Origin of the sequence: Nocardioides sp. CCNWLW239, assembly GCF_037137035.1 — a bacterium.
In the GTDB taxonomy this organism is placed as follows: Bacteria; Actinomycetota; Actinomycetes; order Propionibacteriales; family Nocardioidaceae; genus Nocardioides.
This window is the reverse complement of the sequence record NZ_JBBBNW010000001.1, coordinates 357,920-467,382: the sequence shown is the minus strand read 5'-3', so window position 1 is coordinate 467,382 and position 109,463 is coordinate 357,920. Positions and strand designations below refer to the sequence as shown.

124 protein-coding genes (1 of these 124 cut by a window edge) are annotated in these 109,463 nt (G+C 69.0%); 84 read left to right on the top strand and 40 right to left on the bottom strand.

Features of this window, described 5'->3' with window-relative positions; genetic code table 11:
• Nucleotides 1–471 carry a GNAT family N-acetyltransferase gene (locus WBG06_RS02310; protein ID WP_336734739.1) on the bottom strand — a complete coding sequence of 157 codons (471 nt, stop codon included), beginning with the start codon at nt 469–471 and terminating at the stop codon, nt 1–3.
• Between the two features lie 111 nt (nt 472–582).
• Here WBG06_RS02310 and WBG06_RS02305 point away from each other — a divergent pair, with 111 nt between their 5' ends.
• The 7 genes from WBG06_RS02305 (at nt 583) to WBG06_RS02275 (ending at nt 9,198) form a co-directional block, all read left to right on the top strand.
• A complete protein-coding gene (locus WBG06_RS02305; RefSeq protein WP_336734737.1) occupies nt 583–1,806 on the top strand; it encodes a transcriptional regulator in 1,224 nt (407 codons plus the stop codon).
• A gap of 113 nt (nt 1,807–1,919) precedes the next feature.
• Complete coding sequence (locus WBG06_RS02300) at nt 1,920–2,420, top strand: (2Fe-2S)-binding protein (protein ID WP_336734735.1); 501 nt, start codon at nt 1,920–1,922, stop codon at nt 2,418–2,420.
• Entirely contained in the window at nt 2,417–4,894 is a 2,478-nt protein-coding gene (locus WBG06_RS02295) for a xanthine dehydrogenase family protein molybdopterin-binding subunit (RefSeq protein ID WP_336734733.1), read from the top strand. The genes WBG06_RS02300 and WBG06_RS02295 overlap by 4 nt, the downstream gene beginning before the upstream one ends.
• The gene (locus WBG06_RS02290; protein ID WP_336734731.1) at nt 4,891–5,745 is read left to right on the top strand and encodes an FAD binding domain-containing protein; all 855 of its coding nucleotides are present in this window, start codon (nt 4,891–4,893) and stop codon (nt 5,743–5,745) included. The genes WBG06_RS02295 and WBG06_RS02290 overlap by 4 nt, the downstream gene beginning before the upstream one ends.
• Nucleotides 5,746–5,748: 3 nt before the next feature.
• Nucleotides 5,749–6,453: an SRPBCC family protein gene (locus tag WBG06_RS02285; protein WP_336734729.1), complete on the top strand. Its 705-nt coding sequence runs from the start codon at nt 5,749–5,751 to the stop codon at nt 6,451–6,453.
• 138 nt (nt 6,454–6,591) lie between these two features.
• Nucleotides 6,592–8,076: a flavin-containing monooxygenase gene (locus WBG06_RS02280; protein WP_336734727.1), complete on the top strand. Its 1,485-nt coding sequence runs from the start codon at nt 6,592–6,594 to the stop codon at nt 8,074–8,076.
• Nucleotides 8,077–8,229: 153 nt separating this feature from the next.
• Nucleotides 8,230–9,198: an AraC family transcriptional regulator gene (locus WBG06_RS02275; protein WP_336734725.1), complete on the top strand. Its 969-nt coding sequence runs from the start codon at nt 8,230–8,232 to the stop codon at nt 9,196–9,198.
• Between the two features lie 3 nt (nt 9,199–9,201).
• Here WBG06_RS02275 and WBG06_RS02270 read toward each other — a convergent pair whose 3' ends face one another.
• The 7 genes from WBG06_RS02270 to WBG06_RS02240 form a co-directional block, all read right to left on the bottom strand.
• Complete coding sequence (locus tag WBG06_RS02270; RefSeq protein WP_336734722.1) at nt 9,202–9,936, bottom strand: tetratricopeptide repeat protein; 735 nt, start codon at nt 9,934–9,936, stop codon at nt 9,202–9,204.
• Nucleotides 9,933–10,835 carry a vWA domain-containing protein gene (locus tag WBG06_RS02265; RefSeq protein ID WP_336734720.1) on the bottom strand — a complete coding sequence of 301 codons (903 nt, stop codon included), beginning with the start codon at nt 10,833–10,835 and terminating at the stop codon, nt 9,933–9,935. The genes WBG06_RS02270 and WBG06_RS02265 overlap by 4 nt, the downstream gene beginning before the upstream one ends.
• Nucleotides 10,836–10,977: 142 nt before the next feature.
• Nucleotides 10,978–12,057, bottom strand: coding sequence for a VWA domain-containing protein (locus tag WBG06_RS02260; RefSeq protein ID WP_336734718.1), 1,080 nt, complete (start codon nt 12,055–12,057; stop codon nt 10,978–10,980).
• Nucleotides 12,048–12,551: a hypothetical protein gene (locus WBG06_RS02255; RefSeq protein WP_336734716.1), complete on the bottom strand. Its 504-nt coding sequence runs from the start codon at nt 12,549–12,551 to the stop codon at nt 12,048–12,050. Before WBG06_RS02255 ends, WBG06_RS02260 begins: the two co-directional genes overlap by 10 nt.
• Nucleotides 12,538–13,425, bottom strand: a complete 888-nt coding sequence (locus WBG06_RS02250) for a DUF58 domain-containing protein (protein ID WP_336734714.1) — start codon at nt 13,423–13,425, stop codon at nt 12,538–12,540. Before WBG06_RS02250 ends, WBG06_RS02255 begins: the two co-directional genes overlap by 14 nt.
• A gap of 14 nt (nt 13,426–13,439) precedes the next feature.
• Nucleotides 13,440–14,453, bottom strand: coding sequence for an AAA family ATPase (locus WBG06_RS02245; RefSeq protein ID WP_336734712.1), 1,014 nt, complete (start codon nt 14,451–14,453; stop codon nt 13,440–13,442).
• 95 nt (nt 14,454–14,548) lie between these two features.
• Nucleotides 14,549–15,160 carry an alpha-ketoglutarate-dependent dioxygenase AlkB gene (locus tag WBG06_RS02240; protein ID WP_336734711.1) on the bottom strand — a complete coding sequence of 204 codons (612 nt, stop codon included), beginning with the start codon at nt 15,158–15,160 and terminating at the stop codon, nt 14,549–14,551.
• A 146-nt stretch (nt 15,161–15,306) separates the two neighbouring features.
• Here WBG06_RS02240 and WBG06_RS02235 point away from each other — a divergent pair, with 146 nt between their 5' ends.
• Nucleotides 15,307–16,020: a GntR family transcriptional regulator gene (locus WBG06_RS02235; RefSeq protein WP_336734709.1), complete on the top strand. Its 714-nt coding sequence runs from the start codon at nt 15,307–15,309 to the stop codon at nt 16,018–16,020.
• A 21-nt stretch (nt 16,021–16,041) separates the two neighbouring features.
• Here WBG06_RS02235 and WBG06_RS02230 read toward each other — a convergent pair whose 3' ends face one another.
• Nucleotides 16,042–16,392 carry a hypothetical protein gene (locus WBG06_RS02230; RefSeq protein ID WP_336734707.1) on the bottom strand — a complete coding sequence of 117 codons (351 nt, stop codon included), beginning with the start codon at nt 16,390–16,392 and terminating at the stop codon, nt 16,042–16,044.
• A gap of 234 nt (nt 16,393–16,626) precedes the next feature.
• On the opposite strand from WBG06_RS02230, the gene WBG06_RS02225 reads away from it, so the two are divergent.
• Nucleotides 16,627–16,893 carry a DUF4031 domain-containing protein gene (locus WBG06_RS02225; RefSeq protein ID WP_336734705.1) on the top strand — a complete coding sequence of 89 codons (267 nt, stop codon included), beginning with the start codon at nt 16,627–16,629 and terminating at the stop codon, nt 16,891–16,893.
• Nucleotides 16,894–16,950: 57 nt separating this feature from the next.
• Here the strand turns inward: WBG06_RS02225 and WBG06_RS02220 are convergent, their stop codons facing one another.
• Genes WBG06_RS02220 through serA form a run of 3 tightly spaced genes read right to left on the bottom strand, consistent with a single transcriptional unit; the run spans nt 16,951 to nt 20,075 of the window.
• Complete coding sequence (locus tag WBG06_RS02220) at nt 16,951–18,195, bottom strand: MFS transporter (RefSeq protein ID WP_336734703.1); 1,245 nt, start codon at nt 18,193–18,195, stop codon at nt 16,951–16,953.
• 40 nt (nt 18,196–18,235) lie between these two features.
• The gene (locus tag WBG06_RS02215) at nt 18,236–18,853 is read right to left on the bottom strand and encodes an HD domain-containing protein (RefSeq protein WP_336734701.1); all 618 of its coding nucleotides are present in this window, start codon (nt 18,851–18,853) and stop codon (nt 18,236–18,238) included.
• Nucleotides 18,854–18,878: 25 nt separating this feature from the next.
• Nucleotides 18,879–20,075: a phosphoglycerate dehydrogenase gene (gene serA, locus WBG06_RS02210; RefSeq protein ID WP_336734700.1), complete on the bottom strand. Its 1,197-nt coding sequence runs from the start codon at nt 20,073–20,075 to the stop codon at nt 18,879–18,881.
• A 195-nt stretch (nt 20,076–20,270) separates the two neighbouring features.
• Between serA and WBG06_RS02205 the strand changes: the two genes are divergently transcribed.
• On the top strand, nt 20,271–21,605 hold the full coding sequence (locus WBG06_RS02205) for a nucleobase:cation symporter-2 family protein (RefSeq protein WP_336734698.1): 1,335 nt from the start codon (nt 20,271–20,273) through the stop codon (nt 21,603–21,605).
• Nucleotides 21,606–21,657: 52 nt separating this feature from the next.
• On the opposite strand, the gene WBG06_RS02200 is transcribed toward WBG06_RS02205, so the two are convergent.
• The 6 genes from WBG06_RS02200 to WBG06_RS02175 all read right to left on the bottom strand — a co-directional run bounded on the left by WBG06_RS02200 (nt 21,658) and on the right by WBG06_RS02175 (nt 25,587).
• On the bottom strand, nt 21,658–22,515 hold the full coding sequence (locus WBG06_RS02200) for a L,D-transpeptidase family protein (RefSeq protein WP_336734696.1): 858 nt from the start codon (nt 22,513–22,515) through the stop codon (nt 21,658–21,660).
• A 123-nt stretch (nt 22,516–22,638) separates the two neighbouring features.
• Complete coding sequence (locus WBG06_RS02195) at nt 22,639–23,295, bottom strand: exonuclease domain-containing protein (protein ID WP_336734694.1); 657 nt, start codon at nt 23,293–23,295, stop codon at nt 22,639–22,641.
• A gap of 87 nt (nt 23,296–23,382) precedes the next feature.
• Complete coding sequence (locus WBG06_RS02190) at nt 23,383–23,793, bottom strand: hypothetical protein (protein ID WP_336734692.1); 411 nt, start codon at nt 23,791–23,793, stop codon at nt 23,383–23,385.
• A 38-nt stretch (nt 23,794–23,831) separates the two neighbouring features.
• Nucleotides 23,832–24,215, bottom strand: a complete 384-nt coding sequence (locus tag WBG06_RS02185) for a VOC family protein (protein ID WP_336734690.1) — start codon at nt 24,213–24,215, stop codon at nt 23,832–23,834.
• Nucleotides 24,216–24,272: 57 nt separating this feature from the next.
• Nucleotides 24,273–24,569 (bottom strand): DUF2087 domain-containing protein, encoded by a 297-nt coding sequence (locus WBG06_RS02180; RefSeq protein ID WP_336734688.1) that lies wholly within the window; start codon nt 24,567–24,569, stop codon nt 24,273–24,275.
• 4 nt (nt 24,570–24,573) lie between these two features.
• A complete protein-coding gene (locus WBG06_RS02175) occupies nt 24,574–25,587 on the bottom strand; it encodes a TIGR01777 family oxidoreductase (RefSeq protein WP_336734686.1) in 1,014 nt (337 codons plus the stop codon).
• A gap of 200 nt (nt 25,588–25,787) precedes the next feature.
• Here WBG06_RS02175 and WBG06_RS02170 point away from each other — a divergent pair, with 200 nt between their 5' ends.
• Complete coding sequence (locus WBG06_RS02170; RefSeq protein ID WP_336734684.1) at nt 25,788–26,411, top strand: TetR/AcrR family transcriptional regulator; 624 nt, start codon at nt 25,788–25,790, stop codon at nt 26,409–26,411.
• A gap of 158 nt (nt 26,412–26,569) precedes the next feature.
• Here the strand turns inward: WBG06_RS02170 and WBG06_RS02165 are convergent, their stop codons facing one another.
• Genes WBG06_RS02165 through WBG06_RS02155 form a run of 3 tightly spaced genes read right to left on the bottom strand, consistent with a single transcriptional unit; the run spans nt 26,570 to nt 28,233 of the window.
• Entirely contained in the window at nt 26,570–26,932 is a 363-nt protein-coding gene (locus tag WBG06_RS02165; RefSeq protein ID WP_336734683.1) for a hypothetical protein, read from the bottom strand.
• Nucleotides 26,933–26,968: 36 nt separating this feature from the next.
• Complete coding sequence (locus WBG06_RS02160; protein ID WP_336734681.1) at nt 26,969–27,889, bottom strand: aminoglycoside phosphotransferase family protein; 921 nt, start codon at nt 27,887–27,889, stop codon at nt 26,969–26,971.
• 47 nt (nt 27,890–27,936) lie between these two features.
• On the bottom strand, nt 27,937–28,233 hold the full coding sequence (locus WBG06_RS02155) for a DUF1905 domain-containing protein (RefSeq protein WP_336734679.1): 297 nt from the start codon (nt 28,231–28,233) through the stop codon (nt 27,937–27,939).
• 62 nt (nt 28,234–28,295) lie between these two features.
• Between WBG06_RS02155 and WBG06_RS02150 the strand changes: the two genes are divergently transcribed.
• The 3 genes from WBG06_RS02150 to WBG06_RS02140 are packed head-to-tail and all read left to right on the top strand — an operon-like array spanning nt 28,296 to nt 29,718.
• On the top strand, nt 28,296–28,781 hold the full coding sequence (locus tag WBG06_RS02150) for a pyridoxamine 5'-phosphate oxidase family protein (protein ID WP_336734677.1): 486 nt from the start codon (nt 28,296–28,298) through the stop codon (nt 28,779–28,781).
• Nucleotides 28,771–29,418: a hypothetical protein gene (locus WBG06_RS02145; RefSeq protein WP_336734675.1), complete on the top strand. Its 648-nt coding sequence runs from the start codon at nt 28,771–28,773 to the stop codon at nt 29,416–29,418. The genes WBG06_RS02150 and WBG06_RS02145 overlap by 11 nt, the downstream gene beginning before the upstream one ends.
• Nucleotides 29,419–29,460: 42 nt before the next feature.
• Nucleotides 29,461–29,718 carry a hypothetical protein gene (locus WBG06_RS02140; protein WP_336734672.1) on the top strand — a complete coding sequence of 86 codons (258 nt, stop codon included), beginning with the start codon at nt 29,461–29,463 and terminating at the stop codon, nt 29,716–29,718.
• A 3-nt stretch (nt 29,719–29,721) separates the two neighbouring features.
• Here the strand turns inward: WBG06_RS02140 and WBG06_RS02135 are convergent, their stop codons facing one another.
• From WBG06_RS02135 to WBG06_RS02125, 3 genes are all read right to left on the bottom strand, one after another.
• Complete coding sequence (locus tag WBG06_RS02135; RefSeq protein WP_336734670.1) at nt 29,722–34,371, bottom strand: family 78 glycoside hydrolase catalytic domain; 4,650 nt, start codon at nt 34,369–34,371, stop codon at nt 29,722–29,724.
• A 108-nt stretch (nt 34,372–34,479) separates the two neighbouring features.
• Complete coding sequence (locus tag WBG06_RS02130) at nt 34,480–36,129, bottom strand: DNA repair helicase XPB (protein WP_336734668.1); 1,650 nt, start codon at nt 36,127–36,129, stop codon at nt 34,480–34,482.
• A 9-nt stretch (nt 36,130–36,138) separates the two neighbouring features.
• On the bottom strand, nt 36,139–38,145 hold the full coding sequence (locus tag WBG06_RS02125; protein ID WP_336734666.1) for a helicase-associated domain-containing protein: 2,007 nt from the start codon (nt 38,143–38,145) through the stop codon (nt 36,139–36,141).
• Between the two features lie 282 nt (nt 38,146–38,427).
• Between WBG06_RS02125 and WBG06_RS02120 the strand changes: the two genes are divergently transcribed.
• From WBG06_RS02120 to WBG06_RS02110, 3 genes are all read left to right on the top strand, one after another.
• Complete coding sequence (locus WBG06_RS02120; protein ID WP_336734664.1) at nt 38,428–39,255, top strand: PP2C family protein-serine/threonine phosphatase; 828 nt, start codon at nt 38,428–38,430, stop codon at nt 39,253–39,255.
• A complete protein-coding gene (locus WBG06_RS02115) occupies nt 39,252–41,162 on the top strand; it encodes an FHA domain-containing protein (RefSeq protein WP_336734662.1) in 1,911 nt (636 codons plus the stop codon). Before WBG06_RS02120 ends, WBG06_RS02115 begins: the two co-directional genes overlap by 4 nt.
• Before the next feature lie 64 nt (nt 41,163–41,226).
• A complete protein-coding gene (locus WBG06_RS02110; RefSeq protein ID WP_336734660.1) occupies nt 41,227–42,396 on the top strand; it encodes an RDD family protein in 1,170 nt (389 codons plus the stop codon).
• Nucleotides 42,397–42,483: 87 nt separating this feature from the next.
• Here WBG06_RS02110 and lepB read toward each other — a convergent pair whose 3' ends face one another.
• On the bottom strand, nt 42,484–43,248 hold the full coding sequence (lepB, locus tag WBG06_RS02105) for a signal peptidase I (RefSeq protein ID WP_336734659.1): 765 nt from the start codon (nt 43,246–43,248) through the stop codon (nt 42,484–42,486).
• 112 nt (nt 43,249–43,360) lie between these two features.
• On the opposite strand from lepB, the gene WBG06_RS02100 reads away from it, so the two are divergent.
• Genes WBG06_RS02100 through WBG06_RS02090 form a run of 3 tightly spaced genes read left to right on the top strand, consistent with a single transcriptional unit; the run spans nt 43,361 to nt 46,002 of the window.
• Entirely contained in the window at nt 43,361–44,443 is a 1,083-nt protein-coding gene (locus WBG06_RS02100) for a nitrate- and nitrite sensing domain-containing protein (RefSeq protein ID WP_336734657.1), read from the top strand.
• 9 nt (nt 44,444–44,452) lie between these two features.
• Entirely contained in the window at nt 44,453–45,298 is an 846-nt protein-coding gene (locus WBG06_RS02095; RefSeq protein ID WP_336734655.1) for an ExsB family transcriptional regulator, read from the top strand.
• A complete protein-coding gene (locus WBG06_RS02090) occupies nt 45,295–46,002 on the top strand; it encodes a M50 family metallopeptidase (RefSeq protein ID WP_336734653.1) in 708 nt (235 codons plus the stop codon). The genes WBG06_RS02095 and WBG06_RS02090 overlap by 4 nt, the downstream gene beginning before the upstream one ends.
• On the opposite strand, the gene WBG06_RS02085 is transcribed toward WBG06_RS02090, so the two are convergent.
• The gene (locus WBG06_RS02085; RefSeq protein ID WP_160026974.1) at nt 45,999–46,397 is read right to left on the bottom strand and encodes a cold shock domain-containing protein; all 399 of its coding nucleotides are present in this window, start codon (nt 46,395–46,397) and stop codon (nt 45,999–46,001) included. The genes WBG06_RS02090 and WBG06_RS02085 overlap by 4 nt on opposite strands.
• Nucleotides 46,398–46,815: 418 nt before the next feature.
• Here WBG06_RS02085 and WBG06_RS02080 point away from each other — a divergent pair, with 418 nt between their 5' ends.
• The 5 genes from WBG06_RS02080 to WBG06_RS02060 all read left to right on the top strand — a co-directional run bounded on the left by WBG06_RS02080 (nt 46,816) and on the right by WBG06_RS02060 (nt 52,437).
• A complete protein-coding gene (locus WBG06_RS02080; RefSeq protein WP_336734651.1) occupies nt 46,816–50,103 on the top strand; it encodes a sensor histidine kinase in 3,288 nt (1,095 codons plus the stop codon).
• Nucleotides 50,100–50,495 (top strand): roadblock/LC7 domain-containing protein, encoded by a 396-nt coding sequence (locus WBG06_RS02075; protein WP_008360946.1) that lies wholly within the window; start codon nt 50,100–50,102, stop codon nt 50,493–50,495. The genes WBG06_RS02080 and WBG06_RS02075 overlap by 4 nt, the downstream gene beginning before the upstream one ends.
• Nucleotides 50,496–50,523: 28 nt before the next feature.
• On the top strand, nt 50,524–50,874 hold the full coding sequence (locus tag WBG06_RS02070) for a DUF742 domain-containing protein (RefSeq protein WP_008360948.1): 351 nt from the start codon (nt 50,524–50,526) through the stop codon (nt 50,872–50,874).
• Between the two features lie 13 nt (nt 50,875–50,887).
• The gene (locus tag WBG06_RS02065) at nt 50,888–51,466 is read left to right on the top strand and encodes a GTP-binding protein (RefSeq protein ID WP_008360949.1); all 579 of its coding nucleotides are present in this window, start codon (nt 50,888–50,890) and stop codon (nt 51,464–51,466) included.
• A 107-nt stretch (nt 51,467–51,573) separates the two neighbouring features.
• Nucleotides 51,574–52,437: a DUF3027 domain-containing protein gene (locus WBG06_RS02060; protein ID WP_442945401.1), complete on the top strand. Its 864-nt coding sequence runs from the start codon at nt 51,574–51,576 to the stop codon at nt 52,435–52,437.
• A 9-nt stretch (nt 52,438–52,446) separates the two neighbouring features.
• Here the strand turns inward: WBG06_RS02060 and WBG06_RS02055 are convergent, their stop codons facing one another.
• A complete protein-coding gene (locus tag WBG06_RS02055) occupies nt 52,447–52,863 on the bottom strand; it encodes a DUF2530 domain-containing protein (protein ID WP_336734647.1) in 417 nt (138 codons plus the stop codon).
• Nucleotides 52,864–52,936: 73 nt separating this feature from the next.
• On the opposite strand from WBG06_RS02055, the gene WBG06_RS02050 reads away from it, so the two are divergent.
• From WBG06_RS02050 to WBG06_RS02010, 9 genes are all read left to right on the top strand, one after another.
• Nucleotides 52,937–53,086 carry a DUF1059 domain-containing protein gene (locus WBG06_RS02050; RefSeq protein ID WP_008360959.1) on the top strand — a complete coding sequence of 50 codons (150 nt, stop codon included), beginning with the start codon at nt 52,937–52,939 and terminating at the stop codon, nt 53,084–53,086.
• A gap of 78 nt (nt 53,087–53,164) precedes the next feature.
• Nucleotides 53,165–53,626 carry a MarR family winged helix-turn-helix transcriptional regulator gene (locus WBG06_RS02045; protein ID WP_336734645.1) on the top strand — a complete coding sequence of 154 codons (462 nt, stop codon included), beginning with the start codon at nt 53,165–53,167 and terminating at the stop codon, nt 53,624–53,626.
• Nucleotides 53,623–54,873: an MFS transporter gene (locus WBG06_RS02040; protein WP_336734643.1), complete on the top strand. Its 1,251-nt coding sequence runs from the start codon at nt 53,623–53,625 to the stop codon at nt 54,871–54,873. Before WBG06_RS02045 ends, WBG06_RS02040 begins: the two co-directional genes overlap by 4 nt.
• 264 nt (nt 54,874–55,137) lie before the next feature.
• Nucleotides 55,138–55,509 carry a 30S ribosomal protein S12 gene (gene rpsL / locus WBG06_RS02035; RefSeq protein WP_008360965.1) on the top strand — a complete coding sequence of 124 codons (372 nt, stop codon included), beginning with the start codon at nt 55,138–55,140 and terminating at the stop codon, nt 55,507–55,509.
• A 1-nt stretch (nt 55,510) separates the two neighbouring features.
• Nucleotides 55,511–55,981 carry a 30S ribosomal protein S7 gene (gene rpsG / locus WBG06_RS02030; RefSeq protein WP_008360967.1) on the top strand — a complete coding sequence of 157 codons (471 nt, stop codon included), beginning with the start codon at nt 55,511–55,513 and terminating at the stop codon, nt 55,979–55,981.
• A 134-nt stretch (nt 55,982–56,115) separates the two neighbouring features.
• Complete coding sequence (gene fusA, locus WBG06_RS02025) at nt 56,116–58,179, top strand: elongation factor G (RefSeq protein WP_442945409.1); 2,064 nt, start codon at nt 56,116–56,118, stop codon at nt 58,177–58,179.
• A gap of 84 nt (nt 58,180–58,263) precedes the next feature.
• Nucleotides 58,264–59,457, top strand: a complete 1,194-nt coding sequence (gene tuf, locus WBG06_RS02020) for an elongation factor Tu (RefSeq protein ID WP_336734637.1) — start codon at nt 58,264–58,266, stop codon at nt 59,455–59,457.
• 163 nt (nt 59,458–59,620) lie between these two features.
• Nucleotides 59,621–60,352, top strand: a complete 732-nt coding sequence (trmB, locus tag WBG06_RS02015; RefSeq protein WP_336734635.1) for a tRNA (guanosine(46)-N7)-methyltransferase TrmB — start codon at nt 59,621–59,623, stop codon at nt 60,350–60,352.
• Nucleotides 60,353–60,409: 57 nt separating this feature from the next.
• Nucleotides 60,410–61,030 (top strand): hypothetical protein, encoded by a 621-nt coding sequence (locus WBG06_RS02010; RefSeq protein ID WP_336734633.1) that lies wholly within the window; start codon nt 60,410–60,412, stop codon nt 61,028–61,030.
• On the opposite strand, the gene WBG06_RS02005 is transcribed toward WBG06_RS02010, so the two are convergent.
• Entirely contained in the window at nt 61,014–61,871 is an 858-nt protein-coding gene (locus WBG06_RS02005) for an RDD family protein (protein WP_336734631.1), read from the bottom strand. The genes WBG06_RS02010 and WBG06_RS02005 overlap by 17 nt on opposite strands.
• A 23-nt stretch (nt 61,872–61,894) precedes the next feature.
• Between WBG06_RS02005 and WBG06_RS02000 the strand changes: the two genes are divergently transcribed.
• The 4 genes from WBG06_RS02000 to WBG06_RS01985 all read left to right on the top strand — a co-directional run bounded on the left by WBG06_RS02000 (nt 61,895) and on the right by WBG06_RS01985 (nt 64,601).
• Complete coding sequence (locus tag WBG06_RS02000) at nt 61,895–62,890, top strand: stage II sporulation protein M (protein WP_336734629.1); 996 nt, start codon at nt 61,895–61,897, stop codon at nt 62,888–62,890.
• A gap of 39 nt (nt 62,891–62,929) precedes the next feature.
• Nucleotides 62,930–63,496 (top strand): helix-turn-helix transcriptional regulator, encoded by a 567-nt coding sequence (locus WBG06_RS01995; RefSeq protein WP_336734627.1) that lies wholly within the window; start codon nt 62,930–62,932, stop codon nt 63,494–63,496.
• A 2-nt stretch (nt 63,497–63,498) separates the two neighbouring features.
• A complete protein-coding gene (locus WBG06_RS01990; RefSeq protein ID WP_336734625.1) occupies nt 63,499–64,140 on the top strand; it encodes a nucleotidyl transferase AbiEii/AbiGii toxin family protein in 642 nt (213 codons plus the stop codon).
• A gap of 74 nt (nt 64,141–64,214) precedes the next feature.
• Nucleotides 64,215–64,601, top strand: coding sequence for a hypothetical protein (locus tag WBG06_RS01985; RefSeq protein WP_336734623.1), 387 nt, complete (start codon nt 64,215–64,217; stop codon nt 64,599–64,601).
• Here the strand turns inward: WBG06_RS01985 and WBG06_RS01980 are convergent, their stop codons facing one another.
• The 5 genes from WBG06_RS01980 to WBG06_RS01960 are packed head-to-tail and all read right to left on the bottom strand — an operon-like array spanning nt 64,602 to nt 69,706.
• Nucleotides 64,602–65,903, bottom strand: a complete 1,302-nt coding sequence (locus WBG06_RS01980) for a DUF58 domain-containing protein (RefSeq protein ID WP_336734621.1) — start codon at nt 65,901–65,903, stop codon at nt 64,602–64,604.
• Nucleotides 65,900–66,883 carry an AAA family ATPase gene (locus WBG06_RS01975; protein ID WP_336734619.1) on the bottom strand — a complete coding sequence of 328 codons (984 nt, stop codon included), beginning with the start codon at nt 66,881–66,883 and terminating at the stop codon, nt 65,900–65,902. Before WBG06_RS01975 ends, WBG06_RS01980 begins: the two co-directional genes overlap by 4 nt.
• A complete protein-coding gene (locus WBG06_RS01970) occupies nt 66,880–68,022 on the bottom strand; it encodes a DUF4350 domain-containing protein (protein WP_336734617.1) in 1,143 nt (380 codons plus the stop codon). The genes WBG06_RS01975 and WBG06_RS01970 overlap by 4 nt, the downstream gene beginning before the upstream one ends.
• Nucleotides 68,019–68,630, bottom strand: coding sequence for a DUF4129 domain-containing protein (locus WBG06_RS01965; RefSeq protein ID WP_336734615.1), 612 nt, complete (start codon nt 68,628–68,630; stop codon nt 68,019–68,021). Before WBG06_RS01965 ends, WBG06_RS01970 begins: the two co-directional genes overlap by 4 nt.
• Nucleotides 68,627–69,706, bottom strand: a complete 1,080-nt coding sequence (locus tag WBG06_RS01960; RefSeq protein WP_336734613.1) for a hypothetical protein — start codon at nt 69,704–69,706, stop codon at nt 68,627–68,629. The genes WBG06_RS01965 and WBG06_RS01960 overlap by 4 nt, the downstream gene beginning before the upstream one ends.
• A gap of 414 nt (nt 69,707–70,120) precedes the next feature.
• On the opposite strand from WBG06_RS01960, the gene rpsJ reads away from it, so the two are divergent.
• The 24 genes from rpsJ (at nt 70,121) to map (ending at nt 82,987) form a co-directional block, all read left to right on the top strand.
• The gene (rpsJ, locus tag WBG06_RS01955; protein ID WP_008360994.1) at nt 70,121–70,429 is read left to right on the top strand and encodes a 30S ribosomal protein S10; all 309 of its coding nucleotides are present in this window, start codon (nt 70,121–70,123) and stop codon (nt 70,427–70,429) included.
• A gap of 10 nt (nt 70,430–70,439) precedes the next feature.
• The gene (gene rplC, locus WBG06_RS01950; protein WP_336734611.1) at nt 70,440–71,096 is read left to right on the top strand and encodes a 50S ribosomal protein L3; all 657 of its coding nucleotides are present in this window, start codon (nt 70,440–70,442) and stop codon (nt 71,094–71,096) included.
• A 2-nt stretch (nt 71,097–71,098) separates the two neighbouring features.
• Nucleotides 71,099–72,013, top strand: coding sequence for a 50S ribosomal protein L4, sunset domain variant (rplD, locus tag WBG06_RS01945; protein ID WP_336734609.1), 915 nt, complete (start codon nt 71,099–71,101; stop codon nt 72,011–72,013).
• Nucleotides 72,010–72,306, top strand: coding sequence for a 50S ribosomal protein L23 (rplW, locus tag WBG06_RS01940; protein ID WP_008360999.1), 297 nt, complete (start codon nt 72,010–72,012; stop codon nt 72,304–72,306). The genes rplD and rplW overlap by 4 nt, the downstream gene beginning before the upstream one ends.
• A 16-nt stretch (nt 72,307–72,322) precedes the next feature.
• Nucleotides 72,323–73,159, top strand: a complete 837-nt coding sequence (gene rplB / locus WBG06_RS01935; protein WP_008361002.1) for a 50S ribosomal protein L2 — start codon at nt 72,323–72,325, stop codon at nt 73,157–73,159.
• Between the two features lie 3 nt (nt 73,160–73,162).
• A complete protein-coding gene (gene rpsS / locus WBG06_RS01930; protein WP_336734606.1) occupies nt 73,163–73,444 on the top strand; it encodes a 30S ribosomal protein S19 in 282 nt (93 codons plus the stop codon).
• 42 nt (nt 73,445–73,486) lie between these two features.
• On the top strand, nt 73,487–73,906 hold the full coding sequence (gene rplV, locus WBG06_RS01925) for a 50S ribosomal protein L22 (RefSeq protein ID WP_336734604.1): 420 nt from the start codon (nt 73,487–73,489) through the stop codon (nt 73,904–73,906).
• Nucleotides 73,906–74,733 (top strand): 30S ribosomal protein S3, encoded by an 828-nt coding sequence (gene rpsC, locus WBG06_RS01920; RefSeq protein WP_045550115.1) that lies wholly within the window; start codon nt 73,906–73,908, stop codon nt 74,731–74,733. The genes rplV and rpsC overlap by 1 nt, the downstream gene beginning before the upstream one ends.
• Nucleotides 74,734–74,736: 3 nt before the next feature.
• Nucleotides 74,737–75,156 carry a 50S ribosomal protein L16 gene (gene rplP / locus WBG06_RS01915; protein ID WP_008361009.1) on the top strand — a complete coding sequence of 140 codons (420 nt, stop codon included), beginning with the start codon at nt 74,737–74,739 and terminating at the stop codon, nt 75,154–75,156.
• Nucleotides 75,156–75,398: a 50S ribosomal protein L29 gene (gene rpmC, locus WBG06_RS01910; protein ID WP_292648878.1), complete on the top strand. Its 243-nt coding sequence runs from the start codon at nt 75,156–75,158 to the stop codon at nt 75,396–75,398. Before rplP ends, rpmC begins: the two co-directional genes overlap by 1 nt.
• 1 nt (nt 75,399) lies before the next feature.
• Nucleotides 75,400–75,681 (top strand): 30S ribosomal protein S17, encoded by a 282-nt coding sequence (gene rpsQ, locus WBG06_RS01905; protein ID WP_336734596.1) that lies wholly within the window; start codon nt 75,400–75,402, stop codon nt 75,679–75,681.
• A gap of 172 nt (nt 75,682–75,853) precedes the next feature.
• Nucleotides 75,854–76,222, top strand: a complete 369-nt coding sequence (gene rplN / locus WBG06_RS01900) for a 50S ribosomal protein L14 (protein WP_008361015.1) — start codon at nt 75,854–75,856, stop codon at nt 76,220–76,222.
• A complete protein-coding gene (rplX, locus tag WBG06_RS01895; protein WP_336734593.1) occupies nt 76,222–76,581 on the top strand; it encodes a 50S ribosomal protein L24 in 360 nt (119 codons plus the stop codon). Before rplN ends, rplX begins: the two co-directional genes overlap by 1 nt.
• A 2-nt stretch (nt 76,582–76,583) precedes the next feature.
• Nucleotides 76,584–77,147 (top strand): 50S ribosomal protein L5, encoded by a 564-nt coding sequence (gene rplE, locus WBG06_RS01890; protein ID WP_183544357.1) that lies wholly within the window; start codon nt 76,584–76,586, stop codon nt 77,145–77,147.
• 1 nt (nt 77,148) lies between these two features.
• Entirely contained in the window at nt 77,149–77,334 is a 186-nt protein-coding gene (locus WBG06_RS01885) for a type Z 30S ribosomal protein S14 (RefSeq protein WP_017932844.1), read from the top strand.
• A gap of 86 nt (nt 77,335–77,420) precedes the next feature.
• Nucleotides 77,421–77,828 carry a 30S ribosomal protein S8 gene (gene rpsH / locus WBG06_RS01880; protein WP_040755997.1) on the top strand — a complete coding sequence of 136 codons (408 nt, stop codon included), beginning with the start codon at nt 77,421–77,423 and terminating at the stop codon, nt 77,826–77,828.
• A gap of 23 nt (nt 77,829–77,851) precedes the next feature.
• Nucleotides 77,852–78,406 carry a 50S ribosomal protein L6 gene (gene rplF, locus WBG06_RS01875; protein WP_336734587.1) on the top strand — a complete coding sequence of 185 codons (555 nt, stop codon included), beginning with the start codon at nt 77,852–77,854 and terminating at the stop codon, nt 78,404–78,406.
• Entirely contained in the window at nt 78,406–78,789 is a 384-nt protein-coding gene (rplR, locus tag WBG06_RS01870) for a 50S ribosomal protein L18 (protein WP_008361025.1), read from the top strand. Before rplF ends, rplR begins: the two co-directional genes overlap by 1 nt.
• 34 nt (nt 78,790–78,823) lie before the next feature.
• Nucleotides 78,824–79,435 (top strand): 30S ribosomal protein S5, encoded by a 612-nt coding sequence (rpsE, locus tag WBG06_RS01865; protein WP_336734585.1) that lies wholly within the window; start codon nt 78,824–78,826, stop codon nt 79,433–79,435.
• A complete protein-coding gene (gene rpmD, locus WBG06_RS01860; RefSeq protein ID WP_008361029.1) occupies nt 79,435–79,617 on the top strand; it encodes a 50S ribosomal protein L30 in 183 nt (60 codons plus the stop codon). The genes rpsE and rpmD overlap by 1 nt, the downstream gene beginning before the upstream one ends.
• A gap of 1 nt (nt 79,618) precedes the next feature.
• Nucleotides 79,619–80,059, top strand: coding sequence for a 50S ribosomal protein L15 (gene rplO / locus WBG06_RS01855; protein WP_336734581.1), 441 nt, complete (start codon nt 79,619–79,621; stop codon nt 80,057–80,059).
• A gap of 183 nt (nt 80,060–80,242) precedes the next feature.
• Nucleotides 80,243–81,553: a preprotein translocase subunit SecY gene (gene secY / locus WBG06_RS01850; RefSeq protein ID WP_336734579.1), complete on the top strand. Its 1,311-nt coding sequence runs from the start codon at nt 80,243–80,245 to the stop codon at nt 81,551–81,553.
• Nucleotides 81,550–82,125 carry an adenylate kinase gene (locus WBG06_RS01845; RefSeq protein WP_336734578.1) on the top strand — a complete coding sequence of 192 codons (576 nt, stop codon included), beginning with the start codon at nt 81,550–81,552 and terminating at the stop codon, nt 82,123–82,125. The genes secY and WBG06_RS01845 overlap by 4 nt, the downstream gene beginning before the upstream one ends.
• A 46-nt stretch (nt 82,126–82,171) precedes the next feature.
• Nucleotides 82,172–82,987, top strand: coding sequence for a type I methionyl aminopeptidase (gene map / locus WBG06_RS01840; protein ID WP_336734576.1), 816 nt, complete (start codon nt 82,172–82,174; stop codon nt 82,985–82,987).
• A 36-nt stretch (nt 82,988–83,023) separates the two neighbouring features.
• On the opposite strand, the gene WBG06_RS01835 is transcribed toward map, so the two are convergent.
• On the bottom strand, nt 83,024–84,145 hold the full coding sequence (locus WBG06_RS01835) for a nuclear transport factor 2 family protein (RefSeq protein ID WP_336734574.1): 1,122 nt from the start codon (nt 84,143–84,145) through the stop codon (nt 83,024–83,026).
• A 71-nt stretch (nt 84,146–84,216) separates the two neighbouring features.
• On the opposite strand from WBG06_RS01835, the gene WBG06_RS01830 reads away from it, so the two are divergent.
• From WBG06_RS01830 to rplQ, 16 genes are all read left to right on the top strand, one after another.
• Nucleotides 84,217–85,140, top strand: coding sequence for a LysR family transcriptional regulator (locus WBG06_RS01830; RefSeq protein ID WP_336734572.1), 924 nt, complete (start codon nt 84,217–84,219; stop codon nt 85,138–85,140).
• Nucleotides 85,097–85,846 carry a 4'-phosphopantetheinyl transferase family protein gene (locus WBG06_RS01825; protein ID WP_336734570.1) on the top strand — a complete coding sequence of 250 codons (750 nt, stop codon included), beginning with the start codon at nt 85,097–85,099 and terminating at the stop codon, nt 85,844–85,846. Before WBG06_RS01830 ends, WBG06_RS01825 begins: the two co-directional genes overlap by 44 nt.
• A 193-nt stretch (nt 85,847–86,039) precedes the next feature.
• On the top strand, nt 86,040–87,221 hold the full coding sequence (locus WBG06_RS01820; protein ID WP_336734568.1) for an enterochelin esterase domain-containing protein: 1,182 nt from the start codon (nt 86,040–86,042) through the stop codon (nt 87,219–87,221).
• A 111-nt stretch (nt 87,222–87,332) separates the two neighbouring features.
• Nucleotides 87,333–88,370, top strand: a complete 1,038-nt coding sequence (locus WBG06_RS01815; protein ID WP_336734566.1) for an LLM class flavin-dependent oxidoreductase — start codon at nt 87,333–87,335, stop codon at nt 88,368–88,370.
• Between the two features lie 308 nt (nt 88,371–88,678).
• Entirely contained in the window at nt 88,679–90,010 is a 1,332-nt protein-coding gene (locus tag WBG06_RS01810) for a sensor histidine kinase (RefSeq protein ID WP_336734564.1), read from the top strand.
• A 29-nt stretch (nt 90,011–90,039) separates the two neighbouring features.
• Nucleotides 90,040–90,489, top strand: a complete 450-nt coding sequence (locus tag WBG06_RS01805) for a roadblock/LC7 domain-containing protein (protein WP_165112376.1) — start codon at nt 90,040–90,042, stop codon at nt 90,487–90,489.
• A gap of 79 nt (nt 90,490–90,568) precedes the next feature.
• Nucleotides 90,569–90,919 (top strand): DUF742 domain-containing protein, encoded by a 351-nt coding sequence (locus WBG06_RS01800; protein ID WP_336734561.1) that lies wholly within the window; start codon nt 90,569–90,571, stop codon nt 90,917–90,919.
• A complete protein-coding gene (locus WBG06_RS01795) occupies nt 90,897–91,487 on the top strand; it encodes a GTP-binding protein (protein WP_336734559.1) in 591 nt (196 codons plus the stop codon). The genes WBG06_RS01800 and WBG06_RS01795 overlap by 23 nt, the downstream gene beginning before the upstream one ends.
• A 33-nt stretch (nt 91,488–91,520) precedes the next feature.
• On the top strand, nt 91,521–92,774 hold the full coding sequence (locus tag WBG06_RS01790) for a styrene monooxygenase/indole monooxygenase family protein (protein WP_336734557.1): 1,254 nt from the start codon (nt 91,521–91,523) through the stop codon (nt 92,772–92,774).
• A 254-nt stretch (nt 92,775–93,028) separates the two neighbouring features.
• On the top strand, nt 93,029–93,250 hold the full coding sequence (infA, locus tag WBG06_RS01785) for a translation initiation factor IF-1 (RefSeq protein WP_011757309.1): 222 nt from the start codon (nt 93,029–93,031) through the stop codon (nt 93,248–93,250).
• 27 nt (nt 93,251–93,277) lie between these two features.
• Nucleotides 93,278–93,391: a 50S ribosomal protein L36 gene (gene rpmJ, locus WBG06_RS01780; protein ID WP_008361054.1), complete on the top strand. Its 114-nt coding sequence runs from the start codon at nt 93,278–93,280 to the stop codon at nt 93,389–93,391.
• Between the two features lie 158 nt (nt 93,392–93,549).
• A complete protein-coding gene (gene rpsM, locus WBG06_RS01775) occupies nt 93,550–93,927 on the top strand; it encodes a 30S ribosomal protein S13 (RefSeq protein ID WP_008361056.1) in 378 nt (125 codons plus the stop codon).
• A 76-nt stretch (nt 93,928–94,003) separates the two neighbouring features.
• Nucleotides 94,004–94,405 (top strand): 30S ribosomal protein S11, encoded by a 402-nt coding sequence (gene rpsK / locus WBG06_RS01770; RefSeq protein WP_008361058.1) that lies wholly within the window; start codon nt 94,004–94,006, stop codon nt 94,403–94,405.
• A 34-nt stretch (nt 94,406–94,439) separates the two neighbouring features.
• Entirely contained in the window at nt 94,440–95,048 is a 609-nt protein-coding gene (gene rpsD / locus WBG06_RS01765) for a 30S ribosomal protein S4 (RefSeq protein WP_160027044.1), read from the top strand.
• 146 nt (nt 95,049–95,194) lie between these two features.
• Nucleotides 95,195–96,211 carry a DNA-directed RNA polymerase subunit alpha gene (locus WBG06_RS01760; protein ID WP_008361061.1) on the top strand — a complete coding sequence of 339 codons (1,017 nt, stop codon included), beginning with the start codon at nt 95,195–95,197 and terminating at the stop codon, nt 96,209–96,211.
• Nucleotides 96,212–96,366: 155 nt separating this feature from the next.
• A complete protein-coding gene (gene rplQ / locus WBG06_RS01755) occupies nt 96,367–96,894 on the top strand; it encodes a 50S ribosomal protein L17 (protein ID WP_336734517.1) in 528 nt (175 codons plus the stop codon).
• 61 nt (nt 96,895–96,955) lie between these two features.
• On the opposite strand, the gene WBG06_RS01750 is transcribed toward rplQ, so the two are convergent.
• Nucleotides 96,956–97,615 carry a hypothetical protein gene (locus WBG06_RS01750; protein ID WP_336734515.1) on the bottom strand — a complete coding sequence of 220 codons (660 nt, stop codon included), beginning with the start codon at nt 97,613–97,615 and terminating at the stop codon, nt 96,956–96,958.
• Nucleotides 97,616–97,669: 54 nt separating this feature from the next.
• Nucleotides 97,670–98,617 (bottom strand): ketopantoate reductase family protein, encoded by a 948-nt coding sequence (locus tag WBG06_RS01745; protein WP_336734513.1) that lies wholly within the window; start codon nt 98,615–98,617, stop codon nt 97,670–97,672.
• Nucleotides 98,618–98,661: 44 nt separating this feature from the next.
• Here WBG06_RS01745 and truA point away from each other — a divergent pair, with 44 nt between their 5' ends.
• Both truA and WBG06_RS01735 read left to right on the top strand, forming a co-directional pair.
• A complete protein-coding gene (gene truA / locus WBG06_RS01740) occupies nt 98,662–99,525 on the top strand; it encodes a tRNA pseudouridine(38-40) synthase TruA (RefSeq protein WP_336734511.1) in 864 nt (287 codons plus the stop codon).
• Nucleotides 99,512–100,129, top strand: a complete 618-nt coding sequence (locus WBG06_RS01735) for a class I SAM-dependent methyltransferase (RefSeq protein ID WP_336734509.1) — start codon at nt 99,512–99,514, stop codon at nt 100,127–100,129. The genes truA and WBG06_RS01735 overlap by 14 nt, the downstream gene beginning before the upstream one ends.
• 49 nt (nt 100,130–100,178) lie before the next feature.
• On the opposite strand, the gene WBG06_RS01730 is transcribed toward WBG06_RS01735, so the two are convergent.
• Both WBG06_RS01730 and WBG06_RS01725 read right to left on the bottom strand, forming a co-directional pair.
• Nucleotides 100,179–101,519 (bottom strand): cytochrome P450, encoded by a 1,341-nt coding sequence (locus WBG06_RS01730; protein ID WP_336734507.1) that lies wholly within the window; start codon nt 101,517–101,519, stop codon nt 100,179–100,181.
• 70 nt (nt 101,520–101,589) lie between these two features.
• Nucleotides 101,590–102,516: an alpha/beta hydrolase gene (locus WBG06_RS01725; RefSeq protein WP_336734505.1), complete on the bottom strand. Its 927-nt coding sequence runs from the start codon at nt 102,514–102,516 to the stop codon at nt 101,590–101,592.
• Between the two features lie 119 nt (nt 102,517–102,635).
• On the opposite strand from WBG06_RS01725, the gene WBG06_RS01720 reads away from it, so the two are divergent.
• Genes WBG06_RS01720 through WBG06_RS01710 form a run of 3 tightly spaced genes read left to right on the top strand, consistent with a single transcriptional unit; the run spans nt 102,636 to nt 106,350 of the window.
• Entirely contained in the window at nt 102,636–104,333 is a 1,698-nt protein-coding gene (locus WBG06_RS01720; RefSeq protein ID WP_336734503.1) for an ABC-F family ATP-binding cassette domain-containing protein, read from the top strand.
• Nucleotides 104,330–105,343, top strand: a complete 1,014-nt coding sequence (locus WBG06_RS01715) for a GNAT family N-acetyltransferase (protein ID WP_336734501.1) — start codon at nt 104,330–104,332, stop codon at nt 105,341–105,343. Before WBG06_RS01720 ends, WBG06_RS01715 begins: the two co-directional genes overlap by 4 nt.
• Nucleotides 105,340–106,350: a hypothetical protein gene (locus tag WBG06_RS01710; RefSeq protein ID WP_336734499.1), complete on the top strand. Its 1,011-nt coding sequence runs from the start codon at nt 105,340–105,342 to the stop codon at nt 106,348–106,350. Before WBG06_RS01715 ends, WBG06_RS01710 begins: the two co-directional genes overlap by 4 nt.
• A gap of 60 nt (nt 106,351–106,410) precedes the next feature.
• Here WBG06_RS01710 and WBG06_RS01705 read toward each other — a convergent pair whose 3' ends face one another.
• Both WBG06_RS01705 and WBG06_RS01700 read right to left on the bottom strand, forming a co-directional pair.
• Nucleotides 106,411–107,712: a S1C family serine protease gene (locus WBG06_RS01705; protein ID WP_336734497.1), complete on the bottom strand. Its 1,302-nt coding sequence runs from the start codon at nt 107,710–107,712 to the stop codon at nt 106,411–106,413.
• Nucleotides 107,713–107,810: 98 nt separating this feature from the next.
• Nucleotides 107,811–108,350, bottom strand: coding sequence for a MarR family winged helix-turn-helix transcriptional regulator (locus tag WBG06_RS01700; RefSeq protein ID WP_336734495.1), 540 nt, complete (start codon nt 108,348–108,350; stop codon nt 107,811–107,813).
• Between the two features lie 70 nt (nt 108,351–108,420).
• On the opposite strand from WBG06_RS01700, the gene WBG06_RS01695 reads away from it, so the two are divergent.
• Nucleotides 108,421–109,463 carry the 5' portion of an MFS transporter gene (locus WBG06_RS01695; protein ID WP_336734493.1) on the top strand. It continues 211 nt past the right edge of the window, so the window shows 1,043 of its 1,254 coding nt (coding positions 1–1,043); its start codon is at nt 108,421–108,423; its stop codon lies off the right edge, out of view.

The following is a 109,463-nucleotide window of genomic DNA, read 5'->3' as shown; positions in this document are numbered from 1 at the left end:
CTACAGCTCCTTCTCGTAGTAGAGCGCCCGCGCCCCGGAGCCACGGCCCTCGTGGTTGTCGAAGCCGAACTTCTCGTACAGCGCGCGGGCGGAGGTGTCGTCCTCGCTCGTCCCCAGGTCCATGTACGTCGCTCCGCGAGCCTTCGCCTCGTCGATGATCGCCTGCAGCAGGATCGTGCCGAGTCCCTGCCCACGGCGGGAGGGGACGACGTACAGCTCGGCGAGGTAGGCCTCGAGCTCGTCGGCGGTCGTCTGCAGGCGGAACCGGGTGATGCCGTGACCGAAGGCCTCGCCGGTGGTGGGGTCACCGATCAGCATCACCGTGGTGTCGCAGCCCTCGACCAGCCGGCCCAGGTGGAGGGCGAGCTCCTCGGCGGGCGGGGCGGGGTAGTCGTACTCGGTGTTGAAGGAGACCTGCAGCGTGGCGGCGGTCTCGAAGTCGGCCGTGGTCGTGGCCGTGCGCGTCTCCATGCACCTACTGTGGCACCGCTGAGCAGGTACCGCCGAGGGGATCGTGAGGCACGTCACAGGGTGCTACCTTGGCAGGACCCAGCCTCAGGGCCGAGCTCCAAAGGGGGAGTGATGGTTCGTAGCGATCTGCAGGAGCGTCGCATCAGCGCGGCGCGGGCGTGGACCGCCTTCGTGGAGAGCGGCGACGCCGCCGAGGACTTCGTCCGGCCCGAGATCCTGTCGAGCTGGACGCGCTCGGCGACGGCGATCAAGCCGGACGTACGCGAGGCGCCGCTGGCGGACGAGGACGAGACCCGGGAGATGTGGCGGGGATCGCCGCTCCAGGTGGCCGTCGAGCGGGTCGAGGAGGAGCTGCGGTGCACGGCCGACGACGGTGACCTGGTCATCGCGGTGACCGACCCGGACACCCGGGTGCTGTGGACCTACGGCGGCCGGGTGATGCGCCACAAGGCCGAGTCGGTCAACTTCGTGCCGGGCGGGCGCTGGGACGACCAGAGCGCCGGCACCAACGCGCTCGACCTCGCCAACCGGACCAACGCGCCGGCCATGGTCTTCGGCCCCGAGCACTACGCCGAGGCCGTGCACAACTGGGTCTGCTGGGCGGCGCCGCTCCACGACCCCGTCACCGGCAAGCACCTCGGCGTCATCGACCTCTCCACGACCTGGGACCGCACCCACCCGATCGGGATGGCCACGGCACGGGTGATGGCGCGCCTGATCGAGAGCGCGCTCCCGAAGATCCCGACGCCGCGGGAGGACGAGGCCATCGCCGAGCCCGGTCTGGTGCTGACCCTCCTCGGCACCGCGGAGACCTGGCTCGACGGGCAGCGGCTGCTGCTCAATCGTCGCCAGACCGAGATCCTGGCGCTGCTCGCGCTCCATCCGGAGGGCCTCTCGCTGGAACGGCTGCATGCGATGGTCTACGGCGACCAGGCGGTCACCTTCTCCACGCTCAAGGCGGAGGTCTCCCACCTGCGCCACGCGCTCGGCGGCCAGGTGGCCTCACGGCCCTACCGCCTGCTGATGCCGGTCGCGACCGACGTCGAGCAGGTCCTCACCCTGATCCGTCACGGCCGGGTGGCCACTGCCGTGGAGGCCTACGGCGGCGATCTCCTGCCCGGCACCAACAGCCCGGCTCTGAGCGAGATGGCCGAGTACGTCGCGGTCGCGCTGCGCGAGGCGCTGATCGCCGACCCGCAGCCCGACGCGGTGCTGCGCTACAGCGAGCTGGCGCCGTACGACACCGAGATCGTCGACGTCTGTCTGCGCCGCCTCGGCGGAAGCGCCCACCCGGCGTTGCCGCTGCTCAGAGCGCGTTTGGCAGCCAGCCGCTGACCAAGAACGGGTACGCCGGACCCGCAGCCAACCGGCGCCCAACCCTGCGCGTCCTACTGTGAGCTGGCCCACACGGTATCCATCAGGACAGTGACGTCTGACAGGGAGACAACATGGCCCGGATCAGCATGCGCGTCGACGGTATGAAGGTCACCGACGACGTCGAACCGCGGACGCTGCTCGTGCAGTATCTGCGCGAAGGACTCGGCAAGACCGGCACGGTGATCGGTTGCGACACCAGCAACTGCGGTGCCTGCACGGTCCATCTCGACGGCGACTCGGTGAAGTCGTGCAACGTGCTCGCGGTCCAGGCCGACGGGTGCGAGGTGACCACGATCGAGGGCCTCGCCGACACCGTCGACAGCGATCTGCATCCCGTCCAGGAGGCGTTCCGTGAGTGTCACGGCCTCCAGTGCGGCTTCTGTACGCCGGGCATGATCATGCAGTCCGTCGACCTGCTCAAGCGCAACCCGCAGCCGTCCGAGGACGAGATCCGTGAGGGCATCGAGGGCAACCTGTGCCGCTGCACGGGCTACCACAACATCGTCCGCGCGGTTCAGCAGGCCAGCCAGGCCGGCCAGGCCAGCCAGGGATCGGAGGTGAACGCGCTGTGACCGCCGTCGACGCTCGTCCGGAGCAGGCCACCGAGATCGGCCGCGACCGGCGCCGCAAGGAGGACGCCCGCCTCATCACGGGGCGGACCCGCTGGACCGACAACATCAACCTGCCCGGGATGCTGCACCTGGCGATGGTGCGCAGCCCGTTCGCCCACGCCAGGATCACCGGCATCGACACCAGCGCGGCGGAGGACGCCGAGGGTGTCGTGACCGTGCTGGCCGCCAAGGACTTCGACGAGACCCTGGGTGTCTGCATCAACGCGTGGCCGATCACTCCCGACCAGAAGGCTCCGGCGCATCCGCCGATCGCCAACGACCGGGTCACCTTCGCCGGCGAGATCGTGGCGGTCGTGGCCGCCCGCTCCGCAGCCGCAGCACGCGATGCCGCCGAGATGGTCGAGGTCGACTACGAGGAGCTTCCCGCCGTCGTCTCCCTCGAGGAGGCGGTCAAGGACGAGGTGCTCGCGCACCCCGACCTCGGCACCAACAAGTCCGCGCTGTGGGTCTTCGACAGCGCCCAGGCCGGCACCGGCGGCAACGTCGACGAGGCCATCGCCTCGGCCCGCGACGACGGCATCGTGATCGAACGGACCTACCGCCAGCAGCGGCTGATCCCGGCGTTCATGGAGCCGCGCAGCGTCGTGTGCGACCCGACCGGTGAGCAGATCACGGTGTGGAGCGCCACCCAGATCCCGCACATCCTGCGGTTCGCGTTCGCCGCGACCACGGGTGTGCCCGAGTCGAAGATCCGGGTGATCGCCCCCGACGTCGGCGGCGGTTTCGGCGGCAAGCTCCAGCAGACGCCGGAGGAGATGCTCGTCTTCTCGATCGCCCGCCGGCTCGGCAAGCCGGTGAAATACACCGAGACCCGCTCCGAGTCGCTGCTCTCCGCCCACCACGGCCGCGACCAGATCCAGAAGCTGACCCTCTCGGCCACGAAGGACGGCCAGGTCACCGGCCTGAAGGTCGAGCTCGACGCCAACCTGGGAGCGTACGTCGCCATCGTCGGCGGCGGTGTCCCGGTGCTCGGCGCGTTCATGTTCAACGCGATCTACAAGTTCCCGGCCTACCAGTTCAACTGCCAGACGGTCTTCACCAACACCACCTGGACCGACGCCTACCGCGGCGCGGGGCGGCCGGAGGCGACGTACGCCATCGAGCGGCTGATGGACGAGCTGGCCGCCGAGGTGGGGGTCGACCCGCTCGAGATCCGGGAGAAGAACTGGATCACGCACGAGGAGTTCCCGTTCACGACCGTCGCGGGCCTGACCTACGACAGCGGCAACTACGAGGCCGCGACCGCCAAGGCGAAGGAGATGTTCGGCTACGACGAGCTCCGTCGTGAGCAGGCCGAGCGCCGGGCGAACAACGACCCGGTCCAGCTCGGCATCGGCGTCTCGACCTTCACCGAGATGTGCGGCCTGGCCCCGTCCCGGGTGCTCGGCAGCCTCGACTACGGTGCCGGCGGCTGGGAGCACGCCCAGGTTCGGCTCACGCCGACCGGCAAGGTCGAGGTCATCACCGGCGCCAGCGCGCACGGTCAGGGGCACGAGACCGCGTTCAGCCAGATCGTGGCGGACCGGCTCGGCGTACCTTTCGAGGACGTCGAGGTGCTCCACGGCGACACCCAGATCGCGGCCAAGGGCTACGACACCTACGGCTCCCGGTCGCTGGTCGTGGGCGGTGAAGCGCTGGTGCGGGCTGCCGACAAGGTGCTCGAGAAGGCGAAGCCGATCGCGGCCCACCTGCTCGAGGCGAGCGTCGACGACCTGGAGTTCACCGGCGGCAGGTGGACGGTGCGAGGCACCGATCAGGGCATGTCGATCGGCGAGCTGTCCACGGCGGTCTTCGCGGCCCACAACCTGCCCGACGGGGTCGAGGCCAACCTCGACTCCGAGGCCACCTTCGACCCGGAGAACTTCAACTTCCCGCACGGCACCCACCTGTGCGCGATGGAGGTCGACACCGAGACCGGGCAGGTGAAGATGCGGAAGTACGTCTGCTGCGACGACATCGGCAACATCATCAACCCGCTCATCGTCGCCGGTCAGGTGCACGGCGGACTGGTCCAGGGCATCGCGCAGGCGCTGTGGGAGGACGCGGTCTACGACGACGCCGGGACGCTCGTCTCGGGGAGCTTCGTGGACTACCTGCTGCCGACGGCCGCCGACACGATCAGCTTCGACATCGACCACACCACCTCGCCCGCGACCACCAACACGCTCGGCACCAAGGGTGTCGGCGAGGCCGGCACGATCGCCTCCACCCCGGCGGTGGTCAACGCCGTCGTCGACGCGCTGCGCCCGCTGGGCGTGCACGACGTCACCATGCCCTGCACGCCCGAACGCGTGTGGCGGGCGATCAACGAGGGGTCGGCCGGTGGCGAGACCACCGGTGCGGCCGCAGCACACTTCGATCCGTCGACGGGCATGTCCGGGAACGTCGACCGCACGGAAGGAGACGTCCAGTGATTCCCGCATCGTTCGACTACGTCGCCCCGACCACGGTCGAGGAAGCCCTGGCCGCGCTCGCGCAGTACGGCGACGAGGCCAAGATCATCGCCGGCGGGCAGAGCCTGCTGCCGGTGCTGAGGATGCGCCTCAACGCTCCCGAGTGGGTCATCGACCTCGGTCGGATCGACTCCCTCAAGGGCGTCCGCGACGAGGGGGACTCGATCCTCATCGGCGCGATGACGCGCCACTGCGACGTCGCGACCGATCCTCTGGTCGCCGAGCACGCGGCCCTGGTCGCGCGTGCCACGGCGACGGTCGCCGACGAGCAGGTGCGCCACCGCGGCACCTTCGGTGGCGCGCTCGCCCACGCCGACCCGGCGGGCGACCTCGGAGCCCCGGCGCTCGCCCTGGGTGCCGAGTTCGTCATCGCCGGGCCGGCCGGCGAGCGGGTCGTCCCGGGCGCGGAGTTCTTCCAGGGGCTCTTCGAGACGGCCGTCTCCGAGGACGAGCTGCTCACCGGCGTACGCATCCCGAAGCACACCGGATGGACGGCCCACTACGAGAAGTTCGTCCGGGTCGCCCACCAGTGGCCGATCTGCGCGGTCGGGGCCACCCTCAAGGTCTCCGGCGGCGTGATCGAGGGCGCGGCGATCGGTCTCACCAACATGGGCGCGACCCCGCTGCGTGCCAGCGGTGTCGAGCAGGCGCTGGTCGGGCAGCAGGCCACCGAGGAGGTCGTACACAGCGCCGCGGCCCTGGCCGCCGACGGCGTCGAGCCGCCCTCCGACCTCAACGGCGACGCCGACTACCGGCGCCACCTGGTCACGGTGCTCACCCGGCGGGCCATCACCCAGGCGCTCGGGGGCTGAGGCGTGGATCTGACGCACCAGTTCACGGTTCCGAGCTCGGTCGAGGAGACCTGGGACAGCTTCCTGGACATCGGCTCGCTCGCCGAGTGCTTCCCGGGAGCCCAGGTCACCTCGGCCGAGGGCGACACCTTCACCGGCACGGTGAAGGTCAAGCTCGGTCCGATCGCCATGGTCTACGCCGGCTCGGGCACCTTCGTCGAGAAGGACGAGGCCGCCCGACGCCTGGTCGTCGAGGCGAAGGGGCGCGACAAGCGGGGCAACGGCACCGCCGGCGCCAACGCCACGCTGACGATGGCACCCGAGGGCACCGGCACGAAGGTCGAGATCGTCACCGACCTCGCCGTCACCGGCAAGCCCGCGCAGTTCGGTCGCGGGGTCATGCAGGACGTCTCCGACAAGCTCCTCGGCCAGTTCGTCGCCTGCCTGGAGCAGAAGTCCGCTCCCGCCCCCGCCCCCGAGCCGCCGGCAGCCGAGCAGTCCTCGGAGGGCGAGCCACCGGGAGAGGTCTCCCAGCCTCCGACACCTGCACCGGGGGCCGGCGCGTCCGCACCGAAGGCTCCGTCGCACGCGGCCTCCCCACAGCCCGAGGCCCTCGACCTGGGAGCGACGGTCGTGCCGGTGCTGATCAAGAACTACGGCAAGAAGATCGCCGTCGGGGTGGCCGTCGTCGCGGTGGCAGTGATCGCCTACAAGGTCCTGCGAGGCTGAGACCGGGCCGTCCGGGCCGACCACCGCGCCGAACCCGTCGCGCAAACCGGATACCGCCCGCGCAACGTGGATAGCGGTGTGCCCGCCGACCTCTCTAGCGTTTCCTCCACGCAGACCCCCGCTGCGAGAGGAAACGAAGTGAAGATCGCGGTCATCGGTGCCGGGTTCGCAGGCATTGCCTCGGCCAAGGTGCTCACTGAGCTCGGTCATGACGTCACCGTCTACGAGAAGGCGCCGGACGTCGGCGGCGTCTGGAGCCGGACTCGTCGTTACCCGGGCCTGACGACGCAGAACAACAAGGACTCCTACACGCTCTCGGATCTGCGGATGCCGAAGGTGTTCCCGGAGTGGCTCAGCGGCAAGCAGGTGCAGACCTATCTCGAGATGTACGTCGAGAAGTTCGAGCTCGCGCCGATGATCAGGCTCGATACCGAGGTGCTGAGTGCCCAGCCGGCTGGAGGGGGCGGCTGGGCCCTTACCTCGAGAGCGACGACCGGTGACGAGACCACCGAGCACTACGACCACCTGACCGTGGCCAGCGGTGTCTTCTCGGAGCCGTTCGCCCCTGCGTACGACGGAGTCGACGACCTCGAGGCCGCCGGTGGGAGCATCCTCGCGGCGAGCGAGCTGCACGACCTGGAGGCCGTCAAGGGCAAGGACGTCGTGGTCGTCGGCTACGGCAAGTCGGCCTGTGACGTCGCTGTCGAGATCGCCAAGGAGGCGGCCTCGACCACCGTGGTCGCGCGCCAGCTGCTGTGGAAGATGCCCCGCAAGATCAAGGGCGTGCTCAACTACAAGGTGCTGCTGCTGACCCGGATGGGGGAGGGGCTGTTCCCCTACCAGACGGTGCGGGGGCCGGAGAAGGTCCTGCACGCGGGCGGCTCGAAGATGGCCAGCTCGATGGTCGGCAGCGTCGAGTCGGTCACGAGCGGCCAGCTCAAGCTGAAGAAGCTCGGGCTGCTGCCCAAGGGCCAGTTCACCGACATCGCCCGATCGACCGTCTCGCTGGCGACCGAGGGCTTCTTCGAGGGCGTCGAGGCCGGCGACATCGTCGTCGAGCGCGACACCGAGATCGCCGCCTTCGTGGTCAAGGACGGCAAGCCGTACGCCGAGCTGACCAACGGCCGCGCGCTACCTGCCGACGTCGTGGTGACCGCGACCGGGTTCAAGCAGGAGCTGCCGTTCTTCTCCGCGGAGATCCAGGACCAGCTCACCGACGACAACGGTGACTACGAGCTCTATCGCCAGATCCTGCCGCTGTCCGTGAAGGACCTGACCTTCGCCGGCTACAACTCCTCGTTCTTCTCGCCCCTCTCGGCCGAGATGAGTGCCGTCTGGATCGGCTCCTACCTGGGTGGCGGCCACCAGGTCCCGCCGGTGGAGGAGATGGCGGACCACGTGGCGAACCGGCTCGCCTGGATGCGCGAGCGTACCGACGGCCATCACGCCCGCGGCACCAACATCATCCCGTTCTCGATGCACAACATCGACGAGGTCCTCGGCGACGTCGGCCTCGACGTCAGCAAGCGCACCAAGGCAGCGCAGTGGCTGCTGCCGATCAACCCGAAGGCGTACGCCTCCGTCACTCCCAGGCTCGTGGAGAAGCTGGCAGCGAGGAGCTAGTACGGCGCGAGATGCCGGTGTTCATGGGTGGGACCGGCATCTCGTCTCGGGCTGCGCCGGGACCTTAGACCGGGATTGCGTCGTGTTCGCGTTCACGCCGCGCGGGCTCCGCTACGCTCTTCGGTCAATCGAGCCACGGTCCAGGAGCCTCCATTGCCCCGTCCTCTGCTGAGCCGCCACACCGTTGTCGCCACCACCGACGTGGACCAGGCCCGAGAGGCCGTCGCCGAGCGATTCTGTGCTCACTATCTGGCGCTCACCAAGGCCGGCTCCCACCTCGACATGGTGCACAACGCCGCGCCGCTGGGCGAGGACGTGATGCTCAACTACATGCGCTACGGCGACGAGGTGCGGATCACCCCGGGGACCTTCGACGACTTCTACCTGATCCAGCTGCCGATCGCCGGCAGTGCCAAGGTCAAGGTGGGGGAGCAGGTCGTCCTCGCCGACCGCACCCGCGCCTCGATCGGCTCGCCGACCGAGCCGGTCGACATGCTCTGGTCCGACGGCTGCGAGAAGCTCCAGGTCTACATCCGGCGCAGCGCCGTCGAAGAGGCAGCGGCAGGCATCGGCGGCGCCGGCCCCGTGGTCTTCGACCCGACGCTCGATCTCGGTCGGCCCGAGGTGCGTGACTGGTTGAAGATGGTGCGGCTCGCCTACGACAACGTCGAGGCCGGTGGCTCACTGATGAGCTCGCCGCTGGTCGCCGCGCCCTACGAGCAGGCACTCATCGGAGGACTGCTCACCGTGCAGGCCAACACTTCCCTGGAGATCGCCTCCGCGTCCGTCTCGCCCAGCGTCTCCCGCGCCGTACGCATGGCGGTGGACCTCCTCGAGGCCCACCCCGACCGCCCCTGGAAGGTCGCCGACCTAGCGACGAAGGTCGGCGTCTCCACCCGTACGCTGCAGGAGGCCTTCCAACGCGACCTCGGCACCACCCCGTTGGAATACTGGCGGCGTACGCGGCTGGATCGTGCCTACGCCGACCTGCTCGCCGCAGACGCAGCCGCGACGTCGGTCACCGAGATCGCCGCCCGCTGGGGGTTCTTCCACCTCGGCCGGTTCTCCCAGGCGTACCGGGCCCAGTTCCAGGAGCTCCCGTCCCAGACCCTCATGCGCTGACCCTCACCACTGGGGTTCATCGCTGAACCCGCCGTAGTCGTCGAGGTCGGCGTCGTCGCGGCGGTATTTCTCGCCGTCGCCGTTGCGCTGGTCGAGCTTGTCTTCTTTCTTGTCACCGTTCGGTGGCGGCTCGGGCGGGTCGTCCTGGTTGTCGGGCTTGATCGGCGTCTTCGGGGTCAGCTTCTCCTTCAGCCGCTCCTCGACGGACTCGCCCTGCTGGGACTGCTCGGGGCCCTGGCCGGCATTGGTGGGGCAGTCGCCCTCCTTCAGCGTGGCCAGCGCCTCCTCGTAGGCGGCCTTCGCGCCGGGCTGGTCGCCGGCGTCGCGGGCGCGGTCGCCGATCGCCTCCTGGGTGAGCGAGAGGTTGATGCGTACGGTGCACTCGTGGTTCTCGGGGGCGCGCTCCAGCGCTTCGCCGTAGTAGGCGACCGCGCGGGCGTTCTCGCCGAGCAGGAAGGCGGCGTTGCCGGCGTCGAAATGGGCGATCCACGGCTGCAGGAAGTTGAACTCGCGGTTGGCCGAGTAGTGCTCCATGGCGGTCGCGGCGTCGCGTACGTCCCAGGCGTCGCGGCCGGCTCGGTCGTGGTGGCCCATCAGGATCACCTTCAGCAGGAAGGCCAGCCCGATCACCACCGGCAGGATCCCGGCCAGCAGCAATGCGCGTCGCACCTGCTCGCGAGGGGTGCGCTCGGGGCCCTGCGGCGCGACGGGATCGAGCGGTGTCTCGGTGAGGGTCATGCCAGCACCTCCTCGGCCTCGTGCCCGCGACGGCGATGGCCCCACAGTTCCCACAGCAAGAGTGCCAGCAGGGGGAAGCCGAAGATCCAGGCGCGCGACACCTCGCCTCCGGCGGAGGTCTTGTCGGTCAGCATCTCGGAGTCCCAGGTGGAGGCCTCGGTGGCGATCTCCTGAGGGTCCTTCGTGGTGCGGTGAAGGGTCTGCAGACCCATCTGACCTGCGATCTCGCGCAGGTTGGCCAGATCGATCCGCGACCGGGCGTCCTGGCCCTCGCCGTCCTTGAGGTAGCCGTCCTGGGGGCGTTCGTCGTCCCAGGGCATCCGGCCGCCCTCCTCGGTGCCGTAGCCGAGCACCAGGCCGCCCGCGGAGAGATCGTCGATCTCGCTGAACGACTGCTGGTCGACGCCCTCGCGGGTGTTCTCCCCGTCGGAGGCGAACACCACGATCCGGCGCCGCTCGGGGAAGCGCTCCTGGTCGCGCTCCAGCGTCTCGATCATCTCCTCGCGCGGAGCATCGACCATCGAGCCGGAGCCGTCGAAGGCACGCTCGGCATAGAGCCCGTCGACCCAGGCGTCGAAGGCGGTGGTGTCGTAGGTGAACGGCATCTCGGTGCGTACGACCTCGCCGCCGAACGTGATCGCCCCGAAGCGCACCGACGGCAGCGCTGCCGAGAGGGCCTTGAGGTCCCGCTTGAGCTGTGCCATCCGCGCTTCCCCGCCCGGTCCGTCCTCGGCGACCATCGACCGGGTCCGATCGACCACGACGAGGACGTCGAGGTCGGCCGTACGCATCTCCGCAGGCGCCGCGCCCCAGCTCGGTCGCACCAGGACGACGACGGTGAGCAGGACGATCAGCACACGGCGTACGACGGTGAGGATCTGCCATCCCAGAGCGCTCATACTGCCGCCTCCTCGGATGCTGACCGAGGCGATGTCCTGAGCTTGTCGAAGGGTACCTCGGCGTGGCCGCACTGCCTTCGTGGAACTCCGCGAGGGCAGTGACCGCTCACCGAGGTACCTCGGTCAACATGTCGCCGGGCCCTCACCGGACCGCCTCGCTCGACGGTCGAGCCTGGCGCGGAGATGGGGTCGCCGCTGGTGTCGACCGGGACGACGAGCCCGGCGACAGCCGTCCGGAGCGAACCAGGGCGTAGACCCAGCCGGCGATCAGCATGAGGACTCCGAGAACAATCAGGGCGATCGGCCAGCCGGGGGCGTCGCGTACCTGGTATTTCGGCGGCTCGACGACCTCGTCGGCGGAGAGCCGGTCGATGCCGGCCAGGATGGAGTCGATCGAGCCGTCGTCACCGAGGAGCGAGAAGGTGCCGCCGGTGTCGGTCATCGCCTTGTCGAAGGTGGCGCGCTTGTCCTCGTGGAAGCTGAGGTCGGCCGAGCCGATGCCGTAGAGCTGGACGTCGCGCTCCTTGGCGAACTCGGTGGCCTCGGGCAGCGTGTAGACCGGCGGGCCGCCCTGCGGGTCGTTGTCGGAGGCGACGATGACCGCCCGCCCGCGCTCGGAGTTGGACAGGTCGAAGCGCTTGACGCAGGAGACGATGCCGTCGCTGATCAAGGAGGCGCGCTCCTTGCCGAGATAGGTGCCGGCGACGTACTCCTGGTCGCCGAGGGCGAAGGCACGGCCGGCCCGAGCCAGCTCGTCCTGGACCCAGCCGTAGTCGTCGGTGAGGGGGAAGACGGTGACCGCGGCGTCGCTCCACAGCACCAGGCTCACCCGCTCGCCGTTGAGGCCGGAGACGAGCTGGGAGTAGGCCTGGGTGACCTGGGTGTCCTCGTCGAACATCGAGGTCGAGGCGTCCAGGCAGAGCACGATGTCGCGGGTGGAGTAGCGGTTCTGGGTGATGTCGGTCGTCTGCGGCCGGGCGATCAGCCAGATGCACCCGATGACCGCGAGCGCGATGCCCGCGGTCTGCCACCACGACAGCCACCGTTGCTGGGTGGCCAGCTCGCGGAACCGGGGAAGCCGCTTCAGACGCTCGGTGTGCGCCACGAGCACCGCGTCGGCAGGGCGGCGGTGCACCCGGGCGGCCATGACGACGATCGCGGCGACCGCGACGAGCGCGAGGACGAGCACGATCGCGCCGAGGACGGGCCACTTCAGGTCCATGTCGTCACCACCTGACGGGCCCGGTCGAGCGCCTCGGGGAATCGCTGCGCCGCTCGGCCCTCTTCCTCGGAGGCGAAGGCGGGCGGGTACATCACCTCGACCGCCATCGCCAGCGGACGGGTGCGGGGGTCGCTGCGTACGGTCGCCTTCAGGTCGGCGAGGACCATCTTGTCGGCAGGGATCTGGCTGACCTCGGCGACGTAGTCGCGCACGGTGCGGCTCAAGTGCTGGTGGCCGACCCTCGCCGGTACGTCGCCGCGGTGCACCGCCCGCTCGATCCGGTCGATCTCGGCCAGGTGCTCGGCGCGGAGGTCACGCGGCTCGGGGACCCACGGGGTCTCGACCTCGACCACCGGCGGGCGCTCGCGGGTCAGCAGGATGACCGCGAGATAGTAGAGCGCCACCGCGGCGAGCAGGGCGAGCGCGAGCACCAGCCACCAGCCCGAGTGGGCCAGCGGCTGCTGGAACTCCTCGGGGAGGCTACCGGCGCGCATGGCGGTGCCTCTCCAGGAGGTGGAAGACCGCGCCGATGGCGGAGGTGTCGTCGTGGACCCGCTGGTAGGCGATGCCCAGACGGTCCAGCGAGCCCCGCAGGCCGTGCTCCTCGGCGGCGGCCAGGTCGGCGTACTGGGCCTGGAGGACCGCGTCGCCCCGGAGCCAGCCCGGCAGGGTCGAGACCGTGTCGATGTCGACCGTCGGCGCGCCGCCGGCCACCGCGGTGGTGGGGTCGAGATCGTCGATGCCGGCGACCAGCACCTCGTGCTGGACCGTCAGGCGGCGCAGGACGGCCGCCATCTCGTCGCTGACCGCGTGCTCGTCGGTGACGACGAGCAGGATCGCTCGGCGGCGTACGTTGGTGGCGACGTGGCGAAGCACCGCGACGATGTCGGCCTCGGCGGCATCGGGCGTGATCGCGTCATGGGCCTGCCCCAGCGCCCGCTCGAGCGCGACCTCGGTGTCGGCGGACTTGGTGAGCTTCTGGGTCTCCGAGTCGCCGTAGGCGACCGCCACCTTGTCGCCGTGCCGGACGCCCAGCCAGCCGACCAGGCCGGCGGTGAAGATCGCCAGCTCGCGCTTGGTCGTGGTGCCGGTCGCCTGGGCCGCCATGCTCCGGCCGGTGGAGATCGCCAGCAGCACCAGGTGCTGCCGCTCGGCGGTGAACCGCTTGACCAGCAGGCTCCGGGACCGAGCCGTCGCCTTCCAGTCGATGTCCTTCACGTCGTCGCCGGGGACGTACTCCCGCAGGTCGTGGAAGTCCATGGAGCGCCCCGTCTGGAGGGACGCATACTCCCCGTCGAGCAGGCCGACCACCTTGCGGTGGGCATGGATCATCAGCCGCGTGCGGATCCGGGGAAGGTACGTCGCCATGTGCTCGGCTGGGGTCAGGGGCTCGGGACCGCGCGGACCAGCGCGTCGACCAGCATCTCGGGCTGGACCTTCTCGGCCAGCGCCTCGAAGCTGAGGTGCAGCCGGTGGCGCAGGATGCTGTGGCGCAGCTCGCGCACGTCCTCCGGGGTGACGTAGGAGCGGCCGAGCAGCAGTGCGGCCGCGCGGGAGGCCTGCAGGAACGCGATCGAGGCGCGCGGGGACGCGCCGATCTCGACGTAGGAGCCCGTCTCCGGCCCGAGCAGCTGACGGGCGTTGCGGGTGGCCTGGACGAGGGCCACGATGTAGCGCTTGATCGCCGGGTCGACGTAGACGCGCTTGGTCAGCTCCTGGAGCCAGACCACGTCGTCAGGGTCGGCGACCGGGCGCGTCTCCTCGTGGTCGGGGCCGAGCGTGCCGGCCTCGATGCGCTCGAGGACGACGAGCTCCTCGGCGTCGCTCGGGTAGTTGACGATCTCCTTGAGCAGGAACCGGTCCATCTGCGCGTGCGGGAGGACGTAGGTGCCCTCCTCCTCGATCGGGTTCTGGGTGGCGAGCACCATGAACGGGCGCGGCAGCGGATGGATCTGGCCGGCGATGCTGGTCTGGCGCTCCTGCATCGCCTCGAGCATGGCGCTCTGGGTCTTCGCGGAGCTCCGGTTGATCTCGTCGAGCAGCACGAAGTTGGCGTGCACCGGGCCGAGCTGGGTCTCGAACTCGTGGTTGCGCTGGTCGTAGACCTGGGTGCCGATGATGTCGCTCGGCAGCAGGTCGGGGGTGCACTGGATCCGGGAGAACTTGGCCTTGACCGTCTGCGACAGCGTCGAGGCGGCCAGCGTCTTCGCCAGCCCGGGGACGCTCTCGAGCAGGACGTGACCCTCGGAGAGGAGCGCGATCAGCAGCGCTGTCCGGAGTCGCTCCTGGCCGACCACGCGGCTGCTGAAGGCGGTGCTGACCCGCCCGACGATCTCCTTCGCCCTGGCGATCTCCTCGGCGGACGGCGGGGCGAGGGGTGTTGCGGTGGTGGTCAAGGCGGCTCCAGGAGGCGTGGCTGTCGGTCCCATCCTTTCCTACCAGCGTACGGAACGTATCTGGGACCCGCCTGAGAAGACGCTCGCGACCGCTCTCAGAAGACGTTGCGGGGGCGGAACTGGACCGAGATCCGGGGGCCGGCGGAGGAGACCTTGGGGATGGCGTGCTCCCAGGTGCGCTGGCAGGAGCCGCCCATGACGACGAGGTCGCCGTGGCCCATCTCGATACTCATCCCCTTGCCCCCGCCGTGCGGACGTAGTGCCAGGCGGCGGGGGTCGCCGACGGAGACGATCGCGACCATCGTGTCGGCGGTGCGGCCACGGCCGATCTTGTCGCCGTGCCAGGCGACCGAGTCGTTGCCGTTGCGGTAGTAGCAGCAGCCTGCGGTCACGAACGGCTCGCCGAGTTCGGGGAGGTAATGGGCGGTCAGGCGGCCGCGGGCCTCGGCGAGCCGGGGGTGGGGGAGCGGGTCGCCCTGCCCGTAGGTGTGCAGCAGCCGAGGGACGTCGACGACGCGGTCGTACATCTGCCGGCGTTCCTCGCGCCACGGGACGTCGTGGACCAAGGCCGCGAAGACGTCGTCGGGATCGGGCAGCCAGCCACGGGCGACGTCCACCCAGGCTCCGCGGTCCAGATGGATCCGCTCGTAGGTCGTCTCGGTGGTCTCGTCGTCGGTGGGGGCGAAGAGTGTTCCCTGGAAGTCCACTCCTGCACTCTACCTCGGAATCGAACACTTGTTCTAGTGATTGAGGTCGCTGGGTTTCGTTGCGTCCGGTCTGCCCCATCTCGCTGCCGAGTCACAACTTGACGAAACGGGGGACGGTGCCCAATGCGTGCACCTACGCTCTGCTCATGGTTGGGTCGGTCGAGGGTGAGCGGTCGCTCAAGCACGTCCAGATCCGGGAGTACGTCCGGGAGCTCGTCGTCGGTGAGAGCCCGGGTGCGTCCGCCCCTTCCGAACGTGAGCTGGTCCAGAAGTTCAACGTCGCCCGGGCCACCGTGCGGCAGGCGCTCGATGCGCTCGTCGCCGACGGCCTGCTGGTCCGGATCCCGGGCCGGGGGACCTTCGTGGCGCGACCGCCGCGGGCGGCGAGCCCGGTCCTCGGGTTCAGCGAAGAGATGGCCCGCCGGGGGATGCAGCCGTCCTCCGAGACGCTGCTGCTCCGCCGGGAGAAGGCCGGCCCCACCATCGCCGGCTCGCTGGACCTCGAAGAAGGTGCGGCCGTCATCCACTGGCGCCGCCTGCGCCGCGGCGACGGGGTGCCGATCTGCATCGAGGACGTCTACCTCGACGAGGCGATCATGCCCGACCTGCTCGAACGCACCACGCCGACCAGCCTCTACGCCGAGCTCGCCCGGCGCCGGCTGCGGCCGTCGTGGGTCGACGACACGTTCCGTGCCGACGTGGCCAACATCGAAGAGGCCACGCTGCTCGGCCTCTCAGTCGGCGTGCCCGTGCTCCGCAGGCAGCGGAAGTCGGTCGCCGGGGACCGCTACGTCGAGGTGTGCCGGTCTGTCTACCGCGCCGACCGCTACGCGCTGCACCTGCAGCTCGGTCCGTCCTGACCGACCTCCTTCCCGGAGGGATCAGAGGGCGCCGAGCGGTGCGACCACGTCGCCGCTCTCCTCGCAGACCCAGATCGGGTCGGGGCCTCCCAGGTCGGGAGTGATGTGCAGCGAGTGGGCCGGCGACTCGGGCGGACACGAGGTGCACAGCGGCCAGCGCGCGGAGGTCTCGCCGTCGAAGAGGATGTCCTGCACGTCCTGGGCGACCAGGCCGGCGACGTAGGCCTTGCCCTCCGGCCACTGCTCCACCCACCAGCCGCGCTCGGTCATCGCGTCCTCGAGCGCGGAGACGGCGGCCGCGCCGGCGAGTCCGCGGGCATCGAGGTCATGGAGCACCCTCGCCCGAGCCTCGAACAGCACTGTCGTGTTCATCACCGACCATTCTTGCCCACCGGTCAAGGAGCCGAGAAGTGATTCGGGCGTTCGCGAGTTGCGGAGCGATCGCCGACAGTCCAGCGCTGGAGCGCCCCTCGTCTGGACGCAGCGGAGGGAGGAGCGTAGCGACGAGCGGAGCGGAGGAAGACGAGGGTCAAGCGGAAGCGCTCGCGAATTGCGGAGCAATCGCCAACAATGCAGCGCTCGCGAGTTGCGGAGCGATCGCCGACAATGCAACCTGTGATCCTCATCGACCCGCCGAACGTCCCCAGCCGCGGACGGATGTGGTCGCATCTGGCCAGCGACACCTCCTACGAAGAGCTGCACGCCTTTGCGAGCCGGATGGGCATCCCGGCCCGCGGCTTCGACCGGGACCATTACGACGTACCCGCCGAGGCCTACGACCAGATGGTCGCCGCCGGCGCGGTCGAGGTCACCTCCCGGGTCCTCGTCTCCGCCCTCGTCTCCGCCGGCCTGCGCCGCCGCAAACCCCGCTGAGCCGTCACGCCGGTCGGCCGAGACGTCACGTCGGTCGACCGAGCGGTCACCCCGTGACTACTCGGCCGACGCGGGTGACGCTTCGGCCGACGTACCTGACGCCTCGGCGGGGGTGGCCATCCGGCGTGTGGTGAGCCAGACGGCCCCGGCGATCAGCAGGCCGAGGCCGCCACCCAGGACGAAGCCGCCCTGCCAGCCGATCAGGTCGATGGCGAACCCGGCGGTGGGGGCGCCGACGGCGCTGCCGAGGGTGATGAACGAGCCGTGCCAGCCCATGACCTCGCCGCGTACGGTCGAGGGGACGCTGCTGGTGATCGCCTCGAGGGCGGCGGTGAGGGTCGGTGCGCAGAAGAAGCCGCTGAGCAGGAGCAGCACGGTGAAGGAGATCGGGTCCCAGGCGAACGCGGTGAGCACCGTCGTCGCGCCCAGCAGCACGAGCATCACCGCGGTCGAGGGGTGGCTGTTGAGGGCGCCGTAGATGAGGGCGCCGAGCAGCGAGCCGAGCGCCCACATCGCCATCACGATCCCGAGCAGGGCGGTCCGGTCGAAGTCGCGCATCGCGGCCACGGTGCCGAGGTCCTCGGCGATGAGGATGAGCGAGGCGGTGAACGTGCCGATGAGGAGGAGCGTGACGCCCGGGTTGACCCACGACGGCAGCCCGAAGCGGCGGGCGGGGGTGGCGGTGTCGCTCGGGACGGCATCGCTCGGTACGGCAGGGTCGCCCTCGGTGATGCTCGGGTTGAACAGCCACAGCGCTACGGCGGCCACGATCCCGAGCCACTGGATCAGCAGCAAAGCCTCGGCGGTGCCGAAGTAGCTGGCGCCCAGCACGCCGATGACCGGACCGACCATGAAGCCGAGCTCGGTCATGATCGCGTCGGCGCTCAGAGCGGCGGTGCGCTGCCCGGGGCCGACCGAGCGGAGCATCACCTGCCGGACGATCGAGAAGGACGGGACGGTGAAGAGACCGGCGACCGCGACCAGCGCGAGCAGCGGAAGGTAGCCGACCCAGGGTGCGATCGACCAGGCGATGGGAAGGACGGCCAACGGCAGCAGGAGCGTACGCCGCAGGCCCATGCGGTCGAGGAGCCGACCGAGCCAGGGTGCCGAGATCGCCATCGCGATCGCGAGGACGGTCGAGACCAGGCCGGCCTCGGCGTAGGAGCGGTCCAGCGGGCCGACCACGTGCAGGGTCACGATGACGGAGGAGGCCGGCATCGGGATCCGGAGGAACAGACCCAGCACGAGAATGCGGCGAACGTCAGGAATCCGCCACAGGTCGGCGTACGTCTGGAAGCTCACCGAGAGATTCTGTCACCCCCGAGGGGTATCGACCGAATTGTTATTGATCAGGCGACAGGTATGTGGTGAGGGTCTCCAGCTCGGCCGTGACGTTCGCCCGTGCGGCGGCCTCCCAGCTGATCGCCGCGAACGGCGTCGAGAAGAGGGATTCCTTCTCCAGCAGCCGCTCCAGGACCTGGGCGCGGCCGATCCGGAACTCCTCGTCAGAGAGGTGCTGGTACTCCTCGCGGACGGTCGCGACGTACTCGGCGTAGCGCTCCGGCGGGGCCGCCAGAATCGCCAGGTCGGCATCGGAGAGCACTCGACCACCGTGGTCGTCGGGTGCGGGGTCGTGGGTCTCGGTCAACCGCACCAGTCGGGCGACCTCGGCCACCGTGTCCGCCTCCAGATAGGCGCTCAATGCCTCCTCGGCCCAGCTGGCCGAACGCTCCTCGGCATCCCGTTCCCCGTCGTAGACGGAGTCGTGGAAGAACGCCGCCAAGGTGACCGTCAGCGGGTCGAAACGCTCTCCCTCCTCCCGGAGCTCCTCGATCCGGTCCAGCACCTCGGAGAGGTGTCGGCTGTCGTGGTAGCGCCGGGTCGGCTCGTCGTACGCCGCCAGAAGCTCATCGAGAAGGTCGACGGCTTCGGGCAGCGGCCAATGTCGAGGGAGATCCATGGGCCAGAACGCTAAGGCATGTCGCTCACGCGTGGTAGGAACGCACCCACCGCGTGTGCGGGTTGCCCGCGATCTTCTCGAGCGTCGTCGGGGGTACGTCGGTCGCGTCGGTGACCACGAAGCCGGTCTCGCCGGCGGTGGCGAGGTATTGGCCGGTCACGTTGACCCCCTCGGATGCGAGCAGGTTGTTGAGCTCGGCGAGCACGCCCGGGACGCTGTCGTGGAGCAGCGCGAGGCGTGCGCCCTCACCCAGCGGCGGCGGCTGGACGGCGGGCAGGTTGACGCTCAGCGCGGTCGAGCCGGAGTGGACGAAGTCCCGCAGCTTGCCGGAGACGAACCAGCCGATCTCCTCCTGGGCCTCCTGCGTGGAGCCGCCCACGTGCGGAGTCAGGATGACGTTGTCGAGACCCTGCAGCGGGCTCTCGAAGGCATCGCCCTGGGCCTTGGGCTCGATCGGGAAGACGTCGAGCGCGGCGCCGGCGATGTGACCGGACTCGATGTGCTTGCGCAGGGCGTCGTTGTCGACCAGGAAGCCGCGGGCGGCGTTGATGAACAGCGAGCGCGGCTTCATCTTCGCGAACTGCTCCTCGCCGAACATGCCGAGGTTGCCGGGGCGCCCGTCGATGTGGATGGAGACCACGTCGGCCTCGGCCAGGAGCGCGTCGAGGGACTTCATCCGGCGCGCGTTGCCGTGAGCCAGCCGGTCGGCGATGTCGTAGAAGATGACGTAGAAGCCCAGCGCCTCGGCGACGTTGGACAGCTGGGTGCCGATGTTGCCGTAGCCGATGATGCCGAGGGTGCGGCCGCGGACCTCGTGGGAGCCCTTCGCGGACTTGTCCCAGATGCCGGCGTGCATCTTCTCGGTCTTCTCCGGCAGCCGTCGGGCCAGGGAGATGATGTAGCCGATGACCAGCTCCACGACCGAGCGGGTGTTGGAGTAGGGGGCGTTGAAGACGGCCACGCCGCGCTCGGCGGCTCCGGCCAGGTCGACCTGGTTGGTGCCGATGCAGAAGCAGCCGATCGCCTTGAGGTCGGGGGCTGCGTCCAGCACCCGCGGGGTGATGTGGGTGTTGGACCGGATGCCGAGCAGCGTCACACCCGGGAGGGCCGCCACCAGCTCGTCCTCGGAGAGCGACTTGCTGCGCAGCTCGACCTCGAATCCGGCCTTCTCGAGGTTCTCGACAGCGACGGGATGGATGTTCTCCAGGAGCAGCGCCTTCATGGCTCAAGGGTAGGCCGTCCGCGTACGTGCCCGGAATCGTCGCCGAAGGCCGGACAGTGCGAGCAGCGGGGCCTGAAACATCCGTCGCAGCCTTGAAATAGTCGTGCAATCCGCACGACGGAGCCCCGAAACCGATGACAGCCATCCTGATGGTCCCCACGAGCCGGTGACGGTGCCGGCGCCCAAGGAGGCGGTATGACCCTCATCGACACGTTCCGGACCGGCAGGAAGGGAACTCATCCGGTCGATGACGTACCGCCGCTGGCGCAGCTCGTGCCGCTCGGCCTCCAGCATGTGCTGGCGATGTACGCCGGCGCGGTGGCCGTGCCGCTGATCGTCGGTGGCGCCATGGTCGGTGCCGGTCAGCTCGAGCGGGGTGACATCGTCCACCTGATCATGGCCGACCTCCTGGTCGCCGGCATCGCGACGATCCTGCAGGCCGTGGGTGTCGGGCCCTTCGGCGTACGTCTCCCGCTGATGCAGGGCGTGACCTTCGCCGCCGTGGGGCCGATGATCTCGATCGGGACCGCGCACGGGATCACCGCGATCTATGGCTCGGTGATCGCCTCGGGCGTCTTCATGATCCTGGTCGCGCCGTTCTTCGGCAGGCTGATCAGGTTCTTCCCGCCGCTGGTGACCGGCACGATCATCCTCATCATCGGGGTCTCGCTGATGCGGGTCGCGGCCGGCTGGTTCGGCGGTGGCACCGCGCTCGGTCCCGACTTCGGGGCACCCAAGGCGATCGCGATGGCGTTCGGGACCCTGCTGATCGTGGTGCTGCTGGAACGGTTCGCACCGTTGGCGATCCGCCGGGTCTCGGTGCTGTGCGCGCTGGTCATCGGCACCCTGGTCGCCATCCCGCTTGGGATGACCGACTGGTCCGGTGTCGCTTCAGCGGACTGGGTCGGCGTGGTCACGCCGTTCCAGTTCGGGATGCCGACCTTCGAGATCTCCGCGGTGATCGCGATGATCATCGTCGCCATCGTCGTGATGACGGAGACCACCGGGGACATGATCGCGGTCGGCGAGATCGTGGATCGGCCGGTGACCCCGCGCGGCCTCGCCGACGGGCTTCGGGCCGACGGTGCCGGCACGCTCCTCGGTGGGATCATGAACACCTTCCCCTACACCGCTTTCGCGCAGAACGTGGGGCTCGTCGCGATCACCGGTGTGCGCTCCCGCCACGTCGCCACCTGTGCGGGCGTGATCCTCGTCGGTCTCGGCCTGGTGCCGAAGCTTGCCGCGGTCGTCGAGGGCGTACCTCAACCGGTGCTCGGCGGCGCCGGGATCGCGCTGTTCGGCATGGTGGCGGCGACGGGCATCCGCACCTTGTCGAAGGTGAGTCTCGACAACGCCAACATCCTCGTCGTCGCCATCTCGCTCGGTGTCGCGATGCTCACCGAGGCCAAATCCCGTACGCCGCCGACGGGACCAACGTCGTCCTCGACCTCTACGCACGCTTCCCCGACTGGTTCCAGACGATCTTCCACTCGGGGATCTCCGCCGGGGCGATCACCGCGATCGCGCTGAACCTGCTCCTCAACGGCAGGCGGGCACCGCGGGAGCAGCCCCAGGACCAGCCTCAGGACCAGTAGATGACGACCCTGTCGCCGATGTTCACCTGGTCGTAGAGCGAGGTGATGGCGGCATGGTCGCGCACGTTCACGCAGCCGTGGGAGGCGCCGTTGTAACCGTTGGCGGCGAAGTCAGGGGAGTAGTGGACCGCCTGACCACCGGAGAAGAACATCGCGAACGGCATCGGGGTCTTGTAGATCGAGGAGACGTGGTCGCGGCTCTTGGAGAACACCGAGAACTGGCCCTCGCGGGTGGGTAGCTCCTGCGAGCCGAACCGCACCTCGACGCTCTTCTGAACGGTGCCACCGATGACCCAGCGCAGCATCGAGGTGGACTTGTCGATGCACATCACCCGACCCGTCAGACAGCGCGGGTCGAGCTTGCCCTCCGGGACCGGAGGCGGGGCGTTGGTCAGCTCGGCCTCGGTCGGCTCGCGGGTCATCGCATACAACCGGTCGAGGGTGGTCTGGTCCACGAAGCCGGTGACCGCGATCCCGCGCTTGCCCTGGAAGCCGGTGACGGCCTCGGTGGTGACGTTGCCGTAGAACCCGGTCACGCCGGCGTTGAACCAGCCGATCTGCTTCAGGCGCGCCTGCAGGTCACGTACGTCGTCGCCGCTGTCGCCGTTGCCGAACAACCGCGGGCCGGAGGTCGGGGACGGCTTCGGCTTGGGCTTCGGCTTGGCGCTGGGGGTCGGTGTCGGGGCCGTGCTCGGTGAGGGGCTGGTGGAGGCCGCGGCCGGCGAGGCCGTCGTCTCGGGGGCGGGTGGAGTGGCCGGTGCGGCGGCCGGTTCCGTGGCGCATGCCGCGATCGTGGTCGTCAGCAGGGCGGCAAGCGCCGCTGCGATCATTCCCCGTGAGTTCATCTTCATCGCCTCGCTCCGGACCATGGCCCTTCAGGTTAAATCGGGCCGATGACCTACTGATGTCTGAACGGGGCTCCTCGGTTGCATTTCGGTCAGAAATGTCCCGGATGGCGGCATGGTCCCTCAGCGACGAGGGCGCGGGAGGATACTGATCCAGCGGCGCAGGGTCCGCTTCAGCCGGTGGCGCACGCTGTTGCACACCACCAGGGGCAGCGCCACACCGACCCGTTCGGCGTCCGCCAGCTCGCGAAGCAGGATCTCCGCGGCCACCCGGGTGTCGTCACCCGCGTCGTGCGCCTTCAGCTGCTCGACCGCGTAGTAGGTGGCGATCGTGGCCAGCGACTTGTCGGGCACGTCCAGCGCGAGCGCCTTCGCGAACCGCATCGTGCACAGCCAGTCCACGACCTCGAGCCGTACGCCGGCACGGTCCGACTCCACGGCCACGAACGTCCAGTCGAAGGCGGCATTGTGCGCCACGAAGACGCGGCCCGCGAGACGCTGGGCGATCGTGGCGGCGACGTCCCGGAAGAACGGGGCGCCGGCGAGGTCGGCGCTGGTCAGCCCGTGGACCTCGACCGGGCCGGGGTCGACGCCGGCGCCGGGGTTGACCAGGGTCTCCCACTCCGACTCCTCGGTGCCGTCGGCGGCGATCTGACGGATCGCCACCTGGATCACGCGGTCGCGGTAGGGGTCGAGCCCGGTCGTCTCGACGTCGAGGACCGCGTAGCCCCGTGGGTTGCCCTGGGCTTGGCCTCGGCCGCGTGATTCGGTGGTGGTCACAGTGCTGACGCTATCGGTGAGCACCGACAGGTCGTGCCGGGGTCGGCGGTGCACCGCCCCGTCGGATCGCCTCCCCGGATCGCCTCGTCAGATCGTCAGGGCCACGATGCCGCCGATGACGACCACCAGCGCGACCAAGACGGCCACCAGTGCGAGCACGCCGGGCTTCTTCTGCTTGACGTGCCCGATCGCGCCCTTTTGGAACGTCGTGGCCGGTGCGGCGTAGTAGACCGGGACCGTCTGGCCCTCGGCGACATCGAAGCTCAGCGATGCCCGGCCGAACTTCCAGGTCCACTGGGTGTACATGTCGACGTTCCACTGCCCGGGAGGCACCGGGAACACGTTGCGACCGTACTGCGTCGGCATCTGGTGCCCGTTGAGCAGCACCGTCGGCACGATCATGTTCGAGGTCAGGTGGCTGCCCTGGATGGTCAGGTCGATCCACCCCACGGGCGGCTGTCCGGGCGCTGGCTGTCCCGAGTGGTCCGGCATCGTCATGGGGCGAATCATGCACGATCCGCCCCGACGACGCGTGCTCAGCCGCGCTCGGCCTTGCTGCGTACGACGCAGAAGTCGTTGCCCTCGATGTCGTTCATGTGGACGAAGCCGGTGCCGTCCGGATCGCGGTGGTCGGCCACGATGGTCGCGCCGAGACCGAGCAGCCGCTCGACCTCCTCGTCGCGGGTGCGGTCGGTCGGCCACAGGTCGAGATGCACCCGGTTCTTGACCGTCTTCGACTCGGGCACCGGGATGAACAGCAGATGCGTCGAACCGTCCGGCGTCATCAGGTGCCACATCGGGTCACCGGGGCTGTTGGGGTCGCTCGGGTCGTCCACGAGGCCCATCGCCTCGGCCCAGAACTGCCCGACCTTCTCCTGGTCGTGACAGTCGAAGGTGATGGAGTGGATCGCTGATGTCATGGGGCAGTCCTAGCTGCCGGCGTACATCGTCCGCAACGGGTTATCGGCAGGGCCGGCTCAGATGTCGACGCTGCCGCCGTCGCGCCAGTAGTAGCCGCCCTCGCGCATCATGAACCCCTCCTCGTAGAGGTAGCGACGCAGCGCGGCGACATCGTCGTGGAACCGGCTGAGGATCTCGTTGACCTCGCGCTCGGGGTAGACGTGGCCGAGCTCGAAGGACTGCGCCAGCTGGTTGAGCACGACCAGCTTTTTGACGTGCTTCGACGGGATCGTGAGCAGCCGCCCGTCCTTGCCGAAGAACCGTCTCAGGGTCTCGGCATCGTCGGGCCGGGGCTGCCAGGTCGCGCGGGTCACCTCTTCATCGTGGCTGATCCGGCCGGGGGATGCGACTGGTTTGTCTGCCGGTCCCGCGGCCGTGCGTTACGAGCCGCGCGCGGGCGACGAGGTCGTGGGCGGCGGAGCTCCAGTCGGCGTAGTCGAACTCGAAGCCCGCCTCCCGCAGCCGCGTCGGGACGACACGACGGCTCTTGAGAAGCAGCTCGGTGTCCGTACGCAGCACCCACGCTCCGACCTCCGCCATCCAGCGGGTGGCGGGCAGCCCGATCGGCACCCCGGCCGCCGTCCGCAGCACGCGCATCAGCTCACGCTGGGGGACCGGTGCCGGTGCCGCCAGGTTCACCGGCCCGGCGATGTCGTCGCGCTCGATGAGCAGATCGCAGGCACGTACGAGATCCTGCTCGTGGATCCAGGACACGAACTGGTCGCCGCCGGCGACGGGGCCACCGAGACCGAGTCGGGTCATGGTGAGGAGTACGTCGAAGACACCGCCCTTGTCAGGGCTCATCACCATGGCGGCGCGGAGGGCGACCTTGCGGGTGCGAGGTGTCTCGGCTGCTGCCTGCGCGGCCTCCCATCGCCTGGCGATCCGGGTGGAGAACTCCCAGTAGGCGGGGACGTCGGGCTCGTCGCCGCCGATGACGCCGGTCGCCTCGTCGTTGGCGGCATCGAAGCGGTGGGCGTAGATCGTCGCGGTACTCATCTGCAGCCAGGTGGCCGGGGCAGCCGACGCCTTCGCGATCGCCGCGCCGACGACCTCGGTCGACTCGACCCGCGAGTCCATCATCTGCTTCAGGTTGGCCTCGGTGTAGCGACAGCTGACCGACCGGCCCGCGAGGTTCACCACCACGTCCGCTCCGTCGATCTCGTCGGCCCACGGACCGATCGTCCGGCCGTCCCACCGGACGTGACGTACGCCGTCCTCGAGCTGTTCAGCGTGTCGGGAGAGCACCACGACCTCATGCCCTCGCGCGCTCCAAGCGCGCCGAAGGATGCCTCCGACCTGGCCGGTCCCGCCCGGTATCACGATCTTCATGGGATTGACCTTACGGCTGATTTGAGCGATCGCTCAAGACCTGCGCACCCTTGAATTTGAGCAATCGCTCAAGTAGGCGGGAAGGCAGCGCGGGCGGATTGCGCTGCCATGTCCGTGCTGATGGGACTCGCCTGTGGGGGCATACTCGGCTCCGTGCTGATCGTCTTCAACCAGCTCATCGCCGAGGAGCCCCCTGCGACATGAACCCCACCAAGGCCAAGCTGATGCTGGCGGTGACCGACCTGCTCAAGGAGGACGGGATCGCGGGGCTCTCGGCGCGGGCGATCGCGACCCGGGCGGACGTCAACCAGGCTTTGGTCTTCTACCACTTCGGCACCGTCACGGATCTCGTCGATCAGGCCTGTCGGGCGGCGACGGACGAGGCAGCGGAGTCCTACCGAGACGAGTTCGCTCAGGTGACCTCGCTGAGCGAGCTGCTGGACCTCGGTCGAGGCCTTCACGAGCGCGAGCGAGCCGCAGGCAACATCACGGTGATGGCGCAGCTCCTGGCCGGCGCGCAACGCGACCAGACCCTGGCGGAGACGGCCCGCTACGCGCTGGACCGGTGGAACGGCGAGATCGAGGCCGCGGTCGCACGTGCGTTGGAGGGAAGCCCGGTCGAGGACGTCGTCGACGCCCCCGGCCTCTCGCGCGCGATCAGCGCAGCATTCATCGGCCTGCTCATGTATGACGGCGTCGACCGCCCCGGCGCCGACTCGGCCTTCACCTCCCTGGAACAGCTCGGCGCGCTCGTCGAGGTCATCGAAGACCTCGGCCCCGCGTCCCGGCTCGTCCTCCGCTCCCGGCTCAAGGGCCGCGGCTAGTGGTGTGTCGCGGAAGTTCCTGAACGTTTGGCGTCGTCAGGGTGTGTGCATGGCAAGGCGGCGTCGCGAAGTCATACCGGCGTCTTCCGAGCGGCGCCAACGCAGCCAGGGGCGTGCCATGGCGGCGCGAAGCGCCCAGGATATTCCGGGACGCGCCACTAGCGCGACTCGTCCGGGCCGGGATCCGTGAACGAGACCGGCGTGCCGGTGGCGCGGGCATAGGCGATCTCCCTGCTCGTGGAATCCCCGATGTAGCCACCCGGGTTGACGACCAGAACCCGGTCGGCCAGGTCGATCTTCCGCAGATGGAGGGCGTCCAGCGTGGCCTTCTGCTCCTCGGTGATCTCCGCGCTTGCTTCGCCCGCTTCGCCGGGCGCGAGGACAATGACGCCGGCGAAGGTCAGAGCACGGTTCTCCGCACGCATCTCCTCCACGAACTGCATGGAGCCACAGATGCAGACGATCTCAGGTCGTTCGGGCACGCTCAGCCCTTCGGTCGAACGGAAGCTGTCAGTGGGCATGCTGGCATCAACGGTGAGCGCGCCGCCCAGCCACAGTCACCCATTCAGCACCGCGCGAGCCATCACCAGCCGATCGGCGCAACGTACCGGCATCGTCTTCCAGTAGTACGGAAACGTCATGACGGCGATGAACAGCGCCCAAGCACGTGCGCGGAGCCAGGTGGCGTCGTCGAGGCCGAGGAGCCGGCGGAACTCGTCACGACCAGGGGCATCGAGCAGCTCCCAGGCGCAGATCAGGTCGACGGTCGGGTCGCCGACGGAGAGCGCACCGAAGTCGAGCACGGCGACGAGCCGACCGTCGTGGGCGAGCAGGTTCTCGGCGAGCAGGTCGCCGTGGAGCCAGTGCTGCTCGGGCTCGACGGGTGGCAGGGTCATGGCCTGGTCCCAGAGGCTCGCGACCGCATCCAGGTCCAGGTCGAGCTCGGCGAGCTCGCGACACTGCTGCATGCACGACTGGAAGTCGGCGGCGAAGTCGGTGATCGGTCTGCCGCGATACCACCGAAGCTCGGGGTCGGCGAGCGCTTCCTGGGGGACCTTCGACCGGCGGAGCCCTGCCACGACGGCCGCCAGGTCCGCAGCGGTCACGTCACCGGCGCCGGGGCCCGGCTTGTCTCCGTCGAGCCAGCGCACGACGCTCCAGCGTTCGGGATAGCCGAACCCCGACTCGCCGACCGTCAGCACCTCGGGAGTCGCCACCGGCAGGTTGGCCGCGAGCTCGGGGAGCCAACGGGCCTCCTGCGTGATGGCGGCTGAACCGCCGGGCTGGCGGGGAAGACGTACGAGATGCTCCGTGCCGAGCCAGAAGAGCCGGTTGGTCGACCCGGTCGAGTCCAGCGGGTGGAGCGGAAGATCTGCGTACGCGGGGAGGTCCCGTCTCAGCAGCGACCTCACCAGGTCGTCGTCGATCATCAGCTCGTCGTCGTGCATCGCGGCGTTCATCGTGGTCGAGCCAACCACGCCGGCGTCTCGCGGCGCGCATGGTTTTCGGTGGTCGACCGCGTGGCTCAGACGAGGGTGATCGAGATGAGCGCGCGGTCTCCGACCTGGAGGTCCTCCGTGCGGCGTACGGCCTTCTTGATCGGTAGCGCGTAGCCGTCCTGGCCCGGGAAGACCGAGGTCCTCCAGACGGTGGCGCCGATCCGGGCCTCGACCCTGACCGAACCGAAGCCTCGGGGCGGGCCGATCGCGATCGACGCCTCCCGGATCTCCTCGGTCACCTCGGGCGGCGCGGTCACAAAGATCCAGGCGTCGGTCTCGTCCTTCCACGGCCACAGCTCGGCCTCGAACTCCCAGGTCTCCATGGGGCCCATCCTCCTCCAGAAAGACGTAGGTCGACCGTACGGTCGGCGACTAGGGTGCGGCCATGGCTGCCCCTCGCTCGCTCGACCAGAGACTCGCCGACACCCGCGCCCGTCTGGAGAACGACATCGATCTGTGGATCGCGTCGGCGCACGACGACCAGCCGTGGCTGGTGCCGATCTCCTTCGTGTGGTGGGAGGGCGAGATCTGGATCGCGAGCATGGGAGGGGCGCGTACGCAGCGCAACCTCGTGGCCTCGCCGGTCGTCCGTCTCGCGCTCGGCGAGCTGCGCGACGTCGTGATCGTCGACGGTCGCGCCGAGGTCGAGCCGATGGCACAGACCCCGAAGAAGGTGCTCGAGATCTACGCGGCGAAGCAGGGCGGTGACCCGAGCAGCTGGGCCGACAGCCTGATCCGCGTGCGGCCGACGAAGGTCCAGGCCTGGCGCGAGGAGAACGAGCTCGAGGACCGGCACCTGATGCGGAACGGCCGCTGGCTGGACGAGGACGGAGACGAGGATGGAGACGAGGATGGATCGGATGGGAGCTGAGCTGACCGAGGACACCTTCCGCGCCCTCGCCCGCTCGTCACCGTGGCGCTTCTCCACCGCGCACTTCACCTGGCGTACGCCGACGGACGGTGACGTCGAGTGCTGGCTGCGCCGGCCCGGTCGGCTGCGGGTGCGCGACGCCGGCGGCGACCGCGCCGTCGACGAGAAGGTGACCGACCCGGTGCCCGAGCCGGTCCTACGCGCCGACGGCCTCGTGGCGAGCCGGCCGCGGGCCCACACCCACGAGATCGACGACCCGATGTGGCAGAACTACGTGTTCGTGTCGATGCTCGATCCCGAGGAGCTTTCGGCCGACGTAGTGCTGAGCGACCTGCGCTCGGAGCCGCGAGCGGGGCGGGAGACCTGGTGGGCGAGGGCGGTGCCCGGTGAGGGGTACGAGCCTCGCTGCGGTTGTTGCCCGCTGCTGTGGTCGCGGGTCACCGACCGGCTCGAGTACGGCGACGGTGCCCCGGGGTGGGAGCCGCCCGCGGGGACGGTCTACCCCGAGGCGTACGTCATCGGGTTGGACGTGGCGACCGGCATCGTCGTGCACCTCAGCCCGGTCGGCGGCTCCCGGCCCGATCTCGCCTTCGAGACGACGATCCATGAAGCAGGAATGTCGGTGGTCTCTGCTTAGGTGGTGGTGAGGACGACATCCGATCCAGACGGAGGAGATGTCATGACCATCAGCACGACCATCGATGAGGAGATCGAGCGGTTCGAGGAGGAGTTCGGCGAGCGGCCTGCCTGTGAGTGCAGCTGTGGCAGCCCGGACAGCGACGCGGAGCCTTGTGGCGAGGTGGCGGCGTACGCCGTGACCGTGCTCTGTCCCGACGACCGGTGCACCCACACCTACCTCCTGTGCCGGGAGTGCAGGGACCAGTGGGTGCAGAACTGTCCACCTCCTCACCAGCTCCGCGTCGCTGCGCTCGGGTGAGGCTCATGCCACCGGCACCACCCAGACGTCGGCGACGGACGGGTCGTAGTCGGCGCCGGTGTCCCGGAACCGGATCCGCACCGAGCCGTCAGCGGTCTGCGCCGAGGGCTCCACCAGGAACTGGTGGGTCATCGTGCCCTGCCCACCGCTGGTGCGGGTCAGGTCGACGCTGTGCGCGACCTGGCCGTCGAGCTCGACGTCGTAGGTCTTGCGTCGTGCTCCGTCGAACGTCTCCACGACGCGGACCACGAACGATCCGCTCGTCGGCACCGCCGCGTCGAACTCGAACCAGCCGCCCGGGTAGGAGGAGTGTGTGTAGCGGCGGGTCAGCCCGGCCTCCTGGTTGGTGCCCGACCGCTCGGAGGCGGTCAGCCCGTGGGCCTTCTCCGAGGTCGCCTCGCCGAGGTCGATGTGGTCGGTCGACTCCGACGGTGGCGTCGCGAGTCCGACGGTCACGGTGGCCGCCGCCTGCTCCGCCGGCGTCGCCCCGGTCGCCATGGTCAGGGAGACCGGGCCGGCCACGACCGTCTGCGGCACGACGACCTCGACCTCCACATCGTCGTCCTGACCGGCGGGGATCTCGTAGCCCACCGGCTCTGTCGACCAGCCGGCGGGACCGGTCAGCGACAGCTCGCCACGCTGGGTGACGGCGCTGCGGTTGTGCAGCGTCGCGGTGACGGTCGCGGTCTGTCCGCCGTCGACCGAGGCCGGGGCGCTCGAGGTTGCGGCGATCTGCACGCCGGGCCCGACCACCAGGGTGCCTCCCACCGGGAGCCTGGCGGTGCCACCCGAGCGGCTGTAGGACAGCTCACCGCTGAGCTCCGTGGGACCCACGGCGGCATCCTCCGGCACCGTGACCTCATAGAGGTGCTCGACCTGCCCGCCGGCGGGCACGGTGTCGGCGGGCGCACCGACCTGCTCGGCGGTCCATCCGTCCGGCACCTCGAGCGACGAGGCCACCTCTTGCAGTGACTGCTTGCCGGAGTTGTCGACCCGCACCGACACCTCGACGGCGTCGCCGGGAAGGACTTCCTCGTCGGGCACCTGCAGGACGGCGACCGCTCCGACCAGCCGGGCCGACGCTCGGGAGAGACTCTTCTCGATCGCCGTCAGCCGATCGCGCAGACCTGCCGCGGCCGCGTCGGTGAGCATGCCGTTCTCGGCGTACATCTGCACGGCGCGGTCGAGGTTCGCGGTCGCCGCGAGGGCACGATGGACCGCCTCGGCGACCCGCTCTTCCTCGGCGTCACCGGCGGCGAGGCCCCAGGCGTCGTCGATCTGGTCGCGCAGCTGGGCGGTCCGCTTCGTGAGGTCGCGCTTGGCGGCCTTGCCCGCCGGCCCGGCGAGGCTCAGCGAGGAGATCTGCCCAGCTGTCGCGGCGGCCTCAGCCCGGGCGGCGCCGAGGTCCCCGAGAGCGGGGGCGACCGCGAAGCTGTAGTCGCCGGATCCGACCTCGAGAACGACCACGTCCTCGTCCTCACGCACGAACTCCACGTGCTCCGAGTTCTCGATCGGCGAACCGCCCTCGGTCACCGCCCACCGGTTGGCGGCCGGGATCCGCACCTCGGCGGTCGTGTTGGCCGGGACGGTCACGTCGAGGGTCATCGGCCCGTCGCCGGTCGTCCACGCGCTGCGTACGGTGCCGTACGGGGTCTGGAGGCTGTAGTCGACGTCGTCGACGCCGTCTCCGGGCTCCGGCGCGATCGAGATCTTGCGGTAGCCGGGCTCGGCGGCCGAGACGCCGGCCATGGTGCGATACATCCACTCGCCGACGGCGCCGTAGGCGTAGTGGTTGAAGGAGTTCATGCCCACGTCGTTGAAGGTGCCGTCCGGGTTGATCGAGTTCCAGCGCTCCCAGATCGTGGTGGCGCCCTTGCCGATCTCGTAGCCCCACGACGGATAGTCCTCGTGCTGCAGCAGCCGGTAGGCGATGTCGGTGCGTCCGGCCTTGGTCAGTGCAGGCAGCAGGCCGTCGACGCCGAGGAACCCGGTCGAGAGGTGGTAGTCACGCCGCTCGAGCGTCTCGACGAACTGGGCGTAGACCGCATCGCGCCGGTCCTCGGGCTCGAGGTCGTTGGTCAGGGTGAGGATGTACGCGGTCTGGCTGTCGCCCTTGACGGACCCGTCGGCCGCGATGAACGCCTGCTGGTAGGCCGCCCGGATGGCCTCGTAGCGCTCGTGGTAGGCAGCGGCGTCGGCGTCCCTGCCGATGGCCTTCGCCATCTGCGCGAACTCCCGGGTGCTCTTCGCGACGAAGGCGGTGTCCAGGACGTCCGCGGGTGTCGGGTCGTCGAGGTTGAGCCAGTCCAGGTAGCCGCCGGCGGATCGGATGTGTCCGGTCGAGTCGGCGTCGAGGAAGTCGACGTACCGCTTCATCATGTCGTAGTTCTCGGTGATGACGCCGGTGTCGCCGTAGGCCTGCCACAGCGTCCACGGCACGTGCACGCCTGCGTCCATCCAGCCGGCCGACTCGTAGCCGCCGTCGAAGCGGCCCGGGACGACCGGGGCGACGCCGGGCAGCGATCCGTTGGGCCGCTGGGTGTCGCGCAGGTCCTGCAGCCATTTGGTCAGGAACGACTCGGAGTCCATGTTGTAGACCGCGGTCCGGGCGAACACGTTGATGTCACCGGTCCACCCCATCCGCTCGTCACGAGCCGGGGTGTCGGTCGGGATGGAGAGGAAGTTGCCGCGCATGCCCCACACGATGTTGCTCTGCAGCTGGTCGACCAGGCCCGAGCTGGTGTCCAGCGTGCTGGTCAGGTCGCCGTCGGTGCCGACCACGACGCCGACGATGTCGGAGGCGTCAGGTGCCTCGTCCACCCCGGAGATCTCGACGTAGCGGAAGCCGTGGAAGGTGAAGGACGGCTCGTACGTCTCGGGCTCGTCCGACCCGAAGGTGTAGGTGTCCGTGGCCTTCGCGCTGCGGAGATTGGCGGTGTAGAGGGTGCCGTCGGGGTTGAGCACCTCGCCGTGGCGGATCGTGACCGTCTCGCCCTTCTCTCCCTGCAGGGTGAGACGGACGTGGCCGACCATGTTCTGGCCGAGGTCGTAGAGGTAGACACCCTCGGTCGGGGAGTCGATCCGCTTGGCGGTCTCGAGCTCGTCGGTGACGCGTACGTCGACGGCAGTCTGCGGCTCGAGGACATCGGTCGGCTCGTCCTTGACGGCGACCGGTGCCCAGCCCTCGGCGTCGAAGCCGGCCTCGTCCCACTCGTCGACCTCCGCCGCGCGGCGGGCGTCGTACCACTCGCCGTCGAGGAGGTCGGCCTCGCGGGTCGGCCCGCCGGTGGTGCGCCAGGTGTCATCGGTGCGTACGACCTCGCTGGTGCCGTCGGAGTAGTCGACGACGAGCTCGGCGATCACGGAGTTGTCGGTGCCGTAGACGTCGGTGCCGAACATCGCGACCTTGCCGGAGTACCAGCCGGGCGCCACCTCGGCCCCGAACACGTTCGATCCGGAGCGCACCAGCTCGGTCACGTCGTAGGTCTGGTAGTCGATGCGCTTGTCGTACGCCGTCCAGCCGGGCGCCAGCTCGGCGTCGCCGACCCGCTTGCCGTTGAGGCGCAGCTCGTAGACACCGCGCGCCGAGGCGTAGACGCGGGCGCGGGTGACCTTCTTCGATCCCAGATCGACCTCCTTGCGCAGCAGCGGCACCGCGTCGTCGCCGCGCAGCCATGCCTCGCCGCCGGCGTTGTCGACCCGGAGTCCGTCCGCGGTGACGGTGCCGGCGGTGAAGGTGCGGTCGCCGGCTGGGAAGTCGGTGTCCACGAGGGTGGTGCCACCGGCGCTGGTGACGGACACGTCGTGGACCAGTCCGTGCTCGGGCCCGCTGGTGCGGAATCCCATGACCCCGGGCCCCGCGAAGGTGGCATCGGTGCGCTGGTCGAGCTGCTGGCCGTCGATCGAGGTCGTGATCGTGTCGCCCGCGACGGTGATCGCGTAGTCGTGCTCCGCGGCGAAGTCGAAGCCGCTCGGGACCGGCTTCGCGGGCAGCACGGAGTAGCCGCCGTTGCGCTTCACGTGTGGGCGAAGCGCGTCCTCGGACTCGCTGAACTGCCACATGTAGGCGTTCTCGGTGTTCTCGCCACGGAAGTAGACGCCGAGGGCTCCGCCGATGTCGGAGGCGGTGAACTCGATCGTGTAGTCGGTCCACTCCGCGCCCAGCTCGGGGGTTTCCGCGCCGATCCAGTCAGCGGTCCACGCTTCCTTGCCGAGGCCGGTGGAGAACGTCGCCGGCTCGCTCCACGCGGAGGCGACGCCGTCGTCGTCCCAGACCCGCACCGACCAGACGTAGTCGGTGCGGGGCTTCAGGGCCGGCCCGGCGTACCGGACGTCGACGGACCGCCCGGACTTCACCTTCCGGCTGTCCCACACGTCGGGCGAGGTGAGCCGTCGCTCCGAGGATGCGACCCGGATCTGGTAGGCCTTCTGGGTCACGCCGCGGCGCTCGGAGTCGAGCTGCCAGCCCAGCGTGGGGGCGGTCGTCGCGATGCCGAGCGGATCGACCAGCGCATTCGTACGCAGCTCGTCGACGACGGGGACGGCGCCCACGCTCTCGGTCGGTGGGACTGCGCTGGCGGCGAGTGGGGGCAGTGCGGGGGAGAGGATGACGGCGAAGGTGGCCGTGACCAGCCCGGCGATGTGTCGGCGCACGCGGACTCCTGATGTCGATGAATTGAAACGCTTCATCGAGTATGGCGCTCGTCACATCGCGCGTGCAGCGACTTGGCCGCATCCGGCCACGATCAACGATTCAACCGGTCAGGACGTGAGGTCGTCGAGGGAGTCGGCGTCGACGATCCGGTAGGCATAGCCCTGCTCGGCCAGGAAGCGCTGACGGTTCTGGGCGAAGTCGGCGTCGATGGTGTCGCGGGAGACGATCGTGTAGAAGTGCGCGGTCTTGTTGCCGTCGCCGGGGCGCAGCAGCCGGCCGAGCCGCTGGGCCTCCTCCTGGCGCGATCCGTAGGCGCCGGAGACCTGGATCGCGACCTCCGCCGAGGGCAGGTCGATGGAGAAGTTGGCGACCTTGGAGACGACGAGCAGGTCGATCTCCCCGGCGCGGAAGGCGTCGAAGAGCCGCTGCCGCTCCTTGACCGACGTCTTGCCCTCGATCACCGGGGCGTCGAGCGCGGCGGCGATCTCGTCGAGCTGCTCGAGATACTGCCCGATCACCAGCGTCGGTTTGCCGGCGTGGGAGGCGACGATCTCCTTGACCACGTCGATCTTGTGGTGCGTGCACGAGGCGATCCGGTAGCGCTCGTCCGGCTCGGCGGTGGCGTAGACGAGTCGCTCGTCGGCAGGCAGGGTCACCCGCACCTCGACGCAGTCCGCCGGGGCGATCCAGCCCTGCGCCTCGATGTCTTTCCAGGGGGCGTCGTAGCGCTTGGGGCCGATCAGGGAGAAGACGTCCCCCTCGCGCCCGTCCTCGCGCACCAGCGTGGCGGTCAGGCCGAGCCGGCGGCGGGCCTGCAGGTCGGCGGTCATCCGGAAGATCGGAGCAGGCAGGAGGTGGACCTCGTCGTAGACGACCAGTCCCCAGTCGCGGGCGTCGAGCAGCTCCAGGTGAGGGTAGGCGCCCTTCCGGCGCGTGGTCAGGACCTGGTAGGTGGCGATCGTGACCGGCCGGATCTCCTTGACCGACCCCGAGTATTCGCCGATCTCGTCCGGGGTCAGTGAGGTGCGGCGTACGAGCTCGTCCTTCCACTGCCGCGCGGAGACGGTGTTGGTGACGAGGATCAGCGTGGTCGCCTGAGCATGGGCCATCGCGGCAGCGCCGACGAGCGTCTTGCCGGCACCGCAGGGGAGCACGACGACACCGGAGCCGCCGTGCCAGAACGACTCGGCCGCCTCCGACTGGTAGGGACGGAGATTCCAGTCGGTGGTGTCGAGCGCGATCGGGTGCGCTTCACCGTCGACATAACCGGCGTAGTCCTCGGCCGGCCAGCCGAGCTTGAGCAGCGCCTGCTTGAGGTTGCCGCGCTCGGAGGGGTGGACGGCGATGGTGTCCTCGTCGACCCGGGCACCGAGCATCCCGGCTACCTTCTTCGCCCGGACGACCTCCTCCAGCACCGCGCGGTCCGAGGACACCAGGACCAGCCCGTTGACCGGGTTCTTCTCCAACCGCAAGCGGCCATAGCGGGCCATCGTCTCGGCGACGTCGACCAGCAGGGCGTGCGGAACGGGATAGCGGGAGAACTCCAGGAGCGTGTCGACCACCTGCTCGGCGTCGTGCCCGGCCGCGCGCGCGTTCCACAGCCCCAACGGCGTGAGGCGGTAGGTGTGGATGTGCTCCGGCGACCGCTCCAGCTCGGCGAACGGCGCGATCGCCTTGCGGCACTCACCTGCCCGGGCATGGTCGACCTCGAGCAGCAGCGTCTTGTCCGACTGGACGATCAGAGGGCCGTCGTTCACCGGACCAGCCTACGGCCGCGCCGGGCGCACGCTCCGCACACGGGAGAGGGCGAAGGAGCGTACGTCGTCCTCGACCCGTGCCGCGAGAGAGCCGCCGTCGAGCCCCAGCGGCTCGACCCGCGCCTCGCCGGGTACCCCACGGGCGTCGACGTAGGAGATCACCACCTGCTCCTTGGCGTCGATGGCCTCGTGGAGGATCGCCATCGTCGAGGCAGGGTCCGGCGGCGCCGGGCGCGAGGGCGCGCTCTCGTCACCTGCCTTGATCCTGGTCGCCACCGCGGTCGCGCGGGCCGCGAGGTGGGCCTCCTGGGCGCCTGCCGGACGCTGCGCGTTGCGAGCCTTGGCACGCTTGGCGTCCGGCCGGGCCACGTGGACCGACCCGTCGGGCGCCTCGACGACCGGCGCCAGGCCGAGCTCGCGCAGGCGGGGGAGGAGCGAGTCGAGCGCGACGGTGCTGATGACCACCGTCGGGGCGAGCCGGCGCAGCCCCAGGGACTCGGCCGCCGGGTGGGCCAGCAGCTCGGCCAGCGCGGCCTCGTCGTCGCTGCGCAGATACGCGGCAGCGAACCCGACCCGGACGGTCCCGAAGGTGCGCGCGGTGTCGTCGACCAGGTAGGTCAGGGCCTGCGGTACGGGCGTGCGGGAGGCGGCGGCGAGGAAGGCGTGGATCTCGGTGGCGGTCCAGCCGCGGTCCATCGCCCGGCGCACGGATTCCTTCGTGAACCGGTAGACCGTCGCCCCGCCGTGCGACTCCACCGTCGCCACCACGGCCAGGGTGCGCGCCAGCGCGGGCTCCAGCGGCCCCGGCGCGACCGCTGTCAGGTCACCCTGGAGCAGCACATGGTCGACCGGCTCCGGCAGCAGCCCGGCGAGGGTCGGGACAGGGTCGTCGCCGGCCACGAGCTCCCGACCGTACGCAGACAGCCCCCCGAACGCCGCCAGCCCGAGCACCTCCGCCTCGGTGAGCGTCCAGTCCACCAGCGACTCGCGGGACTCGGTGCGGGTGCGCGGTCGCCGAGGCCGCTCCCAGGCGAGGCGCGCGACGACGGCCGCAGGCCCGGTCCCGGCGGCCAGCACCTCGTCGGCCGGGAGCTCAGCAAGGAGGCGCAGGGTCAGCCGTCGCATCTCCACGGCCGAAGCCCCGGCCATGTCCGGTGCCAGCGCGTTCCAGGTCTTTCCCGCCGGATCGCGCTGGCCCACGAGCCCGGGAAGTCGCGGGGAGCCCAGCCAGTGGCCGGCCACGTGCGCCCAGCGGGCGGCCAGGGGCTGTGGGAGCCACTGGTCGAAGAGCTCGGTCGGCATCCAGGACGGATCCCCCTCCTCGTCGGTGCCGAGCGCGAGCAGTCCCGCGGCCCAGGCGACCTCGATCAGCAGGGCCGCGGTGGCCTCGGTGACGTGGAGCCGCTCGGCGGTGGCCTTCAGGTCACGCACGGTCAACCCGGCTCCGCCGCGCAGTGACCGGGGCGGCGCGACGCCCCAGGCGTCGAGGAGCAGTTCGAGGTTGCGTACGAGCTCGAAGGCGGCGCCCGCGGCAGCCCGGTCGACGAGCTCGGACGACCGCGGCGAGGTCGGCACCGATGGTGGGACGTCCGCGGGAGCCGACGTCGTCCGTCCGCCTCGCAGCGCGAGCCCGACCTGGCCGGGCAGGGTCAGCATCCCGTCGCTCGAGGAGACCAGCAGCCCGTGCGCGATCAGCTCCTCGGCTGGTCCGGCGGCCTCCGCCACCGACACGCGCGGGCGCGCGCGGGAGGACGACGCCTGCCCGCCGCCGGCGTCGACGGCCTCCAGCATCGTGCGTGCCTCGGCGGAGACGGCTGCCAGGCGGCGTGCGACTTCTCCCTGGTCATCCCCGAGATCGTCGGCGAACGGCTGGAGCCCGGAGACGCCCGGGGAACCCCGGAGCAAGGCCGAGACGCCGGTGACGGCGCGCAGGCCGTCGACGGAGTGCCAGACCAGGCAGGTGTCCTCCAGATGAGAAAGTGCCCGTGTCGCGGCGCCCACTTCCGCGTTCACCATGGAAGATAAGTGGGCTTTGGTGGTTTGATTCGCGAGGACAACGGCATCAAGCACGATCAGCTCGAGATGGTTAAGGTCATCCAGCGTGTGGTGCAAGGATGTGCGAGTGGCTGCTCGGGCGGCGAGTTGGCCGGAGTCATGAGGGGACGGCGTGGCGAGATCAGGACGAGCAAGAAGCAGGCGTGAGATGCGCTCTGTGGGCCAAGAGCGCAACTGGTCTGCGAGAGAGCGGAAGCCTGTGTCCATCGGCATCACGCTATCCCGGCAGGCCTAGGGGGCGAGATGTCCAGGAAAGTAGTGATCGCGCACGGGGCCGCGACCGATGTCGGCCAGGTGCGGAAGGTCAACGAGGACTCCCACGTGGCAGAGCCTCCGGTCTTCGTCGTCGCCGACGGTATGGGTGGCCATGACGGCGGTGACATCGCCAGCGAGATGGTGATCCAGGAGTTCGCCAAGCTCGGCGGCACCCATTACGTCTCCGAGACCGGCAGCCAGGCGATGGTCGAGGCGCTCCAGGCGGCGCAGGACCGGATCGTGGCCTTCGCGCTCGAGCAGCGCTCGCGCGGAGCCTCCGACTACCAGTCCGGCACCACCTGCGCCGCTGCCCTGGTCGCCGATGGCGGCAGCAGCCCGCTGTGGATCCTGCTCAACGTCGGCGACTCGCGTATCTACCGTTACTTCGACGGTACGTTGAGCCAGCTCAGCCGCGACCACAGCCTGGTCCAGGAGCTCGTCGACTCCGGGCAGATCACGCCCGAGCAGGCCGAGCACCACCCGGAGCGCAACGTCGTGACCAGGGCCCTCGGCGGCATGGCCCCGGCCGTCCCCGACATCTTCCAGGTGACGCTGCCCGTAGGCGCCCGGCTGATGCTGTGCTCGGACGGCGTGAGCGGGATGATCTCGGATGCCGAGATCGCCGACATCCTCGCGGCGGAGGACACCGACGCCCGCGACACCGCCGAGAAGCTCGTCGCCGCTGCGGTCGAGGCAGGTGGCCGGGACAACGCCACAGCGATCGTGGTCGATGTGATGGGATTGACCGAGGAGAACCCGTATGACTCGGAGCAACAAAGGGTGAGTATGGAGCAGAAGCTAGGAGTGCTGCCATGAGTGAGCAGTCAGCAACCATCGCAAGCACGTCCTACATGCCGGGCACGTGGTTCGGCATCATCGGTGAGAGCGCCACGGTGCTGCTCCCGCCCTCGGAGAAGAGTCGGGCGGGGGCGTTGTGGGCTCTCGTCGACGACGGTGCCGGGTTCGACGAGGTGCTCGACGCGCTTGTCGCGACCGGGCTGAGCTCGTTGCCGGGCTTCGTCCTCATCTCCGGTGACGTGAGGCCTGAGGGCGGGAGCGTACGCACGGTCGTGCGCGGTCCGTCGGTGGTCTCCTTCGAGGCCAGCGAGGGCACTGTCGAGGTCGACGGCTCGTCGTCGAAGACCTGGGTGGAGCGCACCCTGGACGGTGTCACGCGGATGTCCGTCTCGCTCGGCGAGGAGGGCGCCACCGGTGAGCCGATGACGGCGCTCGGTGGCCTGCTTCGGGTCTCGGGTCTCGAGGTTCCGCCGCCGGTCCCGGAGTCCATCCACGACGACTCGCCGGAGAGCCGCGCCGGTTTCGTCGGCGCCCCGGTGGCGGTCGAGGAGGGCCCCGAGGACGGCATCGAGGATGGCATCGAGGAGGAGTCGGCGCCGGTCGACCCGCTCACCGACCCGCTGCCCGACGAGAGCTATGCCGACGCCGAGGCCGACGCGGAGCAGGGCCGCGACGAGGACGAGCCGGTGGCGGCTCCGCCCTCGCTCTCGGTCGTGCCGCCGATCCCGGTCTCCGGGGACCTCCCGGGTCTTGGCAGCGACACCGACGTCGAGCCGGACGCCGACTTCGGGCCGGAGCCCGACTCCGACGCCGACTCGGACGAGCCCATCTCGGTCAACCGTGGCGACGAGTCCGGCTCCGCGCCGGCGCCGCGTCACGACGACCTGACCGAGCCGACCGAGGCGTTCGAGATGCCGGCGGCCTCGCAGGACGCCGACGAGGATCTCTCCGAGCCCGTCTCCAGCGGTTACGAGGACGACTACGCCAGCGACGAGCACGCCGCTGCCGTGGCATCGTCCTTCGGGCCCTCCGCGGTGTCCCCGGAGCCCGTGACCGACTCGGAGGTCGGGTCCGACGCCGAGACCGAGGTCCTCCCGGCTGTCGACGAGCAGTCCTACGACGAGCCAGAGTCCTACGACGAGCCCGAGTCTGCTTCGGCGCCTTCCTTCGGTCCGCCGTCGGTGCCGCCTCCGCCGCCGCTGACGACGCCCCCGCCTCCGCCGGTCGACGCGCCGCCCGCTCCTCCCTTCGAGGACGCGCCGGCCGACGGCCTGATCGACTCCGCGCCGATCGAGGCACCGCCCGCGGACGGCCCGCCGGTCGACGCGCAGGCGACCGAGATCCCACCGGCACCGCCCGCCCCTCCGGCGTTCCCGGCACCGCCCGCCCCGCCCGCGCCGCCGGCTCCGCCGGTGGCACCGGCCCCCGAGTTCCACGACGAGCCGGTCTGGGAGGAGCCCAACCCCGATGAGGACGACCACGACGGTCTGACCCGCATCGGCGTGGGCGAGGACCTCAACGCAGGTCTCGCCGGGATCCCCGGTCAGCCCGAGGCCCCGAAGGTGACCGCCTACCCGGTCGCGCGCCTGGAGTTCTCCAGCGGCGACCGTGTCGAGGTGGACCGTGTGGTCCTGGTCGGCCGTGCCCCCGAGGCGAGCCGGTTCACGCCCACCGAGCAGCCGATGCTCGTGACGGTGCCGAGCCCGCATCAGGAGATCTCCTCGACCCACTGTGAGATCCGTCCCGGTGCCGGGGTCGACCACGGCGCCGCGGTGGTCACCGACCTCGGCTCGACCAACGGCACCGTGCTGGTCCAGCCCGGGCTCGGCCCGGAGGACCTGCGCCCCGGCGTACCCGTCCAGCTGATGCCCGGCGCCGTCATCGACCTCGGTGACAGCCTCACGATCCGGGTGACCAACCCGTGAACCAGCGGCTCTCGCTCATGCCGTCGTGTCCGTATTCTTTGTTCTCCACTACGGAGGCGACGGCATGAGCGTGGCCGGCTTCCAGGCCCCGTCGGTCGAGGCGGCCATCGCGGAACCGGATCGGCGATTCTACGCCTTCGCCATCGACCGGGTGATCGCGTGGGCGATCTTCGCTGCCGCGGGGTTCGTCGCCTGGCTGCTCTTCTTCCGCAACGGCGAACCGCTGCTCGGCGTCGCTCTGATCGCCGGCGTGGTGCTCGTGGTCTGGCTGGTCGGCACCATACTCACCGGCTCCGGGGGCAAGACTCCGGGAAAGATGGCTCTCGGGCTCCGCGTGGTCAGCGATGACTCGGGCGCCGCCGGTCGCCCGATCGGCGTCGGCAAGGCATTCGTACGCCAGGCCCTGCTCGGCCTCTGCACCATCCCGACCCTCGGCATCGGCACCGCCACCTTCGCCTGGGTCGCCGCCATGGACGACCGTGGCCGTCGTCAGGGGTGGCATGACCGCCGTGCGGGCTCGGTCGTGGTCGACGTACGTCCTCCGCCTGTCGTCGAGGCCGAGGAAGAGGCCCCGGCGCCGCGACGCATCGTCAACCTGACGACCATGCGTCTGAAGCAGGCCGAGGCGACCCCGGACCGGGCCGAGCGACCGCAGACTCCGGCTGCCCCGACCCAGAGCGCTGCAGCCCAGGCCGAGGCTCAGGCGGCCCAGACCCAGGTCCCGTCGCCCATCGCCCGGCAGACGCCGCCTGCTCCCGTCCCGCCGGCCCCGGCACCGCCGACGCCCGCCCCGCCGGCTCCCGTCGCGCCGACACCCACCCCGCCCGCGCCGTCCGTACCGGTGGCAGTGCAGCCGTCCCCGCCGGCGCCGCCGGCACCGGCTCCGCAGCCTGTGGTGACGGCCCGCTGGCGGGTCACCTTCGACACCGGCCAGAGCTTCGTGGTCGAGGGTCTCGCCATCGTCGGTCGTGGCCCCGAGCCGCGTCCGGGCGAGGAGGTCGCCCACCGGGTCGCGCTCTCCTCGAGCGACATGTCCCTGTCGAAGACCCACGCTCAGTTCCAGGTCGCCGCCGACGGCACCCTTGTGGTCATGGACCGCGGCTCCACCAACGGCACCACGCTGATCCGCAAGGGTGCCGCTCGCGCCCTTGGTGCCCGCCGCCCGGCCGCGCTCGTCCACGGTGACAAGGTCAAGTTCGGCGACCGCACCATGGACGTGGTCCGCGAAGCCTGACCCCAGCCGAGGCGTCGGCTACGTCGGCCGAGACGTCACCCAGGTGACGTCTCGGCCGACGCGCGTGACGCCTCGGCAGGAGGGGGCTCAGTCGACGGAGTCGAAGACTTCGGGTCGGTGCTCGACCCCGAAGCGGTCGGTGGGCCAGAAGACGACGGCGACGCGGCCGACGACGTCGGAGACGGGTACGTAGGCGTTCGAGCACGCCGCGTCGCCCGACTCCTGGCGTTCGGGGCTGCACAGGTGGAAGGACGAGTCGGCGGAGTTGGCGCGGTTGTCGCCCATCACGAAGAGCCGGCCCTCGGGGACGACGGCCTTCCAGCCACGGCAGCCGCCCTTGACGTACGCGCCGTTGTCCTGGGCCATCGGGCCGTCACAGGTATCGGCAGGGGCGATGAACGAAGACTCGTCCACAGGCGTTCCATTGATCACGATGCGACCTGAGTCGCAGCATTCCACGGTGTCGCCGGCGACTCCGATCACCCGCTTCACCAGGTGGTCGCCGGTCGGGTAGAGACCGATCTTGGCGAGCACGGCCCTGAAGCCGGTCGGTGGGGGAGCGACCTGGTTGGCCGAGAGCCAGCCGCCGGGATCGGTGAAGACGACCACGTCGCCGCGCTCGGGCGTGCCGCCCATCCAGTAGGACGGCTTCTCGACGAGCACCCGGTCGTTGACCTCGAGCCCGGGCTCCATCGACTCCGAGGGGATGTAGAACGCCTGGGCGAGGAACGTTTTGATGACGACGGCGAGCAGGATCGCGGTCACCGCGATGATCAGGATCTCGACGAGCGACCCCAGGAATCCCTTCGACCGTGGGCCCGACTTCGCCGACGCGTCCAACTCTGCCCCCATGCGCAGACCCTATCCAGAGGATGGTCCCGGACCCGGGCGCTATCCAGAATTCACGGGTGCGTGCCGCGGCCTCTGTCCTATGGTCTCACTCATCCGAACCCGAGAGGGCGTCATGACCAACACCCTGCCACCCCCGACCCACGAGCGGGCCGAGAAGGGCACGTGGGCGATCTGGTCCGTCCTCGTGCTGATCGTGATCGTCACCGTCGCGGCGGGAGCCCTCGGTTATCTGGGGGTCTCGCGCGCGACCAGCCACGACGGACCCGGCGAGCGGACCGAGGCGCTCGCTGAGGCACTCCCGGAGACCTTCGACCTCGCGGTCGCCCTGTCCTTCGAACGTGATGCGATGGCGGCCGGTGCACCGCCCGTCGTGCTCCGGCCGTTGCGGCAGGCCACCGACGAGTCGGTGCAGGCGTGGCGCGATCGGGCGCTGGAGATCCACAGCAGCGACGACACGGAGCTCGACGAGACGCTCGCCCGGATCACCGATGGGCTCGATGACATCGACGGTCTGCGTACGCAGATGCAGAACGACCGCGCCGAAGGGACCGCGGGCTATACCGCCCTGAGCAACGACCTGTTCGGCCTCGCGGACGAGCTGCCGGCCTCGGGCGATGGCCGGGCCGCCGCTGAGATCGAAGCGATCGGCCACGTGCCTGCCGTGTGGGAGGCGCTCGGGAAGGAGCGCGCGACCATGATGGCCGTGCTCTCGGGTCCGCCCTCGCCTGGCAGGAAGCAGGCCGGCGAGCGCGAGATCGCGGCGCTCACCGAGGCCGACTCCGAGCTGCGGCGCTCGCTGGCGGCCTTCTACGAGGCGTCCTCGGACGATCGGCGCCGAGCGCTCGACGAGCTGACCGACGGCACGGCCGCGGAGGGCGCCACGGGTGTGCCTGCTCGCCAGGCCGTCAGCGAGGTCATCGCCGATGGCGCCACCCCGCTGACCCTGGACTCGTACCTCGCCTCCAGCACCGATTTCGTGCGCGGCCTCCAGGAGGTGCTCCTCGGCTCAGCCCAGGAGACCGCCGAGGGGGTGCGTGCCGATCGCGACGACGCCACACGCACCGCGCTCGTCGCGCTCGTTCTCACCGCCGCCGTCGTGACCGTCCTCGTCGTGGTCCTGATCGTGCTCGTGGTCCTGCTGGTGGTCCTGGCCTCCCGGCGCCGATCCGCGAACACGCCTGGATCCCACGGATAGGGTCGGAGCGTGTCCGACCTCGACCAACGGCTCCATGCTCTCGAAGCGGATCTACAGGCCCGGGGGAGCGTGCTGATCGCCTACTCGGGAGGAGCCGACAGCGCCTTCCTCCTGGCGGCCGCAACCAGGGCTCTGACCAGCGACGACGTCGTCGCTGCGACCGGCTACTCGGACAGTCTGCCGATCTCCGAGCGAGACCCGGCCGCGGAGTTCGCGAGGAGCCTCGGCGTACGCCTCGTCACTCCCCGGACCCACGAGATCGAGCGGGAGGGCTATCGGGCCAACGGCACCGACAGATGTTTCTTCTGCAAGGCGGAGCTGCTCGACACCCTGGTCCCGATCGCCCGCGACCTCGGCCTGGCCCACGTGGCCACCGGCACCAACGCCGACGACGCGATCGAGGGGATCAACGGTCTCCGGCCCGGGATCCGCGCGGCCGCCGAGCGCGGCGCGATCACCCCGCTCAAGGACGCCGGTCTGACCAAGGCGCAGATCCGCGAGGCCTCGCGCCGCTGGGGTCTGCCGACCTGGGACAAGCCGGCCGCTGCCTGCCTCTCCAGCCGGATCGCCTACGGCCTCGAGGTCACCCCGCACCGGCTGGCGCGCGTGGAGAGAGCAGAGCAGGACGTACGCAGCGTCCTGGCCTCCCACGGCCACGACACCGCCCGGGTGGATCTGCGCGTGCGCGACCACGGGGCGAAGGCCACGGTCGAGCTGTCGGCTACCCTCCTGCCTCTCGACCCCCACCATGCCGACGAGGTGCTCAAGACCGTGACCGACGCAGGATTCACCGCCGCGGAGATCGATCCTCGCGGCTTCCGCTCCGGATCGATGAACGAGCAGGCTTTCCGGTGAGCGAGTTCTGGGACACGATCACCGCGACCCAGACCGTCCCCGAAGCGCCCTGGCTGATCGGTGCCGGACTCGTCGCCCTGGCGCTCGTCGTGTGGCGCACGTCCTGGCGCACCGTACGCCTCGGGGTCACCGTCGTCCACGAGGCCGGCCACGCGGTCGTCGCGGTCCTGGTGGGGCGACGACTGTCCGGGATCAAGCTCCACTCCGACACCTCGGGCGTCACGCTCTCGCGCGGCAAGCCGACCGGCCCGGGGATGGTGGCGATGCTCGCCGCCGGCTATCTCGCGCCGGCGCTGCTCGGCCTGCTCAGTGCGACCATGCTCGCCGCCGGCCACGCCCTGGGGCTGCTGTGGCTCCTGGTGGCGGCGATGGTCGTGCTGCTGCTGTGGGTGCGCAACGGCTACGGCCTCGTCGTCGTGCTGGTGCTCGGCGCCGCGCTGGGTGCGATCAGCTGGTATGCCGACGGCCGCATCCAGACGATCGTCGCGACCCTGGTGACCTGGCTGCTCCTGCTCGCCTCGCCGCGACCGCTGCTGGAGCTCCTCGGCCGCGGCGAGCGGGGCCGGCGCGGCTCCGACCCCGACCAGCTCGCCGGTCTGACCGGCATCCCGTCGGTGCTCTGGATCCTGCTGCTGCTGGCCGTCAACATCGCCGGCCTCGTGGTCGGCGTACAGACCCTGATCCCCGACCTGAGCTGGATCTAGAGCTCGAACTCGTCGGCGATCTGACGGAGCGCGGGGGAGACCTTCTTGGCCAGCTCGCGCGTGGGCGGGCGCCCCTGGGCGTAGCCGTCACGGATGTCGTCGAGGAGCTTGATGACGTTCTCCACGATCAGCTCCATCTCCTCGGGCTTGCGGCGCTTGGCGGCACGCTGGCGCCCGGCGACGGACGGGGAGCGCTCCAGGATGGTCACCGAGAGCGCCTGCTCGCCGCGGCGGCCCTGGGCGATGCCGAACTCGACCCGGGTGCCGGCCTTCAAGGTCTTGGCAGCGCCCTCAGGGAGCGCGTCGGCGTGGACGTACACGTCCGGACCGTCGTCCTGTGACAGAAACCCGAAGCCCTTGGTGGCGTCGAACCACTTGACCTTGCCAGTAGGCACGGCAGCTTGCCCCTTCCTCGCGCATCAGCGCTTCCAACGTACGTCGCCCGGCGACTGTGACGGCCGACGCGGAAGAGCCTAGTCCTCGGCACCCACCGACGCGTCAGGTATGCCCCTTCCGGCCCTTCGCGGCCTATACTCCGCCTGCCCCTCCATAGATTTGCAAATGATTTCGTACACCATTGGTAATCGAGACCACTTATGACGTAGGTTTACGTCGCCAAAGACTGCAGACAGGTACGCCCGGGTGCCAGCAGACTTCGCGGCGGGGGACTGGGGTGTGCGCCACAGACGGCGCATACCTCTCGGGAATGATGTGACATGGCCACGAGAGGGAGTAATGGCCGAGCCATACGCAAGCACAGCCCACCGTCCGGAACGTAAGCCCTGGCAGGGAATTCGAGCGCGCCTCATCTTCGTGCTGCTCATCCCGACCATCGCGGCGATGGTGTTCGGCGGGTTGAGCATTTCGCGCGCCCTCTCGGCCCAGGCGGAAGCACGCCAGGCAGAGACCGTCGCCCAGGCACTGCCTGACACCTACTCGCTCGCGATCAACATCCTCTTCGAGCGGGACGGCGCCATCGGCGGCGTCCCCGACGTCGTGATGCGACCGCTGCAGCAGAAGACCGACGAGTCCATCGAGGCGTGGAGCGCCAAGGCGAAGGAGATCGACGCCGGCGACGACAAGGAGCTCGAGAACAGCATCGTCGAGATCCAGCAGGCGCTGAACGGCATCGACGACCTGCGCGCGCGGATCCAGGAGCCGGACACCCAGGTCGAGGCCCAGCTGGCCTACACCACCGTGATGAACAACCTGTTCGGCATCTCGGCTCAGATGCCGACGCTGGAGGACGACGAGGTCTTCTCGAAGATCTCCGCGATCAGCAACGTGCGGTCCGCGTCCGAGGCGATGGGCGTCGAGCGCGTCATCATGATGAAGGCGCTGAGCAAGAAGGCCGCTGCGGAGAAGCAAGGGGAGGTCAACCCCGACGTCCTCACCGACGCGGAGTTCGCCGAGCTCGCCCGTGCCGAGGCCAAGTGGCGCCTGTCCACCGCCGACTACTACGTGAAGACCTCCGACGAGATCCGCAAGGTCCTCGACGAGCTGACCGACGGGACCACCACCGAGGGCTCGATCGGGTCGCCGGCTCACCGGGTCGTCAACCAGGTGATCTCCAGCGGCAGCACGGACCGGATCAAGATGACCCCGGACGAATACACCGAGGCCAGCACCGAGTTCATCCGTGGCCTTCAGAAGCTGATCGTGCAGACCGCTGAGGAGATCAGCGACGACGTCGAGCAGATCAAGGACGACGCCAGCCGCGACGCCATCATCATCGGCCTCCTGGTCCTCGGCGTGCTGATCTTCGCCCTCGCCGTCGGTCTGGTCGCGGCCCGCTCGATCCTGTCGCCGCTGAGCCAGCTGCGTCGTCTGGCCTACAACCTGGCCAACCACGACCTGCCCGAGCGAGTGGCCTACATGAACCAGGCCGAAGGCCCGGTCGACACCCATGTCGAGCCCCTGGACATCGCGCGCCGAGACGAGATCGGTGACGTCGCGGACGCGTTCGACGCGGTCCACGCCGAGGCGGTCCGGCTGGCGGGTGAGCAGGCCGAGCTGCGTACGAACGTCGACAAGATGTTCATGAACCTCTCCCGCCGTTCGCAGAGCCTCGTCGAGCGTCAGCTGCAGCTCATCGACCAGCTCGAGGCCAACGAGCAGGACCCCGACGACCTCGCGAACCTGTTCCGTCTGGACCACCTCGCCACCCGGATGCGCCGCAACGACGAGTCTCTCCTGGTTCTCGCCGGTGGCGAGATCGGCCACGCGGCCCGTGGCCCGGTCCCGGTCCTCGACGTGCTCCGAGCGGCCGCCTCCGAGATCGAGCAGTTCGCGCGGGTCGACATCGACTCCGACGAGAACGCCGAGTTCGAGGGCGCGATCGCGGGTGACCTCGTGCACCTGCTCGCCGAGCTGATCGAGAACGCCACCAACTTCTCCCCGCCCGACACCGCGGTCACGATCCGCACCTTCCGCGCCGGCCCCGCCGCTCCGCTGCTGGTCGAGATCGAGGACCTGGGCATCGGCATGACGCCGGAGGAGCTCGACGCGGCCAACATGAAGCTGCGCCGTGCGACCGGCCTCGACGCCGACGTCGCCCGGATGATGGGTCTGGTCGTGGTCGCGCGCCTCGCGGCGCGTCACGGCCTCTACATCGAGCTCGTTCCCAACCGCCCCCGCGGTGTGGTCGCGCGCGTCGAGATGCCGGTCACCACGATCGTCGGTGCCCACGCCGAGGCCCCGGCCGAGCAGCAGCAGGGCTTCGACGCCTACGCCTTCCAGCAGGGCGGCTACGGCCAGCAGACCGGCGCCTACCCGGGCACCGGCGAGCTTCCCTACGAGATGCAGTACGGGATGCCCGCCTACGACGCCCAGCCCTACGCCGGTGGCAACCCCTACGACGTGCCCGTCGGTGCTCTGCCGGCTCCCGAGGCGCCCTCGGCCTCGGCCGCAGCGCCCCCGGCGCTCCCGAGCCGCACCCCCGGTGCCTCCAACCACCCCAACCTCTCCGGTGGTGGCTCGGCGTTCGCGAAGCAGGGTGCCAACGGCCAGTCCGGCCAGCACAACGGCTTCGGTCAGACCGGGACGCAGACCGGCCAGCAGCCTGCCTACGGCGGTGTCCCGCCGATGCCGGGCGACCCGGGCTTCGAGACGCAGTCCGCGCACACCGGCACCTTCCCTGCGCAGCCGCAGCAGTTCAGCGGCGGGCAGCCGCAGTACGGCGGGGACCCGTTCGGCGCCAACCAGCCGCCGGCCCCGCAGCAGAGCCCGAGCGGCCCGCAGCAGAACTTCCTGTCCAACATGCTCCCGGTCCGCAAGGCCGAGGACCTGGCTGCGCGCTTCCCCGACGGCCGTTTCGACCCGAGCACCGACGCGGGCGAGCTGCCGCGTCGCGACCCGGGCGGCCAGGGTGGCAGCCCGTTCGGCACGGACACCGGCACGTTCCGCACCTTCGAGCGCCCCAACGACCGCACCACGCCGCGTACGCCGCCGCCGGGCTTCGGCCCCGACGACGACCCGTTCGGCCCCGCCGGTGATGCGATCGCCCCGGGACCGATGGGCCCGATGGCTCCGGAGCCGACCAACTCGCCCAACCCGCTCGACTCGACCACCGAGGTTCCGATGGTCGACGACGAGGGCAGCTCGATCTTCGATGACCTGCAGTCCGAGTGGTTCACCCGTCGTCGCCCGCTCGGTGCGCGCCGGGCGATGGAGTCCAAGGGCGATCCTCTCAGCGACCCGCTCGCTGGTCCGGCCGCCAAGGCCGGGACGGGCGCCAAGGCTCCTGGCGGCGCTGCCGCTGCGGCCGGTGCCGCCGACGAGCCGGTCGCGCAGGACGACGAGCCGACCACCCCGGTCAGCTGGACCTCGCCTGGTGATGAGGGCTGGCGTCGGGCGCAGGAGCTGGAGCAGCTGCAGGAGCAGGAGCCGGCGACGGTCACCCAAGGTGGCCTCCCGGTGCGCGTCCCGGGACAGAACCTGATTCCAGGTGCTGCCCCGGCCGTCACCCCGCCGACATCAGCTCCGCGTAACATGGACGCGCGCCGCACTCGTGGCATGTCCAGCTTCCAGAAGGGCGTCAGCCGCGCCCGCAACAACCCCGCTGATGCGGAAAGCAACCCCGAAGGTGAGGAGCAGCAGTGACAACGGCCCCCGCAGGACTGGACTGGCTTGTCGACAGCCTGACCCAGCGCACCCCCGACATCGCTCACGCGATCCTGGTGTCGGCTGATGGCATGCCGATGGCCAGCTCCGTCGACTTCCCCCCGGACCGGGCCGACCAGCTCTCGGCGATCGCCTCCGGTCTCACCAGTCTTACCCAGGGAGCAGCTCGGTGCTTCGCCGCGGGTAATGTCCAGCAGATGGTCATCGAGATGGACGGTGGCTATCTGGTCCTCATGGCGGTTGGTGAGGGTTCCAGCCTTGCTGCCCTCGCCGCCCCCGACTGCGATCTGGGACAGGTTGGCTACCAGATGCAGCTGTTGATCTCGCGTGTTGCCACCGCCCTCACCCCCGACACCAGAACCGGCGCCTGATCAGTGCCCCGACCCTAGGACCGAGATCGTGAGCAACCACGCATCCGAACCGCCGCCGCTGGTCAGGCCGTACGCCCTGACCCGCGGCCGCACGCAACCCAAGCGCGTCTTCCCGATGGAAGCCCTGGTGATCACGGACCGCTACGTGATCGACGGCTACGTCCGGTCGCCCGAGGAGCGGACGATCGCCGAGCTCTGCCGCGAGAGCCGCTCCGTCGCTGAGGTCGCGGCGCTCATCCGGGTGCCCCTGGGTGTCGCCCGAGTCCTGATCGGTGACCTTGCGGAGCGCGGCGTGGTGCAGGTGCACGCCAGCAAGGTCCCGGACGCCCCGGACACCGCTCTCCTCGAGCGCGTGCTGTCCGGCCTGAGGAAGCTTTGACAGGAGTAATGCAGTGACCACCGACTCCAAGCAGGCGACGATGTCTGCGAAGATCGTCATCGCCGGCGGGTTCGGCGTTGGTAAGACGACCTTCGTGGGCTCCGTCTCGGAGATCGTCCCGCTGACGACCGAGGCCGTGATGACGCAGGCGACCGCCGGCGTCGACGACCTCTCCGCCGTGCCCAACAAGAAGACGACCACGGTCGCGATGGACTTCGGTCGAGTCTCCCTCGACTCCGACCTGATCCTCTACCTCTTCGGCACGCCCGGTCAGAACCGGTTCTGGTTCATGTGGGACGACCTCACCCAGGGTGCCATCGGCGCTGTGGTGCTCATCGACACCCGTCGTCTCGCCGACTCCTTCGGCGCGATCGACTACTTCGAGTCCCGCAACGTGCCCTTCGTCGTCGCCCACAACGTCTTCGGCGCCAACCAGGCCTACAAGCCGGAGCAGATCCGCGAGGCCCTGGCCCTGCGCCCGGACATCCCGATCGTCACCTGCGACGCCCGCGACCGCCAGTCGACCAAGGCGACGCTGATCTCGCTCGTCGAATACGTCCTCTCCATGGTCTCCACGCGCGCTCTTCAGTAGCCGAGCGCCAGCCGACACCCGCCGTAGCCCTGCTGCGGCGGGTGTCGTCGTCTCACCCCGTGCCGTGACTGTGCAGTAGAGGCGTACGTCTGGGAGGATCACGCGTTGTGCGGAAGTTCAGGTTGTGGTGGCGCAAGGTGACCCCGAAGTGGCACCTGAGACGCCTGTGGGCGAAGATGTGGACCGTGATCACGACCCCGTACGCCGATGCGACGGCCGTCGCTGCCGTCGACGAGGCCCGCGCCGCGCTCCTGTCCGATGTGCCAGCCGGTGACGTCGGAGAACACCTCGGCCACGTGGTCGAGAAGAGTGCCGGCCCAGGCGTCGTGACCCACCTGTTCGCCTGCAGCCGCAAGGGCTACGTCGGCTGGCACTGGTCGGTCACGGTCGTCTACGTCCCCGTCCTCGGCGACAAGGCCGAGCTGACCATCAACGAGGTCGTCCTCGTTCCCGGCGACGCCGCGATCGTCGCGCCGGCCTGGGTTCCCTACCGCGAGCGGATCAAGCCCGGCGATCTCTCGCCCGGTGACCTGCTTCCGGTCGAGGATGACGACGAACGGCTGGTCCCGACGTACGCCTTCGGTGACGACCCGCTCGACGCCGAAGACAAGGCGCAGGTGCGCGAGGTCGCCAAGGACCTCGGACTGGGCCGCATCCGGACGCTGTCCACCACCGGCTTCGACGCCGCCGCCGAGCGCTGGTACGCCGGTGACGGCGGCCCCGAGGCGCCGCTCGCGCAGGCCGCTCCCGACCAGTGCCACAGCTGTGGCTTCCTGGTCCGGCTGACCGGTCACCTCGCCTCGAGCTTCGGCGTCTGCGCCAACGGCGACGCCAACGACGACGGCAAGGTGGTCAGCCTCAACCACGGCTGCGGTGCGCACTCGGAGGTGCGGCTGGCGAAGAAGCACGAGCCTCAGCCGCTGCCGGACCCGGTCTTCGACACCATCAGCGACGACGTCGAGGCGTTCTAGCGAGGTCTGCTAGGCAAGGCCCTCGGCGCGCAGCCGGCGGGCCTTGCGGCGCCGGGTCAGCTCGATGCCGATCGCGCCGATGCCGAACGCGGCCAGGCAGGTCCAGATCCACCAGGTCCAGCCGCGGTCGTTGAGCAGGCCCCAGAAGGGGAGCAGGGCGACGAACCCGACCAGCCAGCCGAGCGTCGCGAGCTCGAAGGCGCGGATCCCGTCCTCGTCGACCAGCTCGATCTTCGGCTCCGGGCGTGCCTCGGGCTCCTCGATCGGCGGCTCCTCGTAGCCGTAACCCTCGGCATAGCCACCCTCCGGGGCGTAGGCCCCGTCCTGGGGGTAGGCGCCGTCCGCTGGGTAGTAGTCGCCGTCGTACCCGTCGTACTGCTGCTCCGGGTAGCCGCCGGAGTAGTCGTCCCGGTACTGGTCGCTCATGGCCCCCAATCTATCGGGGGCTAGTCTGGAGACGCTGAGCCCCTGCGTACGACTCGACGACCTGGAGGTCCTGATGGCTTCGCTCCGCTGCCCTTGCGGCACCAACTTCCGCACGGAGACCGACGACGAGCTGGTCGAGCAGGTGCAGGAGCACCTCGCCGAAGCTCACCCCGGTCGCACCTACAGCCGGGACGACATCCTCATGCTCGCCGCGATGTCCTGACCCTGTGACGGCGCCCTCACCAGGGCGCCGTCTCTTTTCCGGAATAGTTAGCGCCGGTAAGTAGTTATGCTTACCGACATGCCTACCGCACAGCCCGCCTCCGCGTCCGACGCGACCTCTGACATCCCGGAGGTCGCCTCGGTGCTTCGCACCTCCGTCATGCGGATGCGCCGCCGCCTGGCCAACGAGCGCCACCCCGACAACGACCTCTCGCTGGGGTCGATGGCGGTGCTCGGGGCCTTGTACGCGAACGACGAGATGACCCTCGGCGCCCTCGCCGGACGCGAACGCGTCCAGCCGCCGAGCATGACCAGGATGGTCAACTGCCTCGAGGAGGGCGGCTACGTCGTACGCCGTCAGGGCGAGTCCGACCGTCGCCAGGTGCTGATCTCGATCACCGACAAGGGCCGCCGGACCGTCCGCAAGGACCGGCTCAGCCGAGATGCCTGGCTCGCCCAGCAGCTCGTCGGTCTCGATGCCGACGAGCTCGCCGCCCTCCGTACCGCCGCTTCGATCATGGAGAGAATAGCCACCAGTTGAGTCCCACGTTCCGTTCCCTGCGCAGCCACAACTACCGCCTCTACCTCGCCGGCAGTGTCGTCTCCAACGTCGGCACCTGGATGCAACGCATCGCCCAGGACTGGCTCGTCCTGAGCCTGGGCGGCGGGGGAGCGGCGCTCGGTATCACCACCGGCCTCCAGTTCCTGCCGATCCTCCTGCTCAGTCCGTACGCCGGGGTCATCGCGGACCGCTTCCCGAAGCGTCGCCTCCTCCAGGCGGCCCAGGGGTGGATGGCGCTGATGGCGCTGCTCCTCGGTGTGCTCGCGGTGAGCGGCCACGCCGAGGTGTGGATGGTCTATGTGATCGCGTTCCTCTTCGGCATCGGTGCCGCCTTCGACGGACCCGGTCGGCAGTCGTTCGTCTCGGAGATGGTCGACCCCGACGACGTCACGAACGCCGTCGGACTCAACTCGGCATCGTTCAACCTCGCCCGCCTGGTGGGGCCGGCGCTGGCCGGGCTCCTCATCGGCTGGCTGGGGAGCGGACCCGAGGCGACAGGCTGGGTGATCCTCGTCAACGCGGTCTCCTACCTCGCGGTGATCGGGCAGCTGCAGCGGATGAACACGGCTGAGCTGCACTCGCCCGAACCCGTCGCCCGCCGGCGCGGCATGCTGCGTGAGGGCATCGGCTACATCCGTACGCAGCCCAAGATGCTGATGGTCCTCGTCATCGTCTTCTTCGTCGGGACGTTCGGCGCGAACTTCCCGATCACCTCGGCGCTGATGGCGACCGAGGAGTTCGGCAAGGGCGCCAGCGAATACGGTCTGCTCGGCACGGTCCTGGCCGTCGGCTCGCTCTCCGGCGCGCTGCTCGGCGCCCGCCGCACCCGGATCCCGCTCAAGCTGATCGTGACGGCCGCGACCGGGTTCGGGCTGTCCATCATCGTGTCCGGGTTGATGCCGACGTACGTCTTGTTCGCCCTGACCGGCCCGATCGTCGGCTTCTGCACCATCACGGTCCTCAACGCCTGCAACGCGACCATGCAGACCGAGGCGACGCCGGAGTTCCGTGGCCGGGTGATGGCGATCTACATGACCGTCCTGATGGGCGGCACCCCGCTGGGTGCCCCGCTGATCGGCTTCATCGGCGAGCACTTCGGTGCCCGCACGACGCTGTACGCCAGTGGTGCTCTGGTCCTGATCGGTACGCTTGCGGGGGTCCTGGTCCTGGCCGCGCTCCGAGGTGGTATCCGGGCCGTTTTGACCCCCTCTCAGGCCGCCGGGTAGCCTCTGAAGCGTGTCTGGGACAACCAGGCCGTCGCGCGTGCCCGGAACAAGCTCGAGAGAAAGGTCTCGGACCCGGGTTCGGCGCCCTCAGTACGGGGTTCGGTTCGCAAGATCCGCCCTCATGTGCGTTGAGGTAGGGGCGACACGCCCGACCTCGGGGGCGAGGCGGGACCAGTTGGTATCGCACCACCTGGACGCACAACATTGGATCCTCCGCGGCAGAGCGCCGCGTTGTGAGAGCAGAAAAGAAGGGGAACCACCGAGGTGCCCACCATCAACCAGCTGGTCCGCAAGGGCCGCGAGGACAAGGCGACGAAGTCGAAGACGCCTGCCCTCAAGGGATCGCCGCAGCGCCGTGGCGTCTGCACGCGCGTCTACACCACCACCCCGAAGAAGCCGAACTCCGCCCTCCGGAAGGTCGCCCGTGTGCGTCTCTCCTCCGGCGTCGAGGTCACCGCTTACATCCCGGGTGTGGGCCACAACCTTCAGGAGCACTCCATCGTGCTCGTCCGCGGCGGTCGTGTGAAGGACCTCCCCGGTGTTCGTTACAAGATCATTCGCGGCTCGCTCGACACCCAGGGCGTGAAGAACCGCAAGCAGGCCCGGAGCCGCTACGGCGCCAAGAAGGAGAAGTGAGATGCCTCGTAAGGGTCCCGCTCCCAAGCGTCCGCTCGTCGTCGACCCCGTCTACGGCTCGCAGCTCGTAACCCAGCTCGTCAGCAAGGTCCTCCAGGACGGCAAGAAGCAGGTCGCGCAGCGCATCGTCTACACCGCCCTCGAGGGCTGCCGCGAGAAGACCGGCACGGACCCCGTGGTGACGCTCAAGCGCGCCATGGACAACGTGAAGCCGGCCATCGAGGTCAAGTCCCGCCGTGTCGGTGGCGCGACCTACCAGGTTCCGGTCGAGGTCAAGGGCACGCGTGGCACCACGCTCGCGCTGCGCTGGCTCGTCGGCTACGCCCAGGACCGTCGTGAGAAGACGATGGCCGAGCGCCTGATGAACGAGATCCTCGACGCGAGCAACGGCCTCGGCGCCGCTGTGAAGAAGCGCGAGGACACCCACAAGATGGCCGAGTCCAACAAGGCCTTCGCGCACTACCGCTGGTGACGTATGGCGGGGTGCCTGCCGCACAATGTGGGCACCCCGCCCATCCAGACCGAAGACAATCTCTTTAAGGAACGCTGAAGACAGTGGCCGTCGACATCACCACGGACCTCAATGTGGTCCGCAACATCGGCATCATGGCGCACATCGATGCCGGTAAGACCACCACCACCGAGCGCATCCTGTTCTACACCGGTATCTCCTACAAGATCGGTGAGGTCCACGAAGGCGCAGCCACGATGGACTGGATGGAGCAGGAGCAGGAGCGCGGCATCACGATCACGTCCGCCGCGACGACCTGCTGGTGGAAGGACCACCAGATCAACATCATCGACACCCCGGGGCACGTCGACTTCACGGTCGAGGTGGAGCGCTCGCTGCGCGTCCTCGACGGTGCTGTCGCCGTCTTCGACGGTGTCGCCGGTGTCGAGCCGCAGTCGCAGACCGTGTGGCGTCAGGCGAACAAGTACGCCGTCCCGCGGATGTGCTTCGTCAACAAGCTCGACCGCACCGGTGCCGACTTCTACATGGTCGTCGACTCGATCGTCGACAAGCTGCACGCCACCCCGCTGGTGCTTCAGCTTCCGATCGGTGCCGAGTCCGACTTCCTCGGTGTCGTCGACCTGGTCGGCATGCGTGCCCTGACCTGGCGCGGCGAGACCGCCCAGGGCGAGGACTACGTCGTCGAGGAGATCCCCGCCGACCTGGCCGACAAGGCCGCCGAGTGGCGCGAGAAGCTCGTCGAGACCCTCGCCGAGGCCGACGACGAGATCATGGAGGTCTACCTCGAGGAGGGCGACGTCTTCGACGTTCCCACCCTGAAGGCCGCCATCCGTCGCGCGACCCTGGCCGACAAGCTCAACCCGATCCTCACCGGCACCGCGTTCAAGAACAAGGGCGTCCAGCCCCTGCTCGACGCGATCGTCGACTACCTGCCCTCGCCCCTGGACGTCGAGTCGATCATCGGCCACGACGTCAAGGACGAGGAGGTCGAGGTCTCTCGCAAGCCTTCTGACTCCGAGCCGTTCTCCGGCCTGGTCTTCAAGATCGCTTCCGACCCGCACCTGGGCAAGCTGTTCTACCTGCGCGTCTACTCCGGCAAGGTCGAGGCGGGTGCGACCGTGGTCAACCCGATCAACGGCCGCAAGGAGCGGATCGGCAAGATCTACCAGATGCACGCCAACAAGCGCGAGGAGATCGCGTCGGTGGGTGCTGGCCAGATCGTCGCGGTCATGGGTCTGAAGGACACCAAGACCGGCCACACGCTGTGCGACCCGTCCAACCCGGTCGTGCTCGAGTCGATGAGCTTCCCGGCCCCGGTGATCGAGGTCGCCATCGAGCCGAAGACCAAGGGTGACCAGCAGAAGCTCGGCACGGCGATTCAGCGCCTCACCGAGGAGGACCCGACCTTCACGGTCAAGACCGACGAGCAGACCGGCCAGACCATCATCGCTGGTATGGGCGAGCTCCACCTCGAGGTCTTCGTCGACCGGATGAAGCGCGAGTTCAAGGTCGAGGCCACCGTCGGCAAGCCGCAGGTCGCCTACCGCGAGACCCTTCGCAAGAAGGTCGAGAACCACAGCTACACCCACAAGAAGCAGACCGGTGGTTCGGGTCAGTTCGCGAAGGTCGTCATCTCCGTCGAGCCCAACATCGACGAGGAGACCGGCCAGGGTGCGGGCTACGAGTTCGTCAACAACGTCACCGGTGGTCGCGTGCCGAAGGAATACATCCCTTCGGTCGACCAGGGTGCTCAGGACGCCATGGAGTTCGGTATTCTCGCCGGCTTCCCCATGGTCGATGTGAAGGTCTCGCTCGAGGACGGCGCCTACCACGACGTCGACTCCTCCGAGCTTGCCTTCAAGATCGCCGGCAACCAGGCCTTCAAGGAGGCCGCCCGCATGGCGAAGGCCGTCCTGCTGGAGCCGATGTTCGCCGTCGAGGTCACGACCCCCGAGTCGTTCCTCGGCACCGTGATCGGCGACATCAACTCCCGTCGCGGCCAGGTGTCTTCGCAGGAGGAGCGTCACGGCGACATGGTCGTCCAGGCGCTCGTCCCGCTGTCCGAGATGTTCGGGTACGTCGGTGACCTCCGGTCCAAGACCAGCGGTCAGGCGTCGTACTCGATGGAGTTCGACTCGTACGCCGAGGTTCCCACGAACGTCGCCGACGAGATCATCAAGAAGGCCCGTGGCGAGTGACCTTCGGGTCACCCGTCCAGGGACTTCGGCAGCAACACCTTTCAGTACGAGTCAGTAAGAAAATCACACCAGGAGGAGCCCACAGTGGCTAAGGCGAAGTTCGAGCGGAACAAGCCGCACGTCAACATCGGCACCATCGGTCACATCGACCACGGTAAGACCACCCTTACCGCGGCGATCTCGAAGGTGCTGCACGCGAAGTACCCGGACCTGAACCCGGAGTTCGCGTTCGAGGACATCGACAAGGCCCCCGAGGAGCGCCAGCGCGGGATCACGATCTCGATCGCGCACATCGAGTACCAGACCGAGTCGCGTCACTACGCTCACGTCGACTGCCCCGGTCACGCGGACTACATCAAGAACATGATCACCGGTGCCGCGCAGATGGACGGCGCGATCCTCGTGGTCGCCGCCACCGACGGCCCGATGCCGCAGACCAAGGAGCACGTGCTCCTGGCCCGCCAGGTCGGCGTGCCGTCGATCGTCGTCGCGCTCAACAAGTGCGACATGGTCGACGACGAGGAGCTCATCGAGCTCGTCGAGATGGAGGTGCGCGAGCTCCTCAGCGAGTACGAGTTCCCGGGTGACGACATCCCGGTCGTGCGCGTTGCCGCCTTCCCCGCCCTGCAGGGCGAGCAGAAGTGGATGGACTCGGTCGCCGAGCTCATGCAGGCCGTCGACGACTACATCCCGACCCCGGCTCGTGAGACCGACAAGCCGTTCCTGATGCCCGTCGAGGACGTCTTCACGATCACCGGTCGTGGCACCGTCATCACCGGTCGTATCGAGCGCGGCATCGTCAAGGTCGGCGAGGAGGTCGAGATCGTCGGCATCCGCGAGACGGCTCAGAAGACCACCGTCACCGGTGTCGAGATGTTCCGCAAGCTGCTCGACGAGGGCCAGGCCGGTGAGAACGTCGGTCTGCTCCTCCGTGGCACCAAGCGCGAGGACGTCGAGCGCGGCATGGTTGTCATCAAGCCGGGCACCACCACCCCGCACACCAACTTCGAGGGCTCTGTCTACATCCTCTCGAAGGAGGAGGGTGGCCGTCACACCCCGTTCTTCAACAACTACCGTCCGCAGTTCTACTTCCGGACCACGGACGTGACCGGCGTTGTGACCCTCCCCGAGGGCACCGAGATGGTCATGCCGGGTGACAACACCGAGATGTCGGTCGAGCTCATCCAGCCCATCGCGATGGACGAGGGTCTGAAGTTCGCTATCCGTGAGGGCGGTCGCACCGTCGGCGCGGGTCGCGTCACCAAGATCATCAAGTGATCGTCTGATCCACAGTGAAGGGCCCCCGGAGCCGCAAGGCGAAGGGGGTCCTTTGCTGTGGTCAAGCGATCGAACGAGCGCTGACTCGGCGCAAACGGACCGGAGCGAAGCGAGGACCGGATTGCGCCGCGTCGGCGCGGGCACGAGACCAAGGCAAGAAGAGATGACAGACCCAATCCACCCAGTACGCCCCGCAAGACCCCACCAAAAGCTCCTAGAAGACGGCCGCACGGTAAGAGAGGTCCTCACCTACACCCGCCGCGGCAGCCGGCTGGACGCCAAGCAGCAGAAGGCGTGGGACGCGTACGCCGCGGAGTGGGTGATCCCCGACGAGGCGGTCGACGAGCCGGGCTTCTCCCTCGATACCTGGTTCGGGCGCAAGGCTCCGCTGATCGTCGACATCGGTGGCGGCGTGGGAGAGGCGACCGCGGTACTGGCGGCGAACCGTCCCGAGGCCAACATCCTGGCGCTGGAGGTCTGGCGCCCCGGTGTCGCGGAGAGCCTCGCCCGGGTGGGCGCGGCCGGCGCGACCAACGTACGTTTCTGCAGCGTCGATGCCCTCTGGACCCTCGACAACCTGGTCGCCCCGGGGTCGGTCACCGAGATCTGGACCTTCTTTCCCGACCCGTGGCACAAGACCCGCCACCACAAGCGCCGCCTGGTCACCCCCGCCAACGCGCGGATGATCGCCGAGCGGCTCGAGGAGGGCGGCACGTGGCGGCTGGCGACCGACTGGGTGGAGTACGCCGAGCAGATGGTCGAGGTCCTCGATGCCGAGCCGCTGCTCAGCGGTGGTGTGGTCGAGCGCTGGGACGAGCGCCCGGTGACCAAGTTCGAGCGCAAGGGGCTGGCCAAGGACCGGGTCATCACCGACCTGCTCTACCGGAGGCGTTGACCCGAACTGCCCGTGTCGTGACTGATCTGTAGGCGGGGAGCCGTCAAGATCAGCGGCATGAAGTTGTACGCCGACAGGCCGCCGCGTCTCGCCGCCCAGCTGTTCGCCGACCTGCTGACGGTGGCGTGGATCGTGGGGTGGGTGCTCCTCGGCAGGCTCGTCCACGAGCTGGTCTCGGCGCTCGCCGTGCCCGGTCAGAAGATGGACGAGGCCGGCACCTCGCTGTCGGAGAAGATGCTCGACGCGGCCGGCCGGGTCGACGACCTTCCGCTGGTGAAGGACGGGGTCGCGGCGCCGTTCACGGGTGCGGCGAAAGCCGCCGACCAGCTGGCCGCCGCCGGTCAGGCGCAGGTCGAGGCCGTCTCCGACATCGCGATCGGTCTCGCGATCGCCGTAGCGGTCGTGCCGGTGCTGATGTGGTTGCTGGTGTACGTGCCGCTGCGGTGGCGCTTCGTCCGCAACGCGACCTCGACCCAGCGTTTCCTGGAGGCGGGTACGGCCGCCGATCTGGTGGCGCTGCGGGCGATGTCGACTCAGCCGCTGCACAAGCTCGTGAAGATCAGTGACGACCCGGTGAGGGCGTGGCGCGAGGGCGACGTCGACGTGGTGACGAAGCTCGCCGCGCTGGAGCTGAGGTCGGTCGGACTGAGCGCCAAGCGGCTCACGAACGTGCGGTGAGGCGGCTCCGGAGCTCCTCGTCGCGGGCCAGCCGGGCCGTGTCCCGATCCCGGCGGGTCGCGAGCACCGCGGCCAGGTAGGCCTCGGGCGGTGTGCCCGGAGGCGGTCCCGGGGCGACGTACGCCTGCATGTGGGTGGCCAGGCGGTCGGCCAGCGCGTGTCGGCGGACCGGGTCCGTGTGGGTGCCGACCTCGCCGGAGAGGAACCGCCGCACCGCCAGCGACAGGCCGACCGGGATCGAGGCGACATCGGCGCGTGCGGCCCAGGCAGCCAGCTCGGGCGGCATCCGGATCGGCGCCGGAGGACGCAGCGGCACCCGCACCCGGATGACGTACGTCCCGGCCGCGATGTCGCCGAGTCGCTTGCCGCGCGGGTGGATCATCGCCGTGAGGAAGGCGACGGCACCGCTGGTGCCATAGATCTCGACGACACCGATCAGGGCACGTACGAACGCATGGTGGAAGCTGATCGCGCCACCGTCGTCGCGGACCGTGCGCAGCCCGAGCGCGAGCTTGCCGAGAGAGCGGCCCCGGGTGAGGGTCTCGATGGCAGTCGGGAAGACCACCAGGACCGACGCCGTGGCCGCGATGTAGGCCGCCCAGGCGAGCGCCTCGTCGGTGTCGAAGGCCGCGGTCAGGAACACGATGAGTGTGAGCACCAGCAGGACGCAGGTCACCAGCACGTCGATGAGGCCGGAGAGCAGCCTCATCCCGAGCCCAGCTGCCGGCAGGTCGAGCGCGACCGCGTCGCCGGTGACGAGGTCGTCCTCGGTCAGCAGGGCACGTTCTTGGGGGAGCTGTTCCTGAGGGCGTCGCTCGGGCGATTGCGGCGCGGGGGTCATGGCGGTCAGCGTACGCTGCGGGCGTGGATCTCGACGCGTATCTGGCTGCGACCGCCGCCGACCGGACCAGGCTCGAACAGCTGCTGGCCGAGCGAAGGCTGAGCGGTGCCCAGGCCGACGAGCTCGTCGAGCTCTATCAGCGGGTCAGCACCCAGCTCTCGGTCGTACGCAGCAACGCCCCCGACCCGACGGTCGTCCAGCACCTCTCGGTGCTGCTCGCGGCGGCCCGCAACCGCACGACCGGCACCCGCACGAGCACCTGGACCGGCTTCCTGCGGTTCTTCACCCACCGGTTCCCGGCCGCGCTCTACCGGCTGCGGTGGTGGTGGCTGGGGATGATGGCGGCCAACATCGTCGTCACGGCCGTGATGATCTGGTGGCTGCTGCGTCATCCGGAGGTCGAGCAGTCGTTGATCGGGCCGGAGCAGGTCAGACAGCTGGTCGAGCACGACATCGAGGGCTACTACAGCGAGCACGCCGCCTCGTCGTTCGCCACCCAGGTCTGGGTCAACAACGTCTGGGTGTCGTTCGTCGCCATCGCGCTGGGCGTGCTCGGCCTGCCGGTGATCTATGTGATGTTCCAGAACATCGCCAACCTGGCGATCCTCGGCACCCTCATGCACCGCTACGACCGCGGAGGCCTCTTCTGGGGTCTGATCCTTCCCCATGGCCTGCTCGAGCTCACCGCCGTCTTCGTCGCCGGCGCGGTGGGCCTGCGGCTCTTCTGGTCCTGGGTCGACCCCGGGTCGCTGACCCGCGGACAGTCGATGGCCAGAGAGGGCCGCACCGCCGGCGGCATCGCCCTCGGCCTCATCGTCGTGCTGCTCATCTCCGGCATCATCGAAGCCTTCGTCACCCCTTCGCCCCTGCCCACCTGGGCCCGCGTCGGCATCGGCATCCTCGCCGAGCTCGCGTTCCTCGCGTACGTCTTCATCGTCGGTCGCGCTGCCGCCTCCCGCGGCGACACCGGCGACATCGACGAGCGCCTGCTCGAGGACCGCGTCGCCACTCAGGCCTGAATGTTCCCAGTCGGGAACATTTGAGCGTACGCTGGAGGCATGGCAACGATGTCCCCGGGCGAGATCGGCGAGCTCGTTCGCAGCGTGCGTAAGACGCTCGGTCTTACCCAGGCCGAGCTCGCTGAGCTCGCCGGCGTCGGCCGCCGCTTTGTCATCGAGCTCGAGGGCGGCCACGGACGTGCCGAGCTCCGCAAGGTCGCCGATGTGATGAGAGCTGTAGGTCTCGAGGTCTCCGACGAGCCTGATCCGATCGAGATGGTGCGTACGCCGAGCGGGCTCGTCTCGTTCCGCACCGTGATGAGCCGAATCGGCCGGCCCCTCTCGGTGCCCAACCGACTGTGGCGCCTCGCGCCCGAGCGAGCCACGGCGACCGTGACCCTGCCCCACAGCGTCCATTGGTCGGATGGAGGTGGAACGTTCGACCTGGCCGATTGGAACGACCGAGCCCTGGCCTACCGAACGCTCATGCTCGAGGCGACCCCTTCGGTCCTGGTCGATTATGTCGACGGCGACCAGCTCGTCGAGATGTGGGATGACATGTTCGTTCCGCCCGAGATCCGTCAGGCCTGGCAGAGCGCGGTCTCGGACTTCCGGGAGGCTGCCTAGACATGGACGCGACCGGATTCATCACCGCGTTCCAGAAAGACGTTGCCCGCACTTTCTTCGACCTCCCCGAGTCCGAAGGATTCCTGCTCGCGGGCGGCGCCGCGCTCATCGCGTTGGGTGCGGTCGAGCGTGTGACCGACGATCTCGACTTCTTCGCCGCTCGCGGTGACGGGAGTGTCCCGGCTGCCAAAGCCGCGTTCGTCGCCAGATGCCGCGCTCGAGGTTGGGAGACAGTGATCATCTGGGAGAACGATGAGTTCGTACGACTGTCGGTGATCGCCGTCGACGACAAGATCGAGGTCGATCTCGGTATCGATGCGAGTCTCCTTCTCCCGCCGACGGTGACGTTCTTGGGGCCGACGATCGGTCTCGAGGAGAATGCCGGACGTAAGACCTTGGCCCTCTTCGGTCGCGCTGCGCCGCGGGACTTCGTGGACGTGTTCAACCTCGCTCGGCGGTTCGGGAAGCCGAAACTGCTTGAGCTAGCGGCCGAGCGCGACCTAGGGTTCGACCGCGGCGTGTTCGGCCAGATGGCGCGCATGGTGAACCAGATCAATGCCCGGCAGTTCCCGCTCGATGAGGATTCCGTGCCCGAGCTGGTGGCGTTCTTCAACGGTTGGTCTGAAGAGCTTCGAGACGAATGAGGGACCCGGTGGCATGGTGGCGGGGATCGAGAGCTGACAGACCCAAGGCGTACGCGGTCGAGTACCCGCCAGGTGTGACTGACGACGAGCAGCGAGACGAGGTCCGCGCGCTCCTGAACATGCTTCGGCCGTATGGATCCAAGTTCCAGACCGACATGCCGGCCTTCGCGGAGGCGCCGCCTGCGGTCGATGACGCCCGAGCCTTCCTGCGTTCACTTGAGGGAACGACAGCGCGGTACGAGGACTATGCGACGACCAACCTTGTGGACTCCGCCGACGACCGCCTGTGGGAAAGCTTCGTCCAGGTCGCGCCGTACGCCTTTTCGGCTGAGCTCTGGCAGGGAGGTCGATATCTCGTATCCCTCGCGGACGAAAGCCAGAGCGTCGTCGTCCATCTCGTGCCCGACTCCGACCTCCACGCGGCGGTAGCTGACCGGTTCGACCTCCGGCTGCTCGACTGATCAGAGCTGACCGGTGGCCTTGAGCTGCAGGTAGTGGTCGGCGAGAGCGGGCGGGAGGGACTCGGCGTCGGCGTCGACGACATCCACGCCGAGGGTGCGGAGCATGGCGGCGGTGTGGTCGCGTCGGCGGAGGGTCTGCTCGGCGGCGGCTGCGGCGTAGACGTCCTCGAGGGAGCTGCGGGCGGCGGCAGTGGCCTCGAGCTCGGGGTCGCGGACCGAGGCGAGGACGACGCGGTGGTGCTGCGTCAGCACCGGCAGGACGGGGAGGAGCGACTCCTCGATCGCGTGCGGGTCGAGGGGCGTCAGCAGGACGACGAGCGCGCGGTGGCGGCCGAGGCCGGCGACGGCACCGGCGAGCTGGGACCAGTCGGCCTCGGCGATCAACGGCTCGAGGTCGGCCATCGACTCCTGCAGCCGCTGGGTGACGTCGCGCTGGCCGGCGAGGCGGAGCCGGGAGCGTACGCGCAGGTCGCCGGCGACGAAGTCGATCCGGTCGCCGGCCCGCGAGGCGATGGCGGCGAGCAGGAGGCCCGCATCCATGGCCGAGTCGAGCCGAGGTACGCCGCCGGCGGCGCCCTCGACCCGGGCGGCCGAAGTGCGGGAGGTGTCGAGGACGAGGATCACGCGGCGGTCCCGTTCTGGCTGCCAGGTGCGGACCACGACGGTGCGGGAGCGAGCGGTGGTGCGCCAGTCGATGGAGCGTACGTCGTCGCCGCGGACGTACTCCCGCAGCGAGTCGAACTCCGTCCCCTGCCCGCGCACGCGGACCGCGGCCCGACCATCGAGCTCGCGCAGCCGCTGGAGTCGAGACGGAAGATGCTTGCGGGACTCGAAGGCGGGCAGCACGCGCACTGTTCCCTCGACCGGGATGGTGCGCTGCCGGGCGCCGAGGCCGAGAGGCCCGTAGGCTCGCACGGTCACGCCCAGCGCGCGCAGATCTCCGCGGCGGCGCGGCCGCAGCGGCGTACGCAGCCTGGTGCTGTCGCCGCGATCGAGCCGGATCCGGTGGCGGTTGTCCGTCGCGCCCGCCGTGGGCTGCCATGCGTCGCGCACCAGCGCCCGGACCCGGTGATCGGGAGCGCGAACGATCAGGTCCGAGGTCGTCGAGTCACCCAGCCGGATCCCGCCGAGCGGTGTGCGGGTGATCTCGAGTCCTGCCGGCTTCGGCGCCAGCAGCACGTCGAGGAGCGTGAGCGCCACGACGATCGCGACCCAGAGCACGGCGGTGCTCTGGGTCGGCCGCAGCACGACCGGGACGATCCCGGCCAGCAACAGCAGCGGGACGCGCCAGGTGATGGTCATCGCGGGACAGGGACGGCGCCGATGGCGGAGGAGAGGACCTGGGAGACCTGGACGCCCTCCAGCTCGGCCTCCGGACGCAGCGCGAGCCGGTGCGCCAGGGTGGCATGGGCCAAGGACTTCACGTCGTCGGGGGTGACGAAGTCGCGGCCGGCGAGCCACGCCCAGGCGCGCGCTGAGCGGAGCAGGGCGGTGGCGCCACGCGGGGACACCCCGGCCGACAGCGACGGGGACTCGCGGGTCGCCCGGGCGATGTCGACGATGTAGCCGGTGACCTCGGGGGACACCTGCACGGTCGCGACATGCTGCCGGGCGGCCTCGATGTCGGCACCCGTGGCGACCGCGGTGACCCCGGCGCCGGCGACGTCGCGCGGGTCGAACCCGGAGGCGTGCCGGGCGAGGATCTGCACCTCGTCGGCACGCTCAGGCACCGGCAGGACCACCTTCAGCAGGAACCGGTCCAGCTGGGCCTCGGGGAGCGGGTAGACACCCTCGTACTCGATCGGGTTCTGGGTCGCGGCCACCAGGAACGGGCGCGGCAGCGCGCGGGTCACCCCGTCGACCGAGACCTGGCCCTCCTCCATCGCCTCGAGCAGCGCCGACTGCGTCTTCGGCGGGGTGCGGTTGATCTCGTCGGCGAGGAGCAGGTTGGTGAAGACCGGTCCCTCCCGGAAGGTGAGCTCGCCGTGAGTCGACTCGACCACCATCGAGCCGGTGATGTCGCCGGGCATCAGGTCTGGGGTGAACTGCACCCGGCGCGTCTCCACCGACAAGGCGGCCGACAGCGACCGCACCAGCAGGGTCTTGGCGGTGCCGGGCACGCCTTCCATGAGTACGTGGCCACCGCACACCAGCGCGACCAGCAGCCCGGAGACCGCAGCATCCTGCCCGACGACCGCCTTGGCGACCTCGGCCCGGACCGCGGTGAGCCGCTCGCGCGCGCCGTCGGGCGACACGGAGGGGATGGTCTCGGATTGGGTCATGGGTGTCGTACCTCTTCCTCAAGGGCCGCCAGCTGATTGGCCAGCGTGATCAGGTCTTGGTCGTTCTCGATCGGAGCATCGGTGAGCAACGCGGCGACCTCGAGCTCGGGTCGTCCGGTGCGGTGGGCGACGGCGCGTACGACCGCCTCCCGGGTGGCATCCCGGCCCAGCCGCAACCGCCGCGCGAGACGGGTGCGGGCGGCGTGCCGGAGCGTCGTTGCGGCGTGCGCGCGGTCGCCGGCCCGGCGGTAGAGCCGGCCCAGGCTGCGGGTCGTCTCGCCGGCACGGACGTGGACCGGCAGCGGCTCGACGGCCAACGGGCCCAGCCGCCGCCCGTGGGCGACGGCGAAGGCGATCACCGCGAACAACAGGAGCCACAACGCCGGGCCGATCCAGCGCGGCAGCAGCGATGACGGGGAGTGGCTCTCGTCGGGGGCGAGGTCGTCGAGAGAGGGGACGTACCAGACCAGATGGTCGCTCTCGCCCAGGAGCCGCAGCGCGACCGCCGCGTTGTCCGCCCGCAGGATCTGATCGTTGGTCAGCACCTGCGGCGCACCCCAGATGGTGAGCCCGTCCGCGGGTGCGAGCACCGCGCCGTCGGCGTGCGGGAAGCAGGAGCCGGCGTCGTAGGCGGTGACCGCATCGGCCTGGATGCTGAGACCTTCCCAGCGCGGGTCGGCGCAACCGGCCTCGAGCGTCTCGGGAGTCTGAGCGACCGCATAGGGGATGCCGAGCATCGCCGACACGTACGGCGCGGGTTCCGCCAGGATCAGGTCGGCGGCGTCGTCGGTGCGCTCGCGCAGCCGGGAGGCGGTCTCCTCGCCGAGCGCGTCGGTCCCGGTCACGAAGACCGTCGTGTCCGCCTCGATCTCGGCGTCGTCCAGAGCCCGGGAGGACCGGACGATCTCCACCTCGACCCCGTGCTCCTCGAGCACCTGGACCAGCGCCCGGGTGCCGTCGGGATCGGGGCTCTCGGGGTCGTAGGGCGCATAGGACGCCCCGCCCTTCGGTGTCGCGACGTACGCCAGCACGACCGCGATCACGAAGGCCACCGCGACGGCCAGCAACGGTCGGCGTCGTCGGAACCAGCCCGGCCGTGCCGCGGTCGGGCCTGCTGGGGCCGGTGCTCGCTCGCTCATCGCGCCACCGCCAGCTCCTGCTCGAGGGCGAGCACGCCCTCGGCCTGATCACGCGTCGCGGGATGGTGGCCGTAGAGCACCTCGTTGAACAGCTCCGCAGCCTTCCCGGCCCGGCCCTCGAGCGACATCTCCCGCTCCAGGCTCGCCGCGACCTCGGCCGCGGTGAGGCCGGGGTCCTCGGCGAGCCGGCCGCGCTCGACCTGCCGTCTGGCCAGGGCTCGGAACCCGTCGATCACCGCGGCGCCGTGATCCCCTGAGGCGTACGCAGCCTCGGCACGCGCCCGGAGCGCGGCCGCCGAGAGGGACTCGTCGGTGAGGACGTCCCCGTTGCGATCGCGGGCAGCCCGGGGGGTGCGCCGGGCCCGCGAGACCAGCAGGCCGAGCCCGACCAGGATCGCGGCGAAGACGACCAGGGCGGCGAGGGTCTGTGCCCACGGCAGGTCTCCGGCGTTCGGCAGGCCGTCGGACAGCGTGCGCTCGATCCAGCGCCGGATCCGCTCGACGAGGTCGAGGTCGTGGTAGGCCGGGTCGGCCAGCTCGCGCCGGAGCCAGGACCGACCTTCCTCGGGCGACGGGTCGAGCGGAGGTGTTTGTCGGAGGTGGATCATCTGGTCAGCAGTCCGGCCTGCTCCATCAGCTCGACCTCGTAGGACTCCTTGCGGATGCGCTGGTCGAGGTACTGCAGGTTGGTCACGGCGCCGCTGAACGGGGTCACGATCGCAGCGGAGACGACGGTCGAGACCGCACTTCCGACGATCATCGCGAAGACGTAGAGATCAGGCTGCACGACGCCCACGACGCTGGCGATCATGCTCACCGGGAAGGCGACGATCTGGGAGGCGAAGCCGACGATGATCGCAGCGAGCAGCGCGATCCCGAAGAGTCGCCAGAACTGCCTCGCCGAGAGCTGCCAGGCCCGGCCGATGGCACCGAAGACCCCGGCGTTCTCCAGCATCAGCGCCGGCACCGCGAGCAGGTAGAGCCGCACTGCCAGGAAGATGGAGACCACGACCAGCAGCAGGAGCATGAGGACGCCGGCCAGGATGGCCGGCACCGGACTGTCGACGACGATCGCGAGCACCACCACCGGCGTCACCGCGATCGCCAGGACCACGGTGAAGAACACCGTGGTCAGCAGCGCGAGCCCGATCAGCCGCCAGCGGTTGCCGTGGGTCGCGGCCCACGCCTGACCGAGGGTCAGCTTGCGGCCGATCGCGGCGGCGAGGGCCACGTGGGAGATCATCCCGGCGACCAGGATGGTGCCGATCGACTGCAGGATCGTGCCGAGAAGGAGCGAGCCGACGGCCACCAGCATGCCGATGATCTCGGAGGTGCCGGGCTCGTAGCCCGGATCCTCGAGGCCGACGCCGAACCCTTCCAGGCTGTTGCCGGTGAAGGTCAACGCTGTGGTCACCCCCAGCGGGATGGCCATCGCCACGGCCGCCACGAGGACCGAGGCCCCGACCGTGGCGCCGGGGTTGAAGCGTACGAGCCGGAAGGCGCCGTCGAGCATGTCACCGAGCCCCAGCGGCCGCAGCGGGATCGCTCCTGGCTTGTGCGCCGGCGGCAGCGGCTGCGCCCAGGTCGGCTGCGTCCACGTCTGCTGCGGCGGGGGAGGGGTGAGCGGGGTCGCTGCACTCTGCTGAGGTTGCTCACCCGGTGGGGGTGGCCACGCTCCTGACATCCTGATGCTCCTCGTCGCGACGACCGGCGAACTCGCCCGGTTGGGGGCATCCTCTCAGAGCGACCCAGGCGACATCGTTGATTTGGAGCCACCTGCGTACGCGTGACAAGATTCTCTGGTTGCTCCGGTGAACTGTTCGCTGGGGTGCGCACACCTTGACTACTGAATCGCGTCACCTGAGCAGGCTGATCAGCCTGTCCGGATGTGGTCTGTGGTCGCCGTGTGCCCATCCCGAAGGCGTGGTTCCAGTGAAGCTGATGGTGAAAGTCCCGTCGAGAATTCGGCGTTCGCTTGCGAAAAGTTAGCGACACGCCCGACCGCGGGGGTCGGAGCCAGAGGTGAGCAACCGGGCCGACTCAGCCGGAGGAAGCCTGTAGCACGCGGCACGCTGACCAAGAAGGACGAGAGAGACAGATGGCGGGACAGAAGATCCGCATCAGGCTCAAGGCCTATGACCACGAGGTGATCGACACCTCGGCGCGAAAGATCGTGGACACGGTCACCCGTACGGGTGCCAAGGTCGCCGGCCCGGTGCCGCTGCCGACCGAGAAGAACGTGTACTGCGTCATCCGCTCGCCCCACAAGTACAAGGACTCGCGCGAGCACTTCGAGATGCGCACCCACAAGCGCCTCATCGACATCATCGACCCGACCCCGAAGACTGTTGACTCCCTCATGCGGCTCGACCTGCCTGCTGGTGTCGACATCGAGATCAAGCTCTGAGGTTGACGACATGACGATCGAACGCAACGTGAAGGGTCTCCTGGGCACCAAGCTCGGCATGACCCAGCTGTGGGACGAGAACAACGTCGTCGTCCCCGTGACCGTCATCGCGGCGAACACCAACGTCGTGACCCAGGTCCGCACCCCCGAGGCCGACGGCTACAACGCCGTGCAGATCGGCTACGGCGAGATCGACGGCCGCAAGGTGAACAAGCCGGGCGCCGGCCAGTTCGAGAAGGCCGGCACCACGCCGCGCCGCCACCTGGCCGAGATCCGCACCGCCGACGCCGCGTCGTACTCCGCCGGCCAGGAGCTCCCCGTCGACACCTTCGCCGTGGGCGAGGAGATCGACGTGACGGGCACCTCCAAGGGCAAGGGCTTCGCGGGCACCATGAAGCGTCACGGCTTCTCCGGTGTCGGCGCCTCCCACGGTGCTCACCGCAACCACCGCAAGCCGGGATCGATCGGCGCCTGCGCCACCCCGGGTCGCGTGTTCAAGGGCGTCCGCATGGCCGGCCACATGGGTACTGACACCGTCACCACCCAGAACCTGACCGTGCACGCCGTCGACACCGAGAAGGGCCTCATCCTGGTCAAGGGCGCCATTCCTGGCCCCAAGGGTGGCCTCGTGGTCCTCCGCTCGGCTGCCAAGAAGCTGGAGGCCTGATCATGGCTATCAAGACCGTCAAGGTCGACTTCCCGGCTGAGATCTTCGATGTTGAGGTCAACATCCCGCTGATCCACCAGGTCGTCGTCGCGCAGCAGGCTGCTGCGCGCCAGGGCACGCACGCCACCAAGACCCGCGGCGAGGTCCGCGGCGGTGGCCGCAAGCCCTACAAGCAGAAGGGCACCGGTCGCGCCCGCCAGGGTTCGACCCGCGCGCCGCAGTTCGCCGGTGGTGGCACCGTCCACGGCCCGCAGCCGCGTGACTACAGCCAGCGCACCCCCAAGAAGATGAAGGCCGCCGCTCTCCGCGGTGCCCTCTCCGACCGGGCTCGCGCCGGCCAGATCCACGTGGCCGAGTTCGCCTTCGAGGCGCCCTCGACCAAGACCGCGCTGACCGCCCTCAAGGCGATCTCCGACGCGAAGCGCTTCCTCGTGGTGCTGGACCGTTCCGAGTCCACCGCCGCGCTGAGCCTGCGCAACGCGCCCGAGGTGCACCTGCTCTGGGCCGACCAGCTCAACACCTACGACGTCCTCGTCTCCGACGATGTTGTCTTCTCCAAGCCGGCCTACGAGATCTTCGTCTCGGGCAAGCCGGTCGTCGCTGCCAAGGAGACCGTCACCATCGGTGAGGTCGAGAAGGACGCGATCAAGGAGCCCGCCGCCGAGCCCGCCAAGGAGATCGACCTGCCCGAGGGTGCTGTCGCACCGCTCGAGGACGGCTCGGCTCCCGAGGGCTTCGACATCAAGGGCAACGTCAAGGGCAAGGACAAGAAGTTCCACGCCCCGGGCGGCCGTTGGTACGAGTCCACCAAGGCGGAGTTCTACTTCAAGTCCGCCGAGGACGCCATCGCCGCAGGCTTCGTCGAGGCCGGCAAGAAGAAGGCTGAGACTGTGTCAGACGAGGAGGGTGACAAGTGAGCACGCTGCACTACGACCCCCGCGACATTTTGATCGCGCCGGTGGTCTCCGAGAAGAGCTACGGCCTCCTCGACCAGAACAAGTACACCTTCATCGTTCGCCCCGACGCGAACAAGACCGAGATCAAGATCGCGGTCGAGAAGGTGTTCGACGTCAAGGTGACCTCGGTCAACACGATCAACCGCAAGGGCAAGGCCCGTCGTACGCGTTACGGCCTGGGCAAGCGCCCCGACACCAAGCGCGCGATCGTCTCCCTGGCTGAGGGCGACCGCATCGACATCTTCGGCGCGTGAGAAGGACTGACTGAACATGGCTATTCGTAAGTACAAGCCGACCACCCCGGGCCGTCGTGGCTCGTCGGTGGCCGACTTCGCCGAGATCACTCGGACCACGCCGGAGAAGTCGCTGACCAAGCCCCTTCCCAAGAAGGGCGGCCGCAACAACCAGGGTCGCGTGACCACGCGTCACCAGGGTGGCGGTCACAAGCGTGCGTACCGGATCATCGACTTCCGTCGCTACGACAAGGACGGCGTGCCGGCCAAGGTCGCTCACATCGAGTACGACCCGAACCGCACCGCCCGCATCGCCCTGCTGCACTACTTCGACGGCGAGAAGCGCTACATCCTCGCGCCCGTCGGCGTGAGCCAGGGCACCGTCGTGGAGTCCGGTCCCACTGCTGACATCAAGCCCGGCAACAACCTGCCGCTGCGCAACATCCCGGTTGGTACCACCATCCACAATGTTGAGCTGCGCCCGGGTGGCGGCGCGAAGATCGCCCGCTCCGCCGGCATGAGCGCCCAGCTGGTCGCTCGTGAGGGCTCCAAGGCCACGCTGCGTATGCCTTCGGGTGAGATGCGCTTCGTCGACGTGCGCTGCCGCGCCACCGTCGGTGAGGTCGGCAACGCCGAGCAGTCCAACATCAACTGGGGTAAGGCCGGCCGTATGCGGTGGAAGGGCGTTCGCCCGACCGTCCGTGGTGTCGTCATGAACCCGGTCGACCACCCGCACGGTGGTGGTGAGGGTAAGACCTCTGGTGGCCGTCACCCGGTCAGCCCCTGGGGTAAGCCCGAGGGCCGTACGCGCAAGCGCAAGGCCTCTGACTCGCAGATCATCCGCCGCCGTAAGAGCGGGAAGGGTAGGAAGTAAGCAATGCCTCGCAGCCTGAAGAAGGGCCCCTTCATCGACGACCACCTTCAGAAGAAGGTCGACGCCGAGAACGAGAAGGGCACCCACAACGTGATCAAGACCTGGTCGCGCCGCTCGATGATCGTGCCCGAGATGATCGGTCACACCATCGCGGTGCACGACGGTCGCAAGCACGTCCCGGTCTTCGTCTCCGACTCGATGGTCGGTCACAAGCTGGGCGAGTTCGCCCCGACCCGCACGTTCAAGGGTCACGTGAAGGACGACCGGAAGGGTCGCCGCCGCTGACGCGGTGGTGCCCTACCTACCTAGGAATCTGGAGATACGAGAATGAGCACCACCGAGCGTGTGCGCGTAAGCGCCCGCCGCGAGTCGCTCCTCGGCGACCAGCCGGGTGCCTTCGCGAGTGCCCGCTTCGTGCGGATCACCCCGTTGAAGGCGCGCCGGGTCGTCGACCTGGTCCGCGGCCTGCCCGTCGACGAGGCCCTGTCCCTGCTGCAGTTCGCGCCGCAGGCAGCCTCTGAGACTGTCTACAAGGTCCTCGAGAGCGCCATCGCCAACGCGGTGTCGACCGAGGGTCTGGACCGCGACGACCTCGTCGTCTCGGTCGCCATGGTCGACGAAGGTCCGACCATGAAGCGCTGGCGTCCCCGCGCCCAGGGTCGTGCGACCCGCATCAACAAGCGGACCTCGCACATCACCCTGGTCGTTCAGCCGGCCGACGTCGTCGAGAAGGGCGGTAAGAAGTAATGGGTCAGAAGATCAACCCGAACGGCTTCCGCCTGGGCATCTCGACCGACCACAAGTCGCGTTGGTACGCCGACAAGCAGTACAAGGAGTACGTCGGCGAGGACGTCAAGATCCGCAAGCTCCTGTCGAAGGGCATGGAGCGGGCCGGCATCGCCAAGGTCGAGATCGAGCGCACCCGTGACCGCGTCCGTGTGGACATCCACACCGCGCGTCCCGGCATCGTCATCGGCCGTCGCGGCGCCGAGGCCGACCGCCTCCGCACCGAGCTGGAGAAGCTCACCGGCAAGCAGGTTCAGCTGAACATCCTCGAGGTCAAGAACCCCGAGGTCGACGCTCAGCTGGTCGCCCAGGGTGTCGCCGAGCAGCTCAGCGGTCGCGTGCAGTTCCGTCGCGCGATGCGCAAGGCCATGCAGACCACCATGCGCTCCGGTGCCAAGGGCATCCGGATCCAGTGCTCGGGTCGTCTGAACGGCGCCGAGATGTCGCGTACGGAGTTCTACCGCGAGGGCCGCGTGCCCCTGCACACCCTGCGCGCCGACATCGACTACGGCTTCTACGAGGCCCGCACGACCTTCGGCCGCATCGGCGTGAAGGTCTGGATCTACAAGGGCGAGGTCTCCGGCTCGCGCGCCGAGCGTCAGGCCGCCCAGGCCGCCCGTGCGGGCGTCCCGGGCCGCGGTGGCAACGACCGTCGCGGTGGCCGCGGCGACCGTCCGTCGCGTGGCTCCCGTGGTGACCGCCCGAACCGCGCTGACCGCGCGGCGAAGACTGAGGCGCCGGCTGCCGCTGAGGCTCCCGCCGCCGAGACCACGACCCAGGAGGGCTGACCCATGCTGATGCCCCGTCGAGTCAAGCACCGCAAGCAGCACCACCCGAAGCGCACTGGCGTGGCCAAGGGCGGCACGAAGCTGGCCTTCGGTGACTACGGCATCCAGGCGATCGAGGGTCACTACGTGACCAACCGCCAGATCGAGGCAGCGCGTATCGCGATGACTCGTCACATCAAGCGAGGCGGCAAGGTGTGGATCAACATCTACCCCGACGTCCCGCTGACCAAGAAGCCTGCTGAGACCCGCATGGGTTCCGGTAAGGGTTCGCCCGAGTGGTGGGTTGCCAACGTCAAGCCGGGCCGCGTCATGTTCGAGCTCTCCGGTGTCGACGAGAACACGGCCCGCGAGGCGATGCGCCGCGCGATCCACAAGCTGCCCATGAAGTGCCGTTTCATCACGCGAGAGGCTGGTGAGTTCTGATGGCTAACTCCCTGCAGGCGTTCGAGCTGGACGAGCTCACCGACGTCGACCTCGAGGCGAAGCTGCGCGAGGCGAAGGAGGAGCTGTTCAACCTCCGGTTCCAGGCGGCCACCGGCCAGCTGGAGAGCCACGGTCGGCTCCGCACCGTCAAGAAGGACATCGCCCGGATCTACACCGTGGTGCGTGAGCGCGAGCTCGGTATCCGCGTGGCCCCGGGCGCCGAGACCACTGAGGAGGCCTGAGATGGCAACCGAGTCCACCCAGGACACCACCGAGCGCAACACGCGCAAGGTGCGCGAGGGCCTCGTCGTCAGCGACAAGATGGACAAGACCATCGTCGTCGAGGTCGAGGACCGCGTGAAGCACCCGCTCTACGGCAAGGTCATGCGCCGTAGCAGCAAGCTCAAGGCTCACGACGAGCAGAACACCGCCGGCATCGGCGACCGCGTCCTGGTCATGGAGACCCGGCCGCTGTCCGCGACCAAGCGGTGGCGCCTCGTCGAGGTCGTCGAGCGCGCCAAGTGATCTGCGCCTCGAAAGAGGCAGATCCGGCTGGCGGCGTACGTCGCCAAATTGACCCAAGGGTGCAGGCCCAGCGACCATTGGTAGCTGGGCCTGCGGCCCGCCAATCCCATTACGTTCGGCAAGGCTCACCCGCCCTGGAGCGGGGAGAGAACCAGCTCGACAAGGAGAAGTAATGATCCAGCAGGAGTCGCGACTCAAGGTCGCCGACAACACTGGTGCGAAGGAGATCCTCTGCATCCGTGTGCTCGGTGGTTCCGGTCGTCGCTACGCCGGCATCGGCGACACCATCGTCGCCACCGTCAAGGACGCTATCCCCGGTGGCAACGTGAAGAAGGGTGACGTCGTCAAGGCCGTCATCGTGCGCACCGTCAAGGAGCGCCGCCGTGCCGACGGTTCGTACATCCGCTTCGACGAGAACGCCGCCGTCATTCTCAAGAACGACGGCGAGCCGCGAGGCACCCGCATCTTCGGCCCGGTTGGCCGTGAGCTGCGCGACAAGAAGTTCATGAAGATCATCTCGCTCGCGCCGGAGGTGCTGTGATGGGTCGCTCGCACATCAAGAAGGGCGACACCGTCAAGGTGATCGCTGGTAAGGACAAGGGCGGCTCCGGCAAGGTGATCGCTGTCCTCACCGCTGAGGACCGTGTGATCGTCGAGGGCATCAACCTCATCAAGAAGCACACCAAGGTCCAGGACCAGGGCGGTCGCGCCGGCACCACCGGCGGCATCGTGACCACCGAGGCCCCGATCCACGTTTCCAACGTCCAGCTGCTCGAGGGTGGCGAGCCGGTTCGCGTCGGCTTCCGCCGTGAGACGGTCCAGAAGCGTCGCCCCGACGGGTCGACGTACGCCGCTGAGCGCAGCGTTCGCATCTCGCGCAAGACCGGTAAGGACATCTGATCATGACCGACACCGCTGTGGCCCCGCGCCTCAAGACGAAGTACCGCGAGGAGATCGCCCCGGCCCTGCAGGCCGAGTTCGAGATCCCGAACGTCATGCAGATCCCCGGTCTGACCAAGATCGTCGTCAACATGGGTGTGGGCGAGGCTGCCCGCGACTCCAAGCTGATCGAGGGCGCCGTCAACGACCTGACCGCGATCACCGGCCAGAAGCCGCTGATCAACAAGGCGAAGAAGTCCATCGCGCAGTTCAAGCTGCGTGAGGGCATGCCGATCGGTGCGCACGTCACGCTGCGCGGCGACCGCATGTGGGAGTTCCTCGACCGCCTGCTCTCGCTCGCGCTGCCCCGCATCAGGGACTTCCGCGGCCTGAACGGCAAGCAGTTCGACGGCAACGGCAACTACACCTTCGGTCTCACCGAGCAGGTCATGTTCCACGAGATCAACCAGGACAAGATCGACCGCTCGCGGGGCATGGACATCACCCTCGTGACGACTGCCACCAACGACGACCAGGGTCGCGCGCTGCTCAAGGCGCTCGGCTTCCCGTTCAAGGAGAACAACTGAGATGGCGAAGACCGCTCTCAAGGTGAAGGCCGCTCGTAAGCCGAAGTTCGCGGTTCGCGGTTACACCCGCTGCCAGCGCTGCGGCCGCCCGAAGGCCGTGTTCCGCAAGTTCGGCCTGTGCCGTATCTGCCTGCGCGAGATGGCCCACCGGGGCGAGCTGCCCGGCGTCACCAAGTCCTCCTGGTGAGCGATCACCGTTCCAACCACTGACGTTGAAGGTCCTCATGACCGTGTGTCGTGAGGAAACCACTACGAGAAAGGGCCGTTCGGCCAATGACGATGACTGACCCGATCGCAGACATGCTCACTCGTCTGCGTAACGCCAACCAGGCGTACCACGATGCGGTTTCGATGCCGTACAGCAAGCTGAAGCAGGGCGTCGCTGAGATCCTCCAGCAGGAGGGCTACATCACCAAGTACGAGGTGCTGGAGCCCACCGAGGGCCAGGTCGGCAAGACCCTGTCCATCACCCTCAAGTACGGCCGCAACCGTGAGCGCTCGATCGCCGGCGTACGCCGCATCAGCAAGCCCGGTCTGCGTGTCTACGCGAAGCACACCGGTCTCCCCAAGGTGCTCGGCGGCCTCGGCGTCGCGATCATCTCGACGAGCCAGGGTCTGCTGACCGACCGCCAGGCGAACAAGAAGGGCGTAGGTGGGGAAGTCCTCGCCTACGTCTGGTAATCAGGGAAGGGAGAGAGAAGAACATGTCGCGTATTGGCAAGCTCCCCGTCCCGGTTCCGGCCGGCGTGGACGTCACCATCGACGGCCAGGTCGTGAACGTCAAGGGCCCGAAGGGTTCCCTGTCGCACACCGTGGTCGACCCGATCACCGTTGAGAAGGGCCAGGACGACGAGGGCCGTGGCGTCCTCGAGGTCAAGCGCCCCGACGACAGCCGGGACAACAAGGCGCTGCACGGCCTGTCCCGCACGCTGATCAACAACATGGTCCTGGGTGTCACCGAGGGCTACGAGAAGAAGCTCGAGATCGTCGGCGTGGGTTACCGCGTCCTGTCGAAGGGTCCGACCAAGCTGGAGTTCCAGCTGGGCTACTCGCACTCGATCATCTTCGACGCGCCCGAGGGCATCACCTTCACCACCGACGGCCCGACGAAGCTCGGCGTCGTCGGCATCGACAAGCAGCTCGTCGGTGAGGTTGCGGCCAACATTCGCAAGCTGCGCAAGCCGGAGCCCTACAAGGGCAAGGGCGTTCGTTACGCCGGCGAGAACATCCGCCGCAAGGTCGGAAAGGCTGGTAAGTGATGGCCATCTCGCTGTCGAACAACAAGCACACCGCTTCCCGTGTCCGCTCGCGCCTGCGTCGTCAGGCCCGCGGTCGCAAGAAGATCGAGGGTACGCCGGAGCGTCCGCGCCTCGTCGTGACCCGGTCGGCCAAGCACATCACCGCCCAGGTCGTCGACGACCTGGCCGGCAAGACGCTTGCCTCGGCCTCGACCATCGAGGGCGACCTGCGCTCGGCCTCCGGTGACAAGACCGCCAAAGCCAAGCAGGTCGGCGAGCTGGTTGCGTCGCGTGCCAAGGCCGCTGGAGTCGAGACCGTGGTCTTCGACCGTGCCGGCAACAAGTACCACGGCCGTGTCGCCGCGCTCGCCGATGGCGCGCGCGAGGCCGGTCTGACCTTCTGATCGCAACGATCGAACGAGAGAAGAGGAAAGTCTGATGAGCGGAGCCCAGCGCGGACAGCGTGGTGGCGAGCGCCGAGGTCGCGACGACCGTCGCAACCAGAGCGCCGACAAGACCGCCTACATCGAGAAGGTCGTCGCGATCAACCGAGTTGCCAAGGTCGTGAAGGGTGGTCGTCGCTTCAGCTTCACCGCCCTCGTGATCGTCGGTGACGGCGAGGGTCTGGTCGGCGTCGGCTACGGTAAGGCGAAGGAAGTTCCCGCGGCGATCGCCAAGGGTGTCGAGGAAGCGAAGAAGCACTTCTTCCGCGTTCCCCGCATCCAGGGCACGATCCCGCACCCGGTGCAGGGTGAGAAGGCCGCTGGTGTGGTCCTTCTCCGTCCGGCCGCCCCTGGTACCGGTGTCATCGCCGGTGGCCCGGTGCGCGCCGTCCTGGAGTGCGCCGGCATCCACGACGTGCTGAGCAAGTCGCTCGGTTCGTCCAACCAGATCAACATCGTCCACGCGACGGTGGAGGCCCTCAAGATGCTCGAGCAGCCTGAGGCAGTCGCCGCCCGTCGTGGTCTCCCGGTCGAGGACGTCGCTCCCGAGGCCCTGCTCAAGGCGCAGGCCGAGGTTGTGGAGCCCAAGGCGGAGGTGTCGGCCTGATGGCGCAGTTGAAGGTCCAGCAGAAGAAGGGCCTCGTTGGTCTGAAGCAGAACCAGCGAGACACCCTGCGTACGCTCGGTCTCAAGCGGATCGGCGACGTGGTCGTCAAGGAGGACCGCCCGGAGATCCGCGGCATGGTCCAGACCGTCCGTCACCTGGTGACGGTCGAGGAGGTCGACTGATATGGCACTCAAGGTGCACAACCTGGCGCCGGCTCCCGGTGCCAAGAAGGCCAAGACCCGTGTGGGTCGTGGTGAGGCGTCCAAGGGTAAGACGGCCGGCCGTGGTACCAAGGGCACGAAGGCCCGTTACCAGGTCCCTGCCTACTTCGAGGGTGGCCAGACCCCGATGCACATGCGGCTCCCCAAGCTGAAGGGCTTCAAGAACCCCTTCAAGGTGGAGTTCCAGGTCGTCAACCTCGACAAGCTCAACGAGCTGTTCCCCGAGGGTGGCGTCGTGACCCCCGAGACCCTGATCGAGAAGGGTGCCGTCCGCAAGGGCCACCCGGTCAAGGTCCTTGGGCAGGGCGACCTGTCCGTCAAGGTCGAAATCAGCGCCAACGCCTTCTCCGGCACCGCCAAGGAGAAGATCGAGGCTGCTGGCGGAACTGTCACGGTTCTCTGACAGTTCTACTAACGTAGAGCCTGTTACGTGGAAGCGCGGCCGGGTCGCCCCTCCGGGGACCCGGCCGCGCTCCCGCTGTTTCAGCCCTACGTGCATGAGCTGCCGTGGAGGCTGTTAGGCTGCCACGGGTTTTCGCAACGGCGCAGGCCCTGCGACCCCTGATTGTCGAAAGAGGAACCATTCGTGCTTGGCGCGTTCGCATCAGCGTTCCGTACCCCGGACCTGCGCAAGAAGCTGCTCTTCGTTCTCCTGATCGTCGTGATCTTCCGAGCGGGATCCCAGATCCCTGCCCCCGGCGTTCACGTAGCGAACGTCCAGCAATGTCTGGACGCGGCTCAGTCCGGTGACAGCGCCGGCCTCTACAACCTGGTCAATCTCTTCTCGGGCGGCGCCCTGCTGCAGCTGACCGTCTTCGCGCTCGGCATCATGCCGTACATCACCGCGAGCATCATCCTGCAGCTGCTCGTCGTGGTGATCCCGCGGCTGGAGCGGCTGAAGAAGGAGGGTCAGTCGGGGCAGACGAAGATCACCCAGTACACCCGCTACCTGACCCTGGGCCTCGCGGTCCTGCAGGCCACCGGCATCGTCGCCCTGGCCCGCTCCGGCGACCTCCTCCAGGGTTGTACGCAGCCCCTGCTGCACGACGACGGCACCGCCACCTTCCTGGTCATGGTCATCACCATGACCGCCGGCACCGCGGTCATCATGTGGCTCGGCGAGCTCATCACCGAGCGCGGCATCGGCAACGGTATGTCGATCCTGATCTTCACCCAGGTCGTCGCCACCTTCCCCGCCACCATGTGGGCGGTCAAGAACGACAAGGGCTGGTGGACCTTCGCGATCGTGCTCGTCATCGGTCTCGCGATCATGGCGGCGGTCATCTTCATCGAGCAGGCCCAGCGCCGGATCCCGGTCCAGTACGCCCGCCGGATGGTCGGCCGCAAGATGTTCGGCGGCTCCTCGACCTACATCCCGCTCAAGGTGAACCAGGCCGGTGTCATCCCGGTCATCTTCGCCTCGTCGCTGCTCTACCTGCCGGCGATGGCGGCGCAGTTCAACCAGAACTCGCAGAACCCGCCCGCCTGGGTCGACTGGATCAACACCTACTTCGTCCAGGGTGACCACCCGATCTACATGGCGACGTACTTCGCGCTGATCATCTTCTTCACCTACTTCTACGTGTCGATCACCTTCAACCCCCCGGAGGTCGCCGACAACATGAAGAAATACGGTGGCTTCATTCCAGGAATTCGGGCCGGGAAGCCGACCGAGGACTACCTGTCCTACGTTTTGTCCCGTATCACCCTGCCGGGCTCGCTCTACCTCGGTCTGGTTGCGCTCATTCCGTTGATCGCCTTGGCGCTCATCAACGCCAACCAGAACTTCCCGTTCGGTGGCACCTCGATCCTCATCATGGTCGGCGTCGCCCTCGACACGGTGAAGCAGATCGAGAGCCAGCTCCAGCAGCGCAACTATGAAGGGTTCCTCCGATGAGACTGATCATCATGGGCCCGCCGGGAGCCGGCAAGGGCACTCAGGCGAAGTTCATTGCCGAGCACTTCGGGATCCCGGCGATCTCGACGGGCGACATCTTCCGCGCGAACATGAGCGCGGGCACCCCGCTCGGCATCGAAGCGAAGTCCTACGTGGACAAGGGCGAGTACGTCCCGGACTCGGTGACCAACCTGATGGTCCGCAACCGCATCGACGAGCCCGACGCCGCCAACGGCTTCCTGCTCGACGGCTACCCGCGCACGCTGGCGCAGGTCGAAGAGCTCGACGGGATGATCAAGTTCACCGGCCACGCGCTGGACGCGGTGGTCGTGCTGACGGTCGACAAGGACGAGATCGTCCAGCGGCTGCTGCAGCGCGCCGAGCTCGAGGGCCGCGCCGACGACACCGCCGAGGTCATCCGGCGTCGTCAGGAGGTCTACCTCGAGGAGACCGCTCCGCTGATCGAGGTCTACAAGGGTCGCGGGCTCGTCCACGAGATCGACGGTCTGGGCGAGGTCGAGGACGTCACCAAGCGGATCTTCGACGAGCTCGACATCGTCCCTGAGTCCTGAGACACCACACGTTTCAGGTCCAACACAGTCACGCAACGGGGGAGCCATGGGCTTCATGAACAAAGTCCAGATCAAGACCCCTGAGCAGGTCGAGAAGATGCGCACCGCCGGCCTCGTCGTCGGCGAGACGCTCGAGGTGCTCCGGGCCGCAGCGCGGCCCGGAGTCACCCTTCTCGAGCTCGACGCCATCGCCGAGGACTCGATCCGGTCCCGCGGTGGCGTCCCGTCGTTCAAGGGCTACCACGGATTCCCGGGCTCGATCTGTGCCTCGGTCGACGAGGTCGTGGTCCACGGGATCCCGGGGTCCCGGGTGCTCCAGGACGGCGACATCATCTCCATCGACTGCGGCGCCATCGTCGACGGCTGGCACGGCGACGCCGCGATCACGGTGGCGATGGGGTCGGTCCCCGAGGAGGTCTCCGAGTTGATGCGCGTCACCGAGGAGTCGATGTGGCACGGCATCGCCGCGGCCCGCCTCGGCGGACGGGTCACCGACATCTCGCACGCCATCGAGACCTACGTCGACTCCCAGGGGGACTACGGGATCCTCGAGGAGTTCAGCGGCCACGGCATCGGCACCGAGATGCACATGGAGCCGTCGGTCTTCAACTACGGCAAGCCGGGCAAGGGCCCCAAGCTGCAGCGCGGGATCGCGCTCGCCGTCGAGCCGATGCTCACCCTCGGCGGCCCCGAGGTCACCACCTTGGAGGACGACTGGACCGTCGTGACCGACGACGGCTCGTGGGCGGCCCACTTCGAGCACACCTTTGCGCTCACCTCCAACGGCGCCTGGGTGCTCACCGCGCTCGACGGTGGCGAGGAGATGCTCGGCAAGCTCGGGGTGCCCTGGGGCGGTCACTGAGCCTGCGGGCCGGGTCAGCGTCGTCGCTCTCCTGGATCAGGGCGTCCTGTCGCGGTGGTAGGCCTTGTTCGCGATCCACCACCGACCGCCGATGTCGACCAGAAGGAAGACGTCGGTGAACGTGTCCGCGCCGTGCCAGAGGGTCATCGACGCTGTCGCGACGGTGCCGTGGACCTGGACGGAGTCGATCCGGCGGCGTCTCGTCGACTCGTCGGCGGCGGGACGACCGGGGAACAGCGCGACGTACTCATCGAGCGTCCAGGTGACGAACCGGTCGTCGCGAAGTCCTTCGATGTGGGCGCTCGGGAGAAAGGCGTCGCCGAAGTGGGTCGGATCGCCGGAGGCATGTCCCTCGACGTAGGCGCGCAACGGCCGCAGGACGGCATCGTCGACGGGCGCCTCGGTCGCGACGAGACCGATGTCGGCGTCTGGTCCGGCCTGGCTGTGGGCGAGGACGTCGGCGACGGGGAACGGCACCTGCGTGGCATCGGCCAGAAGCGTGGCGTCCTTGGCGAGCGCGCCGACGGTGAACTGCGCGGCAGGGCTGGAGTCGGTGCCGTCCAGGAAGGGGCGCTTGCGGCTGACCAGGCCGCCGAGCGGCCCTCGTGCGAGCACGTCGAGCGTGTCCGAGCGGGGGAGTCCGAGAGCGTCGGCCTGCTGAAGCGAGTCGCGAAGGGCGAGCAACGCGCCGGCGAGGCTGCTGTTCGCGACGAGCTTGAGCGCGGCAGCAGTGGCGGCATCGGCGACCTCGATGACGTCTCCCAGCACCGTCAGGACGCCGCGGACACGGGCAACCTCCGCTCCGGCGGCGAGGACGGTCAGGCATCCGTCCGCTACGGCGGGCACGGAGCCCAGAACAGGGGCGTGAACGTACGCAGGCCCGACCCGCTCGCTGAGCGCGGCTGCCTCGTCGGGGGCGATCGTGCTGGTGTTGACCAGCACAGCGCCGCTCTTCAACGAGATCTGGTCGAGGACCTGCGCACAAGCGCGCCCGTCGAAGAGAGCCAGGACGACCACGTCCGCATCCGCGACCGCGGCCTGCGGCGAACCACCGTGCCGTCGGCTCCAGCCGGCGACGTCGTACGTCTTCTCGCGCAGACGGCTCTCCATCGCGGTGCCCATACGCCCCAGACCGACCACTGCCACTCGTGTACTCATGCCCGAAATTCTTCCGGGGCCAGAGCCATGCAACAAGCGTAAGAACCGCATCCCAGCCATGCGCTCATGGCATGCTTGCGGGTGTGTCGTGGGTGTCGTGGCGTACGTTCCTGGCGGTGTGTCGTTGCGGATCGCTCTCGGCGGCAGCGCTGGAGCTCGGCTACACCCAGTCGGCCGTGTCGCGACAGGTCGCAGCGCTGGAGCGCGAAGTCGGCGCCGCCCTCCTGCACAGGCAGGCTCGCGGGGTGGAGCCGACAGCCGCGGGGATCGCCTTCCTGCGTCACGCCACGGTCGCCGTCAACGAGGCCGACCGTGCGCTCCGCTCGGCTCGCAGCCCGGATCCCGTGCGACGCCTCGCCATCGGTGCAACCCCGTCCCTCGCCACGTGGGTGGCGCCGGCTGCGGTCAGGCGGTTTCTGGCTGCCGACCCCGGGTGGGGCTGGACGCTGGTGCCGGGACTGACTCGTGATCTGCACACGCGTGTCGCGGACGGCGAGCTCGATGTGGCGTTGGTGACCGATGCTCCACCCGGGCTGCCGCACGACGACCGGGTGCGGTCGATCCCGCTCGGCGCCGATGCGATGGTGGTCGTGGTCGCTGCCGACCATCCTCTCGCCGGACGCAGGAGGGTCCGGATCGAGGAGCTCGCCGAGGAGGTCTGGGCCGAGGACAACGACGGCTCGCGAGCGTTGCTGCGCCGGCACGCCGCCCGCGCCGGTGTGGACCCCAAGATCGACCTGGACGCTGCCGATCTCGCCGGGAAGGTGGCGCTTGCCGCGACCGGGCATGCGGTGGCTCTCGTCCCGGGCATCACCCTCGCGACGCTGCGTCCGGACGTTGTCGGGATCCCGCTCGTCGACGCACCGGTGCGAGGCCTCCACGCGCTGGTGCCCACCGGCGGCGACCACGAGGGCCTCGCTCGGTTCGTGGGCATCCTCGAGGATCTCCTGGGTGAGGTCACCACCCCTGGTGATCTCGGCGGTCGAACGCGATGAGACCCGAGCCGGGATGGCACGCTTGCACGATGAGCTGTACGCGTCGTCCGTCCCCTCGGTGTCACCGCGAGCGTGCGTGATGGGCGAGGTTGCGCCGGTCGTGGTCGCGCGCTTCGCGGATGTGCCCGACATCGACGCCGACCTCGGGCTCCTCACCACCGCGGAGCTCGCCCGTCACGGCCGGCTCGTGGCCGCGGCGGACAAGCAGGCGTACGTCGCCGCGCACATCCTCGTCCGCGAGTGCTCGGCCGAGCTGCTGGGCGCACACCGGGAGGACGTGGTCATCCGACAGCGGTGTGGTCGGTGTGGCGCCGTGGAGCACGGAGCGCCGGCGGTCGCTGATGCTCCAGGGATCTGGGTGAGCCTGAGTCACACCCGCGGCCAGGTCGCCGCCGTCGCCGCCACCCGGCGGTGCGGCATCGACGTGGAGAGGGTCTCGCGCGGCCCCGACCGGGCGCTCTCGTCGCGCGAGGCGGCCTGGGTGGCAGGGCAGCAGGACGCTGCGTACGCGTTCACGCGGTTGTGGGTGCGCAAGGAGGCGTTGGTGAAGGCCGGTCACGGCAGCATGGCGGCGGCGCAGCGTCTGGATGTCCTCGCGGACAACGGTCCGGCCGACCAGCTCGGCGGCGCCCGGATCACCCAGTGGGAAGCCCCCGGATTCCTCGGTGCCGTCGCGATCTGTGCCGACAGGCGGACCGGGAACTGACAGGGAACTGACAGGAACCTGATAGGAAACTGAACGAATCGCGTTCGTCCACAGCTCTGACTGGCGGATATCCGACATCACCTGTCAGTTGACAGAGAAAGGGACCTCGGTACCTCGCGCGTCGGCCCGACTGTGAGTAACTTGGTCAGCCCGCGGGGACAGGGAGAGCCCCGTACTCGGGAGGAAGAACCGGATGAGCACGCAGTTGCGGCCACCCATGGCAGCGCGACCCAACCCCACAGCACGGACGCGAAGCGCGATCATCGACCGCCTCAGTCCTGAGGACATCGAGATGTTCTGGGACCAGATCGCCACCTCGCTCCCACTCGTCGAGGAGACGAGTGCGGGCGCGGAGGACGAGGTGATCGTCACCTTCTGCTGGCGCGACGACGAGGCCGAGGAGGTGCTGCTGTTCGCCAACCGGCTCTCCGACGAGCGTCATCTCGCCGACACGATGCTCGAGCGGAAGACGGGCACCGATCTGTGGCATGCCTCGTTCCTGATGAAGCGCGACTGGCGGGCGTCGTACGCGTTCCTGTGCAAGCACCCGGGCGAGCCCGCCCCCTGGGAGAGCGAGGGGCAGATCGAGCTCCGTGCCGTGCTCCACCGCGGCTACCTCGACCCGCTCAACCCTGACTGGTGCCACAACCGGCAGGGCATCAAGCAGTCCGTCGTCTCGCTGCCCGACGCTCCGCTGCAGCCGTGGTTGTACCACCGCGACGACGTCGTTCCCGGCACCGTCACGCTGGAGGCGGGCCCCGACGGACGCGATGTCTGGCTCTACGACCCCGCCGGCGCCGGCCTCAACGTCGACCTGCCGCTCGTGGTCGCGCTCGACGGCGAGATCTGGACCGACCACCACTCTCTGCCGACCACCCTCGACAACCTGATCGCGGACGGCCACCTCCGCCACGTACGCTGCGTCCTGCCCGCCTCCGGCGGCCGCGACAAGCGTTGGGAGGAGCTCGCCGGCGGTGAGGGCGCCGACTACATCGTCAACCAGCTGCTCCCGTGGGTGCGCGAGCGTCGCGCCGTGACCGAGGAGACGTACGTCGTGGGTCAGAGCCTCGGCGGCGTCACCGCGCTGCGTGCCGGTCTCACCTATCCCGAGCACATCCACGGTGTCGCCAGCCAGTCGGCCTCGCTGTGGCTCGACGACCTCGCCGACGCGGTCTCGCCGGACGCGAAGACCCGCGTGCATCTGGCGCACGGCACCCAGGAGTGGGTCCTCGACGAGCTCCATCACGACCTCGTCGACCGTCTCCGGGCGGCCGGGATCGACGTCACCTCCGAGGAGCACAACGGCGGTCACGACTACGCCTGGTGGCGCTCGGCGGTCGCCGACGGCCTCCGTGCCCTGCTCCCGCCAGCCTGAAGCCGAGGCGTCAGCCCGGTCGGCCGAGGCGTCACGTACGTCGGCCGAGTGGTCACTCCGATGCCAACCCGGCCGGAATAACTGACGTCTCGGCGGGGGTTGTGGTTCTACGTGAAGCTGAGCGTTCTCGATCTCGTCCCGGTCCGCAAGGACCAGTCCTCCGCAGATGCCCTGGCCGCGACGCTGTCGCTGGCGAAGGTCGCCGACGAGCTGGGATTCGAGCGTTACTGGCTCGCCGAGCACCACAACATGCCGGCGGTCGGGTCGACCAACCCGCCGGTGCTGATCTCGCTGGTGGCGGGTGCGACCGAGCGGATCCGGGTCGGGTCCGGGGGAGTGATGCTGCCCAACCACGCACCGCTGGTCGTGGCCGAGCAGTTCTCGCTGCTGGAGGCGGCGTTCCCGGGCCGGATCGACCTCGGCATCGGTCGTGCGCCGGGGACCGACCCGGTCACCTCGTGGGCGCTGCGCCACGGCGCCGGGGGAGTGACCGACGACGCGGTCAATCGTTTCCCGGAATACCTCGACAACATCGTCGCGATGATGGCACCCGAGGGCGTCGGGCTGATGGCCGGCGGCCGCCAGCACGTCCTGCACGCGACCCCGTCAGCGACGTCGGTCGCCGAGCTCTGGCTGCTCGGTTCCTCCGACTACTCGGCCCGTCTCGCCGCGGAGAAGGGGCTGCCGTACGTCTTCGCCCACCACTTCGCCGGCAACGGCACCGACACCAAGGCGATGATCGACCTCTACCGCTCGACCTTCCGGCCCTCCGAGCTGCTCGGTGAGCCGAAGACGTTCCTGACGGTCAACGCGAGCGTCGCCGAGACCGCGGAGGAGGCGGACCGCCGCGCGCTGCCTCAGCTGCTGACCATGCTGAAGCTGCGCACCGGCCAGCCGTTGACGGCGCAGCCCAGCATCGACGAGGCCGAGAAGACCGAGATCCCCGAGGCCCATCAGGGGCTCGTCGACACGATGCGCGGCCGCTGGATCATCGGCTCCGCCGCGGAGGCGAAGGCGCGGCTGGACGAGATGGCCGTGGAGTACGGCGTGGACGAGGTCATGGTGAACCCGGTCGGATCTGCGTACGAGGGGACGGACCCGCGCACCGCGCCCGCCCGCGAGGAGACTCTGCGCCTGCTGGCGGGCTGAGCCGGGCGGTGCGTAGGATCGGGCCACCTCGTCGAGAGGTGACGGCGCGCCTGAGCCACTTGGGACGGGGGACCTAGGACACTGTCTGCTTCTGGGTGCGTAACCTCTGCGCTCGCGCTCCGGTTGTGCCAATCTGATCACCGCTCCGTTTCCTTCTCCACAATTGAAAGTGCCGCCTCATGACACGCTGGAGCCTGCGCTTGTTGAAGCGCCGGGGGCCCCAGACTGCGACGCTCGCTGAGCAGTCAGATCCGGGTCTTGCTCGCTCGTTCCCTCCGACCAACGCCCAGGCTGCGCCCTTCCCAGCGGTGCCACCGACACCTGTCGCGCCACCGACGCCGGCCTCGACGCCGGCGCTCGTCACGTCATCGAGCTACTCCACGCCTGCGCCGACCCAGGAGGAGGACGAGGCCTGGCCGGAGATCATGGAGCAGTTCGGGCTCCACCTGATCAGCCTGGCCGAGCAGATGCGCATGTCGCTCGACGATCTCGAGGCCGACGAGGACGACCCCGAGCGGTTGAAGAAGCTCTACGAGGTCGACCACGCGGTCACCCGCATGCGGCGCGCGAGCCGCGACATGCGCACGCTCGCCGGCCGAGCCGAGGACGAGATGGGCGGCATCGACACCTCGCTGCTCGACATCATCCGGATGGCGCTGTCGAGCATCGAGCGCTACAACCAGGTCACGATCGGCCGGGTGAGCGAGCTCGCCGTGATCGGCTACGCCGCCGACGACGTCTCCTGCCTGATCGCCGCGCTGCTGGACAACGCGACCAAATACTCCCCGGGGACGGTGACGGTCAACGTCCACCTGGCCGACGCCGGTGACGTCCTCTTCCGCATCGAGGACACCGGCATCGGGATCCCGGAGCGCTCGGTGGGACGCCTCAACGCGCTGCTGGCTGGCCCGATCGTGGAGCTGGTCAGCAAGTCCGGGAGCCACACCGGCTTCCCGGTGGTGCACCGGATCGCTCGCAAGTACGACATCGACGTACGCCTCGCCACCCGCCCCGCGCCCGGCAACGGGATGATCGCGATGGTGACCGTGCCGGCGCAGCTCCTGTGCGAGCTGCCGGTCGCGCCGATGGAGCCTGCCGAGCTGCCGAGGTCCTCGAGCGCGAGCAGCGTCGCGGTGCTGCCTCCCGCCCCACGGCGACGAGGACCCCAGCCCGTCGCGCAGCAGGCGCCCCGACCGACCCGTCCGGAACCCGCGCAGTCGTCGCTCGGTCCCCTCCGGAGGCCGACCCAGCAGGCCGCGCCCCAGACCGGATCGCTCCCGATGCAACAACCCCAGCAGCCGCAGCAGCCGCAGCAGCGGCCGCCTGCGGCGCAGTTCGCGCCGGCGCCCAGCCAGCAGCCGTCGCCGGATCTGTCCACCGACACCATGAAGACGTCGATCCCGCTCCACGGCGATACGGGTGGGACGGATGAGACTAACGAGACCTCCGCGCTCGCGGAGCAGAGCGGCCCAGTAGAGTCCGGTGCGCTCCCGCGGCGGGAGCCGGTCAGCCTGCGCAGCAAGCAGACCGTGCCCGAAGCAACCGTCGGACCGCAGGCCGAAGAATCCTCACCGGAAGATCAGTCGGCGGCCCGGCACTCCTTCGCCGACGACCTCGACGCGTTCTCCCTTGGTAGCTAAGCCCCACCAGTGAAAGGAACCCTTTCGTCATGGAAAGCCCGGTCGTCCCCCGCGACCCCAAGGAATTCAGCTGGCTGATCGACAACTTCGCCAGCTCCACCCCAGGTGTGACCCATGCACTCATCGTCTCCTCCGACGGGCTCCCGCTGATCGGTGCCGGCGGCATGTCCGCCAACGTCGCCGACCCGCTCGCCGCGATGACCGCCGGTGTGATCAGTCTCGGCAACAACATCGCGCGTGAGGTGGGGGAGCCCGGCTGCGACCAGGTGATGCTGAAGTTCCACACCGGACACTTCCTCTTCATGGGCATCGGCGACCTGGCCGGCTTCGCGGTCCTGGTCGGTGCCGGCGCGAACCTCGGCGTCGTCGCCCACAAGATGGCCCAGCTGGTCGACGCCGTCGGCCACGTACTCACCCCGCAGATGCGCGACGAGCTGCGTCAGATGACGGTCAGCTCGATGGCAGGGGAGAGGGCGTGAACGAGCGTCAGCGAGTGAACCGTGGGATCAACACGACGCCGCCTGCGTACTCTTGCGCTCGCGCTACGGAGGTGGCGTCGTGAGCGTGGGGCAGAACCCTTGGGTACGCCCTTACGTGCTCACGGGCGGTCGCACCCAGACCAACCACCAGCTGTATGTGCACACGCTGATCTCGGCATCGCACTTCGACGCGCGCGCGGCCGCCAAGCTGACGCCCGAGTCGCGCCGGCTCTACGACCGCGTACGTCTCGGGCCACAGTCGGTCGCGGAGCTGTCGGCGCATTGCGGGATCTCGCTCGGGGTGACGCGCGTGCTGCTCGAGGACCTCGCCTCGACCGAGCACCTGCAGATCAATGAGGGGGCTTACGACTCCCCGTTCGACCACCGTCTGTTGAAGAGAGTTATCGATGGCCTTTCCGAGCTCGGCTGACCGCCCGGCGCTGACCGTCACCTCTGCGAAGCTCGTGATCGCTGGAGGTTTCGGCGTCGGGAAGTCGACCATGGTCGCCTCGGTCTCCGAGATCCCGCCGGTCAACACCGAGGCGTGGATGACGCAGGCCGGCGAGGCGGTGGACCCGCTCTCGGACACGAGCGCCAAGACGACCACCACGGTCGCGATGGACTTCGGCCGGGTCACCCTCGCCCCGGACCTGCTGCTCTACCTGTTCGGAACCCCGGGCCAGCCCCGGTTCTGGCCGATGTGGGACGACCTGTGCCGCGGTGCCAGCGGGGCCGTCGTGCTCGTCGACACCCGCCAGCTCGATGCCTCGTTCCCGGCGATCAACTACTTCGAGAACGACTCCGACGTCCCGTTCATCGTCGCGGTGAACCTCTTCGACGGGAAGCTGACCCACTCCCTGGAGAAGGTACGCGATGCGCTCTGCCTCGACGAGCGGACGCCGTTGGTGACCGTGGACGCCCGCGACCGCAGGTCGACGGCCAAGACCCTGGTCGCCTGCCTCTCGCACACGATGAAGACCACCCCCACACGCGCCTGACCCCGGAGGCGTCCCCACACCGAAGGAGTTTCGTTGCGCAAGATCCTGATCGTCGGCGCCGGACAGGCGGGCCTGCAGCTCGCCCTCAGCCTCCAGGCCGAGGGCTATGAGGTGACGGTCATGTCGGCGCGCACGCCTGACGAGCTGCGCGACGGCTGGCCGATGTCGACGCAGGTCATGTTCGACCCCGCCCTGGCCTACGAGCGTCTCTACGACCTGAACCTCTGGGAGGACGAGGCGCCGCGCATCCCCGCGGTCGGCATCTCGGTCAGCCCGGAGCCCGGCGTCCGGGCGCTGAAGTTCGACGGTCCCTGGGAGCCGTACGCCATGTCGGTCGACCAGCGGCTGAAGATGTCCGCCTGGCTGGAGCTCTTCGAGGATCGTGGCGGCCGGATCGTCTACCACCCCGTGATGACGTCCGACCTGGCCGGTCTGGCGCCGATGTACGACCTGACGCTCATCGCTGCCGGCAAGGGCGAGATCGTCGACCTCTTCGACCGTGACCCCGTCCGGTCCAAATACACCGCGCCCGGACGTATGCTCTCGGCGATCTATCTGCAGGGATGGGTCGAGCCCGATGACTTCCCGGCCGGGAGCATGCGGATCAACGTCGCCCCCGGGGTGGGGGAGCTGTTCGTGATCAGTGCCCTGACCAGCGCCGGGCCGAGCCGTGTCGCGTTCGTCGAGGCGATCCCGGACGGCCCCTTCGACTGCTTCTGGGACCGCCCGCGGCCCGACGAGCATCTGCGCCGCCTCCAGCACTTGATGCTCGAGCACATGCCGTGGGAGGGGGAGCTGATGCGTGACTGCGAGCCCACCGACGCCCGCGCCTCGCTCTCGGGTGCCTTCACCGGCATGGTCCGGAAGCCCTACGCCGAGGTCGCGGACGACACCTTCGTCTTCGGCATGGGCGACGTCGTCGTGGTCAACGACCCGATCGCCGGTCAGGGGTCCAACAATGCCGCCCATTGCGCCGGCATCTACACCCAGGCGATCCTGGAGCGCGGTGAGCGGCCGTTCGACGCGGAATGGATGCAGGCGACCTTCGAGACCTTCTGGGAGACCCGTGCCCAGCACTCGACCGGTCTGACCGATGCGCTGCTCAACCCGTTGCCGGATCACGTGCAGCAGGTGCTCGGTGCCGCCACGCAGCACCAGGCGGTGGCGGACCGGTTCACCCGGCTGTTCCCGCACCCCGAGGATCTCGGGCCGTTCCTCGGCGACCCGGAGGCCGCGCTGGCGTACGTCGCGAAGGTCGCCGAGTCCGGCCCGGCTGCCGGGGCCTGAGTGAGCGATCACGGCGGCTTGACGATTAGGGCAATGCTGATCTAGGGGTCTAGGCTTGGTAGTCGGTCCAACGTGGGTCTGTCTCGTCGTGCCTCGCGGCTGCCCGGTCAGCGCGCTTCTGTGCGTTCGCGGGTGAGACATGCAGATGGCTTCACGAGGTCCACTCCGAGCATCGGAGAGGTTCCCGGACCGCCCGCGGGTCATCCGACCCGTGGTGTGAACGGTAGATGACCGACCAACAGATTGCAGAGGGCATGCCGAAGAAAGAAGGCGTGATCGAGATCGAGGGCACCGTTGTGGAGGCCCTCCCCAACGCTATGTTCCGCGTGGAGCTGAGCAACGGACACAAGGTTCTCGCCCACATCAGCGGCAAGATGCGGCAGCACTACATCCGGATCCTTCCTGAGGACCGTGTCGTGGTGGAGCTGTCCCCCTACGACCTGACGCGCGGTCGGATCGTCTACCGGTACAAGTAAGCCGGCCTAGACAAAGAAAGGGCTGACATGAAGGTCAACCCGAGCGTCAAGAAGATCTGTGACAAGTGCAAGGTGATCCGTCGCCACGGCCGCGTCATGGTGATCTGCGAGAACCCGCGCCACAAGCAGCGCCAGGGCTGAGCCCAGCTCGCAGGAACAACTGAATACTTCATCGAGTCGCTAGGACCCTCTCAGATCAACTGGGTCCGAACTCACCTCCGGAGCAGAGGCCGGAGCCCGAGGGTGCCACCCCGGGACGCGACCCGACCGACACCTCTGACGCAACCAGAAGGATCACAATGGCACGCCTCCAAGGTGTTGACCTTCCGCGCGACAAGCGCGTGGAGATCGCTCTCACCTACATCTACGGCATCGGCCGTACCACCTCGCAGAAGCTCCTCGAGGCCACCGGCGTCAACCCGAACACCCGGGTGCACGCTCTGGCCGAGGACGAGCTGGTCAAGCTCCGTGACGAGATCGAAGCCCAGGGCATCCAGACCGAGGGTGACCTCCGTCGTGAGGTCCAGGCTGACATCCGTCGCAAGATCGAGATCGGCAGCTACCAGGGTCGCCGCCACCGCCAGGGCCTTCCGGTCCGCGGTCAGCGCACCAAGACCAACGCGCGCACCCGCAAGGGCCCGAAGCGCACCGTCGCCGGCAAGAAGAAGGCCAAGTGATCCTGACGCGCTCAGCGCGTCGGTGATCCGAGTCTTCGCCTCGATCTCACAGACCAGCCAACACAGGAGTTAATGCATGCCTCCGAAGACCCGACAGGGTGCGACGAAGATCCGTCGCAAGGAGAAGAAGAACGTCGCTCAGGGCGAGGCCCACATCAAGAGCACGTTCAACAACACGATCGTCACGATCACCGACCCGACCGGTGCGGTGATCTCGTGGGCCTCGGCCGGCACCGTCGGCTTCAAGGGCTCGCGCAAGTCGACCCCGTTCGCCGCTCAGATGGCCGCTGAGGCCGCTGGCCGTCGTGCGATGGACCACGGCATGAAGAAGATCGACGTCTTCGTGAAGGGCCCGGGCTCGGGCCGCGAGACCGCGATCCGTTCGCTGGGTGCGATCGGCCTCGAGGTCGGCACCATCCAGGACGTCACGCCGGCCCCGCACAACGGTTGCCGTCCGCCCAAGCGCCGTCGCGTTTGATCCCCACCGAGACATAGAAGGAGACTGAAGAGTAATGGCCCGTTACACCGGACCCATGACCCGCAAGTCGCGCCGTCTCGGTGTCGACCTTGTCGGCAACGACGCGGCGTTCGAGAAGCGCCCCTACCCTCCCGGCCAGCACGGCCGCGGCCGCATCAAGGAGAGCGAGTACCTCCTCCAGCTTCGTGAGAAGCAGAAGGCTCGCTTCACCTACGGCGTGATGGAGAAGCAGTTCGCTTCCTACTACGCCGAGGCCCACCGTCGCGGTGGCAAGACCGGTGACAACCTGCTCCAGCTGCTCGAGGGCCGCCTGGACAACGTCGTCTACCGTGCCGGCTTCGCCCGCACCCGCCGCCAGGCCCGCCAGCTGGTCGTCCACGGCCACTTCCTGGTCAACGGCAAGAAGGTCAACGTGCCTTCGTTCCAGGTCTCGGCTCACGACGTCATCGACGTTCGCGAGAAGTCGCTGGAGATGACCCCGTTCATCGTGGCTCGCGAGACCCACGGCGAGCGCGTCGTCCCGGCCTGGCTCGAGGCTGTCCCGAGCCGGATGCGCATCCTGGTTCACCAGCTCCCCGTCCGGGCTCAGATCGACGTCCCGGTCCAGGAGCAGCTGATCGTCGAGTACTACTCGAAGCTCTGATCGGCCCTTTGCAGTAACGATGGCGAGTCCCCGGCGTTCAAACTTCAGAGAAGTACGCCGGGGCCTTGCCGCCCCCACAGCCTTCCGTCATCACCCCTTGAAGTTCGGGTCCGTCAAATAGCGGTCGGCCCGGAAAGGACAAATCAGTGCTTATCGCACAGCGCCCCACCCTGTCGGAAGAGTCCGTCGAGGAGTTCCGCTCCCGCTTCGTGATCGAGCCCCTGGAGCCGGGCTTCGGTTACACGCTGGGCAACTCTCTTCGTCGCACCCTGCTCTCCTCGATCCCCGGTGCGTCGGTCACCTCGATCAAGATCGACGGCGTTCTCCACGAGTTCTCGACCATCGAGGGCGTCAAGGAGGATGTCACCGAGATCATCCTCAACCTCAAGGGCCTGGTCGTCTCCTCCGAGCACGACGAGCCCGTCACCATGTACCTGCGCAAGTCCGGCGCCGGTGACGTCACCGCAGCCGACATCGCGCCCCCGGCCGGTGTCGAGGTGCACAACCCCGACCTGAAGATCGCGACGCTGTCCGACAAGGGCAAGATCGAGCTCGAGCTCGTCGTCGAGCGCGGTCGTGGCTACGTCTCCGCGGTCCAGAACAAGGGTGCGGAGAACGAGATCGGCCGGATCCCGGTCGACTCGATCTACTCGCCGGTCCTCAAGGTCAGCTACAAGGTCGAGGCCACCCGTGTCGAGCAGCGCACGGACTTCGACAAGCTCGTCATCGACGTCGAGACCAAGCCGTCGATCGCTCCCCGCGACGCGATCGCCTCGGCCGGCAAGACCCTGGTCGAGCTCTTCGGTCTGGCCCGTGAGCTGAACGTCGACGCCGAGGGCATCGACATCGGCCCGTCGCCGGTCGACGAGCAGCTCGCCGCCGACCTCGCCCTCCCGGTCGAGGACCTGCAGCTGACCGTTCGTTCCTACAACTGCCTCAAGCGCGAGGGCATCCACACCGTGGGTGAGCTCATCTCGCGTTCGGAGCAGGATCTGCTCGACATCCGCAACTTCGGCGCCAAGTCGATCGACGAGGTCAAGCTGAAGCTGCACGAGATGGGCCTGTCCCTCAAGGACAGCGCTCCGGGCTTCGACCCGTCCGCCGCCCTCGCCGCCTACGGCGACGATGACGACGACGCGTTCGTCGAGGACGAGCAGTACTGAGCTGTTACGCCCGGCCAAGCGGCAACGCCTGAGGCCGGGCGGAAACATCGCCACAGGGTCGCGGCGTAGCTGCGGCCCGGCGTAACCCCTAGAAAATCGCCCACCTGGGCGTCTACCCCGGTACCTAGTACGGCCGGAGAGAAGGAGCAGGCAGGATGCCTACCCCGAAGAAGGGTGCCCGTTTCGGCGGCTCGCCCGCGCACCAGAAGCTGATCCTCTCGAACCTCGCCACCGCGCTGTTCGAGAACGGCCGCATCACCACCACCGAGGCCAAGGCCCGGCACCTCCGCCCCGTCGCGGAGAAGCTGATCACCAAGGCCAAGAAGGGTGACCTGCACAACCGTCGCGAGGTCCTCAAGACCATCCGCGACAAGTCCGTCGTGCACACCCTCTTCACCGAGATCGCCGAGCAGTTCGCGGAGCGTCCGGGTGGCTACACCCGGATCACCAAGATCGGTCCCCGCAAGGGCGACAACGCCCCGATGGCTGTGATCGAGCTCGTCAACGAGGCCTACGAGCCGAAGGCCAAGGCTGCTCCGGCTGCCGCGGCTCCGGTTGCCGCTCCCGCCGAGGAGAAGGCCGAGGAGGCGCCGGTCGAGGAGACCGCCGCCGACGAGAACACCGAGGCTGCCGCCGAGGAGGCTCCCGCTGCGGAGACCACCGAGGACGAGGCCAAGGCCTGATCTGTTCTGAGCTGTGGCCCGTCACCCGCAAGGGTGGCGGGCCACGGTCGTTTTCCGAGTGTCACTGCCCGGGAGCCTGCTCGGTCCGGGCGAGCAGCCAGCAGACGACCCCGCCGAGGACCAGGACGAGGGTCGTCGCCAGGGTCGTGAATGCGGTCAGGATCAGCATCACGGGGATGTTGTCGATGGACATGGCCGGTGCCAGGGCGAGCGACAGCGCCGCCTGCACGCCGATGAGCAGGAGATACGTGATGGGGAGCCCGATGAGCCAACGCCGCCCGGTCCAGGCCGCGCATCCCCAACCGGCCAGGACCATCACGAGGAACAGCGGTCCGAGAACGCCGGCGAAGGCCGGGCTGTAGTAGTCGAGCAGCTCGGGGAGGCCGTACCAGAGCCCGGAGCTCAGCAGCCAGGCGAGCATCGGCAGCACGATGCCCAGGAGTCGGCCCGCCGAAGTGCGGGCGATGTACGCCGCGCCCGCTGCCACCACGCCGTACACCAGCGCGTTGAGCACGATGGTCGCGACGGTGGCGAGGTTCATGCTGGTCGTCGAGCCGTCGAGGACGTACGTCAGGACGAGGCCGACCAGCGCGATCGCGAGCTGCAGGACCACCGCGGCTACGATCACGATGACGGCGACGCCCCTGGTCGATCGCGGGGATGCCCCGGTGAGGTGGGTAGGCGGGGACGGCGACGGCGGAGGCGGCGCGGCGTAGCTCATGTCAGGCAGACTGCCCGATCCGCTGCCTGCTGACCACCCCTTTGGGATACGCGCTCAGAGGCCGGCGAGGAAGGTGGCGCCGTCGATGCTGCCGGGCTCGGCACCGGTGCGGGCGATGTCGTGGACCGCGCGCTGAATGGCCTCGTTGACCGGCGTCGGGACGCCGTGGAGGCGCCCGAGCAACACGATCTCGCCGGAGAGGTAGTCGATCTCGACGCCGCTGCCGCGGGCGAGGCTCTGCCAGGTCGAGCTGTGGTTGGCGCGACCGCGTCGGGTGATGTGGCCGGCACGCCGTGCACGGTCCTGGTCAGCTGTCACGACGCTGATGCCGGCGGCGGCGAGCGCGGCTTCGGCCTCGGCCAGGCAGCGGGCGTAGATCTCCTCGTCGCTGGGGCCGGGAGCGATCGCGGCGTTGATGCCGTTGCCGAGGTTGTTGAGCAGCTTGCGGTGCTTCCAGGCCATGATGTCGGCACGCGGCTCGCTCAGGAATCCCGCCTTCACCAGGTCGTTCGCGATGGCGGTCGCGGTCTCGTCGACGCCGGTCGGGTAGCGGCCGATGTCGAGGATGCCGGGCTTGTTGCCGGAGTCCTGGACGACCGTGCCGGGGGTCAGGAAGGTGGCGGGGAGAACCACATGGATCGCGTACGTCCGGGCGAACCGCCGCAGGATCCGGGGCTCGTTCGCGACGCCGTTCTGCAGGGCGACGACCGGTGTGCCCGGCGGGGCGTACGCCGCGAGGTCTTCGAGCGCGGCCTCGGTCTGCTGCCCCTTGACGCTGAGGAGGACGACGGTGTCGTCGGTCCAGGTGAGCTCCTCGGCGTGGGCGACCACAGGTGGGTCGAGACGCAGCACGCCGTCAGGGGTGTCGAGGGTGAGGCCGCCCTCGCGGATCGCTCGGAGGTGCTCGCCGCGAGCGACGAGGGTGACGTCGACACCCGCGCGGTGCAGCAGGCCGCCGGTCACCCCGCCGACAGCCCCGGCACCGAAGATCACGTAGCGCATGCGCCGAGTCTGGCAAACGACGTGGACGCTGCGAGAATGAGCCCGTGCGTATCAGGATCGACCTCGCCTACGACGGCACCGCGTTCCACGGCTGGGCGACCCAGCCGGGGCTGCGTACGGTCCAGGGAGAGCTGCAGGACGCGCTGGCGACCGCGCTGCGGGTGCCGGCGACGGGGCAGCGGTCCCAGGTGTGGGTGACGGTCGCGGGGCGTACGGACTCGGGGGTGCACGCCCGCGGGCAGGTCGCCCACTTCGACATCGACGCCGACGTGCTCGAGTCCTCACGGGGGCGTTCGGAGCAGTCGCCGCTCGACGCACTGGTACGCCGCCTGAACGGGATCCTCCCGGCCGACCTCCGGGTCCGTGCCGCCATCGAGGCGCCGGAGGGCTTCAACGCCCGGTTCTCGGCGCTGTGGCGGCGTTACGTCTACCGGATCGTCGACGACCCTGCGTACGTCGACCCGCTGCTGCGCGGGCACGTCCTCTACCGGACCCGACCGCTGGACCTGTCGCTGATGAACGTCGCCTCCGCCGACCTGGTCGGGCTCAACGACTTCGCCACGTTCTGCAAGCCGCGCGAGGGCGCGACCACGATCCGCGACCTGCGCCAGCTCACCTGGGAGCGCCGCGAGGACGGGATCATCGAGGCGACCGTTCTCGCCGACGCCTTCTGCCACTCGATGGTGCGGTCGCTGGTCGGCTGCCTCATGGTGATCGGAGAGGGCCGCAAGGACGTCGCCTGGGCCAAGGAGTCGCTGGCCTCGCGCTCACGGTCCTCGTCGATCCCGATCGCGCCGGCCAACGGGCTGACCCTCGAAGAGGTCGCCTACCCGCCCGACGACATGCTGGCGGCCCAGCACGAGCGCACCATGAACCGCAGAGAGGCAGACGAGGTTGACCGGGACTGACGACGAGCACTACTTCTCCGCCGACCCGTCGGTGCCCTTCGAGCGGATCCCGGTCTCCGCGTCCGTGTGGGACCTGGACCTTTCGCTGGTGTCGGGATCCGGGGTCTTCGCCAAGGGCCGCCTCGACATCGGAACGTCGGTGTTGTTCAAGGAGACCGAGCCGCCCGTGCTGAAGCCGGGTGCGCGGATCCTCGACCTTGGCTGCGGCTATGGCGTGATCGGGCTCGCGCTGGGGCTCGTGGCTCCGGAGACGTACGTGACCGGCGTCGACGTCAACGAGCGGGCGGTCCTGCTGGCCAACGAGAACGCGGCGAAGCTGGGTCTGGGCGATCGCTACCGCGCCGCGGTTCCGGCCGAGATCGACCCGGACGTGACGTACGACGAGATCTGGAGCAACCCGCCGATCCGGATCGGCAAGCAGGCCCTCCACGAGCTGCTCCTGACCTGGCTCCCGCGCCTGGCTCCCGACGGCCGTGCGGTCATGGTCGTCGGCAAGAACCTGGGCGGCGACTCCCTCCAGCGCTGGATCACCGACCAGGGCTATCCCACCACCCGCATCGGCAGCGCCAAGGGCTTCCGCGTCCTGGAGACCGTACGCGCCTGACCCACCGCCGAGCCGGTGCGTCAGACGCGCCGGCTCGGCGAGGTGCAGGTCAGGCGGGGACGGGGTCCTTCGCCAGCCGGACCGGGAGGCGGTCGAGGCTGTAGACGACCGAGAGGTCTCGCCAGCCGAGTTCGCCGGGGTCGTCGGTGGCCATGGCCAGGTCGGGGAAGCGGCGGGCTAGGCCGGTCAGGGCTGCGCGGAGCTCCATGCGGGCCAGCTCGGCGCCGACGCAGCGGTGCATGCCGTGGCCGAAGGCGAAGTGCATCGTGTCCGCGTTGCGGAGGTCGAACTGCTCCGGCCTCGGCACGACCGCGGGGTCCCGGTTGGCGCCGGTGAGGCTGACCAGGACGACGGCGCCCTTCTTGACCGGCACGCCGAAGAGATCGTGGTCCTCGCGCGCGAACCGCGGGAACGCGAGCTGTACCGGGCACAGGTAGCGGAGCAGCTCCTCGACCACCTTGTCGACCTCGGCCCGGTCGCCCGAGCGCAGGATCTCGTAGGCCTCGGGGTTCTGCATCAGGACGTAGGCGCCCATGGAGAGCATCGAGGCGGACGTCTCGTAGCCCCCGAGGAAGACACCGTCGGCGAGGCCGCCGAGCTCGACGTCGTCGTAGTCCGCGCCCTTGTTACGGATGATCTCGCCGATCATGCCGTCGCCGGGGTTGGCGCGCTGGCGGCGGACCTGCTCGATCAGGAACGTCCGGGTCTCGGTGGCGGCACCGAACGAGCCCGCACCACCCTCCGACAGGTCGAAACGGGCCACGCCGAGCTTGTGGAACTCCTCGCGTACGTCCTCGGGCATGCCCAGCAGCTCACAGATCACCCGGAACGGGATCTCGAAGCCGAAGTGCTGGACCAGGTCGACCTCGGGCCCGTTGGCCTCCATGTCGTCGAGGGCGTCGGTGACGATCCGGTCGATCATCTCGTTGAGACGAGCCAGGCGGCGCATCGTGAACTCCGGCGTCAGCAGCCCGCGGAGCTTGGTGTGGTCGGGCGGGTCGGTCATGCCGAGCCCGCCGATGCCCTCGGCGTCGGAGCGCTTGCGGGTCCCGAGCAGATGGCGCATGTCGTTGGAGTAGGCGTCCTTGGCCGCCAGGACGTGCTTGGACTCGGCATGGCCCGTGACCAGCACGATGTCGAGACCGAGCACCGAGCCGAGCTTGGTGACCGGTGCCTGCGCCCGGCTCTCGGCGAGCATCGGCACCGGGTCGACGCCGTCGCGGAGCAGCGGGAACGTCAAGTGCTCGGGGATCTTCCGCAGCGTGGTGATGTCAGGGATCGGCGATTCCTTGCCCCGCATCGCGTACTGCAGGGCAAGCGTGCGGACACGCTCGGTCAGCGGTCGCGTCCTCGCCCGCAGAAAGGAACCTACCTCGGCAGCAATCGGCATGCGACCCAGTCTGGACCATCGTCAGACGAGGGGCATCAGGAATACCCCTGGTTTGACGATCCCTCCCGGGTCACCCGTGGAGCAGGGTCCGGAACAGCGCGCACGTCTCCTCGATCGCGACCTGCGCCGCCTGTGAGTGCTGACCCATGGCGAAGAACCCGTGGATGAGTCCGTCGCAGTGGTGGTAGGTGGTCGGCACGCCCGAGCTCTCCAGCGCCTTGGCGTAGGCGATGCCCTCGTCGCGCAGCGGATCGAACTCTGCGGTCACCACCACCGCCGGCGCCAGGCCCCGGAGCCGGCCCTTGATCGGGCTGAGCCGCGGGTCGGAGCGGTCGGCGGCGCCGACGTAGTTGTCGGAGAACCACTTCATCGTGGGCAGCTCGAGGAAGTAGCCGTGGCCGTTCTCGGCGTAGGAGGGGTAGCCGCTGGTCATGTCGGTCGCCGGGTAGATCAGCAGCTGACCGGCGAGCTCGCGCCCCTCGGCCGCGAAGACCTGGGCGACCACGGCCGAGAGGTTGCCGCCGGCGCTGTCGCCGGCGACCGCCACCCGGCCGTCGCCTCCGAGGTTCGTCGCGTTGTCGACGGCCCAGCGGACGGCGGCGAGCGCGTCCTCGTACGCGGCGGGAAAGGGGTGCTCGGGGGCGAGCCGATAGTCGACGGAGACGACCACGGCCTCGCAGAGGTTGGCGAGGTTGCGGGCCTGGTCCTCATGGGTGTCGAGGTCACCAACCACCCAGCCGCCGCCGTGGAACATCACGACTGTCGGCAGCGATCCGGTGGCGATGGGCCGATAGATGCGTACGTCGATGTCGCCAGCGGGGCCCGGGACCACCGCGGGCTCCACCGAGCCGATGGGTGGCAGCGGGGCGCCGTCGCCCATCGCGCGGAAGAGTGCTCGCGCCGTCGGCGGATCGAAGGTCTCCAGGGGCTCGCCCTTGGCATAGAGGGTGAGCAGGTCGGCGATCTGGCTGTCGAGCGGAGGCATGGCGTAAGTCATATCGGTAATCGTTGAAATGTGTCGAGCGTCACGTTCTGCTGGTGGGACCGACGCTCATCGAAGATCGAGCTCGTCGAGATCGAAATATCCATTCGACACGGGTGCCACACTGGACGGTTGTGGGACATGTAGATGTTGCTGGAGTGCGGTTCCAGCTGCCTGACGGGCGGGTTCTCCTGGACGACGTCTCCTTCCGGGTGGGCGAAGGGGCGAAGGTCGCGCTGGTCGGCGCCAACGGCGCCGGAAAGACGACGCTGCTGCGGATCGTCACCGGGGAGCTGACCCCGACCGCGGGCTCCGTGGTGCGTTCGGGCGGGCTCGGGGTGATGCGCCAGATGGTCGGCAGAGGGTCCTCGACCGTCGGCGAGCTGCTGCTCTCGGTCGCGCCCGCGCGCGTGCGCGACGCCGCAGCGGCGGTGGAGGCGTGCGAGCTGGAGCTGATGTCGTCGGAGGACGAACCGCTGCAGATGCGCTACGCGACCGCGCTGGCCGAGTACGCCGACGCCGGCGGCTATGACCTCGAGGTCGTCTGGGACGTGTGCACCATGGCCGGCCTCGGGGTGCCCTACGACCGCGCCCGCTACCGCTCGCTGGACACCCTCTCCGGCGGCGAGCAGAAGCGCCTCGTCCTGGAGTATCTCCTCCGCGGCCCCGACGAGGTCCTCCTGCTCGACGAGCCGGACAACTTCCTCGACGTGCCGGGCAAGATGTGGCTCGAGGAGCGCATCCGGGAGTCCCCGAAGACGATTCTCTACGTCAGCCACGACCGCGAGCTGCTGGACAACACCGCGACCAGAGTGGTCACGGTCGAGCTCGGCGCGTCCGGTGCCGGCAACAGCACGTGGACGCACCCGGGCGGGTTCGCCTCCTATCACGAGGCCCGCAAGGACCGGTTCCTGCGGTTCGAGGAGCTGCGCCGTCGCTGGGACGAGGAGCACGCCAAGATCAAGGCGCTGGTCCTACGGCTGAAGATCAAGTCGGAGTACAACGACGGGATGGCCAGCCAGTACAAGGCGGCCCAGACCCGGCTCCGGAAGTTCGAGGAGGCCGGCCCACCTGTCGAACAGCCGCGGGAGCAAGAGGTGCAGATGCGGCTGCGCGGCGGACGCACCGGCAAACGGGCGGTGGTCTGCGAGTCGCTCGAGCTCACCGGCCTGATGCGTCCGTTCGACCTGGAGGTCTGGTACGGCGAGCGAGTCGCCGTGCTGGGGTCCAACGGCTCGGGAAAGTCCCACTTCCTGCGGCTGCTCGCCCGCGGCGGCACCGACCCGGACGTGGAGCACCGCCCCGTCGAGGACACCCCCATCGAGCCTGTCCGTCATCGCGGGAAGGCCAAGCTCGGTGCCCGCGTACGGCCGGGTTGGTTCGTGCAGACACACGCCCATCCGGAGCTTGTGGGACGTACGCTGCTCGACATCCTGCACCGCGGCGACGCGACCCCTGACGGTCGCGGACGCCAGGGGATGGGACGCGAGGCCGCCTCCCGGGTGCTCGACCGCTACGAGCTCGCGCACGCTGCGGAGCAGACCTTCGACTCGCTCTCGGGCGGCCAGCAGGCACGCTTCCAGATCCTGCTGCTGGAGCTCTCGGGTGCCACCTTGCTGCTGCTCGACGAGCCGACCGACAACCTCGACGTGCAGTCTGCCGAGGCCCTCGAGGCCGGGCTCGAGTCGTTCGAGGGCACCGTCATCGCGGTCACCCATGACCGCTGGTTCGCCCGCGGCTTCGACCGGTTCCTGGTCTACGGCGCCAACGGCGACGTCTACGAGTCCCCGGAGCCGGTCTGGGACGAGACCAGAGTGGAGAGGTCACGATGAGTGAGCTGGTGATCGAGCGCGTCGACCCGTTCGATGACGACGCCTTCGACGCGTGGTACGACGTGATGACCGCGTCGTGGCGCGACGTACGCGGTCCCGACGCCGACCTGTGGGCGCGTGAGGAGCAGCGCGTCGAGCTGCAGCAGACATCCGAGAAGACCGACCGCAGGGCGTACGTCGGTCGCATCGACGGGGAGCCGATCGCCGCCGCCTGGATGGCGATGCCGCTGACCGACAACCTCCATCGGGCGACGATCGTGCTGGCGGTGCTGCCGGCGCACCGCCGGCGTGGCCATGGCACGATTCTGCTCGACCACGTCGAGGCGGAAGCCCGGGCCCAGGGGCGTACGTCGCTGACGGGTGAGGTCTGGTGGCCCTGGTCGCTCGGCTCCGGCGGTGAGGGTTCACCGGGGCGCGAGTTCGGGGCCGCGCGCGGCTATGCGCCCGCCCTGGTGGAGGTACGCCGCCTGCTGAGGCTCCCGGTGCCCGACGACGTCCTCGACCGGCTGGCGGCACAGGCCGCCGAACGACACCGTGACTACACGCTGCGGTCCTGGGTCGGCCGCGTGCCCGACGACATCGTCGAGAGCTGGGCGGTGCTCGACGCCAGCCTCGAGACCGAGGCGCCGACGGGTGACCTGGACATCGAGGCGCCCGAGCCCGACGTGGCGAAGGTGCGCGAGATGGAGGAGCTGGTCGCCGCGCAGAAGCGGACCCTCTACCACTCGGTCGCGCTCGACCCCGAGGGACGCGTGGTGGCCTACACGGTGATCGGCTACTCCAGCCTCGACGGCAAGAGCTACCAGTGGGGCACCCTGGTCGAGAAGGCCCACCGAGGCCACCGGCTCGGGCTGGCGGTGAAGATCGCCAATCTCCGCCTGCTCCAGTCCGAGCGCCCCGAGGTGCCGTCCGTGGGCACCTACAACGCCGAGGTCAACACCCACATGATCCAGGTCAACGAGGCCATGGGCTTCGAGCCGGTCGAGTGGCTCTGCAGCCTGCAGAAATGACGCTGTGCTGCCAGGAGTGCGCCATAGCGCACATCTGGCAGCACACGGCGGAAATGTCGGTGCTCTCCTGCACCATTTGGCTTATGGGGATCGGCATTACGGAGTGGCGTCAACTGGCTGGGCGGCAGCTCGGGGTGGTCACGCGCGCGCAGCTGCGTGCTGTCGGTGTCTCGCGGTGGCATGTGCGGAACCAGATCGCCGCGGAGCGGTGGGTGGAACGGTCCTCGACGGTGATCAGCACCTTCACCGGGGCGATGACCCGCCAACAGGTGATGTGGCTGGGCGTGCTTCAGGGCGGTCCGCGGGCTTTGATCGGTGGCCTCACCGCTGCTGAAGTGCACGGACTGACGAACTGGCATCGCGAGACGATCACGGTGCTCGTTCCCTACGGCGACGACATCCAGGAGCCGCTCGACGGTATCGACTTCGTGCGTACCCGGAAGGCGATCGACTCGTTCCGGTCGACGGCGCGCGGGTTGCCGCTGATGAAGCTCGAACCGGCGGTCCTGATGTGGGCAGCTCAGGAACGCAACGACCGCACGTCGCAGGGGGTCGTGGCCGCGGCGGTCCAGCAGCGGCTGACGACACCGGAGTCGCTCGCTGCCTGGCTCGCGGACCTCAAGCCGCTGCGGAAAGCGCCGCTGTTACGGCGGGCGCTGGCTGATATGAGTGAGGGCGCTCAGTCGTTGTCGGAGATGGAGTTCAGGCGGCTTTGCCGTCTGTTCGGGATCGCGAGACCGGCGCAGCAGACGAAGCGGCGCGACAGCGAAGGGAGGCTGCGTTACACCGACTGCGAGTGGCCCCTTCCCGACGGGCGGTTGCTGGTGCTCGAGATCGACGGCGGATTCCACATGGAGGTCGAGCACTGGGAGGACGATCTGGCGCGGCAGCGCGCCCTGTCCGCACCGGATCGTGTCATCGTTCGGTGCACGACACGTGAGATCCGTGACGAACCGCAGCGACTGGTTCGCGACCTCCGCCGCCTAGGTGTGCCCAAGGCTGCCTGACATGGCCGTGTGCTGCCAGGAGTGCGCCATAGCGCACCTCTGGCAGCACACCGAGGGGGATCAGGAGGCGTCGGAGTCCAGGGTCACCTTTGCGGTCTTCTCGTCCCCGTTGCGCGACCAGGTGACCTCCACCTTGTCGCCGGGGCGGTAGGAGCGGACCGTCGCCACCAGCGAGTCCGATCCGGTGATGACGTGGTCGTCGACCTTGGTGATGATGTCGCCCTTCTCCAGGCCGGCCTTCTTGGCGGTGCCGCCCTCGCTGACCTCCTGGACCTGAGCGCCGGTCACCGAGGTCTGGCCGTTCTGGGCCTCGGGGGCGTCGGAGACCGAGATGCCGAACTGGGCGTGGGTGGCCTTCTCGCCCTTCTCGAGCTGCTCGACGATCGGACGGATCTCGTCGATCGGGATGGCGAAGCCGAGCCCGATCGAACCCGCGTCCTGGCCGGCGCCGCCCGAGGTGGAGCGGATCGAGGCGTTGATGCCGACGAGGTTGCCGTTGAGGTCGACGAGCGCGCCACCGGAGTTGCCGGGGTTGATCGCCGCGTCGGTCTGCACCGCCGGGTAGACGGTCGCCGCGCCGCTCTGGTCGACGCCGACGTTGACCGGGCGGTCGAGCGCGCTGACGATGCCGGTCGTCACGGTCTGGTCCAGCCCGAACGGCGAGCCGATCGCCACGACGCTCTGGCCGACAGTGAGGTTGCTGGACTTGCCGAACGTGATCGGGGTCAGGTCGGAGACGCCGCTCGCCTTGATCACCGCGGTGTCGGTGAGCGGGTCGGTGCCGAGGACCTCGGCGGAGGCCGACGTACCGTCGTTGAAGTCGACGGTCACGGTGCCGCCGTTGGCGGCCATCTCGACGACGTGGTTGTTGGTCAGGATCGTGCCGTCGGAGGAAATGACGACACCCGAGCCCGAGCCGGAGCCCTGCTGGGAGGTGACCTCGATCTTCACCACGGAGGGGAGCACCTTGGCCGAGACCTTCTCGATGCTGCCCTCGGGGGCCTTCGCGTCGACGACCTGCGAGGTCGACGGGCTGTTCGCGCCGCCGTTGCCGTCACCGGAGAGGGCGTCGTAGATCGCTGCGCCGCCGACGCCGGCGGTGCCACCGGCGATCAGGGCACCGGCGAGGACTGCGGCGACGAGGCCGGCTCGGCCGGTCGTGCGCTTCTTGGTGGGCGCTCCGGGCATGACCGGCATGACAGCGGTCTGGGCGGGCGGTGCCACGAACGGGTTGGCGGGAGCCTGGGGCTGGGCCTGAGGCTGGGCGGGAGACTGGGCAGGAGACTGGGCAGGGCCGGCGGGAGCCGGGGGAGTCCACTGAGGCGGGGTCCCACTCGGCTGCTGAGGAGGGAGTTCGGTCATGGCATCGAGTCTGACCAGGGTCCCTGTGAGCCGGCTGAGACCGGGCTATGTGGTGGCGAAGAGTAGATCGACCGCTTGCGATCGCCCGTTCGGGTGACCTACTCGGTCTCGATCTGCATGGTCACCTGCTTGAGCAGAGCCGCCAGCTCCGTACGCTGTCCCGGGCTCAGCGCCCCCAGCAGTGTGGTCTCGGCCTCGCCGCGCAGGTCCATCGCGCGCCGCCAGATCTCGATGCCGGCCTTCGTCGCCTCGACACTGATCTTGCGGCGGTCCTCGACCGAGGCCGTACGCCGCAGCCATCCGGCCTTCTCCATGCTGTCGAGCCGGCCCGTCATCCCCGCCGGGCTGATGTCGAGGTCCTTGGCCAGGGCCGTGGGCGAGGCGTGGCCGGGGGTGTCGCGGATCATCAGCATGTGGAGGGTGATGTATTCGAAGTCGGCCAGGCCGACCTCGCTCGCCGCCGCCGCGCGGGCGTCGTTGAAGAACTTCGAGATCGTGCCGATCCGGACCGTGATCGCCTCGATCTCGTCGTCGAAGTCGATGTCGAGCCAGTGGTCGCGCCAACGGGCCACATGGCGGTCGGCTCCGTCCTCGGCGTGGTCGTCGTCGAGCGTCTCGGAGGGTCGCAACTCAGACATGGTCCGAGCCTACCCTTCGCTGACTGATAATTCGTTGGCGAATAGTTCGCTAGCGAAGTATCTTAGGAGCATGACCGCCACAACCGAGCCGACCGCCGAGCCGCCGACGAAGCGCCGTTCGCCGCTGAGGCACCGCAACTTCCGCCGGCTCGTGACCGGGACGGCGGCCTCGTCGCTGGGCAACGCGATCACCCCGGTCGCGCTGGCGTTCGCCGTCCTCGACCTGGGTGGTTCGGCGACCCAGCTGGGCCTGGTCGAAGCCGTGTTCGCGGCCTGTCAGGTCGTGACCACGCTGGCCGGTGGCGTGCTGGGCGACCGGGTCTCGCGCAAGCTGATGATGGAGGGGACAGCGGCCATCAGCGCCCTCGTGACCGGGGCCCTGGCGGTGACGGTGATCCTCGGGATCGCCACGATTCCCTCGATCGCGGTGATGGGTGGTCTGGCCGGCATCGTCGCCGCGCTCAATCAGCCCTCGGCGATGGCGATGACCAGGGTCGTCGTGCCGGATGACGAGCTCGGTGCCGCCGTCTCGCTCCGGTCGCTGCTCCAGACCACCGCCTCGACCATCGGCTATGCGCTCGGTGGCGTGCTCGTCGCGGCGGTCGGCCCCGGCTGGGCGATCACCGTCGACGCGCTCACCTTCGCCATCGCCGCGGTCGCCTACGCCGGGATGCGGGTGCCCCATGAGCGCCCGCCCCACAAGGCATCGATGCTCGGAGACCTCGCCGAGGGCTTCCGCGAGGTGATGCGGCACTCCTGGCTGTGGTTCCTGATCCTGCAGGCGCTGCTCTACCACCTGTTCTGGTCAGGGGCTCACAGCGTGCTCGGGCCGATCGTGGTCGGCGAGGGCATCGGCCGCGCCTCCTGGGGCTTCGCGCTGGCCGCGCTGATGGCGGGCTTCTTCGTCGGTGGGTTGTTCTGCCTGAAGTTCCGGCCGCGCCGGCTGCTCTCGGTGGGCGTCTTCTTCCTCGCCATGACCGGCCTCTTCCCGATCTCGATGGCCCTCTCCGACACGCTCTGGCCGATCCTGCTCGGTGCCTTCCTGCACGGGTTCGGCCTGCAGGTCTTCGACATCTTCTGGCAGATCGCGATCCAGCAGGAGATCCCCGAGGA

What these genes read in the sequence shown, in the direction of transcription:
- WBG06_RS02310 (WP_336734739.1), bottom strand. Translation starts at nt 471, where the DNA reads ATGGAGACGCGCACGGCCACGACCACGGCCGACTTCGAGACCGCCGCC.
- rplP (WP_008361009.1), top strand. Translation starts at nt 74,737, where the DNA reads ATGCTGATGCCCCGTCGAGTCAAGCACCGCAAGCAGCACCACCCGAAG.
- rplO (WP_336734581.1), top strand. Translation starts at nt 79,619, where the DNA reads ATGGCACTCAAGGTGCACAACCTGGCGCCGGCTCCCGGTGCCAAGAAG.
- WBG06_RS02260 (WP_336734718.1), bottom strand. Translation starts at nt 12,057, where the DNA reads ATGGACCTGAAGTGGCCCGTCCTCGGCGCGATCGTGCTCGTCCTCGCG.
- WBG06_RS02125 (WP_336734666.1), bottom strand. Translation starts at nt 38,145, where the DNA reads ATGGTGAACGCGGAAGTGGGCGCCGCGACACGGGCACTTTCTCATCTG.
- rplB (WP_008361002.1), top strand. Translation starts at nt 72,323, where the DNA reads ATGGCTATTCGTAAGTACAAGCCGACCACCCCGGGCCGTCGTGGCTCG.
- WBG06_RS02100 (WP_336734657.1), top strand. Translation starts at nt 43,361, where the DNA reads ATGACCAACACCCTGCCACCCCCGACCCACGAGCGGGCCGAGAAGGGC.
- rpsG (WP_008360967.1), top strand. Translation starts at nt 55,511, where the DNA reads ATGCCTCGTAAGGGTCCCGCTCCCAAGCGTCCGCTCGTCGTCGACCCC.
- WBG06_RS02265 (WP_336734720.1), bottom strand. Translation starts at nt 10,835, where the DNA reads ATGAGCGCTCTGGGATGGCAGATCCTCACCGTCGTACGCCGTGTGCTG.
- WBG06_RS01705 (WP_336734497.1), bottom strand. Translation starts at nt 107,712, where the DNA reads ATGACCGAACTCCCTCCTCAGCAGCCGAGTGGGACCCCGCCTCAGTGG.
- rplV (WP_336734604.1), top strand. Translation starts at nt 73,487, where the DNA reads ATGAGCACCACCGAGCGTGTGCGCGTAAGCGCCCGCCGCGAGTCGCTC.
- infA (WP_011757309.1), top strand. Translation starts at nt 93,029, where the DNA reads ATGCCGAAGAAAGAAGGCGTGATCGAGATCGAGGGCACCGTTGTGGAG.
- WBG06_RS02010 (WP_336734633.1), top strand. Translation starts at nt 60,410, where the DNA reads ATGAAGTTGTACGCCGACAGGCCGCCGCGTCTCGCCGCCCAGCTGTTC.
- WBG06_RS02205 (WP_336734698.1), top strand. Translation starts at nt 20,271, where the DNA reads ATGACCCTCATCGACACGTTCCGGACCGGCAGGAAGGGAACTCATCCG.
- rplF (WP_336734587.1), top strand. Translation starts at nt 77,852, where the DNA reads ATGTCGCGTATTGGCAAGCTCCCCGTCCCGGTTCCGGCCGGCGTGGAC.
- map (WP_336734576.1), top strand. Translation starts at nt 82,172, where the DNA reads ATGGGCTTCATGAACAAAGTCCAGATCAAGACCCCTGAGCAGGTCGAG.
- WBG06_RS01795 (WP_336734559.1), top strand. Translation starts at nt 90,897, where the DNA reads ATGGCCTTTCCGAGCTCGGCTGACCGCCCGGCGCTGACCGTCACCTCT.
- WBG06_RS01725 (WP_336734505.1), bottom strand. Translation starts at nt 102,516, where the DNA reads ATGACTTACGCCATGCCTCCGCTCGACAGCCAGATCGCCGACCTGCTC.
- WBG06_RS02045 (WP_336734645.1), top strand. Translation starts at nt 53,165, where the DNA reads ATGCCTACCGCACAGCCCGCCTCCGCGTCCGACGCGACCTCTGACATC.
- serA (WP_336734700.1), bottom strand. Translation starts at nt 20,075, where the DNA reads ATGAAGGCGCTGCTCCTGGAGAACATCCATCCCGTCGCTGTCGAGAAC.
- WBG06_RS02250 (WP_336734714.1), bottom strand. Translation starts at nt 13,425, where the DNA reads ATGGCGACGTACCTTCCCCGGATCCGCACGCGGCTGATGATCCATGCC.
- rplX (WP_336734593.1), top strand. Translation starts at nt 76,222, where the DNA reads ATGGGTCGCTCGCACATCAAGAAGGGCGACACCGTCAAGGTGATCGCT.
- rpmD (WP_008361029.1), top strand. Translation starts at nt 79,435, where the DNA reads ATGGCGCAGTTGAAGGTCCAGCAGAAGAAGGGCCTCGTTGGTCTGAAG.
- trmB (WP_336734635.1), top strand. Translation starts at nt 59,621, where the DNA reads ATGACAGACCCAATCCACCCAGTACGCCCCGCAAGACCCCACCAAAAG.
- WBG06_RS02005 (WP_336734631.1), bottom strand. Translation starts at nt 61,871, where the DNA reads ATGACCCCCGCGCCGCAATCGCCCGAGCGACGCCCTCAGGAACAGCTC.
- WBG06_RS01960 (WP_336734613.1), bottom strand. Translation starts at nt 69,706, where the DNA reads ATGTCAGGAGCGTGGCCACCCCCACCGGGTGAGCAACCTCAGCAGAGT.
- WBG06_RS01710 (WP_336734499.1), top strand. Translation starts at nt 105,340, where the DNA reads ATGACGCTGTGCTGCCAGGAGTGCGCCATAGCGCACATCTGGCAGCAC.
- WBG06_RS02115 (WP_336734662.1), top strand. Translation starts at nt 39,252, where the DNA reads ATGAGTGAGCAGTCAGCAACCATCGCAAGCACGTCCTACATGCCGGGC.
- WBG06_RS02140 (WP_336734672.1), top strand. Translation starts at nt 29,461, where the DNA reads ATGACCATCAGCACGACCATCGATGAGGAGATCGAGCGGTTCGAGGAG.
- WBG06_RS02270 (WP_336734722.1), bottom strand. Translation starts at nt 9,936, where the DNA reads ATGACCCTCACCGAGACACCGCTCGATCCCGTCGCGCCGCAGGGCCCC.
- WBG06_RS02190 (WP_336734692.1), bottom strand. Translation starts at nt 23,793, where the DNA reads ATGACGATGCCGGACCACTCGGGACAGCCAGCGCCCGGACAGCCGCCC.
- WBG06_RS02170 (WP_336734684.1), top strand. Translation starts at nt 25,788, where the DNA reads ATGAACCCCACCAAGGCCAAGCTGATGCTGGCGGTGACCGACCTGCTC.
- WBG06_RS02145 (WP_336734675.1), top strand. Translation starts at nt 28,771, where the DNA reads ATGGGAGCTGAGCTGACCGAGGACACCTTCCGCGCCCTCGCCCGCTCG.
- WBG06_RS02235 (WP_336734709.1), top strand. Translation starts at nt 15,307, where the DNA reads ATGGTTGGGTCGGTCGAGGGTGAGCGGTCGCTCAAGCACGTCCAGATC.
- lepB (WP_336734659.1), bottom strand. Translation starts at nt 43,248, where the DNA reads ATGGGGGCAGAGTTGGACGCGTCGGCGAAGTCGGGCCCACGGTCGAAG.
- rplQ (WP_336734517.1), top strand. Translation starts at nt 96,367, where the DNA reads ATGCCTACCCCGAAGAAGGGTGCCCGTTTCGGCGGCTCGCCCGCGCAC.
- fusA (WP_442945409.1), top strand. Translation starts at nt 56,116, where the DNA reads ATGGCGCACATCGATGCCGGTAAGACCACCACCACCGAGCGCATCCTG.
- WBG06_RS01995 (WP_336734627.1), top strand. Translation starts at nt 62,930, where the DNA reads ATGGCAACGATGTCCCCGGGCGAGATCGGCGAGCTCGTTCGCAGCGTG.
- rpmC (WP_292648878.1), top strand. Translation starts at nt 75,156, where the DNA reads ATGGCTAACTCCCTGCAGGCGTTCGAGCTGGACGAGCTCACCGACGTC.
- rpsH (WP_040755997.1), top strand. Translation starts at nt 77,421, where the DNA reads ATGACGATGACTGACCCGATCGCAGACATGCTCACTCGTCTGCGTAAC.
- WBG06_RS01885 (WP_017932844.1), top strand. Translation starts at nt 77,149, where the DNA reads ATGGCGAAGACCGCTCTCAAGGTGAAGGCCGCTCGTAAGCCGAAGTTC.
- rpsE (WP_336734585.1), top strand. Translation starts at nt 78,824, where the DNA reads ATGAGCGGAGCCCAGCGCGGACAGCGTGGTGGCGAGCGCCGAGGTCGC.
- WBG06_RS01820 (WP_336734568.1), top strand. Translation starts at nt 86,040, where the DNA reads ATGAGCACGCAGTTGCGGCCACCCATGGCAGCGCGACCCAACCCCACA.
- rpsS (WP_336734606.1), top strand. Translation starts at nt 73,163, where the DNA reads ATGCCTCGCAGCCTGAAGAAGGGCCCCTTCATCGACGACCACCTTCAG.
- WBG06_RS01830 (WP_336734572.1), top strand. Translation starts at nt 84,217, where the DNA reads ATGCTTGCGGGTGTGTCGTGGGTGTCGTGGCGTACGTTCCTGGCGGTG.
- WBG06_RS02175 (WP_336734686.1), bottom strand. Translation starts at nt 25,587, where the DNA reads ATGAAGATCGTGATACCGGGCGGGACCGGCCAGGTCGGAGGCATCCTT.
- rpsC (WP_045550115.1), top strand. Translation starts at nt 73,906, where the DNA reads ATGGGTCAGAAGATCAACCCGAACGGCTTCCGCCTGGGCATCTCGACC.
- WBG06_RS02055 (WP_336734647.1), bottom strand. Translation starts at nt 52,863, where the DNA reads ATGAGCGACCAGTACCGGGACGACTACTCCGGCGGCTACCCGGAGCAG.
- WBG06_RS01970 (WP_336734617.1), bottom strand. Translation starts at nt 68,022, where the DNA reads ATGAGCGAGCGAGCACCGGCCCCAGCAGGCCCGACCGCGGCACGGCCG.
- rpsM (WP_008361056.1), top strand. Translation starts at nt 93,550, where the DNA reads ATGGCACGCCTCCAAGGTGTTGACCTTCCGCGCGACAAGCGCGTGGAG.
- WBG06_RS02165 (WP_336734683.1), bottom strand. Translation starts at nt 26,932, where the DNA reads ATGCCCACTGACAGCTTCCGTTCGACCGAAGGGCTGAGCGTGCCCGAA.
- rplN (WP_008361015.1), top strand. Translation starts at nt 75,854, where the DNA reads ATGATCCAGCAGGAGTCGCGACTCAAGGTCGCCGACAACACTGGTGCG.
- WBG06_RS01990 (WP_336734625.1), top strand. Translation starts at nt 63,499, where the DNA reads ATGGACGCGACCGGATTCATCACCGCGTTCCAGAAAGACGTTGCCCGC.
- WBG06_RS01715 (WP_336734501.1), top strand. Translation starts at nt 104,330, where the DNA reads ATGAGTGAGCTGGTGATCGAGCGCGTCGACCCGTTCGATGACGACGCC.
- WBG06_RS01975 (WP_336734619.1), bottom strand. Translation starts at nt 66,883, where the DNA reads ATGACCCAATCCGAGACCATCCCCTCCGTGTCGCCCGACGGCGCGCGC.
- WBG06_RS01700 (WP_336734495.1), bottom strand. Translation starts at nt 108,350, where the DNA reads ATGTCTGAGTTGCGACCCTCCGAGACGCTCGACGACGACCACGCCGAG.
- WBG06_RS02230 (WP_336734707.1), bottom strand. Translation starts at nt 16,392, where the DNA reads ATGAACACGACAGTGCTGTTCGAGGCTCGGGCGAGGGTGCTCCATGAC.
- rpsK (WP_008361058.1), top strand. Translation starts at nt 94,004, where the DNA reads ATGCCTCCGAAGACCCGACAGGGTGCGACGAAGATCCGTCGCAAGGAG.
- rplR (WP_008361025.1), top strand. Translation starts at nt 78,406, where the DNA reads ATGGCCATCTCGCTGTCGAACAACAAGCACACCGCTTCCCGTGTCCGC.
- WBG06_RS02050 (WP_008360959.1), top strand. Translation starts at nt 52,937, where the DNA reads ATGGCTTCGCTCCGCTGCCCTTGCGGCACCAACTTCCGCACGGAGACC.
- WBG06_RS01745 (WP_336734513.1), bottom strand. Translation starts at nt 98,617, where the DNA reads ATGCGCTACGTGATCTTCGGTGCCGGGGCTGTCGGCGGGGTGACCGGC.
- WBG06_RS02215 (WP_336734701.1), bottom strand. Translation starts at nt 18,853, where the DNA reads ATGGATCTCCCTCGACATTGGCCGCTGCCCGAAGCCGTCGACCTTCTC.
- WBG06_RS01805 (WP_165112376.1), top strand. Translation starts at nt 90,040, where the DNA reads ATGGAAAGCCCGGTCGTCCCCCGCGACCCCAAGGAATTCAGCTGGCTG.
- WBG06_RS01965 (WP_336734615.1), bottom strand. Translation starts at nt 68,630, where the DNA reads ATGATCCACCTCCGACAAACACCTCCGCTCGACCCGTCGCCCGAGGAA.
- WBG06_RS02300 (WP_336734735.1), top strand. Translation starts at nt 1,920, where the DNA reads ATGGCCCGGATCAGCATGCGCGTCGACGGTATGAAGGTCACCGACGAC.
- WBG06_RS01730 (WP_336734507.1), bottom strand. Translation starts at nt 101,519, where the DNA reads ATGCCGATTGCTGCCGAGGTAGGTTCCTTTCTGCGGGCGAGGACGCGA.
- WBG06_RS02120 (WP_336734664.1), top strand. Translation starts at nt 38,428, where the DNA reads ATGTCCAGGAAAGTAGTGATCGCGCACGGGGCCGCGACCGATGTCGGC.
- WBG06_RS02200 (WP_336734696.1), bottom strand. Translation starts at nt 22,515, where the DNA reads ATGAACTCACGGGGAATGATCGCAGCGGCGCTTGCCGCCCTGCTGACG.
- WBG06_RS02150 (WP_336734677.1), top strand. Translation starts at nt 28,296, where the DNA reads ATGGCTGCCCCTCGCTCGCTCGACCAGAGACTCGCCGACACCCGCGCC.
- WBG06_RS01980 (WP_336734621.1), bottom strand. Translation starts at nt 65,903, where the DNA reads ATGACCATCACCTGGCGCGTCCCGCTGCTGTTGCTGGCCGGGATCGTC.
- rplC (WP_336734611.1), top strand. Translation starts at nt 70,440, where the DNA reads ATGACGATCGAACGCAACGTGAAGGGTCTCCTGGGCACCAAGCTCGGC.
- rpsQ (WP_336734596.1), top strand. Translation starts at nt 75,400, where the DNA reads ATGGCAACCGAGTCCACCCAGGACACCACCGAGCGCAACACGCGCAAG.
- WBG06_RS02305 (WP_336734737.1), top strand. Translation starts at nt 583, where the DNA reads ATGGTTCGTAGCGATCTGCAGGAGCGTCGCATCAGCGCGGCGCGGGCG.
- WBG06_RS02185 (WP_336734690.1), bottom strand. Translation starts at nt 24,215, where the DNA reads ATGACATCAGCGATCCACTCCATCACCTTCGACTGTCACGACCAGGAG.
- WBG06_RS01835 (WP_336734574.1), bottom strand. Translation starts at nt 84,145, where the DNA reads ATGAGTACACGAGTGGCAGTGGTCGGTCTGGGGCGTATGGGCACCGCG.
- rplD (WP_336734609.1), top strand. Translation starts at nt 71,099, where the DNA reads ATGGCTATCAAGACCGTCAAGGTCGACTTCCCGGCTGAGATCTTCGAT.
- rplE (WP_183544357.1), top strand. Translation starts at nt 76,584, where the DNA reads ATGACCGACACCGCTGTGGCCCCGCGCCTCAAGACGAAGTACCGCGAG.
- WBG06_RS02155 (WP_336734679.1), bottom strand. Translation starts at nt 28,233, where the DNA reads ATGGAGACCTGGGAGTTCGAGGCCGAGCTGTGGCCGTGGAAGGACGAG.
- WBG06_RS02225 (WP_336734705.1), top strand. Translation starts at nt 16,627, where the DNA reads ATGCAACCTGTGATCCTCATCGACCCGCCGAACGTCCCCAGCCGCGGA.
- rpmJ (WP_008361054.1), top strand. Translation starts at nt 93,278, where the DNA reads ATGAAGGTCAACCCGAGCGTCAAGAAGATCTGTGACAAGTGCAAGGTG.
- rpsD (WP_160027044.1), top strand. Translation starts at nt 94,440, where the DNA reads ATGGCCCGTTACACCGGACCCATGACCCGCAAGTCGCGCCGTCTCGGT.
- WBG06_RS01750 (WP_336734515.1), bottom strand. Translation starts at nt 97,615, where the DNA reads ATGAGCTACGCCGCGCCGCCTCCGCCGTCGCCGTCCCCGCCTACCCAC.
- rpsJ (WP_008360994.1), top strand. Translation starts at nt 70,121, where the DNA reads ATGGCGGGACAGAAGATCCGCATCAGGCTCAAGGCCTATGACCACGAG.
- WBG06_RS02255 (WP_336734716.1), bottom strand. Translation starts at nt 12,551, where the DNA reads ATGCGCGCCGGTAGCCTCCCCGAGGAGTTCCAGCAGCCGCTGGCCCAC.
- WBG06_RS01845 (WP_336734578.1), top strand. Translation starts at nt 81,550, where the DNA reads ATGAGACTGATCATCATGGGCCCGCCGGGAGCCGGCAAGGGCACTCAG.
- WBG06_RS02110 (WP_336734660.1), top strand. Translation starts at nt 41,227, where the DNA reads ATGAGCGTGGCCGGCTTCCAGGCCCCGTCGGTCGAGGCGGCCATCGCG.